Origin of the sequence: Mesorhizobium sp. C432A (assembly GCF_030323145.1) — a bacterium.
Classification (GTDB): Bacteria; Pseudomonadota; Alphaproteobacteria; order Rhizobiales; family Rhizobiaceae; genus Mesorhizobium.
Genome location: NZ_CP100470.1, coordinates 3262861 through 3377304 on the forward strand (window position 1 = coordinate 3262861; position 114444 = coordinate 3377304).

Here is a 114444-nt window from a genome sequence, read left to right on the forward strand (position 1 = left end):
GCGCGACGTCGCCGGGTTCGAGACCTATGCCGAGAGTATGGCGCAGATGTGCGGCTCGGGCCATTCGAACTGCGTCATGCTGGAAGACATACTCGACGGTCTGTTCCATATCGCCAAGGCGGACGGGCTGGTGCATGAGCGCGAAGGGATTTTCCTGCACCGTATTGCCGAGATTTTCCGCATCGACGAGGTGCACTACGAGGCCATCATGGCCAGGCACGTCAATCTCGGCGCCGGCGATCCCTATATCGTGCTCGGCATTGAGCGCGGCAAACCGTTCGAGGAGGTCAGGAAGCGATACCGCAAGCTGGTCTCCGACAATCATCCGGACCGGCTGATCGCGCGCGGCCTGCCGCAGGAATTCATCAAGATTGCAACGACCAGGGTCGCGGCGATCAACGCGGCCTATGAAATGATCGAGCGGGGCCTCAGGCACGCATGAGCGGCTTCCCGCCCGACGAGCCAAGCGCGGAGGTCAGGGTATCGCCGAATTTCGGCCCGCGGCGCGAAACGCTCAGGCCCGACATGATCGTGCTGCACTATACCGGCATGGCGACGGGTGCTGCCGCCGAAGCCTGGTTGTGCGACCCCGCAAGCGAAGTCTCGTCGCACTACCTCGTCCATGAGGATGGCCGCATCATCCAAATGGTGCGCGAAAGCGACCGCGCCTGGCACGCCGGTGCAAGTTCCTGGTTCGGTCGTCGCGACATCAACTCCTGTTCGGTCGGCATCGAAATCGTCAATCCCGGCCATTCGCTCGGCTATTCGGCCTTTCCCAAGCGGCAGGTGGAAGCGGTGATCGGGCTTTGCCTTGGTATCATCGAACGCCATTCCATTGCGGCGCAAAGGGTGCTTGCCCATTCCGACATCGCGCCGGGGCGCAAGATCGACCCGGGCGAGAAATTCCCCTGGAAGGCGCTGTTTGCGGCCGGGGTCGGCCATCTCGTGCCTGCGGCGCCGGTCCGGCGCGGCGCGGCGCTGAAAGCCGGCGATACCGGCGCCGAGGTCGAGACACTGCAGTCGATGCTGGCGCTCTATGGCTATGGCGTCGAGATATCAGGTGTCTTCGACCGCCAGACCGAAATCGTCGTCGAAGCTTTTCAGCGGCATTTCCGACCGCGCCTGGTGGATGGTGTCGCCGACGGCTCTACGTCTAGCACGCTGCAAAGCCTGCTGACTTCCCTTACGTCAGTTGCCTCTAAATAATCTTTTTCTGATATTCAAGTTACAGCCTGTCACTGAAAGTGAATTGCCTCGCCTTGTTCGACACAAATTCCGCCCTCAAAGGCGGTTCGTGCAAGTTATCGGACCTCCAGCCCCCCGGATGCTCCGATATTGATTAGGCGTTGCTGCGTGAAGATCTTCGCGCGGCCAAACAGAACGGGACCACATGCAGAAATTGACCGTTGTAACGGCAGCTATTGCTGCCGGCGTAATGACTTTTACCTTCAGCACGGCCGATGCCGCACCACTGAGCCAGAGGGCAGACCAGGGCTTCATCGCCGCACCCGCCAAGGCCACCATGACGAAAGCAAACCCGAAAGCAAAAAGAGCAACCACCGCGAATGTGCGCAAAGCAGCCGTGGTGAAGGCCAGAAAAGCCACGGCCAAGAGGCATTTTAAGCGCAACAGGAAGAGCGTCGACCTGACGACGACCGCATCGATCCGCCCAAGCACCGCTGCGGAGTCGACTGCGGCAGCCGCGCTTGGCGACCAGTATTCGGCAATCATTGCCCGCTATGCTGCGGCCGAAGGCGTGCCGGTGTCGCTGGCCCAGGCGGTCATCAAGATCGAGAGCAACTACCGGCCGAACATCGTCGGCAGCGCGGGTGAAATCGGCCTGATGCAGATCAAGCCGGCAACGGCGCGGATGATGGGGTATAGCGGCTCGGCCAAGGGTCTATTCGATCCCGACACCAACATCAAATACGGCATGAAGTACCTTGCCATGGCGCGCAATCTCGGCGGCGGCACCACCTGCGGCACGATCCTGAAATACAATGCCGGCCATGCCGCGACGCGGATGAACCCGGTGTCGGCGGCCTATTGTGGCAAGGTCAAGGTGCAGTTGGCGGCATTGGGATCGCCGGCATAAGTCTGCTTTTTCATTTGCGTTTTGGAACGTGAACCCCTTTATACGCTCTGCCAGCTGGCCGGGCGGCCGCACCCGCAAAGCCGAAAGGCTGCGGGTGAGGAAAGTCCGGGCTCCATGGAGACACGGTGCCGGTTAATGGCCGGCGGGGGCGACCCCAGGGAAAGTGCCACAGAAAGCAAACCGCCACGATTTATCGGGGCAAGGGTGAAAGGGTGGGGTAAGAGCCCACCGCGCGACTGGCAACAGGAGCGGCACGGTAAACCCCACCGGGAGCAAGACCGAATAGGGACGGTGCGAGGGGAAACCTTCGAGGGCTGTTTCCGGCTCACCGTCCGGGTAGGTTGCGTGAGGCGCATGGCAACATGCGCCCAAGATGAATGGCCGCCACGTTCTCGCCCCGAAAGGGGCGAGGGCCATACAAAACCCGGCTTACAGGCCAGCTGGCAATTTCTCCCCCATATCGCGATTAATCCTTTGGATCAGCAGTCTGCGCCTTCGGGCGCAGCTGGCGATTCAGGTGCTTGAGCGATTGAATCAAGTACGCATGCTGGGGTCGAGACAAACGCATCCTTGAAGCTGGTACGATTTAATCGTACCATGATTGTCATGGTTTGATCAGGAGCGCATCATGGGTCACGTCGACAAACGCAGTATCACGCTTTCGCCGGAACTGGCGGCGGCGGTCGACGATGTCGTGGCCGCCGGCGAATATGCCTCGGCCAGCGAAGTCATCCGTGATGCGCTGCGGCAATGGAAAGACCGCCGCGATCTTCTCGGCTACACGGTCGAGGAATTGCGCAGGCTGGTTCAGGAGGGGATCGACAGCGGACCGGCGGTGGACGGCCAGCCCTTCATGGACCGGCTGCGAGCCAAATATCAGAGGATGTCGGAAGCTGCAGGCTCGGAAGAGTGAAATATCGGCTGCTTCCTCAGGCGATATCAGATGTCGAAGGCATCGGTGACTACATTGCGGAACATAGCCCAAAGGGAGCCATGCGCCTTGTGGACGCTTTGGAGAGGCGCTGGACACTGCTCACCTTGCACCCGTTCTCAGGTGCGCCGCGCGATGATATCGCGCCCGGCATTCGTCATCTGATCGTCGGCGAATATGTCACTCTGTATCGCATGGGCGAAGACGCGATCGAGATCGTCCGCGTTTTGCACGGCAGGCGCGATATTGGCGCCGACGACTTGGTGACCTAACCGCCAGCTCAGATGCCGATGTTGTCCAGCGATGCCTCGATCGCCTGCCAGAGTTCTTCCACCGGCTCGCAGCCCACCGACAGGCGCACGAAGCCGGGCGGAACCGAATCTCCTCGCTTGGCCCGCCGCTCGGCGGAGGTGTGGACACCCCCGAACGACGTTGCCGCCTGCATCAGCGTGCAGTTGTTGATGAAATCCTCGGCCTTTTCCTGGGAGAGGAGTTCGAAGGACATGAGGAAGCCGAAGCGCTCCATCTGCGCCCGGGCGAGGTTGTGCGACGGGTCGCCCTCCAGCCCGGGGTAGCGCAAGCCGCTAACGGCGCGATGGTTTTTCAGGCGCTTCGCGATCACCTCGGCAGAAGAACACATGCGGTCGAAGCGTACCTCCAGCGTCTCCAGGCCGCGATGCACCAGCCAAGCCTCGAACGGGCCGGGAATGCCGCCCGCGGTCTCGCGCCAGCCGGTGACGTCCGCGATGATGTCTGGATTGCGGCTGGCGACATGGCCGAACAGCACGTCGGAATGCCCGTTGGCCGCCTTGGTGTCGGCAGCAACGACGATGTCGGCGCCGAGATCGAGCGGGCGCTGGCCGAACGGCGTCATCGTGGTGTTGTCGACGACGACGATCGCACCCGCTTGGTGCGCGACTTCGGCGACGGCTGTGATGTCGCAAATGTCCAAGCGCGGATTTGACGGGGTTTCAACGTAGACAAGGCGGTAGCCGTCGAAGCCGCCGTCGAGGAATGTAGATGTCGGCCGCAGATCATAGGCGACGCCGAAGGGCTTGAGGAAACGTTCGGCCAGCGCGCGTGTGGCATGGTAGCCGTCCGAAGGCAAAAGCACGCGGTCGCCGGATTTCAACAGGCCGAAAAACACCGCCGAGATTGCCGCCATTCCGGATGGGAAGCTGACGCATGGCGCGTCTTCGAGATGCGCCAGCATGTGCTCGACTGCATCCCAGGTGGCGTTGCTGTAACGGCCGTACTGACTGTAGCCGGCGCCGTCGCCCGGGTTGTGGAAAATAGCGGCCATGGTCAGCGGCAATGGGATGGGGTCGCCTTTGGCAAGTCCGTCGCGCCGCAGATGGGCAAGGGAGGCCGCGCGGGACCTGGCTGTTTCGGGCATGGATTTCTGACCTTGTTGCTCAGCGAAAAGACTGACGACGCTATTCGCGGCAGTGATGCGCGGCAAGCCGCTTCCGCTTGGGCCAGCCCGCTCTAAACGGTTCGTTAGGCTTAATGGGAGATAAAGACGGGAGTGTTGTCAGAGCTGCTCTCACCGGTTGTGGCGCGCGCGTTTGTGAAGCCTGTTCCCGTTGACGCCCATAGTGCCCCATGATATCCCATTTCGATACCAAAGCCTTCGTTCCGCGTCAGGGTAAAGCGTACGCCAATCGGGCAGCTGCGGCGGCTGTGCGTTTGCGGGGTTTTGCCGCTGGGATCGAAGCGGATTTTCGGCAGGGGACGCGCTTCGGCGCGGACGAAAACATGGAGAGGGGTGCGGCGGCGGAAGCGGCTGCAGCGTGTCATGGACCGGTTTCTGTCAAGCGCGGTGAACAGGATCGATGCGAAGGGGCGGGTCTCCGTTCCGGCGCATTTCCGCGCGGTCGTGCAGAAGCGCGGCTATTCGGAGCTCTACGCGCTGCGCGGACTGGACGTGCCTGCGATGGATGTCGGCGGGCTCGATCTGCTCGACCGCTACGAGCAGCGCATCGCGCTGGAAGACCCTTTTTTGCAGACGGCGGACGATATGTCGTTCTTCTGCCATGGCGACGGGACGTTCCTGAAGCTCGATCAGGATGGCCGCATCACGATGAGCGATTTCATCCGCGAGCATACGGGCATCACGAGCGAAGTGGCCTTTGTCGGCCGCGGCAATTTCTTTCAAGTTTGGGAGCCTGGACGGCTGGCCGCCTATGGGGCGCAGGCGCGAGCCAGACTTTTGCAGCTTCGGCAGGGGACGAAGGCTCACGAGGGCAAGGCTGGGGAGCGACCGGAGTGATGGCGGATCACGGCGATGATCTCAGCGCCGTTGGCGGACCGGTCCGCCACATTCCGGTCCTCCTTGCCGAAGTGTTGGAAGCGCTCTCGCCCAAAGCCGGCGATGTGATCGTCGACGGCACGTTCGGCGCTGGCGGCTACACCAAGGCGATCCTGGCGAGCGGCGCCTCGGTGGTGGCGATCGATCGCGATCCCGATGCGATTGCCGCCGGGCGCGGCCTGGAACAGCAATCCGGCGGCAGGCTAAGGCTGGTGCAGGCGCCGTTCTCGACGCTGGACGAGCAGGTCGAAAGCGCCGACGGCGTTGTGCTCGACATCGGCATTTCCTCCATGCAGGTCGACCAGCCCGAGCGCGGCTTCTCGTTCCGCACCGACGGGCCGCTCGACATGCGCATGGCGCAGGCGGGCTTGAGTGCTGCCGACGTCGTCAATTCGTTCAAGATAGGCGACCTTGCCCGCATCTTCGGCTTCCTCGGCGAAGAGCGGAATGCCGGCCGCATTGCCCGCATGATCGAGTCACGCCGCGAAAAACGTCCGTTCGAGCGCACGCTCGATCTCGCCGACGCCATCGAAACGCATATCGGCCGCGCGCCGAAGGACAAGATTCATCCGGCCACCCGCGTCTTCCAGGCGCTGCGCATTTTCGTCAATGACGAGCTGGGCGAATTGGCCAAGGCTCTGGTGGCATCCGAGCGGGTATTGAAGCCCGGCGGGCGGCTTGCGGTGGTGACGTTCCATTCGCTGGAAGACCGCATCGTCAAGCGCTTCATCGCCGACCGCGCCGACGTCGCCACCGGCTCACGTCATTTGCCCGAGGCGCACGCGCGCACTGCGACCTTCCGCAAGGCTGGTGGCGGCGTGACGGCAGGCGATGCCGAGGTCGCTGCCAATCCGCGGGCGCGCTCGGCCAGGCTGCGTACCGCCATCCGCACCGAGGCGCCGGCGCGCGCCGGTGATCTCACCATTTTCGGCCTTCCAAAGCTTCCCGGCATCCAGGCGCCGCGAGAGAGGTGAATACGTGTTTCGAACCAGCGACATAGTCCTGATCGCCGTCATGGTCTCGGCCGCGGCCCTGACCTACAAGGCCAAGCGCGAGGCCGAGGAACAGCTGGCTTCGGTGCAGAAGATCGAGGCGCAGATCCGCTATGAGGAGGACACGATCGACCTGCTCAAGGCCGACTGGAGCCTGCTGACCCAGCCGTCGCGCCTGCAGAAGCTGGCTGAAATCTACAAATCGCAGCTCGCACTCGAGCCGGTCAATGCGCGGCAGATCGTCGGGCTCGACGACCTGCCGGCAAAACCGCTCAACATCGAGGACCTGTCGTCGCAACGGCTTGGCGGCATGGCCGACAATTCCGGCAAAGGACCAGCCGACAAGGATCCCGTGGTCACCGGAGCCATCGTCCAATGATCGCTGGATTTCCAATGCGCGCCAAACTTCCGTCGGTCGGCAAATTGCTGAAGCGCCGCGCACGGACCGGCGAGGACGGCTCCATCGTGGTCGAAGGCGCGCGCAAGGCGACCGGCGGCAAGGCCAAGACCCGCATCGTGATGACGATGGCGGTGTTCTTCGGCATCTATTCGACCATCGCCGGGCGGCTGGTCTATCTCGGTTTCCAGTCCCCCGACATGTCGAATGGGCCGCAAAGCCGGGTGACGGCGTCGCGTCCCGACATCGTCGACCGCAACGGCGAGGTGCTGGCGACCGACATCAAGACGGCATCGCTGTTTGCCGAGCCGCGCCGCATCGTCGATGCCGACGAGGCGATCGAAAAGCTGTCGACCATTCTGCCAGATATCGACCCCGAGCAGACCTATCACAAGCTGAAGAGCGGCGCCGGCTTCGTCTGGCTGCAGCGGCAGCTGACGCCCAAGCAGCAGGCCGACATCATGCAGCTCGGCATTCCCGGCATCGGCTTTCGCACCGAAAAGCGCCGCTTCTATCCTGCCGGCGTGACCTCGTCCTACATTGTCGGCCTCACCAACATCGACAATCAGGGCATCTCCGGCATGGAGAAGTACATTGACGAGCAGGGCCTGAGCGACCTGCAGGCCTCAGGCTTGGCGATCGCCAAGGATCTGAAGCCGGTTCAGCTGTCGATCGACCTGCGCGTCCAGCATGTGGTGCGCGACGAGATTGCCGCCGGCCTCGAGCGCTATCGCGCCATGGGCGCCGGCGCCGTCGTGCTCAACATCAAGACCGGCGAAGTGGTGGCGATGGCCTCGGTGCCGGATTTCGATCCGAACAATCCCTTCAATGCGCAGGACAAGGATCGGCTGAACCGCATGTCGGCCGGCCTCTACGAGATGGGCTCGACCTTCAAGAGCTTTACCTCGGCCATGGCGCTCGATTCCGGCAAGGCGAACATGAACAGCCGTTTCGACGCCTCGCATCCGATCCGGGTCGGCCATCAGGCCATTCACGATTTCCACGGCAAGAACCGCGTGCTGTCATTGCCGGAGGTGTTCCTTTACTCCTCCAACATCGGATCGGCGCGTGAGGCCGAAATGGTCGGCATCGAGGGGCACCGCGAATTCCTGCATCGCCTTGGCCTTCTGGACAGGATGCAGACCGAACTGCCTGAGGTCGCGCGCCCGACCGAACCGAAGGTCTGGAAACAGGTCAACTCCTTCACCATCGCCTTCGGCCATGGCGTGTCGACGACGCCGCTGCAGGCCGCCGTCGGCTGCGCGGCGCTGATGCAGGGCTATTTGATCCCGCCGACTTTCCTGGTCCGCAGCGAGCAGGATGCCATGGCGGTGGCCAAGAGAGTGGTCAGCGAAAAGACTGTGGAGGGCATGCGCTACCTCTACACGCTCAATGCCGAGAAAGGCTCGGCCAGAAACGCCAGGGCCCCCGGCTACCGCGTTGGCGGCAAGACCGGAACCGCCGAGAAGGTGATCAATGGCCGCTACTCGAAGGAACTGAATTTCAACACCTTCGTCGCCGCCTTCCCGATGGACGATCCGCAGTATCTGGTGTTTACGATCGCTGACGCTCCGCACCCGGAAAAGCCCGGGATGACCGACGTCGCCGCCAACAATGCGGGTGTCATGGCCGGAAACATCATCAGGCGGGCAGCCGCCATGCTTGGCGTGAAGCCAGATTTCAGCCATGAAAATGGCGCAACGCTGGTTTCCTATCAGTGATTCTTAGGGCGCGCCGGCAACTGCGCGCCATTTTGTTGAGATAAACGGGGTTCGATGCACCTGAGAGATTTAGCCGGTATCCTGCCTGTCGAGGGAACATCTTCCCGCGATGTGGAGGTAACCGGGATTTCGTCGGATTCCCGCACGGTCAAGACCGGCGTGGTCTTTTTCGCGCTCGCCGGCAGCAAGGCGGATGGTTCGGCCTATGCCGCCGATGCGGCAAAGCGCGGCGCAGCGGCGGTTGTCGTTGGCAACGCCAGCGCCGTTTCCGGCCTGTCCGTCCCGGTGCTCAGCGTCGACGACCCACGCCTGGCGCTGGCGCTGAGCGCGGCACGTTTCTTCGGCAGCCAGCCGGAGACCATGGTCGCGGTTACCGGCACCGCAGGCAAGACCTCGGTCGCCGCCTTCATCCGGCAGATCTGGGAGCAGGCCGGCTTTGCCGCCGCGTCCATTGGCACCACCGGCGTGGTGGCGCCGGGCCGCAACGACTACGGTTCGTTGACCACACCCGATCCAGTGGCTTTGCACCAGTTGCTCAAGGAATTGGCGGAGGCCGGCGTCACCCACGCCTCGATGGAGGCTTCCAGCCATGGTCTCGACCAGCGCCGCCTTGATGGCGTCAAGCTCGCCGCGGGCGGTTTCACCAATCTCGGCCGCGACCATATGGACTATCATCCGACGGTCGAGGAATACCATCGCGCCAAATTGCGCCTGTTCGACACGCTGCTGCCGAAAGGCGCGCCGGCGGTCATCTTTGCCGACGATCCGTGGTCGGCGCCGACCATCCAGGCTGCGCAGGCCGCCGGGCTCAAGGTGCTGACGGTCGGCCGCCATGGCGATTTCCTGCGCCTGAAGCGGGTCGAGCACGAGCGCCACCGCCAGCGCGCCGAGGTCGAAGCCGACGGCGTGCTCTACGAGATCGACCTGCCGCTCGCAGGTGACTTCCAGATCGCCAATGCCCTGGTTTCGGCCGGGCTGGCCATTTCCACTGGAACGCCGGTCGCCAAAGCTTTGATGGCATTGGAGAAACTTCAGGGGGCACCGGGACGGCTCGACCTTGTCGGCGCCACCGCCAATGGCGCGCCCGTCTATGTCGACTATGCCCACAAGCCGGATGCGCTGGAAAATGTGCTGGCCGCCGTGCGCCCGTTCACCACCGGTCGCGTCATCGTCGTGTTCGGCTGCGGCGGCGACCGCGACCGGGGCAAGCGGCCGATCATGGGCGAAATCGCCACGCGGCTGGCCGATGTCGTCATCGTCACCGACGACAATCCGCGCTTGGAAGTGCCGGAAACGATCCGTGCCGCGATCCTGGCAGCCGCGCCCCGCGCGATTGAAATCGGCGACCGCCGCAAGGCGATCCACGAAGCGGTCGCCATGCTCAAAGCGGGCGATACGCTGATCGTTGCAGGCAAGGGCCATGAAGAGGGCCAGACCATCGGCGCCGAGACGTTTCCCTTCTCCGACCACGAGGAAGTCCGCTCGGCGCTGCGGGAGCGGGCCGCATGAGCGTGCTCTGGACTTCCGAGGCGCTGGTCGACGCCATGGGCGGTCGGCCGCTCGGGCCGATGCCGGAGGGAATTTCGGGGATCTCGATCGACAGCCGCAGCCTGCAGCCGGGCGACGCCTTCTTCGCCATCAAGGGCGAGGCGATGGACGGCCATGACTTCGCGACCGCGGCGATCAAGGCCGGCGCCGGCGTTCTGGTCGTCGCCGAAGTCAAATTGCCGTCGCTCGGGCGGCTGACGGCGCCGATGATCGTCGTGCAGGATGTGCTGGCAGCACTGGAGAAACTCGGTGTTGCCGCCCGCGCCCGTTCCAGCGCAAAAATCATCGCGGTGACCGGATCGGCCGGCAAGACCACCACCAAGGAGGCGCTGCGTCATGTGCTGTCGGCCGTTGGCAAGGTGCACGCGTCGGCGCAGTCCTTCAACAATCATTGGGGCGTGCCGCTGACGCTGGCGCGCATGCCCGGCGATTGCGACTATGCGGTGTTCGAGATCGGCATGAACCATCCGGGCGAGATCCGGCCGCTGGTCAAGATGGTCCGGCCACATGTGGCCATCGTCACGATGATCGCCGCGGCGCATCTCGGCTTCTTTAGAAATCTCGACGAGATCGCCAAGGCCAAGGCCGAGATTTTTGAAGGCATCGAGCCCGGCGGTGCGGCCTTGCTCAACCGCGACGATGCGCGATGGAAGCTGCTCGATAAGATGGCGCGAGCCGCCGGCGTCGAACATGTCTTTGGCTTCGGCGAGAATGCACGGTCGACCTACAAGCTGACCAAATGCGAGCTGCATGCCGATCATTCCGACATCACCGCCAGGATCGGCGGGCAGGATGTGACGGCGCTCATCGGCGCGCCCGGCCGCCACATGGTACAGAACGTCCTGGCGGTGCTCGGCGCCGCGCATTTGGTTGAAGCCGACATCGGCAAGGTGGCCTTGGCACTGGCCGATCTTTCGGCCGAGCGTGGCCGTGGGAAGCGCCATATGCTTCGCCACCCCAAGGGACCGATCACACTGATCGACGAGAGCTACAACGCCAATCCGGCCTCGATGGCTGCTGCCATGGCGCTGCTCAACGCGACGCCTGTCACGGGCGAGGGCCGGCGCATCGCCGTGCTCGGCGACATGCTCGAGCTCGGCGACCATTCGGCCAAGCTCCATGCAGCCCTTGCCGAACTGATCGTCGGCACCGGCACAAACACGGTCTTTCTCGGCGGTCCGGAAATGCGGGCGCTGGCAGACATCCTGCCCGACGAGATCAAAACGGAATACCGCGCCGGCGCCGAGGAATTGAAGCCGCTGCTGTTGTCGACGCTGAAGGCCGGCGACGTGGTGATGATCAAATCGTCGAAAGGCATCGGCTTTTCAAAGCTGGTCGAGGCCTTGCTCGGCAAATATCCGGCGGAAGCCGCAGGCACGAAACAGAACTAGTCCGGGGAACGGAATCGTATGTTTACATTGCTCGTCGATTTTGCGGACAAGGTCTCGGTCTTCAATGTCTTCCGCTACATAACTTTCCGCACCGGCGGTGCGCTGATCACCTCGGCGCTGATCGTCTTCATCTTCGGGCCGACCATCATCAATTCGCTTAGGCTGCGGCAAGGCAAGGGCCAGCCGATCCGCGCCGATGGCCCGCAGACGCATTTCAAGAAGGCCGGCACGCCGACGATGGGCGGGCTGATGATCCTGTGCGGCATCGTCGGCTCGTCGCTTCTATGGGCGAACCTCTCCTCGATCTATGTCTGGGTGGTGCTCTTGGTGACGCTGGGCTTCGGTTCGATCGGCTTTTACGACGACTATCTCAAGGTAACCAAGCAGTCGCATCTCGGCTTTTCCGGCAAGGCGCGGCTGGCGTTGGAATTCGTCATCGCCGGCATCGCCGCCTGGGCGATCATGCATAATGGCCAGGCGCCGTTCTCGTCGTCGCTGACCTTCCCCTTCGCCAAGGAATTCATCATCAATCTCGGCTGGTTCTTCGTGCCGTTCTCCTGCTTCGTCATTGTCGGCGCCGGCAATGCGGTGAATTTGACCGATGGCCTCGACGGGCTGGCGATCGTGCCGATCATGATCGCGGCGGCATCCTTCGGCGTTATTGCCTACCTCTCCGGCAATGCGGTGTTCGCCGAATATCTGCAGATTCATTTCGTGCCCGGCACCGGCGAGCTGGCTGTCGTGCTTGGCGCCGTCATCGGCGCCGGCCTCGGCTTCCTCTGGTTCAACGCGCCACCGGCAGCGATCTTCATGGGCGACACCGGTTCGCTGGCCATGGGTGGCCTGATCGGTACGGTCGCGGTCGCCACCAAGCACGAAATCGTGCTGGTCATCGTCGGCGGATTGTTCGTCGTGGAAATCCTGTCGGTCATCATCCAGGTCGGCTACTTCAAGATGACCGGCAAGCGCGTCTTCCTGATGGCGCCTATCCATCATCATTTCGAAAAGCTCGGCTGGACCGAAAGCCAGGTGGTGATCCGCTTCTGGATCATCGCCGTCATCCTGGCGCTGGTCGGCCTGTCGACCCTCAAGCTGAGATAGGAACCCGCTTGATCCCCGCCGCATCCTTTTCGGGCAAACGCGTTTCGCTCTTCGGGCTCGGTGGCTCGGGGATCGCCACGGCGCGCGCGCTGATCGAGGGCGGCGCCGACGTGCTCGCCTGGGACGACAATCCCGATAGCGTCGCCAAGGCTGCTGACCAAGGCATTGCGACCGCCGATCTGCGCGGCGCCGACTGGTCGAAATTCTCGGCCTTCGTGCTCTCACCCGGCGTACCGCTGACGCATCCCAAGCCGCACTGGACGGTGGAGTTGGCGCGTGGCTCCGGCGTCGAAGTGATCGGCGATATCGAATTGTTCTGCCGCGAGCGGATTGCGCGCGCGCCTGATGCGCCGTTCATCGCCATCACCGGCACCAACGGCAAGTCGACGACCACGGCGCTGACCGCGCATATCCTCAAATCGGCAGGGCGCGGCACACAGATGGGCGGCAATATCGGCCGCGCCATCATGACGCTTGATCCACCGCGGGCTGACCGGCACTATGTCGTCGAGTGTTCGTCCTACCAGATCGATCTCGCGCCCTCGATCAATCCGACGGCCGGCATCCTGCTCAACCTGACGCCCGACCATCTCGACCGCCACGGCACCATGCAGCACTACGCTTCGATCAAGGAGCGGCTGGTCGCCGGCAGCGAGACAGCCATTGTCGGCGTCGACGATAGCTGGTGCGCGCAGATCGCCGACCGGCTGGAGAGGGCGGGCCGACAGGTGATCCGCATCTCCAAGCGGCTGCCGCTGACCGACGGTTATTTCGCCGACGGCTCCGATCTGATGGAAGCCGTGCATGGCCGCTACAGCCGCGTCGCCTTCCTCGAAGGCATCGGTTCGTTGCGCGGCCAGCACAATGCGCAGAACGCGCTTGCCGCGGTCGCCGCCTGCCTCAAGGTCGGCTTGAGCCTCGGCGAGATCCAGGCAGGACTTGAGAGCTTCCCGGGCCTGGCGCATCGCATGGAGCAGGTCGGACGGAAGGACCACGTGCTGTTCGTCAACGATTCCAAGGCGACCAATGCCGATGCGGCGGCACCGGCGCTGTCGAGTTTTTCGCGCATTTACTGGATCGCCGGCGGACTGCCCAAGGAAGGCGGGATCGAGCCGCTGCGCGGTTTCTTCCCGCGCATCGCCAAGGCCTATCTGATCGGCGAGGCGGCGCCCGCGTTCTCGGCGACGCTCGGCGAAGCCGTGCCCTATGAAATCTCGGGCACCCTGGCCGCCGCGGTCGACCATGCCGCGAAAGACGCGGCCAAGGATGACAGCGGCGAGGCGGTGGTGCTGCTGTCGCCGGCCTGCGCCAGTTTCGACCAGTTCAAGAATTTCGAAGTTCGCGGCGAAGCCTTCAGGCAAGCTGCGAATGCTATCGAGGGCGTGAAACCCATCGGAGGGGCACGATAATGCAAAGCCGTCTCGACAAAAGCCCGGTCGCAACCTGGTGGTGGACGATCGATCGCTGGTTCCTGGCGGCGTTCCTGTCGCTGATGGGGCTTGGCATCGTCTTGTCCTTTGCGGCAAGCCCGGCGGTGGCCGAACGCATCGGCCTCGACAGTTTCCACTTTGCCACCAGGCAGATCATCTTCACCGTGCCGGCGCTCGGCGTGATGCTGGCAGTGTCCTTCCTGGAATCGCGGCAGATCCGGCGCATGGCGCTGATCATCCTGGGCATCATGCTGGTGCTGATGGTGGCCGTGCTCTATATCGGCGTCGAGGTGAAAGGCGCGCGGCGCTGGGTGTCGTTTGTCGGCATGTCGATCCAGCCGTCGGAATTTCTGAAACCCGCCTTCGTCATCGTCTGCGCCTGGCTGTTCGCCGAACACAAGCGCCAGCCCGACATCCCGGGCAATTTGTTTGCCATGCTGCTGCTGATCCTGGTCATCTCGCTTCTGGTGGCGCAGCCCGATCTCGGCCAGACCATGCTGGTGACCGGCACCTGGGGCGTCATGTTCTTCATGGCCGGCCTGCCCTGGCTATGGATCATCGCGCTTGGCGCCACCGGCGCCGGCGGCCTGTTTGCCGCCTATACGGTGTTCCCGCACGTCGCCGCCCGCATCGACAAATTCCTGACCGGCGAAGGCGACACGTTCCAGGTCGACATGGGCCGCGAGGCGCTGATCAACGGCCACTGGTTCGGCGTCGGCCCGGGCGAGGGCACGGTCAAGCGGGTCATTCCCGACGCGCATGCCGATTTCGTGTTTTCGGTCGCCGGCGAAGAGTTCGGGCTGATCATGTGCTTCTTCATCATGTCGATCTTCGCCTTCATCGTGCTGCGCGGCTTGAGCACGGCATTGAAGGAACATGATGATTTCACCCGCTACGCCGTCGGCGGTCTCGTCACCGTCTTCGGCCTGCAGTCGGTCATCAACATGTGCGTCAACCTGCAACTGATGCCGGCCAAGGGCATGACGCTGCCTTTCATCTCCTATGGCGGCTCCTCGCAGATCGCCATTGCCATCTCGATGGGCATGGTGCTGGCGCTGACGCGCAAGCGACCGGAAAAGCGCAAGCAGATGGGCTTTGCCCTGTCGCAGCGCGCCCTGCCGGCGGAGTGATATGGCGCGGGGTGTCATCCTTCTCGCGGCTGGCGGAACCGGCGGACATCTGTTTCCGGCCGAGGCGCTGGCGCATGAGCTGATCGAGCGCGGCTGGGGCGTGCATCTGGCGACGGACGACCGCGCCGAGCGCTTTGCCGGCCATTTCCCGGCCGCCGCCATCCATCCGATCCAGTCGGCGACGATGGGCTCGAAAAACCCCGCCGCTCTGCTCGGAGCGTTCTGGAAGATCTGGCGCGGCGTGCGCCAGGCCTCTGCCGTCATCGCCAGGATCAAGCCTGATGCGGTCGTCGGCTTTGGCGGTTATCCGACCTTGCCACCGCTCTATGCCGCGACGCGGCGCAAGCTGCCGACGCTGATCCATGAGCAGAACGCAGTGATGGGCCGCGCCAACCGGGCGCTGTCCGGGCGTGTCGATGCGATTGCCGGCGGCTTCCTGCCGCAAGATGAAAGTGCCACAGGCGCCAAGACGGTGACGACAGGCAATCCGGTCAGGCCGCCAATCCTGGAGGCGGCCAAGACGCCCTACACCGCATCCAAAGGGGCGGATCCGTTCAGGCTCCTGGTGTTCGGCGGCAGCCAGGGCGCGCAGTTCTTTTCCGACGCCATGCCGACGGCGATCGCACTTCTGCCGGAGGCGCAGCGCAAGCGGCTGGTGATCACCCAGCAGGCCCGCGCCGACGACGTGGCGCGGGTGAAGGCCGGCTATGCGGCACTCGGCGTCCATGTCGAGGTCTCGCCCTTCTTCACCGACATGGCACAGCGCATGGGCGCGGCGCATCTGGTGATCTCGCGCTCCGGCGCCTCGACGGTTTCGGAGATCGCCGTCATCGGCCGGCCGGCGCTGCTGGTGCCTTATCCCTATGCGCTGGATCACGATCAGGCGGCGAACGCAGCCGCCCTTGCCGCGGCGGGCGGCGGCGAGGTGCATCCGCAATCGTCACTGTCGCCGGAGCGCATCGCGGCTCTCATTGGCGGGCTGATGGACACTCCCGAGCGGCTGACGGCCATGGCTGCCGGAGCGAAGTCGGCTGGCCGGCCGAACGCGGCACGGTTGCTCGCTGATCTCACAGAGGCTATTGCGTCCAGAAAAACCGTTTCGGATTTCAGGAAAGGGACGCATTGATGAAGATGCCGCAGACCATCGGCCTTGTGCATTTCATCGGCATTGGCGGCATCGGCATGAGCGGCATCGCCGAGGTTCTGCACAATCTCGGCTACAAGGTGCAGGGTTCGGACCAGGCCGACAGCGCCAATGTCCAGCGGCTGCGCGACAAGGGCATCGAATGCTTTGTCGGCCACAAGGCCGAGAATATCGGCGCGGCCGAAGTGGTGGTCGTCTCCACCGCGATCAAGAAATCCAATCCCGAGCTGAAGGCCGCGCGCGAAAAACTGCTGCCGATCGTGCGCCGGGCCGAGATGCTGGCCGAACTGATGCGCTTCCGCCAGGCGGTCGCGATCGGTGGCACGCATGGCAAGACCACAACCACGTCGATGGTGGCGACGCTGCTCGATGCCGGCGGGCTCGACCCGACGGTGATCAATGGCGGCATCATCAATGCCTATGGCACCAATGCCCGTATGGGCGATGGCGAGTGGATGGTGGTCGAAGCCGACGAAAGCGACGGCACCTTCCTCAAGCTGCCGGCCGAGATCGCCGTCGTCACAAACATCGATCCCGAGCATCTGGACCATTATGGCAGTTTCGACAAGGTGCGCGAGGCGTTCCGGCAATTCGTCGAGAACGTGCCGTTCTACGGTTTTGGCGTGATGTGCACCGACCATCCGGAAGTACAGGCGCTGGTCAGCCGCATCGAGGACCGCCGCGTCATCACCTATGGCGAGAACGCGCAGGCCGATGTGCGTTTCACCAACCACCGGATGGCCGGTGCCGTCTCGGCATTCGACGTGGTGATCCGCGACCGCAAGACCGGCGGCCAGACGACGATATCGGATCTGCGGCTGCCGATGCCCGGCCGCCACAACGTCTCCAACGCCACCGCCGCAATTGCGGTCGCGCATGAACTCGGCCTATCGGCCGAAGCGATCAAGAAAGGGCTGTCGTCCTTTGCCGGCGTCAAGCGGCGCTTCACCCACACCGGCTCGTGGAACGGCGTCGACATCTTCGACGATTACGGCCACCACCCGGTCGAGATCACGGCGGTGTTGAAAGCGGCGCGCAGCGCCACCAAGGGCCGCGTCATCGCCATTGCGCAGCCGCACCGCTTCACCCGGCTGCACGATCTGTTCGACGAGTTTTCGGTCTGTTTCAACGATGCCGACACGGTGATGGTGGCGCCGGTCTATGCGGCGGGCGAGGAGCCGATCGACGGCGTGACCTCGGAGGCGCTGGTGTCGCGCATCCGCTCCGGGGGCCATCGCGATGCGCGCTACGTCGAAACCCCTGCCGCGATTTCGCCCGTCATCCGCGCGTTGGCGAAACCGGGCGACTTCGTCATCTTCCTGGGCGCCGGCAACATCACCCAATGGGCCTATGCGCTGCCTGGGGAACTCGGCGGTACCGTCTCATGATGCGCGGCCAGGACCTGCTCGACAAACTTGGCGACCGGCTTGCCGGCCTGCGCGGCCGCATCACGCCCAATGCCGAGATGGACAAGATCACCTGGTTCCGCGCCGGCGGTCTGGCGGACGCCCTGTTCCAGCCGGCCGACGAGGAGGATCTGGCTGCCTTCCTGCGCGCCGTGCCGGAGGACATCCCGCTCACCATCGTCGGTGTCGGCTCCAACCTCCTGGTGCGCGACGGCGGCATTCCGGGTTTCGTCATCCGGCTTTCGGCCAAGGGCTTTGGCGAAGCCGAGGTGGTTTCGCCGACCGTCATCAAGGCCGGTGCTGCGACGCCCGACAAGCGCGTCGCGGCCGTCGCTTATGAGGCCGGTATTGGCGGCTTTCATTTCTATCACGGCATTCCCGGCGCCATCGGCGGGGCGCTGAGGATGAATGCCGGCGCCAATGGCGTCGAGACGCGGGAACGTGTCGTCGAGGTTCGGGCGCTCGACCGCAAGGGCAATCTCCACACCCTCAGCAATGAAGACATGGGCTATGCCTATCGTCACTCGGCCGCACCTGCCGGGCTGATCTTCACCTCCGCCGTTTTCGAAGGTGTTCTGGAAGACCAGGAGGCGATCAAGGCGGCCATGGACGCCGTCCAGACGCATCGCGAGACGGTGCAGCCGATCCGCGAGAAGACCGGCGGCTCGACCTTCAAGAATCCGGAAGGCACCTCGGCCTGGAAGGAAATCGACAAGGCCGGCTGCCGCGGGCTGATGATCGGCGGCGCGCAGATGTCGCCGATGCACTGCAACTTCATGATCAACACCGGAACAGCGACCGGATACGACCTCGAATATCTCGGCGAGACGGTGCGCGCCCGCGTGCTTGAAAATTCAGGCATCCGCCTGCAGTGGGAAATCAAGCGGCTCGGCAATTTCCGCCCCGGCCATGCCGTGCAGGAATTCCTCGGACAGCTTCTTTAGCGCAAGCTGAAGTTCATGTGATGCTTGAACTTCAAACGGTCTGAAACAACAGCGCCACCGTTGCTCCAAAGACTCACAACACGCTTTTTCCGGCCGTTTTCGCGGAAAGTGAATCTGTCGGAATCATAAGCACTTGCCAGCGAATCAACTCTCTGATTCTCTGCCTTAAAGCGTTTCCTGATTTGAGTCGTTCGACGCGTCGACCGCGTTTTCCGTCTGGGGGGCAACCTGCCGGGAGACTCGGACTCAATCTGGTCGCTGAATGCGTGGTTGCGGGCCCGCCGTGAGAGGGATGACGGGATATGAAGAACAAGCATGTGGCTGTCCTCCTGGGCGGATTCTCGTCCGAGCGGCCCGTGTCTCTGTCTTCGGGAAAGGCGTGTGCGGATGCGCTTGAGAATGAAGGCTACCAGGTTACCCGCGTCGATGTTGCGCGCGATGTCGGCGCCGTGCTCGCCGAACTCAAGCCCGATGTCGTCTTCAACGCACTGCACGGCCCGTTCGGTGAAGACGGCACCATCCAGGGCATCCTCGAATATCTGGCCATTCCCTACACCCATTCGGGCGTGCTCGCCTCGGCGCTCGCCATGAACAAGGAGCAAGCCAAGAAGGTCGCCAAGGCTGCCGGCATCGCGGTGGCGGAATCGAAGGTTGCCAGCCGCTTTGCCATCCAGAACAAGCATCCGATGAAGCCGCCCTACGTGGTCAAGCCGGTCAATGAAGGCTCAAGCTTCGGCGTCGTCATCGTGCATGAAGGGCAGTCGCATCCGCCGCAGGTCATCGGCTCGTCCGAATGGAAATATGGCGAGACCGTCATGGTCGAGCGCTACATCCATGGGCGCGAGCTGACCTGCGCCGTCATGGGCGACGTGGCGCTCGGCGTCTGCGAGATCATTCCGACCGGCCATTCCTTCTACGACTATGATTCAAAATACGTCGCCGGCGGATCAAAACACGAAATCCCTGCTAAAATTTCATCAAATATTTACCAAAAAATACAGACACTGGCGCTCAAGGCACATCTGGCTATCGGCTGCCGGGGCGTTTCCCGATCGGACTTCCGCTATGACGACCGTCACTCCGAAAACGGCGAGATTGTCTGGCTCGAGATCAACACTCAGCCGGGCATGACGCCGACGTCTTTGGTGCCTGAAATCGCCGCCCAGGCCGGGCACTCGTTTGGCGAATTGTTGAGTTGGATGGTGGAGGACGCTTCGTGTCTGCGTTGAAATGGGGACAGGACAAGGGCAGGGGCGGCGCCGGGCCGGCGCTGTTCGGCATGTCGTTGTCGTTCGACCATTTCGTGCTGCCGCGCGTGCTGCGCCGGCCGGTGCGCGTGCTGGCGCGCCTGGGCGGCGGCGACTTCGTCGCGCCGCGCTTTTCCGCGGCCATCCTTTCGGCTTCGCTCATTGCATCAAGCAGCCTCTATGGCGCCATTCTCGGCGGTCATGCCGACGACATCGTCCAGAGCATCACCGCCCGGACCGGCTTTGCCGTCGACCAGATCAAGGTGGTCGGCAACCGCCAGACTTCGGAGATCGACATACTGGACCGGCTCGAGCTCGACGGCTGGACGTCACTGATCGGCTTCGATGCCGAGGCCGCGCGTGAACGTATTGATACCTTGCCCTGGGTCGAAGTGGCGGCGGTGCGCAAGGTCTATCCACATACGCTGGAAGTGCGTGTCGAGGAGCGCGAGCCCTTCGCGCTCTGGCAGCAGGGCGCGGAGCTTTCGGTCATCGAACGCTCCGGCGCGGTGATCGCGCCGTTCTCCGGCGGCAAGCAGGCGCTGCTGCCGCTGATCATCGGCACCGGCGCACCGGCCAAGGCGCCCGACTTCGTGGCCAAGATCAACAAATTTCCCGAGCTCGCGGCTCGGGTCAAAGGCTATATCCGCATCGGCGAACGGCGCTGGGATCTTAAGCTGGAAAACGGCATCACGATCAAGCTGCCCGAGGATGGCGAGGATCAGGCGATCGCCGATCTGGTTCGGATGGACCACGACAACGGGCTTCTGACGCGGGACATCGCCGCCGTCGACATGCGCATCTCCGATCGCCTGGTGGTACAGCTGACGCCGGAAGCGGCGACGCAGCGCCAGGCCGCGCTCAATGAAAAGCCGCAAAATCTGAAGCGCAAGTCGGGGACGAAGATATGAGCTGGCTTGGCGGCAACAGCGATGCCTCTTCGCGGCGTTCCGGCACGCTCACCGTGCTGGATGTCGGCTCGAGCAAGGTTTGCTGCGTGGTGGCGAAACTGAAGCCGCGCGAGGACGGCAAGCTGTTGCGCGGCCGCTCGCACCGCATCCAGGTGATCGGCATCGGCCACCAGAAATCGCAAGGCGTGAAGTCGGGCGTGGTCGTCGATCTCGACCGCGCGGAGCACGCCATTCGCCTGTCCGTCGACGCAGCCGAACGCATGGCGGGACTGACCGTGGATTCGCTGATCGTCAACATGACGGCCGGCCGGCTGAAGAGCGAAACCTATTCGGCCACCATCAATCTCGGTGGCCATCAGGCCGACGAAGCCGACATCAAGCGCGTGCTTGCCGCCGGCGCCAAGCAGGCGCTCAAGGCCGAACGCGACGTGATCCATTCGCTGCCCGTCGGCTTTTCGCTGGACGCCGAGCGCGGCGTGCGCGATCCGCGCGGCATGGTCGGCGACCAACTCGGCGTCGATATGCATGTGCTGACGGGCGATGCCGCGCCGCTGCGCAATCTGGAGCTATGCATCAACCGCTCGCATCTTTCGGTCGAGCGCATGGTGGCGACGCCCTATGCCAGCGGGCTTGCGGCCCTGGTCGACGACGAACTGGAAATGGGTGCGGCCTGCATCGACATGGGCGGCGGCACGACGACCATCTCGGTGTTTTCGGAAGGCAAATTCGTCCACGCCGATGCCATTGCCATCGGCGGCAATCATGTGACGCTCGATATGGCCAAGGGCCTGTCGACCTCGCTCGACGCCGCGGAGCGGCTGAAGGTGATGCATGGTTCGGCGCTGCCCGGCAGTGCCGACGATCGCGACCTGGTCTCGATCCAGCCGATCGGCGAAGACGGCGAGATGCCGCTGCAGATCCCGCGCTCGGTGATGACGCGCGTCATCCGCGCCCGCATCGACGAGACGCTGGAACTGTTGCGCGACCGGCTGAACAAGTCGGGCTACGGCAATGCCGTGGGAAAACGCGTCGTGCTGACCGGCGGCGCCAGCCAGCTTGCGGGTCTCCCCGAGGCGGCGCGCCGCATTCTGGGACGCAATGTGCGCATCGGACGCCCGCTCGGCGTGGCGGGCCTGCCGGAAGCTGCCAAGGGGCCGGCTTTCTCGACGGCGGTCGGGCTGCTGATCTATCCGCAGATGGCGAGCTTCGAGAGCCATCCGGCGAAAGGAATTTCCGGTCTCAGGATGACCGGAACGGGCGGAAAACTGCATCGCATGAGTCAGTGGTTGAGAGACAGTTTCTAATTGACGGGGACAGCCCCATAGGCGGCCGCGGCGGCGAAGCGGCGGGAAAGGCAAAGGACGGAGACAATGACGATCAATCTGCAAAAGCCGGACATCACCGAGCTCAAGCCGCGGATCACCGTATTCGGTGTCGGCGGCGGCGGCGGCAATGCCGTCAACAACATGATCACCGCGGGCTTGCGCGGTGTCGAGTTCGTCGTGGCCAACACCGATGCACAGGCGCTGACCATGTCGAAGGCCGAGCGGCTGATCCAGCTCGGCGCGCATGTCACCGAGGGGCTCGGCGCCGGCTCGCAGCCTGAAGTGGGCCGTGCGGCGGCGGAAGAGTGCATCGATGAGATCATCGATCATCTCTCCAACACCCATATGTGCTTCGTCACCGCCGGTATGGGTGGCGGCACCGGAACCGGTGCGGCTCCCGTGGTTGCCCGCGCGGCGCGCGAACGGGGTATCCTCACCGTCGGCGTCGTCACCAAGCCGTTCCATTTCGAAGGCCAGCGCCGCATGAAGACGGCGGATCTCGGCATCGAGGAGCTGCAGAAATGTGTCGATACCCTGATCGTCATCCCCAACCAGAACCTGTTCCGGCTGGCGAATGACAAAACCACCTTTGCCGACGCCTTCGCCATGGCCGACCAGGTGCTCTACTCCGGTGTTGCCTGCATCACCGACCTGATGGTCAAGGAAGGCCTGATCAATCTCGACTTCGCCGACGTGCGTTCGGTGATGCGCGAAATGGGCAAGGCGATGATGGGCACCGGCGAAGCTTCGGGCGAGGGCCGCGCGATGGCCGCCGCCGAGGCGGCGATCGCCAATCCGTTGCTCGACGAGACCTCGATGAGGGGCGCCAAGGGCCTGCTGATCTCGATCACCGGCGGCCGCGACCTGACCCTGTTCGAAGTCGACGAGGCCGCGACCCGCATCCGCGAGGAAGTCGACCAGGACGCCAACATCATCCTCGGCGCCACCTTCGACGAGGAACTCGAAGGCGTCATCCGCGTCTCGGTGGTCGCCACCGGCATCGACAAATCGGCAGCTGAAATTGCCGCGGCGCCGATCTCGATCCGGGCCGTGCCGCCGCAGCAGAAGCCGGTCAGCCGCCCAGCGGCTCCGGGGGCGGAAGGCCGTCCGGCACCGGTCCAGCAGCAGACCTATGAGCAGCGCGCGGCCGATCCGGTGGCCGAGGCGATCCAGCTTGCCGAGGCCAATGCGGCGGCAATGGCTCGTCCGGCGCCGATGGCCCAGGCGGAAGATTTCCGCCCGCAGAGCAAGATCTTCCAGGCCCCGCCTGCCCAGCCGCAGCCTGTCGTGCAGCAGGTGATGCAACCGGCGCCGATGCGGGAAATGCCGCAGCCGGTGGCTGCCGCACCGCAGCGCATGCCGCGGGTGGAGGATTTTCCGCCGGTGGTGCGGGCCGAGGTGGAAGCCAAGGGCCGTCCGGCCGACCATGAAAACAGCGGGCCGATGGGGCTGCTCAAGCGGCTGACCAACGGGCTGACGCGCCGCGAAGAAGAGCCGGCCCGGTTGCAGCCGGCACAGCCGCGCGAACCGAAACTGCGCCAGGCGGCGCCGGAAATGCGCCGCCTTGCCAGCCAGGATCCGCAGCTTTACGCGCCGCGCCGCGGCCAGCTCGACGATCAGGGCCGGTTGACGCCGCAGACCAGGTCGACCCAGGAAGACGACCAGCTGGAGATACCGGCTTTCCTGCGCCGCCAGGCCAACTGAGCCGTTAACGGTATGTAACACTTGTTAACAGGCAGACGAGAGATTGTCTGCCTGTTAACGTTTAAAGTGGTTTAATAACAAGGCGTTACGATGTGACGCTCAAGGTCTGTCGCGGTTACACAGAGTAAGAAACCGTGATTTGGAGTCTCCCTGACAGACCATTATCTTTGCCGCAGCACTTTCGGTGTGCTGGGATTCGGGGAAGTGGCCCTGCCTGCCGATAAAAAAGAGCCGCGCCTTTTGGGTTAAAGCGGACTTAGGCGTTTGGGCTATGGGGTTTGTCTTGCAAGACTATCAGACGACACTGAAATCGCGTGCAACGCTGACCGGTACCGGCGTTCACAGCGGCAAACCGGTCACCGTCAATTTCCTCCCTGCGGACGCCGACACCGGCGTGCTCTTCCACCTTTCGAACGGAAGCGAGAGCCGCGAGTTCCGCGCGCTGGTTGCTGAAGTCGGCGCGACCGATCTCTGCACCATGCTCGGCGATCCGGCAGGCGAGCATATCGCCACCGTCGAACATCTGATGGCGACGCTTTTCGGGCTCGGCATCGACAACATCGTCATCGAGATCGACGGTCATGAGGTTCCGATCCTCGATGGCAGTGCGGTGGCGTTCGTGGAAGCCATCGACCAGGCCGGCATCGAGACGCTGGCGGTCAAGCGCCGCTACATCAGGGTGGTCAAGCCCGTCCGCATCGAGAATGGCGCGTCCTGGGCCGAGTTCAGGGCCTATAGCGGCACGCGCTTCGAGGTCGAGATCGATTTCGAAAGCCCGGCGATCGGCCGTCAACTGTTCGCCTCCGACATCAACCCCGACATCTTTCGCCAGGATATCGCGCGCGCCCGCACCTTCGGCTTCATGAAGGATGTCGAGCGGCTGTGGGCGGCCGGCTATGCGCTGGGCTCCTCGCTGGAGAACTCGCTGGTGATCGGCGACGACAACCGGGTGATCAACATGGGTGGCCTGCGCTATCCCAATGAGTTCGCTCGCCACAAGACGATGGACGCCATGGGCGACCTGGCGCTGGCCGGCGCCCGTTTCATCGGTTGTTTCCGCTCCTATCGCGGCGGTCACCGGATGAATGCGGCTGCTTTGCGGCGACTTCTGTCCGACCGTTCGGCCTTCGAGGTCGTCGAGACCACGCGCCGCGAGCGCGGCCGCACCGCCGAGATGAGCGCCGTCACCGGCCCTGTCTTTGCACCTTGGGTGATCTGATTCTTAACGTATTTCTGGCTTTCTGAACGCTGGCCGGTGTTGCACGGATGCATCACCGGCGGTGAAAGTGCATAGCTTTCCGGGCAACACCAAGCCGCCACAAAAATGTGCGATTGGCTAGACATAGCGTTGCTGGGCAAGGCAGTTATGGTTTATGGCTGCTGCCGTCTGTTAGGCGCATGTCGCTCAAAAGTGGGGATCAGTTTTGAGGGAACGCCATGCGAAAGGCATTGAACTAACGCCGAAAGGGCGCAATCCAATCATGTTCTTCAAGCGAGTTGGTCAATCGAAAGCGCCGTATCGGGCTGTTTTCCTGGCGCTTTCGGTGGTTGTGCCATCGCTCTTCCTCTCGGCCTGCATGTCGTCCGAGAAAGACGTCGACCTGTCGACCTATGTCGACCAGACCGAACCGGCCGACGTCCTTTACAATCAAGGCCTTGCCAATCTCAATGCCGGCCGCCTGGATGAGGCGAGCAAGAAGTTCGACGCCGTCGACCGCCAGCACCCCTATTCGGAATTCGCCCGCAAATCGATGGTGATGGGCGCCTTCGCCGACTATCGCGCCGGCCGTTATGACGAAGCGATCGGCTCGGCCAAGCGCTATCTCACGCTCTATCCGTCGACCGACGACGCGGCTTACGCCCAGTATATTATCGGGCTGAGCTACTACAAGCAGATCAAGGACGTCACCCAGGATCAGAAGGAAGCACGCCAGACCGTGCAGACGATGCAGGATCTGGTGACGCGCTGGCCGACGTCGGAATATGTCGACGACGCCAAGGAAAAGATCCGTTTCGCCAACGACCAGCTGGCCGGCAAAGAGATGCAGATCGGCCGCTATTATCTCGAGCGGCGCGAATACATTGCTGCCGTCAAGCGCTTCCGCAACGTTGTCGAGAACTATTCCAACACCCGCCATGTCGAAGAGGCGCTGGCGCGTCTGGCCGAAAGCTATTACGCCATGGGCTTGACCTCGGAAGCGCAAACCGCCGCTGCGGTGCTCGGCACCAATTATCCCGACAGCCAATGGTACAAGGATACCTACAAGCTGTTGCAGAGCAACGGGCTTGAGCCGCGCGAGAATGCCGGATCGTGGATATCCAAGGCCGGCAAGCTGATCACCGGCGCCTGACGCCCGAGCATCGACTGAGGCGGAACGCGCTTTTCGGATTGATCCGACGCTCAAACAAAAAGATAGTGCGGCGCTGCGACTCCATCGGTCGCATGCCGCTTCACAGCGGTTCAGTGGTTTGATTGAGGCGCTGAACCGTCCTAACTTTTTGTTCTACGCAATTCCGGACGGAAAACCGCTACGCACTTTTCCCGGAATTGCTTGAGGTCCGGGTTCTGATGCTTTCCAGACTGTCGATCCGCGATATCGTCCTGATCGAGAAGCTGGATATCGACTTCCAGCCCGGCCTTTCCGTGCTGACCGGTGAAACCGGCGCCGGCAAATCCATCCTTCTCGACGCGCTGTCGCTGGCGCTTGGCGCGCGCGGCGACGCCTCGCTGGTGCGCCACGGCGCGGCACAGGGCCAGGTCATTGCCGTCTTCGATGTGCCGCGCAACCACCCGGTGCGCGCGCTGCTGGCCGAAAACGCCATCGAGGATGACGGCGACATCATCCTGCGCCGGCTGCAGACCGCGGATGGCCGCACCCGTGTCTTCGTCAACGACCAGCCGTCCAGCGTCACCCTGATGCGCGACATCGGCCACGCGCTGGTCGAGATCCACGGCCAGCATGACGAGCGGGCTCTGGTCGATCCCGGCGCCCATCGCGAATTGCTGGACAGTTTTGGCGGCCATCTGGGCGCTGCCCGCGCGACCGGCGAGGCGTGGCGCTGTTGGCGTGGCGCCGAGCAGGAGTTCGTCAGGCACCGCGCCAAGGTCGAGGCAGCGGCGCGCGAGGCCGATTATCTCAGGGCCTCGGTGGCGGAACTGGCAAAGCTCGATCCGCAGCCCGGCGAAGAGACGCAACTGGCCGAATTGCGCGCCACGATGATGCGGGCCGAAAAGATCGCCTCGGAAATACACGATGCGCAGGATGTGCTGTCAGGCCCGTCCTCGCCACTGCCGCAACTGGCCAGTTTGCTCCGGCGCCTGCAGCGCAAGGCCAGCGAAGCGCCGGGCCTGCTCGAGGATGTGGTGAAGTCGCTGGATGAGGCGATGCTGTCGCTGGATGCAGCGCAATCGGGCGTCGAGGCGGCACTGCGCGCTACCGAATACGACCCGCAGCGGCTGGAGAAGGCGGAGGAGCGGCTGTTTTCGCTGCGTGCGGCCTCACGTAAGCACAGTGTGGCCGTCGACGATCTGGCGCAACTGCGCGACACCATGTCCGCCGATCTCGCCGATCTTGATGCCGGCGAGGGGCGCCTGCATCTCTTGGAAAAGCAGGCCTCAGCGGCGCGCGAAGCCTACGATATTTCCGCAGCCCAGCTGTCCTCGCTTCGCCATGCGGCCGCGGTCGGCCTGACCAAGGCTGTGATGGCCGAATTGCCGGCGCTGAAACTGGAACGGGCTGAGTTCATCGTCGAACTGGCCAGCGATGGCGAGAACCGCATGGAAGAAGGCATCGACCAGGTCGAGTTCTGGGTGCGCACCAATCCCGGCACCAGGCCTGGGCCGATGATGAAGGTCGCTTCCGGCGGCGAGCTGTCGCGCTTCCTGCTGGCGCTCAAGGTGGCGCTGGCCGACCGTGGCTCGGCGCCGACATTGGTCTTCGACGAGATCGACACCGGCGTCGGCGGCGCCGTGGCCGATGCGATCGGCCAAAGGCTGGCCAGGCTGTCGAAGCGCGTGCAGGTGCTGTCGGTCACGCATGCTCCGCAAGTGGCGGCACGCGCGGCAACGCATTTCCTGATCTCCAAATCCGGCGGCTCGGACAAGGTCGCCACCGGCATTGCCGAGATGGACCGGGCGGCGCGCCAGGAAGAGATCGCGCGCATGCTGGCCGGCGCCACCATCACCGAAGAGGCGCGCGCAGCCGCCGAACGGCTGCTGCGCGAGAATATTGCTGCAGCGTAGTCGTCGCAAGGCTTTCGGACTGAGTCAGGATATGGCTCCATCCCGCTGTTCAGGAATGCTTTTTCCGAAATCCTGATTTATGGTGCCTCGCCACTGTCCAGGGACCGCTGCATGTCTGAAAAACCAGTCGAATCGTTGAGCGAAAGCGAAGCCGCGGATGAGCTCCAGCGGCTGGCCGAGGAGATCGCCGGTCATGACCGGCGCTATCATGCCGAGGACGCGCCGACGATTACGGACGCAGAATATGACGCGCTGCGGCGGCGCAATCTTGCCATCGAGGAGCGCTTTCCCGGTCTGGTGCGCGAGGATTCGCCCTCGCTGCGGGTCGGCGCCGCGCCGGCGGAAGGCTTTGCCAAGGTGCGCCATGCGGTGCCGATGCTCAGCCTCGCCAAGGCCTACACAGACGAGGACGTCACCGATTTCATCGAGCGTGGCCGGCGCTTCTTCGACCGCGACAAGGACCTCGACATCGCGTTTACGGCCGAGCCGAAGATCGACGGCCTGTCGGCGTCGCTGCGCTATGAACGCGGTGTGTTCGTGCAGGGTGCTACGCGCGGCGACGGCGCTGTCGGCGAAGACATCACCGCCAATCTCAGGACCATCGCCGACATCCCAGCCAAGCTCAAAGGATCGGGCTGGCCCGAGACCATCGAGATCCGCGGCGAAGTCTACATGACCTATGCGGAATTCGAGGCACTGAAGGCCCGCTCGGCGGCGGTGGGCGGCCAGGACTATGTCAATCCGCGCAATACGGCAGCGGGCTCCTTGCGACAGAAGGATGCGTCCGTCACCGCCAGCCGCAATCTTAAATTTTTTGCTTATGCCTGGGGCTACACGACAGCGGATCCTGCACCGACCCAATATGATTCGGTGCAGAAATTCGCCGAATGGGGGTTCAAGGTCAGCCCGCTGATGGTGCGGGCGAAGTCGGTCGAGGAGCTGATCGCGCACTACCACAAGATCGAGGAGCTGCGTTCGTCGCTCGGCTACGACATCGACGGTGTCGTCTACAAGGTCGACCAGCTGGAATTGCAGCGTCGCTGGGGCTTTGTCACCGGCGAGCCGCGCTGGGCGGTTGCGCATAAATTCCCGGCCGAACAGGCGATGACGACGGTGCAGAAGATCGACATCCAGGTCGGCCGTACCGGCACGCTGGCGCCGGTGGCGCGGCTGGCGCCGGTCACGGTTGGCGGCGTGGTGGTCGAAAACGTCACGCTGCACAATGAGGACTACATCAAGGGCTTCGACAGCAACGGCCTGCCGATTCGCGACGGCATCGATGTCCGCATCGGTGACACGGTTGTCATACAACGGGCGGGCGATGTCATTCCGCAGATCGTCAGCGTCGTCGTCGACAAGCGGCCGGCTGATGCGGTGCCTTACGAATTCCCGCACATTTGTCCGGTCTGCGGCTCGCCGGCGACGCGCGAAATCAACGAGAAGACCGGCAAGGAGGATTCGCGCCGGCGCTGCACCGGCGAGCTGATCTGCGCCGCCCAGGCTGTGGAGCGGCTGCGTCATTTCGTGTCGCGCGGCGCGCTCGACATCGAGGGGCTGGGCGCCGAGAATATCGACCTGTTCTTCAATTCGGGACTGGTCAAGACCGCCGCTGATATCTTCACCCTCAGGGATCGCCGCCCGGCCGTCACCAGGGCGCTGGCCGAGCGGCGCGAGGAGCAGGCCAGGCTGCGCGAGGCGGCATCGGGCAAGGCGCGCAAGAATGTGCGCGGTGTCGAGGACCGCAATTATGAAGGCCTCGACAAGCTGTTCGCGGCCATCGATTCGCGCCGCGAGCCGGAGCTCGACCGCTTCATCTTCGCACTCGGCATCCGCCATATCGGCGAAACGACGGCGGCCGTGCTTGCCCGGACGTTTTCGACCATCGAGGAGCTGATCCGCGTCGGCAAGGAAACGGCGGCGGCTGAGGATCCGCACAGCGTCTTCCCCTCCATCAACGGCATTGGCGATACAGTGATCGATGCGTTGCGCGATTTCTTCGGCAATGAACGCAATGACGACGTGCTCGACAGACTGCTCGAACAGGTCAAGCCGAAGCCGTATGTCGTCACCGTGTCGACCGACAGCGAGGTTGCCGGCAAGACCATCGTCTTCACCGGCACGCTGGAAAAGATGACACGCTCCGAAGCCAAGGCGATGGCCGAACGGCTCGGCGCCAAGGTGGCGGGTTCGGTGTCGGCGAAGACCGATCTGCTGGTGGCCGGGCCGGGTGCCGGCTCCAAACTGAAGCAGGCCAGTGAACTCGGCGTCGAAGTCATCGACGAGGACACCTGGCTGCAACGGGTCGGCAAGGCGTGATGGCCGGTTCGTTCAAAGGGTTCGGGCAAAAGGCCATCCCGTTCCTCAAGGCGCTCGACTTCCACCAGAGCCGCGAATGGTTCCAGGAAAACCGCGCGCTTTACGACAGCGAGTTGCATGAGCCGTTCTGCGATCTGGTCGAGACGCTGACGGAGCGCTTCGCGGCGGCGGGTCTGGGCTTGCGCGGAGACCGCAAGAAGTCACTGTTTCGCATCAACCGCGACGTGCGCTTCGCCAAGGACAAGCGGCCCTACAACCAGCATTTGTCGGCCATGCTGTCGCCGGATGGCACCAAGATGGAGCAGGGCGTGTTCTTCGTCTATGTCGGGATCGACCGTTGCTTTGCCGATGTCGCCTGGTGGAATCCGGAGCCGTCCCTGCTGCTGGCGATGCGCAAGGCGATCATCGCCCGGCCGGCCGAGTTCCGAAAACTGCTCTCAACGCTGAAGAAAAACGGCTTCGAACTTGAAACCGAGGGCCGCATGAAGCGCACGCCGCGTGGCTTCGAGCAGGTCAACGAACCCGATCTTGTCGACGCCATCCGCAACCGGCACTTCTATGTCCAGCACATGATCGATCCGGCTGGAATTCACGCGCCGACGCTGGTCGACGAGCTTGTCGATTTCGCCTTGCGCGCCAAGCCGCTGCTTGACTGGGGCAGGGCGATCCAGGGCACGGCACCGCGGAGCTAAATCAGCTCGGCGCACTGCACGGCTACATCCGCATCAAAAGACCACCGTCGACTGCCAGTTCGATGCCGGTGATGTAGCTTGCCGCATCGGAAAGCAGGAATAGCGCGGCATTGGCCATGTCCTGCGGCGTGCCGATGCGGCCGAGCGGCGCATAATTGGCAACGGCCGCGCGTTTCTCCTCGGTGTCCCAGCGCGCCTGCAGCGGCGTCAACGCCATGCCCGGGCAGATCGAATTGGAGCGGATGCCATCGCCCGCCAACTGCATGGCGAGCGACTTCGACAGCGCACAGACGCCGGCCTTCGATGCCTGGTAGGCATCCTGCGGGGTCGGATCGCCGCGATACCACTGGATGGTGGAGAAGTGCACCATGGCGCCGCCGCGCCCGCCAGCGCGCATGTGCGGAACGACGGCACGCGCCGTGTGCACGAAGGACTTCAGATTGATGTTGAAGACCTGGTCCCAGACATCAAGGTCCATCTCGAGGGCCGACTTGTCGCGGCCGAACCAGAGCACGCCTGCGACATTGGCGAGATAATCGATGCCGCCGCGCTTGCGGCCCGCGGCGTTGATGGTCTGCTCGACAAAGGCGGCGTCGGTGAGGTCGCCCTGGGCAAAGGTGAGCCGGTCGTCATAGGCGGCAAGCGACGCCGGACGCGGCTTGACGTCGATGGCGGTGACCGAGGCGCCGGCCTCGAGCAGCGCCAGCGAGATCGCCTCGCCCATACCGCCACCGGCGCCGGTGACGACCGCGTGCCTGCCGGTGAAATCATAAGCGATCATCCGAATCCCTCATTTTTTACAACATCAGTTTCGCTGATTTGTTGGCTCAAGCGAATTCGTCTGACTTTTCAAACGCCGGCTCCTACATAGCAGCGCGAGATGGGAATGTGACATGTCGGCAGAGACCTTAAGCGAAAATTCTGTGGCCAGCGACTTCTGGGACGGCGTGCGGCTGTCGATGCCGGTGGTTGTCGCCGCGGCGCCATTTGGGCTGCTGTTCGGCGCCATCGCCGTCGACAACGGCTTTTCCGTTCTCGAAGCTTTCTTGATGAGCGCGCTGATCTTCGGCGGCGCGAGCCAGATGGTCGGCATCGAATTGTTCGGCCAGCATGTCGCGCCATGGCTGATCGTGCTGTCGATCTTCGCGGTAAACTTCCGTCACGTGCTTTACTCCGCCAGCATCGGCCGGCGAATCGCGCACTGGCCGATTATCAGCCAAGCGCTGGGCTATTTCGTGCTCACCGATCCGCAATTCGCGGTGGCCGAGCGCAGGGCCGAAGCCGGCGAGACCGTCGGTTTTGCCTGGTATATGGGCCTTGGCCTGCCGGTCTATGTGTTCTGGGGGATTGAAAGCGCGTTGGGCGCGGTGTTCGGCAAGCTGATCCCCGACACGCATGCGCTGGGCATCGATTTCCTGCTGCCGATCTATTTCCTCGGGCTGGTCATGGGCTTTCGCAACCGGCCACTGTGGCTGCCGGTGGTGATCGCCAGCGCCGCGGCGTCGATCATCGCCTACAAAACTGTGGGATCGCCATGGCACGTCTCCATCGGCGCCGTTGCAGGCGTGCTTCTGGCCGTCATCCTGCCGCCGCACCATAGCGGTGTGGAGGCAAAACGATGAGCGCGACTTTGTGGATCATCATTGCCGGCGCGATCGCCACCTATCTCACCCGCGTCGGCGGCCATCTGGTGATCTCGCGCTTCGACCACATCCATCCACGCGTCGAGGCTGGCTTGAACGCCGTGCCGGCGGCGGTGTTGACGACGCTGGTGGCGCCCGCCGCACTCAGCGCCGGACCGGCGGAATGGGCGGCGCTGGTCGTCGCCGCTGTGGTCTCGCTACGTGGCGGACTGATGGCGATGTTTCTGGCAGGGGCGGTGGTGCTGATCCTAGCGCGGCAGTTTGTGGCATAGGGCGCCTGCCGGCAGAACAGTTTCGAACTGTCGGCGCCGCCCCTCATTGCCCTGCCGGGCGTTCGTCACTCGAAAAGCCAAGCAATTGGCTTTTCGTCCGCTTCGCGGACCGCTCCTCACCTCCCCGTATAGTGACGGGGAGAAAGAAGCTCATTTCAAATCTTGGCGTCGTGCGGTAGCGGCGCTGTTGCCTTCTCCAGCCAGGCCAGCGTCTCGTCGTCGAGCATCGGGCCGATCTCGGCCAGCACCCCGGCATGGTAAGTATCCAGCCAGTGCAACTCGTCGCGCGTCAGCAGGTCGGTGCGGATCAGCCTGACATCGATCGGCGCCAGTGTCAGCGTCTCGAAACCGTGCATGGCAATGTCGCCGCCTTCGACCTGTTCGGCAGGCGTAACCAGGATCAGGTTCTCGATGCGGATGCCGTAGGAGCCTTCCTTGTAATAGCCGGGCTCGTTGGACAGCATCATGCCGGCCAGCAGCTTTTCGGTGCCGGTGCGGGCGATGCGCTGCGGCCCTTCATGCACGGCCAGATACGAGCCGACACCATGGCCGGTGCCATGGGCAAAGTCGCAGCCATGCTTCCACAGCGCCATGCGCGCCACCGCGTCGATTTCCGAGCCGCGCGTGCCGGCGGGAAAGCGCAGCGTCGAAATGCCGATCATGCCCTTCAGCACCAGCGTAAAGCGCTCGCGCATCTCCTCGGTCGGCTGGCCGATCGGCACCGTGCGGGTGATATCGGTGGTGCCGTCCTGATACTGGGCGCCGGAATCGAGCAGGAACAGCTCGCCCTTTGCCAGCTCGCGGTTGGTGGCGCGCGACACGCGGTAGTGCATGATGGCGCCGTTCGGACCGCTGCCGGAAATGGTGTCGAAGGAGACATCGCGCAGCGGCATCTGCGTTTCCTCGCCGGTCTGCCGGCGCACCTCCTCCAGCTTGGTGACAACGGTTATTTCGTCGAGCGTGCCCGGCTTCTGCCGTTCCAGCCAGCACAGCAGTTTCGCCACCGCCGCCCCGTCTCGGCGGTGCGCGGCGCGGCTGCCGGCGATTTCCGCCTGGTTCTTGGTGGCGCGCGGAATGCGGGCGGGATCGGCCGCTGAAACAAATGCGCCGCCATTGTCCTCGACCAGCATTCTCAGCTTCTCCGCCGCCAGCACCGGGTCGAGCGCGATCTTGGCGCCGCCCTTGGCAAGGGTAACGACCGCCGCCTCGAATTCGCCGGGCTCGTGCAGATCGGCGAGTTGGGTGAGATAGGCGGCGACCGTGCGCGAAAACTTGCGCTGGTCCATGAACAGCTGGTGCTTGCCGTCGGCGGCAAGGATCGCGAAGCCGAGCGCCAGCGGCGTGTGCGGCACGTCGCCGCCACGGATGTTGAAGGCCCAGGCGATCGAGGAGGGGTCGGTGAGCACGGCGTGCGTCGCGCCCTCCTTGCCGATTGCCGCCGCCAGCCGCGCCAGCTTGTCCTTGGCGAGTTCCCCGGCAAAGCCGATCGGGTGGATTTCGACCGGCGCCACGGGCGGCGCCGGCTGATCCTTCCAGATGATGTCGATCGGGTTCCTGTCGAGCGGCACCAGCGTCGCGCCGGATTGCTCGGCCGAGGTTTTCAGCGCCTTGACCTCAGCGATCGTGTGCAGCCACGGGTCGAAGCCAAGCCTGGCGCCCTTGCCGAGATTGTCCTTGATCCAGGAGGCCGGCGGGTTGTCGACGAGACTCTCGATCGCAAAAATGTCGAGATCGACCTCGTGGCGCACTTGCAAGGTATAGCGGCCATCGACGAACATGAAGGCGCGGTCACGCTGCACAAGTGCTACGCCGGCCGAGCCGCTGAATCCGGTCAACCATTTCAGCCGCGCCGAGCGATCGGCGACATACTCGCCCTGGTGCTCGTCGGCGCGCGGCACCAGGAAACCGTCGAGGCCATTATCCGCCAGCCATCGCCGCAGCAACGTCACGCGCGGCTTGCCGACGCTGGGGTCGCCTGCGGAATCGAAGGTCTGGAACATGGTATGCCTCCTGTATCGGGCGCGACCGTAGCGCATGACCCGGAAAACCGGAATCGATTTTCGCCAACCGCAACAGGCTCGGATGGTCCAAAGCGCGTTGCGTCTCAGTGCTTCAGGTGGATCGTCACCCAGCCTTCGCGATGCAAGGTCCTGACATGCCGGAAATTCTGGCCGACATAGGCCGAGATCACCGCATTGCATTGGCGCTCGAGGATGCCGGACAACACGATCGAGCCGCCGAGGCTGATGTGCCTGGCCATCTCAGGCGCCAGCCGCATCAGCGGCCGCGCCAATATGTTGGCGACGATGAGGTCGAAAGGCGCGCGCTTGCCGAAGATCGGGTGGTGGAAACCGGGCGCCGTCACCGTTTCGACCAGCGCCTTGACGTGGTTGAGGCGGGCATTGGCGGCGGCGACCCTGACGGCGATCGGATCGATGTCGGTCGCCAGCACCGGAATATGCGCCAGTTTGGCGACGGCGATCGCCAGCACCGCGCTGCCGGTGCCGAGGTCGAGGGCATTCCTGGGACGTTCGCGGCGCACGACCCGCTCCAGCATTTCGAGGCAGCCGGCCGTGGTGCCGTGATGGCCGGTGCCGAAGGCAAGGCCGGCCTCGATCTCGATGGCCAGTTCGCCGCTGTGGCGCTTCCTGCGGTCATGCGCGCCATGGACGAAGAAACGTCCAGCGCGCACCGGCTTCAGTCCCTCCAGCGAGCGCGCCACCCAGTCGATGTCGGGCAAAACCTCGCGCTCGATCGGCTTCGACAGGGACAGTCCGGCAAGGCTGTCCCTTAGCCGCGCCTCAACCGCGTCGACATTGCCGTCGGTGTAGAGCGAAACCTCATAGATGTCGCGGTCTTCATCGACTTCGAGCACGGCGATCGGCAGGCCTTCATCCTCGAAAGCCGGCTCGAGCGCGGCAAAGATGCGGTCGGCCTCGATCTTCCCAGCGATGAAGTGGAGCCTGGTCTGACCCATCAGTTGGTCTCTTGCTTGAGCATGATCTCTGGACAACACTTTTCTGTCCGAGAAAACCGGAATCCACGTTTCGGGATCATGCCTAGCCTGCCGCCAGCCGCTTCAGCTTGGCGATAGCGGTATCGGCGCTTTCGCCATAGGCTATGGTGCCCGAAAACTCGCCCTTGGCGTTGAGCAGCAGCGCGGAGGCGGTGTGGTCCATCGTGTAATCGCCGTCGCCGGTGTCGACCTTCTTCCAGTAGATGTTGAAGGACTTCGCCATGGCGTGCACCTTGTCGGGATCGCCCGATATGCCGACGATGCGGTCGGAGAAATTGCTGACGTAAGTGTTCATCACCGGCGGCGTGTCGCGCTCTGGATCGACTGTAACGAAGTAGGCGTTGAGGTTCTTGCCGTCGTCGCCCAGCGTCTTCAGCCAGCCGGCCATTTCGAACAAAGTGGTCGGGCAGACTTCCGGGCAATGGGTGAAGCCGAAGAAGACGATGCTGGGTTTTCCCCGAAAGGCGGCTTCGGTGATTGGCGCGCCTTTCTGGTCGACCAGCGTGAATGGCGCGCCATACGGTTCGCCACCATAGTGGCCGCGATAGAAGTCAAAGGTGAGCCAGCCGATGCCCGCCGCCATCAGAACGAGAATGCCGACCAGAATTGAACGCATCATCAGGAATTGTCCGTAGCAGAAATCATCGAGCGCCGGATCGGCGCCTCTCTGCCGGCAGTCTTAGCCGGTCGCAGGGGGCAAGGCAAAGATGCCGCGTTGCCGCAACCGGGCTGGGCGCTACCTTGCAAACAGCTGGCCCTTATCCCACCTGAGACCGGCAAACTGAACCTGAGGAGGCTCCCTTGCAAAGACGGACTGGGCAGAGACGGATTGGGCAGAAACTGATCGGCGGCGCGCTGGCCGCATGCATTGCCCTTGGCGCCGGTGCCGCAGCGGCAGAGGAAGTCGGCAAGGTCGGCGTCGATTGGGTCGGCAACGACATCATCGTCGAGGCGATCAAGGATCCCAAGATCGACGGCGTGACCTGCCATGTCTCCTATTTCGACCGCAGCGTCATCGACCGGCTGCACAAGGGCAACTGGTTCGAGGATCCGTCTGATTCCTCGATCTCCTGCCGCCAGACCGGGCCGATCACCATCGGCGACATCGACACGAGCGAGGGCGGCGAAGAGGTGTTCAAGCAAGGCATCAGCCTGATCTGGAAGAAGCAGGTGGTGAACCGCATCTACGACAAGAAGAACGAGACGCTGATCTATCTCTCGCATTCGCGCCAGGTGCAGGACGGCTCGGCGAAAATGTCGGTGACGACCGTGCCGCTGTTCGGCCAGAACGTGGTGTGGACCGGCGGCAAGCCGAAATAGCGGATTCTCCGGGCGCAACGCGACAATTGCTTCCGCAATTGTGCGGGGGTAAATCCGCCAGATGGACCGTACCGAAAACCTCGTCCTGAAAGATCCCGAGCCGCGCATCCATCCGACCGCGGAGCTCAAAGCGTGCAAGCTTGGCCGCTATGCCTCGATCGGCGAACGGGTGGTGCTGCGCGAGGTCAGTGTCGGCGATTTCTCCTATTTCGAGCGCCACGCCGAGGCGATCTACACGACGATCGGAAAATTCTGCTCGATCGCCGCCAACAGCCGCATCAATGCGCTGGAGCATCCGATCGAGCGGATCACGCAGCACAAGCTCAGCTACCGGCCGAACGAGTATTTCCGCTGGCTGGGCGTCGACGCGGCGTTCCGCGCGCGGCGGCAGGCCAAGGCGGTCAGCATCGGCAACGATGTCTGGATCGGCCATGGCGCCGTCATCATGCCCGGCATCAGCATCGGCAATGGCGCCATCGTCGGCGCCAATTCGGTGGTGACGCGGAATGTGCCGGCCTACACAATCGTCGCCGGCGTACCGGCGAAGCCGTTGCGCATGCGCTTTCCCTCCGAGATCGCGGCGCGGATCGAAAGCCTCGCCTGGTGGGACTGGCCGCCGGAGAAACTCGCCAAAGCGGTTCCCGACATGCAGGCTTTGCCGATTGAGGATTTCCTCGATCGCTGGGAGCAAGAGCATTCCTGAGAGCTCGCCGCGCGTGCGCGGTTTCATCGACTGGCTGGCCGAAATCCTGGCGCCAAAATTCTGAACGGCACGTGTCGGGAAGAGTTCCGCCGGTCTGCGGCAACGCAACGAACCCCTTCCGCCATGCGGGGGTGGCGCAGCGGAAGGGGCTTGGAGACAAATCCGCCGTGAAGCGGAACGAACAGGTTTTGGCCTGCATGGCGACTTTGGCAACAAACCGATAAGGCGGCTTTTCACGGCGCTGCGCCTTTGGCGTGCATACAATTGCATCAGCGATGCCATTTGCGACTGGGAACCGGAAGCGGCTGCCGGTTGTTTATTGTTGGAGCGATGAATGGGCCTCGGTCAGTTTATCGCGCTTGAGCCGTCGAGGATGTGAATGATCGAAAAGCTGTTTACCAGAATCGCCAACACCGTTTCGCACTTGGCGGGCCTGCCGCCGACTTTCATCGCCTGTTGCGCCATCGTTATCGTCTGGGCGGTAAGCGGGCCATTCTTCGGCTTCTCCGATACGTGGCAGCTCGTCATCAACACGGGAACGACGATCATCACCTTTCTGATGGTGTTCCTGATTCAGAACACCCAGAACCGCGACGGCGCCGCGGTTCAGGCCAAGCTCGACGAACTGATCCGCGTCAGCGAGGGCCACAATCATTTCATCGGCATCGAGCACCTGACCGAATCCGAGGTCGAGGAGATCAGAGACAAATGCGAGCGGGCGGCAAAACGCCATGACCACGAGCTCGCCGAACTGGCGGGCAAGAAGGCCGTCGCGCAAAAGCGCACCGCGAAAAAACGCGCGCCCGCCTGAGTCTCGGCTTTGGCTGAGTTCGACGATCAGTTTCCCATAAAGGCCGCGAAAGCGTCCTTATGGTCGGGGTGCCAGCGCGAGAGAGCAGGCCGGTTCTCGATGATGTCGCCGATCGCCCAGGCCATGCGCTTTTCATCGGTCGGCCGCATCACCTCATTGTCGGGGCACAGGATGTAGAAATCCCCACGCGCCAGCGAAGCCAGCATGAAGTCGACCACCTGCTCGCCGGTCCAGGCGCCAGCCGGTTTTTCGACCGCTCCTTCGGTGAGGCCGGTGAAGGTGAAGCCGGGAATGAGAAGATGCGCCGCGACCTTCGCGCCCGGCTCGTTGCGCAATGCGTGCGCCAGGCCTTCGGTGAACGTCTTCAATGCCGATTTGGAGACGTTGTAGGCGAGATTGCCGGGTGGCGTGGTGATGCCTTGCTTGGAGCCGGTGTTGATGATCAGGCCCGGCTCTCCGGAGGCCAGCATGGCCGGCGCAAAGGCCTCGACGCCATGTACGACGCCCCAGAAATTGATGTCGATCAGCCGCTTCCAGGCGTCGCCGTTCTCCCACGGTTTTCCCGGATTGTTGCCGACGCCGGCATTGTTCATGAGCAGCGATACGGCGCCGAAAGCGGCATGCGTCTTTTCTGCCAGTCGGCCGAGTTCGTCGGCCTTCGACACGTCGGTGGCGACGGCAAGCACGGCATTCTCGCCGGCGATCGCGGCGACTGCCTGGCGGGCCGCATCGAGGCGCGCGCCGCCAATGTCGGCCAGCACCAGTCTCATGCCCATAGCCGCCAGCCTTTTGGCAGCGGCAAGCCCGATGCCGCTGGCGCCCCCGGTGATGACGGCGACGTTGCCTCGGCTGAGGGCGGGCAAAGCGGACTGGATTTCGGCGTCGGAGGTCATGATCTTTTTCCTAGGGTTCGGGTGGCGCCGAACTTAGCGCGGGACGCGCATCGTGCAAGGCCGTCCCGCGTGTTCGGGTTGACCGCATCAACGGCGGCTGTGCATGCTGCTGCCGAACAGGGAGACTGCCGATTGACCGACTGGGTTGCGATCCTGAAGGAGCAGACCGCCACCGGCGACCAGATGGGCCGCGAGGTGCCGCAGATGCTTGCCAATCCGGACATAAGCGAAGCGCAGGTGAAGACCTTGTTTTCGGCACTCGAAAAACAGGCCGAGTTCGTCGAGAAATTGCGCATGGCGCTGGAAAAATTCGGCCATGATTTTTCGATCGTCAAGGCGGCCGAGCGGCTGGAGGAGCGCTATGCCGACCTTGCGGCGTCGGTTGCCGAAAAGCTGAAGGCGATGCGCAAGTAGAGACGTCCTACGCTACTTTTCCAGCACCCGCGAAAAACGCGTGTCCGGCACGAACCAGACGGCGGCCACCAGCACAAACATCGCAACGCCGATCCATTGGTTGACGAAGGCAAGCGGGACGGCTGCGGCGTAGAGGGCCACCGAGATCTTGCCCTTGCGGTCATTGCCCAGCGCCTTGGTGGCGAGAAAGGTGTAGGCGACCGCGCACAGCACCAGGTCGATGCCATAGACGGCGACGGGGACCGGCGCGAAATGGTTCTCGCCCATGAAGGCCGTCGTTGCCGGCATCAGCGACAACCAGAACAGAAGGTTGAGGTTGGCCCACAGCACGCGGCCGTCGACCCTTTGGACGGTGTGGAACATGTTGTGCAGATTGTTCCAGTAGATGCCGACATTGATGAACGACAAGACATAGCTGAAAAAGATCGGCCACAGCGGCAGAAGCGCTGAAAAATCCTCGCCATGCGGCACTTTCAGCTCCAGCACCATGATGGTGATGATGATGGCGACCACCCCATCGGTGAATGCCTCGACTCTACCTTTTCCCATGGTTTCTCCCTCTCGATGGAAAGACGTTAAGCGAGGACTTCGGGCAAGACCATCCTGACAAGGTTGTCAGGATGAAGTTCGGCGCGTGGAACGGCCATCCTTACATGGACGTTGGGGCGCAATTGGGCGTTGGGCGATTGGCCGGAGGTTGCCATGACCAGCTATGCCGAGACCACGACGCGCGACAACGGACTCGATGGCCGGCCCGCGATGGCCGCGGTTGCCGCCATGATCGCCGCGCTGTTCGCCGGCAGCACGGTGCTGACGCCGCTTTACGTCATCTACAAGCAGGCCTTCGGTTTCTCGCAGATCACGCTGACGCTGGTCTACGCCGTCTATGTCGTCGGCAATCTCGGCGCATTGCTGATGTTCGGGCGCTTGTCCGACGGCATTGGCCGCCGTCCTGCGGCGCTGGCGTCGATGGCCATAGCGGTGGTCAGCGCGGTGGTGTTCCTGCTGGCCGAGAATGTAGCATGGCTCGATGTCGCCCGCATATTGAGCGGCCTTGGCATCGGCGTCGGCGCGGGAACCGGCACGGCCTGGCTTGCCGAATTGATCGAAGGTAAGGACAAATCGCGCGCGGCAATCATCGCCACCAGCACCAACTTCGTTGGCCTTGGCCTCGGCGCGCTGGCATCGGGCCTGCTCGCCGAATATGCGCCCTGGCCGTTGAGACTAACGTTTGCGGTCTATCTTGCCTTGCTGGTGGTGGTGACGCTGCTGATCTGGCGTACCCGCGAAACCGTGTCCCGGCCGGGCAGGCTGACCGACGTTTCGTTGCGGCCACGGCTATCGGTGCCGAGCGATATCCGCGCTGCCTTCGTGGCGCCGGCGGTCACCGGTTTCGGCGCCATGGCGCTGGTCGGCTTCTATGCAGCCCTGGCGCCGAGCATCCTGGCGCAGCAACTGCATGTGGCCAACCATGCCGAGGCCGGCGCGCTGTTCTTTGAACTGTCGATCGTTGCGGCCGCGACCATTCTGGCCACGACCCGACTGTCCAGCCGCGCCGGCATGCTGGCCGCGCTGGCGCTGATGATCCCGGCCGTAGGGCTGATGGTTGCTGCTCAGTTTTTCGCGTCGATGTCCCTGATGGTTGCCGCCACCGCTGTGTGCGGCGTGGCGGCGGCGCTCGGCTATCGCGGCGGCCTGCAGGTGGTGAACCAGATCGCACCTGCCGAGCGTCGCGCCGAATTGGTGTCGGCGTTCTTTATCTGCTGCTTCTGCGGCAATGCGCTGCCGGTGATCGGCATTGGGCTGCTGTCGAGTTGGACCACTCCGACGACGGCAAGCCTGGCCTTCGCCGGCATGATCACGCTGTTCTCTGTCGTAGCGCTGGGGTTCGGCGTCAAATACGCGCGCTGAGCCTCACCCGTTTGGCGTCTCGGGCGCCATGTTTGCCCGTCCGCGCGGGATGCCGAGGCCGGTGTCGGGCGGCTCGCCGGCGGCCGGCCGGTCCTCGATCATGTGCATGGTGCGCCAGCGGCCGAAGCGATAATAGGCGGCGGCCAGCACCAGCGAGGTGATCGATCCCGCCGGAAAACTCCACCACAGCGCTTCCTCGCCGATGTAGGTCCTGAAGAAGTAGGCAAAGCCGGTACGCACGACCAGCACGGAAATCACCAGAATGATCAGCGGCGGCATCACGGCACCGGTGGCGCGCACGGTGGCGAACAGCACGATGGTGACGCCGAACAGGATGAACGACCAGGACGCCACCTTGTTGATGTGGGCTGCAATGTCGATTGCGGTGCTGTCGCCGCTGAGGAACAGGCCGAGCACCGGCCTGTCGAAGAAGAACAGCAGCGCCACCAGGGCGCCGGTGAGCACCAGGTTGAAGCCGACGCCGGACGCCGCGATGCGACCGATGCGGTCCCAGCGCCCGGCGCCGACATTCTGGGCCGCCATCGACGAGACTGCGGCTCCGATCGCCAGTGCAGGCATCTGGATATAGGTCCACAGCTGCGCCGCGATGCCGTAGGCGGCGGCGACCTGCGAGCCGTAGGAGTTGACGATGCCCATGACGGTCAGCGCCGCCGCCGAAATGACGATCATCTGCAGGCCCATCGGCACGCCCTTGAAGACGACGATCCTGAGCAGCGCCGGATCCGGCCGCAGCAGAGCGAGGTTGGCGCCGGCGAGCCGCAGCGGATGCTTTCTGGCATAAAGCACGACGAGGATGGCGATCACGCTCACTGTCTGGCCGATCAGCGTCGAGGTGGCGGAGCCGGCGATGCCGAGCTCGGGGAAGGGGCCGATGCCGCGAATGAGCAGCGGATTGAGGATGATGTCGAGCACGACGGCGAGCGCCATGAAGAAGAATGGCGTGCGCGAATCACCCGCACCGCGCAGCACCGTCATCACGAAGGACAGAAGATTCATCATCGGCACGGCGACGAAGATGATACGCAGATAGGAGCGCGCCAGCGGCAGCGCATCGGGCGGGGTGCCCAGTGTGTTGAGGATGGCGTCGACCCAGATCCAGCCGCAGACGGCGAAGATAGCCGAGACGAGGAAGAAGAAGCTGGCGCTGGTGCCGACGATGCGCCGCGCCTCGGGCAGGTCGCGGGCGCCGACCGATTGCGCCACCAGGATGGTCGCGGCCATGCCGATCCCGAACACGGTGCCGAGAATCAGGAACAGCACCAGATTGGCGTTTGAGGTCGCCGTCAGCGCCGATTCACCGAGGAAGCGGCCGACCCAGACGGCGTTGATCGAACCGTTGAGCGACTGCAGCACATTGGAACCGAGCACCGGAAGCGCGAACAACAGCAGCGTGCGAGGGATTGGGCCGCTGGTGAGATCGCCGGTGCGCCGGCGCGGTGGTATTTTTTCGTCCATGGGCTGTTCGGCGAAGGTTCATCTCAAAGTCCGCCCGGCAATGATCGCCGATTTAACGGACAAGGTCGATGCGGCATCGGAACATCACGCTTAACGCGGCTGAGGCGATCAGGTTCTCAAAGCTTGCGTAATGGGCTATGGGTCATCGCCGCGAGGGGCCGCAAACCGGGGGGATCATGTCCGACAATCCATTATTTTCCGAGCGCCTGAATAGGCGCGCGTTTCTGGGAGCATCCGCTTTGGGTGCCGCTGCCATGGCACTTTCGGCCTGCACAACCACTGATGTGGCAGTACCGCCGACGCCGGCGCCGGCACCCGCACCCGAGCCCGCTTTCGGCGATGCCGCCACCATGTATTCGGCGCGCGTCGATGAGGGCTTTTCATTGCCGGCAATCCCCGTCGCCAAGCTCGATCCGAAATTCGTGCGCCAGATCGTGGACGATCCGACCGGCGAAAAACCCGGCACGATCGTCGTCGATACATCCGAGCATTTTCTCTATCTGGTGCGCGACGGCGGCAAGGCAATGCGCTATGGCGTCAGCCTCGGCAAGGCCGGGTTTGGCTGGACCGGCAGCGCCGTGATCCAGGCGCGCAAGAAATGGCCGGTGTGGACGCCGCCGCCCGAAATGATCCAGCGCCGGCCGGAACTGGCGAAATACAAGGACGGCATGCCGCCCGGACCGCAGAGCCCGCTCGGTGCGCGCGCGCTCTATCTGTTCCGCGACGGCAAGGACACGATGTACCGGCTGCACGGCACGCCGGAATGGGATTCCATCGGCAAGAACGCGTCGTCAGGCTGCGTGCGCTTCATGAACCAGGACATCATCGACCTCTACAGCCGGGTCAACGGCGTAGCCCAGGTCTATGTGCGCCCGAACCTGTCGGCCGCGGGCAAGATCATGGCTGTGTCGAGCCGGACCGCCGAGCCGATCGATGCCGGCGTGCCAAGGGATGCGGAGATTTTGAAATAGGTGCCTTCACGGCATCGCTGATCGCCGACAAACGGTTAGAGGCGGACGCGCCGGGCGCGTCCGCCTCTCCGTATACGGCTACTTCTTGGCGAGGCCCGGAAGCGTGACCTGATAGACCAGGAACATGGTATCGACATCGGCGCCGTCTTCGGCCTTGTAGGGCGCGCCGACCTGAAAACCGTCCTCGGTGAGAAAGTCGTTATCGTTGCCGACGAACAGGAAATAGTCGTCGGGCAGCGCCGGATCGAGCACGCTGACCACCGACATTGCTTCCCACTTCTCCGACAGATTGTTCTTGTCGTTGGGCTTGCCGTCATGCAGGCCGAAACGGCCGAGTTCCTTGTTGTCGTTGATGTCGATGAACGGCGTCAGCTTGGCCGGCGTCACCGAGGGGTCGAGCACGCCCTTGGGCGCCAGCGGCTTGTCGGCGGCATCGAAGGCGCCGCCGGCAATGTCGGTGGCGCCAGAGACGTCGACGACGAAAATCTGGCGCAGCAGCGAAGTATCGCCCTTCACCCCCTGGCCGTTTCCGCTGTCGCGCGCCAGCATCAGGAAGGTCTTGTCGGACAGCGCCACGATTTCGCTCTGCGCGGCGACCTTGGTCTTGTCCTTGGCGTCCTTGAACACCGGCAGCGGCACGGCATATTCATGCACCAGCTTGAGATGGGCCGGGTCGGAGGCGTCGTAGACCAGCGCGCGGGTGTTCTGGCGCGTCGCGGGCGAATCGCCGCCATCCTGGCGGGGCGCCGACTGCAGCACAGTGATCAGCGACTTGCCGTCCGGCGTCAGCGCCATGCCTTCGAGGCCTTGATTGTTCTGGCGGCCGGTTTCGGGATCCTTCGGATCGGGTTCGGCTGCACCGGGGCCCGGATTGTCGGAGGCGAAGTTCGGCGCGCCCTTGCGCATCGGCACCAAAGCGGCGGGCGGCTGCGTTGCCGACAAAAGATGGCCGTCGGCCGAGAAGCGGTAGATGTTGGGGCCGTATTCGTCAGAGATGAACATGGTGCCGTCGGGCAGCCGCGCGATCGCCTCATTGTCGAGCGCCAGCTTGCCATTGGCCTCGGGCAGGATCGGCAGGTCGCCATTGGCCGCGCGCACGCCGTTGAGCGGATCGAGGCCGGTGGCGTCAGCGCCCTTGTCGTCGGTGAGGAGCAGGGAATCGGCAAGCGTCGCCTTGACGCCTGTCTGTTCCTGGCCGGAGGTGGGCGTGGCGCCTAGTGCTACCGGCGTGAACTCGATGCGAATAGTGTTGAGGCGCGGCCGGTAATCGGTGGTGCCGACGACATTGTAGCCACGGTCCGGCAGCAACCAGAGCGAGCCCTTGTAGCCGTCCGCGCCACGGGTCCAGCTTGCGGCGTCGATGGACATGCCGGAGCCGGAGCCGAAGGTCTCGCCGAACTTGTCCTTCTGATCGGCCGGGATGCGGCCGACGCCGACCAGGCCCTTGTTGACGAAGCCACCAACGGTGGCTGTGCTGTCGGCAAGGGCAGGGGTCAGGGCGTTAAACAGCGCCAGCGCGGCGCCGAGCGACACGGTTCGGTGCGAGATTTTCATGGAGATCCTCTTTGTGACAAGCCTTGAGCGGCGCAAAGGGGCCACCGCATCGCATCGACGATGTCGCCCTCTCGCAAAGCGGTCTAGGACGCGAACATGATACTTGCGTGACAGAGAGGGCCTCTTCCTTCACCCTTGTAGGAGAGGGAAGAGCGCAATGATCAATCGCTGTCGCGCGCGATCAGCTCCAGCGGCCAGACTTCGCGGATGATGCGCGGACCTTCCGGGCCGGCAAAGGCCGGAAGCGAGGCCAGCAGCATTTCGGCCAGTCGCCGGCCCATCGGCTCCAGCGACGGACGGAAGGCGGTCAGCGCAGGTGAAAAATAGCGGCAGAGCGGCGTGTCGACGATGACGATCACCGCGATGTCGTGGCCGGGCCTGATGCCCATCTCGGCCAGTGCTTTGCAGCCGCCGAGCGCCATTGCGTCATTGTTGAAGATGATGGCTGTGGGCCGGTCCTTGGAGAGCATCACGCGCGGCGTCACCTGGTAGCCTCCGGCCTCGTTGATGAAGCCGTCGGCGATCAGGCCGGGGTCGACTTCGATACCATGCCGCTTCAGCGCCTTGCGGTAGCCGTCGAGGAACAGGTAGCCGAAGTTGAGATCAAGCGAAGGGCGGATGGCGGCAATGCGGCGGTGGCCGCGCGCGACCAGCCGGTCGACGGCTTCATCACCCGCCCTCTCGAAATCTATATCGAGCGAAGGATAGGTGTCGTCGCCGGATTGACTTCGGCCAAGCGTGGCGAAGGGAAAGCCGGCCTTGCTGAGATAGTCGATCCGATCGTCTTCCCGCCGTGTATTGGCCAACACGACCGCGTCGGCCCGGCGCGTCTCAACCACGCGGCGCAGCCTCTCCTGCTGATATTGGCCGGGCTCGCCCATGACGACCATCAGATCCAGGTCATCCTCGGCAAGCCGGCCTTGCAGACCGATCAGGAACGGGATGAAGAACGGTTCGCCATATTGCTGGTCGCCCGGATGCGGCTGCAGCATGAAGGCGATCGAATGGGTGGTGCCTTGCCGCAGGCTGCGGCCGGACTGGTTGGGCGAATAGTTCAATTGCTTGGCGGCGGCGAGCACGCGCTGGCGGGTGTCGGCATTGACGTCGGCGCGGCCGTTCAGCGCCCGCGACACGGTGCCGATCGAAATGTTCAGGTGACGCGCGAGGTCATGGATGCTGGACGCCAAGGACTTCTCTCCCCCGACCCTTGGCTAGCACCGGCTGCCGCTCAGGCCAAGGCTTCGGGATGATTTTCGCGGGCAGCCGATTGACATTCTAGGCCATCGGGTGTGTTCTCGTAAACGTTTACGGAGAAACGTTTACGGTGATGCCGGAAATGCCGTGACATTCGGTCTGGAGGGACCGGACGGGAGGAATGCCGGATGATGAATGCCGTCCTCGTCGGCTGTGGTGCGATGAGCAAGGCCTGGCTCGATGCCGCGAGGCAGATCGACGGGTTGGCCATTGTCGGACTTGTCGATCTCGACGCCGAACGGGCGCGGGCGAGGGCACGCGAATACGGGCTCGATAGCGCCGCCATCGGCACCAGCCTCGATCAGGTCCTCGACCAGACCAAACCGAAAGCGGTGTTCGACGTCGTGGTTCCCGCCGCCCGCCGAGACGTCGCCTTTTCCGCCTTTACCCACAATTGCCATCTGCTCACCGAAAAGCCGCTCGCCGACACTCCGGAAAATGCCCGCGCCATTGTCGACGCGGCGCGCCAGGCAGGGCGCGTTCATGCCGTGGTGCAGAACCGCCGCTACGTCGCCAATGTCCGGCGCATCAGGCGCTTTCTCGACTCCGGCGCCATCGGCAAGCCGACCAGCATCCATGCCGACTTCTTCGTCGCGCCGCATTTCGGCGGCTTTCGCGAGGAGATGGCGCATGTGCTTTTGCTCGACATGGCGATCCACACATTCGACGCCGCCCGCTACATGGTCGCAGGCGATCCCGCCGGCGTCTATTGCCAGGAATGGGAGCCGGCCAATTCCTGGTACCGGCAGGGCTCGTCGGCCAGCGCTATCTTCGATCTCGGCGGCGGCAAGCGCTTCACCTATGCAGGCTCCTGGTGCGCGGCGGGCTTCCGCACCAGTTGGGAGAGCACATGGCGCATCGTCGCCGAGCACGGCAGCCTGGTCTGGGACGGCGAGGACGGGCTGAAGGCCGAGGTTGTGTTGTCGGTCCGCGACGGCCTGTTCGACCTGACCCAGCCCATCACAGTACCGCCGCTCGATTCCGCCGACCGCGTCGGCGGTCATCTCGGCATCATCAAGGATTTCATCCACGCCATCGAGACCGGCAGCGAGCCGGAAACCCGTGGCAGCGACAACATCAAAAGCCTGGCCATGGTTTTCGGCGCCATCGAAAGCGCCGAGACCGGACGGCGCGTCGCAATCACACAGGAAGCATCATGATGCCAAACCCGCTTCTCGACATCCGCATCGGCACCATGGTGCGGGCCAATCTCGAAGACCCGGCCGCCTACATCAAAGAGATTCTGCCGCTCGGCTTCGAGAGCATCCAGCCCTTCTTCTGGCAGACGCTGGGCGGCAAGGATTTGGCGCGGCTCGCCGGTGAGATTGGCGAGGCGATCGGCGATGCCGATGTCGCCGTGTCGTCGATCGGCGTGTTCGGCAATCCGCTGGAGGATGGCGAGGTCGATCGCGGCGTGCTCGCGGCCTGGGAAACCGTCATCGACAACGCGCATCTGTTCGGCGCCTCGACGGTCAGCGGCTTCACCGGCCGCCTTCGCGGCAAGAAGCTGACCGACAGCCTGCCGCGCTTCCGTGAGGTCTGGGGACCACTGGCCAAGCGCGCCGCCGACAAGGGCGTGCGCATTGCCTTCGAAAATTGCGCCATGGATGGCAACTGGGCGGCCGGCGACTGGAACATCGCCCACAATCCCGATGCCTGGGAGTTGATGTTCAACGAATTGCCCGACGACAATCTCGGCCTCGAATGGGAGCCCTGCCACCAGCTTGTCTACCTCATCGACCCGATGCCGCAGATCCGCAAATGGGCGCCGCGCATTTTCCATGTCCACGGCAAGGACGCGACGGTGCGCTGGGATGTGATCCGCGAGCACGGCGTGTTCGGCAAGCTGCCCTTCGTGCAGATGCGCACGCCCGGGTTTGGCGACAGCGACTGGACGCGGGTGATCAGCGAATTGCGGCTGGCCGGTTACAAGGGCGCCATCGACATCGAGGGCTGGCACGACCCGGTCTATCGCGGCGACCTCGAAATCACAGGCCAGGTGCGCGGGCTGGAATACCTCAAGCAATGCCGGGGAGGAGCGACCTACCTGCCGAACCCGGCGTGACCGAGGGCCGGTGGGAGGAGCCGGCCTGACAGATTGCCAAGCACTGCCGACAAGCACTGCCGACAGGCGAACGACGAAACCCCTCGGCTCACCGAGGACAAAAGGGAGGAACGTGCATGAGCATCGCAATGAGAACGACACTTCTGCGCTCGACCGTCGTGGCCGCCGCCACGGCGCTGTGCGCTGCCATCTCCACTCTGCCGGCGCAGGCGCTCGACGCCCAGTGGTGCAAGGATGTCCACATCCGCTTTTTCGTCGGCGGCGCCGAGGGCGACGCTTTCGGCACCATCGTCTACAATGGCGCCAAGCAGGCGGCGTCCGATCTCGGGCCGAAGGTCGACTACATCTTCTCGCAGTGGGACGTCGAGAAGATGGTGCAGCAATTGCGTGAGGCCGTCGCCGTGAAGCCAAACGGCATTGCCATGATGGGCCATCCGGGCGACGCCGCGATCATGCCGCTGGCCGAACAGGCGCATAAGGACGGCATCAAGATGATGTACCAGAACGTGCCGGTGCCGAAGGTGGTGGACGCGTTCGGCGGCGGCTATGTCGGCGCCCAGCAGGAGCAGCAGGGCCGCGCGCTCGGCACTGAGGCGTTCAAGCTCGGGAAGCTCAAGTCCGGCGACAAGGCAATCATGATCGGTCCGTTCGAGAACGAGGCCCGCGGCGCGCGCGAGCGCGGCACGGTGGCAGCACTCAAGGAAGCCGGCGTCGAGGTCATCCAGCTGTCGTCGCCGCCGAGCGGCGAATGGGCGTCCGACCCCAATCTGGCGATACCGGTGATCACCGCGGCCCTGCTCAACAATCCCGACGTCAAGGCGGTCGGCTATCCCGGCGGCCAGATGCTGGGCAACGTCGCCACCTACATGCAGGCGGCAGGACGCAAGCCCGGCGACATCTTCAACTTCGGCTTCGATACCAGCCCGCAGATCGTCGAGGCGTTCAAGGGCGGCTGGGTGCAGCTGACGGCTGATCAGCAGCCGTTTCTGCAAGGCTATCTGCCGATCCTCAGCCTTTGCCAGCAGGTGGTGCTGGGCCTGGCGCCGATGAATGTCGACACCGGGGCGGGCTTCGTCACGCCGCAGAATTACGAGATCGTCGCCGAGCTCGCCAAGCAGGCGCTGCGCTGACCTCCCAAACTGCCGGCTGGGCGCAAGCCCGGCCGGCAGGACCGCCGGCACCAGGCCGGGATGATACCACAGGAGCGAGGATCGCCATGGCCGAACGCATCATCGAACTGCGCGACATCAGCAAATCCTATGGCCAGGTCTATGCGCTGGGCGGGGTCAATCTCTCGGTCGACCGCGGCGAGGTGGTTGGCCTGATCGGCGACAATGGCGCCGGCAAATCGACGCTGATCAAGATCCTGTCCGGCGTCGTCAAGCCGACCAGCGGCGAGATCCTGGTGCGCGGCAAGCCGGTGACCGGCTGGAGTGCGGCACGCTCGCGCGACGCCGGCATCGAGACGGTCTTCCAGGATCGGGCGCTGGCCGTGCAGCAGACCATTGTGCGCAACATCTTCATGGGCCGCGAACTCACCGGCTTCATGGGCTTTCTGAAGGTCAATAAAGAGATAGAGGAGGCGAGCCGGCTGATGCGCGAGATCGGCTTCACCTCGAAGGTGTTCACGCCGCACTCGATCGTCGGCCAGCTCTCGGGCGGCGAGCGCCAGGGCGTGGCGATCGCGCGCGCCATCTACAAGCAGGCCGAGCTGATCATCCTTGACGAGCCGACGACGGCGCTGTCGCTGACCGAGACCGCCAAGGTCTTCCATTTCGTGCGCCAGGTGCGGGCGAGCGGCCGTTCGATCCTGTTCATCGGCCACAACATCCACCATGTCTTCGACATCGCCGACCGCTTCGTGGTGATTGACCGCGGCAAGGTGGCGCTGACCGCCGATCGCACCGAGGTCAAGTCGGCCGAAGAGCTGATCAATTTCATGGAAGACGTTGCGCATCCCGGAGGATTGCCGGGGCTGCACGAGGCCGGCGACACGGAGAGGGCAGCACGATGAGCAAGACCATGGAACCCGATCTGCAGAGCCCTCTTGGCGGCAAGGCGGCCCGACCTGAGTGGAAGCACCCGTCCGACCATTGGCTGCGCGGTTTCGTCATCGACAACCGCGCAGCGCTCGGCACGCTCGCCGTGTTCATCATCATGATGGCGGCGTTCCTGATCGCCAACCCGACCGTGTTCACCACCTGGTATCTCTACAGATCCGTGCTGACCACGCTGCCCGTTGCGCTGTTCGTGGTGGTGCCGCTGGTCTTCGTCGTCACCTGTGGCGAGATCGACCTGTCGTTTCCCGCAACCATGGGCTTTGCCTCCTGGGTGTTCGCGCTGGTGGTGCAGGCCGGCTACGATCCGTTTCTCGGCATCGCAGCGGCGATTCTCACCGGCACGCTGCTCGGCTTTCTCGTCGGATCCCTGGTCGTTTATGGCGGGCTGTCGTCGCTGATCGCCACCCTCGGCATGAATTTCCTGCTGCGGGGACTGATCCAGATCATCAACGAGGGCAGATCGACGGCATTGACCGGTCTCAGCGACAGCTGGGCGTACACCATCTTCTCCGGTCAGGTGTGGGGTTTTCCGGTACAGGTCTTATGGGCACTCGCCTTCGTCATTTTTTCGGCAATGCTCTACAACCGGCACCGCTTCGGCGCGCAGGTGAGGGTCGTCGGCGACAACCCCGACAGCGCCCAGCAAATGGGCATCGACGTCAAGCGTGTGCGGGTGAAAGTGTTCATCTTCACCGGCATCGGGGCCGCGATCGCCGGCACGTTTTCGGTGATGATCAACTTCACCTGGTGGCCGACCGCGGGCGACGGCTATCTCTTGCCGGTGCTGGCTTCGGTGTTCGTCGGCGGCACGCCGACCTGGGGCGGCATCGGTACGGTTGCCGGTGGAGCGATCGGCGCGGTCACCGTGTCGTTCATCCAGACCGGCGTCGTGGCGGCGGGCCTGAGCGGCTTCTACGTCCAGTTCTTCAACGGGCTGATCATCATCCTGTCGCTGCTGGGGCACAAGTGGAACCAGGCGCGGTACAGGTGAGGGGCGGGCTAAATTGACGGGGACGCTCATGTTGCGGACCGCATGCCCCGACGACTGGGCAGACGCCCGTCGCTTCGTCATTCTAAGGCGGAGCAGGAGCGAAGCTCCGTCGCGTAGACCCTGGAATCCATTCCGCGACCTTGGCGTGCAGCTGCGCAGGATTCCGCACCGTGGCAACGCGTTGAAGACGCGGGATGGATCCTCGGGTCTACGCTGCGTCGCTACGCTCCTTGCTCCGCCGTGGATGACGAGGCGGGGAGGGCTCCGCCAGACTACAACAATGTGGTCGCTTGTAGGACAACAGGACAAGCGGGCGCTCACACCGCCGCCACAAACCCGTCCAGCACGCGTTTCTGGCCGGCCTTGTCGAAGTCGATGGTCAGCTTGTTGCCTTCGATGTTGGAGATGTTGCCGTTGCCGAATTTCTGGTGGAAGACGCGGTCGCCGACGCTGAAGGGCGACGGCGTGTCGGCGACGGATTTGGCGACCAGTTCGCCGTCAATGGTGCGGCCTTTGACGCTGGTTCGGCCGGCGCCGTAGCCGGAGTCGGTCTCGCCATAGCCGATGCGCTCGACCTGGTGGCCGGAGCGCGAGCCCCAGTTGCGGTCGGTCGCCTCGGTGCGGTTGGCCTGCGCGCGCTGCCAGCCGGGCGTCGCATAGGTGTTGGAGAAGGCGCCGGATTTTTCCGCGCCGACATTGTCGAAGCGCGAGGCGCCGTAGGGGTTCTGCCGCCCTGCGCCCTGGCCGCCACGGCCCGACGCGAACGAACCGCCGCCATAGGAATTGCCGTAGCCGCCATAGGAGTTGCCGCTTTCGGCGACCTCGACATGGGCTTCCGGCAGTTCGTCCAGAAAGCGCGACGGGATGGTCGACTGCCACAGGCCGTGGATGCGGCGGTTGGAGACGAACCACAGATGCAGGTTCTTCTTGGCCCGGGTCAGGCCGACATAGGCGAGACGGCGCTCTTCCTCCAGGCCGGAGCGGCCGCCTTCGTCCAGCGCGCGTTGGTGCGGGAACAGGGCTTCCTCCCAGCCGGGGAGGAACACGGTCTCGAATTCGAGGCCCTTGGCCGAATGCAGCGTCATGATGTTGACGGCGTCAAGCTCGGCGTTCTGCTCGGCGTCCATGACCAGGGCGACATGTTCGAGGAAGGAGCGCAGCGATTCATACTCCTCCATGGAGCGGATAAGCTCTTTCAGGTTTTCCAGCCGGCCCGGCGCCTCGACCGAGCGGTCGTTCTTCCACATGTCGGTGTAGCCGCTCTCCTCCAGAATGGTCTCGGCGAGTTCGGTGTGCGGCGTGGTTTCCAGCGCCTTCTGCCAGCGCTCGAAATTGGCCGCCACTTCGCGCAAGGCCGCGCGGGGCTTGGGCTTCAGCTCGTCGCTTTCTGCGAGCTTGGCGGCTGCCTCCAGCATCGGGATGCGCAAGCTCCGCGCCGTGTCGTGGATCTGGCGGATGGTGGCTTCACCCAGGCCGCGCTTGGGGACATTGACGATGCGCTCGAAGGCGAGGTCGTCGGCGCCCTGCGCGACGACGCGGAAGAAGGCCAGCGCATCGCGGATTTCCATGCGCTCATAAAAACGCGGGCCGCCGATGACGCGGTAATTGAGGCCGAGCGTGACGAAGCGGTCTTCGAATTCGCGCATCTGGAAGGAGGCGCGGACCAGGATGGCCATGTCGTTGAGCTTGTGCTTGGCACGCTGGTAGGTCTCGATGGTCTCGCCGACGGCGCGCGCTTCCTCCTCGGAATCCCAAGCGGCGTGGACATGCACCTTCTCGTCGTCCTCGGCGACCTTCTCGGTGAACAGCGTCTTGCCGAAGCGGCCCTCATTGTGGGCGATGAGGTGCGAGGCGGTGCCGAGGATGTGCGCGGTCGAGCGATAGTTGCGCTCCAGCCGGATGATGGTGGCGCCCGGGAAATCCTTGTCGAAGCGCAGGATGTTGTCGACCTCGGCGCCGCGCCAGCCATAGATCGACTGGTCGTCGTCGCCGACGCAGCAGATGTTGACTTTGTTTTCGCTCACGGGCCGTTCCGCGCCTGCCGGCGCGGGCCCTCCGCCCCCTCTTTTTTGCGCGCCTTCGGCGTCGCGGGAGTCGCCTCGCAACGGCTCGGACGCCCGGTCGGGCTTGCGGCCTTCGGCCGATCGCGCTTTACCCTCCCCTGGATGGGGAGGGTCGCCGCGAAGCGGCGGGGAGGGGTGACTGGCGCCGGCGCTGCCACCCCCACCCGCGCCGCTACGCGGCGCGACCTCCCCCATCGAGGGGGAGGTAGGCCGCTGCGCCAGCAGCCGCAGCCACATGTATTGCGCGGTGTTGGTGTCCTGGTATTCGTCGACGAGGATGTATTTGAAGCGCTTGTGGTATTCCTTCAGCACGTCCGGATTGGCGCGGAAGATGCGGATCGGGTGGCAGAGCAGATCGCCGAAGTCGCAGGCGTTCAGCGTCTTCAGCCGCTCCTGATAGGCCTTGTAGAGTTCCCGGCCCTTGCCGTTGGCGAAGCTGCGCGCGTCGCCCTCGGCAATGTCGGCGGGGCCTTGGCCCTTGTTCTTCCAGCCGTCGATCATCTGCGCGAACTGCTTGGCCGGCCAGCGCTTGTCGTCGAGGCCTTCGGCCTGGATCAGCTGCTTGATCAGCCGTACGACGTCGTCGGTGTCGAGGATGGTGAAATCGGATTTGAGCCCGGCCAGCTCGGCGTGGCGGCGCAAGAGCTTGACGCCGATGGAGTGGAAGGTGCCGAGCCACGGCATGCCCTCGACGGCTTCGCCGACGAGATGGCCGATGCGCTGCTTCATCTCGCGCGCGGCCTTGTTGGTGAAGGTCACCGCCAGGATCTGCGAGGGGAAAGCCCTGCCGGTGGCCAGGATATGGGCGATGCGGGTGGTCAGCACGCGGGTCTTGCCGGTGCCGGCGCCGGCCAGCAGCAGGACCGGGCCTTCGGTGGTTTCCACCGCCAGCCGCTGCTCGGGGTTGAGGCCGTTGAGATAATCGGGCGCGCTGTTGGGGCCGCTGCGGGCCGCCATGGCGCGCGCGGCTATGCCCGACGGGCCCGCGGGCCGCGCATTGGGTTCGTCGAAAAAGGGCATGTCTTCCGCAAAGCCGGACATCTCCCCGAATGTAGTGATTCGGGAGCGAAAGACCAGAAGTGTCTACGTTTTGTTCTGCTAAAGTCCCCGATACCGCGGCTCAGGCCTTTCGGTAACCGAGCGCGACGAACAATCGATGTCCGAACGAGCGCGCTTCCTCTGTCATCACCATGCCAAAGGCCGTCAGCATCTGGTCGTAATAGCGGCTGCCCGCGGGTGACGCCAGGAATGTCGAGTACAGTCTGAGATCGCCGAGCGAGATATCCCGGTATGTATAAGCGCTACCCTGCATGGCATTCTGTTCGATGTTCTGGCGAATTTTCACGGATTGCTGACGCACCAGCGCCATGATCTGTTCGTCCGACAGAGGCTTTCCGGCTGCGCCCAGCATCCCCGTGACCATCGCGTAGCTCATGTTCAGCGCTATCGCCTCGCCGGTGTCGACAGCGCTGATATCGTCGATGATCTTGCGGTACAATTCGAGCCGGGCTGGATCCTTGGTCGGAAGCTCGGCGAGGATTTGCTTGCCCTCTGTCTTCTTGCTTTGCCTGCCTTCCGGGCCAGACGACTGAATTTCCAAAGCGGTGACGTGCTTGCCCAACGGGGAAGCGTAAAACGCTGCGAGGTCGGACAGATCGGTGGCCGACAGCCTGTCCGCCATCCGCGATTCGATGGCAGTCTCCATTTTGACTGCGTCGAAGGCGCCTTCCAGCGCGACCGACAAGGCGTCCTGGAAATTTGCCGGTAACGGTTCGGGTATGGATTTCGTGGCTGCGGCGATGCCGGGACCGATGCCCATCAGCATCTCGTGAAAGCCGTTTGCCTTATTGATCTCGCTCAGCGTCTGTGCCGGCGCGGCCACTGTGCCGGCCGTGAGCGCGACGAAGCTACTGAGGACAAGGACTACGCGCGTCAGAGGCGAGGCGAATGACGTCACTCTGGTTGCTCCTGATGGTTGGTCCAAAGCAGACTGCTGGAAAACCCGGATGCCGGCAAGGCGGGATTGCCACCTTGGCGTGTGGCCTCGAAAAACGCCCTGTTACGCAAGAGAGCCTGCGGCATGGCCTTTTGGTTTCGCCGTGGATCGCTCCCCGGCGGCTTGACAGGCACGGCGGCCGGGAGAAGGTTGTACCGCCGGGGGCAGGATTGGCATACCTTTGCCCATGGCCGCGTCGCGGAATGCGCATCAGTCGAAGGAGTATCGTCTTGGCTGTCGTCATCACCTCCCTCATTCTGTTCCTCATCGGCCTCGCACTTGGCGGCGGCGGCGTCTGGCTCGTGATGCTGGGCGGCAGCTGGTACTATGTCATCACCGGTCTCGCCTTCCTGATCGCCGCATGGCTGCTCTTCCGGCGCAAATCGACGGCGCTCTGGCTCTACGCGGCGATCGTGCTCGGCACGCTGGCCTGGGCGGTGTGGGAAATCGGCTTCGACTGGTGGGAACTCGGACCGCGCGGCGGCATCGTCGTGCTTCTGGCGCTGTGGCTGCTGACACCTTGGGCAAGGCGGGGCCTGACCGGCCCCGACGCGCGAGCGCCGCTCATTCTGGCCGCGCTGGCTTCGCTCGCCGTCGCCGGTTATTCGATGACGGCCGATCCCAAGGACATCGCCGGCGACCTCAGCGCCGACAAGGTGACGCCGACTGCCGATCTCGGCGGCAATGTGCCTCCGGGCGAATGGCATTTCTACGGCCGTACGCAATTTGGCCAGCGCTATTCGCCGCTCGACCAGATCACGCCCGACAATGTCGCCAAATTGCAGCCGGCCTGGACCTACCAGACCGGCGACGTGAAAGGGCCGGACGATGTCGGCGAAACCACCTACCAGGTGACGCCGCTGAAGGTGGGCGACGCGCTCTATATCTGCACGCCGCACAATTTCGCTATCGCCATCGATGCCGCCACCGGCAAGGAGAAATGGCGTTTCGATCCCAAGATCAAGCTCGACAAGGACCGCCAGCACCAGACCTGCCGCGGCGTGTCCTATTATGCCGATGCCAAGATCGCCGCCGGCCAGCCTTGCGCGACGCGCGTCTATCTGCCGACCTCGGATGCGCGGCTGATCGCGCTCGACGCCGCCAACGGCCAGGTCTGCCCGTCCTTCGCCGAAGCCGGCACGCTCAATTTGTTGACCAACATGCCGTATCCGAAGTCGGGCTATTATTACTCGACCTCGGCGCCGCTGATTGCGGGCGGCAAGATCATCATCGGCGGCGCGGTCAACGACAATTTTTCGACGCAAGAGCCGTCCGGCGTCATCCGGGCCTTCGACGTCGACACCGGCGCCCTGGTGTGGAACTGGGATTCCGGCAATCCGGACCAGACAACGCCGCTGGCGGCAGGCCAGACCTACACCCACAACTCGCCCAACATGTGGTCGACGGCAAGCGCCGACGAGAAGCTCGGCTTGCTCTATGTGCCGCTCGGCAACCAGACGCCGGACCAGCTCGGGATGGGCCGCAGCGCCAATGTCGAGAAGTTTTCCTCCTCGATCACCGCGCTCGATCTGGCCACCGGACAAGTGCGCTGGGTGCGGCAGACCGTGCATCACGACCTCTGGGACATGGATGTGCCGGCACAGCCGACCCTGGTCGACATCACCACCGCTGCCGGCGTCGTTCCGGGCCTGGTTGGACCGACCAAGCAGGGCGACCTCTACGTGCTCGACCGGCGCAGCGGCGAGCCGATCATCCCGATCAAGGAAGTGCCGGCGCCGGGCGGCGCTGTCGAGGGCGATCACACGTCGCCGACGCAGCCGGTCTCGGATCTCTCCTTCAATCCGAGGCCGCTGACCGGCGCCGACATGTGGGGCATCACCATGTTCGACCAGCTGGCCTGCCGGATCGAATTCCAGGGCCTGCGCTACGAGGGCCGCTACACCCCGCCATCGGTGCAGGGGTCGCTGGTCTATCCCGGTAATTTCGGCACATTCAACTGGGGCGGCGTCGCCGTCGATCCGGTGCGGCAGGTGATGTTCGGCATGCCGACCTATCTGGCGTTCAAATCGCAGCTCATTCCGCGCGACCAGGTGCCGCCGCCGGATGAGGGGCGCGGCAGCGAGCAGGGGCTGAACCGCAATGAGGGCGCACCCTATGCGGTGGTGATGGGGCCGTTCCTGTCGCCGCTCGGCGTGCCCTGCCAGGCGCCGCCATGGGGCTATGTGGCGGGAGCGGACCTCAGAACCGGCAAGATCGCCTACAAGCACCGCAACGGCACCGTCTACGACATGACGCCGTTGCCCTTGCCGCTGAAGGTCGGTGTTCCCGGCATTGGCGGGCCGATGATCACCGCCGGCGGCGTCGTCTTCCTGGGCGCGGCGGTCGACGACTATCTGCGCGCCTATGACCTGACATCGGGCAAGCAGCTTTGGCAGGCCAGGCTGCCGGCCGGTGGGCAGTCGACGCCGATGACCTACACCGTCGCCGACGGCCGCCAGTTCGTGGTCATCGTCGCCGGCGGCCATGGCTCGGTCGGCACCAAGCCCGGCGACTATGTGATGGCCTATACGCTGCCGAAGTAGCAGCGATGTGACTTAGGTAAGTGATCGGCCCGGCAGATATTCTGTCGCGCCGCCCCTCATCTGCCTGCCGGCATCTATACGGGGAGAAGTGCCCGGCAGGGCGATGAGGGCAGCAGCAGCCTTGGTCAGCTTGCGTAAGAGATGGCCTTTGAGGCTGGGCACGGAGCCCAGTACTTCATTGGTTAGCTGCGGCCCTGTTTCGGCCTGCTGGATCAGCGTGGTGCCGGTCGACGCGGACCTTCACCATCCGAGCGGCGGCTGCGGCAGCAGCGGAGCGCATTGCCAGCAAGGCAGCAACAGCAAGCACGAGCGCGCTTGCAAGGATCGGAGTAGACAAGGTCATGGCGTTGTTCCTTCTCGTCGGGCTCGCCGCTACGAGCGAGACCATCATCAGCTTCCTTCCATATTGTGGCGGCACCATCGACATTCTCTGAAATGACCAAAATGTGATGGGCGCGTTCGGCGGGGCGGCCGCATCGTTCGATGGCGCAAGCGTCACCCATCCGAGACTGGACCGTGCGAGCTTGCACCCTATCTTGATCCGCGAGTCATCCCGGAGTGACCGCGAGGTCATCCCGGAGTGACGCGAGGTCATCCCGGAGTGACCGTGAGATCATCTCCTAACGAGGAGCACGCCATGACGAAACCCACCGCCGAAGCCGTCAAACCTGCCAAACCTGCCATCACCCAGGCGATGATCGATGCCTATGACGAATACACGCATCTGACGCTCGACCGCCGCCGCTTCATGGAACAGCTGACCAGGCTTGCCGGATCGGGCGCGGCGGCGGCCGCGATCGCGCCGCTGCTTGCGGCGAATTCGGCGCAGGCGGCAATCGTCGCCGACAACGATCAGCGCGTGAAGGCTGAAGATATCACCTATTCCGGCAGCAGCGGTGAGATGAAGGGCTATCTGGTCAGGCCGGCGGACCAGTCCGGCAAGCTCGGCACCGTCATCGTGGTGCATGAGAACAGGGGGCTCAACCCGCATATCAAGGATGTGGCGCGGCGCGTTGCGCTGGAAGGGTTCGTGGCGCTGGCGCCGGATTTCCTGTCGCCGCTCGGCGGCACGCCCGCTGACGAAGACAAGGCGCGCGACATGTTTACCAAGCTCGAAGCCAGCCAGGTCACCGCCGATGGTGTGGCGACCATCGCCTATCTCAAGGGCGAGAAGGACGGCAACGGCAAGGTCGGTGCTGTCGGCTTCTGCTGGGGCGGCGGCACGGTCAACAATCTGGCGGTCAACGCGCCCGATCTCGCCGCCGGCGTCGCCTATTACGGCATGCAGCCGAAGGCCGAGGATGTGGCGAAGATCAAGGCGGCGCTGTTGCTGCACTATGCCGGGCTCGACGAGCGCATCGACGCCGGCATCGATGCCTACAAGAAAGCGCTCGACGCCGCCCATGTCGAATACACGCTCTATGTCTATGACGGCGTCAACCATGCCTTCAACAACGACACCTCGGCCGCGCGCTATGACAAGAAGGCAGCCGATCTCGCCTGGGGCAGGACGATCGCTTTCCTCAAGGAGAAGCTGGCGTAGGCTTCAGGCCGCCGACGACGCCCATACGCTCTCATAGGCCGGCGACAGCGTAAAACCGGCCGGCAGCACCGAGACCGGGGGCGGGCGCCGCACGCCCTCCTGCAGATAGCGCAACGCCGACACCAGTCCGTTCATCGTGTAGGGCTTGGCGATGACGCCGATCGCGCCGGCGAAATGGTCGGGGATGCGTTTTGAATTGGCGGTCATGAACACCACCATGGAACGGTTACCCTCGCGGATATGCTCGGCAACCTCGACCCCGGTCGGCCCGTCGGCGAGGTGGATATCGACAAAGGCAATATCGGCATCGGCGGTATCAATCATGCCTCTTGCTTCGGCCAAGGAGGTCGCCCAACCCACAACGCTGTGGCCGGCTTCCTCGACAAGGCTTTCCAGTTCCATCGCCAGCAACGCCTCGTCCTCGACGATCAGGACCTTGAGCGGTTCGTTCATGACAGCTTCCCTTTCTGCTGCGGTTCGTTCGGCATCGAGATGACGACCTTTGTGCCCGGGCCGGCGTCGCGCCATTCGATGTCGGCATGCAACTGACGGGCAAGCGACTTGATCAGCCGCATGCCAAAAGAAGCATCGCCACTGGCCTCGGCCATGCCGACGCCGTCATCGGAAACCTCGATGTTGAAGTGGCCGTCGGGCTGGCTCATCTTGATGCCGATGCGCCCCGCGGTGGTGCCGTCCGGCTTTGCCTTGAAGGCGTGCTTCAGCGCGTTGGTGACAAGCTCATTGACCATCAAGGCAACAGGCGTGGCTTTTTCGGCCGGAATGACGATGGGTTCGAGGTCCAGCGTCGGCTTGATCTCGGCGCGTCCGGATGCGGTCAGCAGGTCGGTGACCAGATCCCTGGCGAAATCCGAGACATCGAAGCGGCTGACATCCTTTGACTGGTAGAGACGGCGATGCACCGTGCTCAGCGCCTCGATGCGCTCCAGCATGGTGGTCAGCGATCGCTTTGTCGCTTCATCCTTGATTGCCCGGCTTTGCATGATGATCAGCGAGGAGATCATCTGCAGGTTGTTTTTCACCCGATGGTCGACCTCGTGCAGCAGCGTGGTCTGCGCCTCAAGGGCGGCCTCAAGCTCGCGTGTGCGTTCCTTGACAGCCTTTTCAAAACGGTTCTTGTCGGCGGTGATGCGATCCTCGGAGCGCTTGCGATCGGAGACGTCGAGCTGTGAGGCAAAGAAGAACAGGAGTTCGCCTTTGTCGTTGGAAACCGGGCTGATGTAGAGCGCATTCCAGAATGTCGAGCCGTCCTTGCGGTAGTTCAACAGATCGATGGCGATATCGGTTCCCGCTGCTATCGCGTCGCGCACGCTAGCCACAGCTGCCTTGTCTGTCTCTGGCCCCTGCAGGAAGCGGCAGTTCTTGCCCATGACCTCGTCGCGCTCGTAGCCGGTCAGGCGCAGGAACGCGTCATTGGCAAAGACGATCGGATTGTCCGCTTGACGGGGATCGGTGATGACCATCGACATGCGGGTGGCGCGGATGGCGGCCGCGAACGGATCGCCCTTGCCGTGCTCGGCATGCAGATTGTCCGTCATGTGCCATGCGTCGGCCGGTTCCCTGGTCCTTTTCCAATCCATGCTTTCACTCCAAGCCGTTTTTCAGGGGTCACAACGGCTTAGACGTGGAATTGGTTCAATCTTGATCTTCTTGTCGCAGGCAGCCGTTTGCGAAACCGAATCGCCGGTTGCGCAAACTGTCGAAATGAACGGTTTTTGAAGGTTGTCGGATGTAGCCGATTCGCTGAAAGCAGGGCTGGCGCCGACCTATAGAAATGATCAGGTCGCAATGGTCCGTGGCGGCGCTCGCCGGTGGCGGCTTTCTCAGAACAGCGGAAACATCAGGCGTGGCCACGCTTCATGCGCGCCTGCTTCAGGATGGCGCGCCAGCGGATCATGTCGAAGGGGATAGGCTCGTTGTTGTTGGCGATGTGGAAGATCTCGTTGTTGACGTTCTTCAACGAGCGCCAGAAATCATAGTCGGTGATGCGCGGATCGGCAGCCAGCCTGTCCACCTCGACCTTGATGTCGGTTTTCATGCACGTTCCTCGAACCGCCTGTTGCCCGCCGCCCGCGTCGCAACTCGCATGGCACCGTTCTCAAACGGTCAGCTGAGTCGTTCAATGGCCCAAATGGCTTGTTCACGTTAAAACCTTGGTAAGGTTAACGCGGGCGCGGCAGCGCTTCAAGCGGTCCTGCGGCGAATACCGATCGAACGGCCGGCCCGCTCGGGCATCGGCAGTGCAGAATGGGCGGCGCGCATGGCTTCCACCTTGGCCTGCACATCGGCGGGGAAGGGCGCGACTTTCGGCCCGGACATGTCGACATGCAGCGACAGGGTTTCGGAAGTGGCGGCGAGCCAGCCATCGACATGGCGGATTTCCTGGTAGGCCCGCAGCCGCTTGTCGTCGTGATCGATCAGCTGGAAGGATACGACGACCTTGTGTTCGAGGTGCAGTTCCTGGACATAGCAAACATGGACTTCGGCCGTGTAGATGGTCAGGCGCCGCTCTTCGACATAGTCCAGCCCCATGCCCATCGCCTCGAACGCCTCATCCGAGCAGCGGTCGAACAACACGTTGTAATAGGCCATGTTGAGATGGCCGTTGTAGTCGATCCAGTCCTTCTCGATGTCCATCGGTTTGGAAACGAAGGGGGCAGGGATGCGCATGGAAACTTCCTTGTTCTGGTGCTGGACAGAGCGCGGCAGTCGAGACTACGCATCCATAATCGCATAACAAGCGTGGACGCTGGTCCATTCGCGGAGGAATTCATGGCTCTGAGCGACCTCAATCCGGTCGAACGCAACGAGGAAGGCATCGCCGCCGTGCTCGGCATTCTCAAGCAGCAGCTCGGCGAACGCTTCCAGACAGGCGCGGCGATCCGCTCGCAGCATGCGCATACCACCACCTATATTCCGACGCAGGCGCCTGACGGTGTCGCGTTCCCGGAGACGACAGAAGAGGTGCAGGAGATCGTACGTGCCTGCGCCGCGCACCGCGTGCCGGTCATCGCCTTCGGCGTCGGTTCCTCGCTGGAGGGCCACACCAACGCGCCGGGTGGCGGCATCTCGGTCGACACCTCGCGCATGAACCGCATCCTGTCGGTCAACCCCGAGGATCTCGACTGCACGGTCGAGCCTGGCGTAACGCGCGAGGATTTGAATCGGCACCTGCGCGATACCGGCCTGTTCTTCCCCATCGATCCCGGCGCCAATGCTTCGCTCGGCGGCATGGCGGCAACGCGGGCCTCCGGCACCAATGCGGTGCGCTACGGCACGATGCGTGAAAACGTGCTGTCGCTGACGGCCGTCATGGCCGATGGCGAGACGGTGACGACCGGCAAGCGGGCGAAAAAGAGTTCGGCCGGCTACGATCTGACGCGGCTTCTGGTCGGCTCGGAAGGCACGCTCGGCATCATCACCTCGCTGACCTTGAAGCTGCAAGGCATTCCGCAGGCGATCTCCGGCGGCGTCTGCCCGTTTCCAAACCTCGAGGCGGCCTGCAACGCGGTCATCGCGACCATCCAGATGGGCATTCCGGTGGCGCGGATCGAACTGGTCAATGGACTGCAGATGCGGGCGATGAAGAATTACTCGAAGCTCGATTATCCCGAGAGCCCGTGCCTGTTCGTCGAGTTCCACGGCAGCGATGCCGGCGTCGCCGAACAGGCCGAGACCTTCGGTGCCATTGCTGAAGACAATGGCGGCGGGCCATTCCTTTGGACCAGCGTCGCCGAGGAGCGCACGAAACTCTGGAAAGCCAGGCACGATGCTTATTGGGCGTCACTGACGCTACGGCCGGGCGCCAAGGGCCTTTCGACCGATGTCTGCGTGCCGATCTCGCGGCTGGCCGAATGCGTTGCCGAAACCGAGGCCGACATTGCCGAGATGGGCCTGGTTGCGCCGATCGTCGGCCATGCCGGCGACGGCAATTTCCATGTGCTGGTGCTGATGGACGTCAACGACCCCAAAGAGATCGCGCTGGCGGAGAAATTCGTCTCGCGGCTGAACATGCGGGCGATCGCCATGGACGGCACCTGCACCGGCGAACACGGCATCGGCCAGGGCAAGATCGGCTTCCTGCGCCATGAGCTCGGCCATGGTGTCGACATCATGCGCTCCATAAAAAAAGCGCTCGACCCGCAAGACATCATGAACCCGGGCAAGATATTACCTGCATAGCCGAAATGTGAGGAGCGGCAATGGATACCCTGATTATAAGGGCATCGCTTGGCAAGACACTGTTACTGCTGTCGGCCAGCCTCTTCTTTGTCCTGGCCTGCGCTTTCCTGATTTATGTCTCCGAGGACGGCGACACCGCCGGCCTTTGGTGGTGCGTGGCCTTTTTCGGGCTGGTCGCGTTGGTGTTTGCCTGGCAGCTTGTGCGGCCGCAGATTCTGGTGCTGAACGGACAAGGTTTCAGTCTCGGCGGAGGCCTTGTTCGATCGCCCAACCTGGTCCCCTGGAAGAATATCGAAAGCTTCTTCGTCGTCCATCGCCGGCGCAGGATAGGCGATATGATCGGGTACAATTTCGCACCGGGGGTCAAGAAAAGCTCCGTCATGGGCAGCGTGACCAAAAGCCTCGGCGCCGAAGCCGCATTACCGCAGGGCTGGACATTGTCGCCCGAGGAGATGGTGGTGCTGCTGAACGAATATCGCCGACGGGCCATGGCAGGATAGTCTCTTGCGCACAGGCCGGACCGCGGTCAAAGGCGTCCAAAAATCTCTGCTCTTCCAGATACATCAGAGATCAAGCAACTCTGGATGAATTGCCTCTTTATCGACACGCTGATGCGGGTAGAGTGCGGCTGACTTTCAATCAACCCGTTCGGAGCTGATGCTCGCACGCCTGTTCGTGATCTTCGGTGGCTTGTTTGTGCTGGTGCTGGTTGCGGCGCTGGTGGTGCCGTATTTTGTCGATTGGACCGGGTACCGCGCCCAATTCGAGCGCGAGGCGAGCGCCATTCTCGGCCGCAAGGTGACGGTGCAAGGCGACGCCACGGCGCGGCTGTTGCCGTTCCCCTCGGTGACCTTCTCAAACGTCACGGTCGCCGGCGGCCCCGGCGGCCAGCCGGCAATGACCGTCGAGACCTTTTCGATGGACGCGGAACTGGCGCCGTTCCTGCGCGGCGAAGTGCTGATTTTCGACATGCGGCTGGTGCATCCGAAGGCGACGATCGACATCGCCGATAACGGCACGGTCGACTGGGCGATACGGCCGTCCTCGCCCTTCGATCTCAACCAGATCTCGATCGAGAAGCTCACGGTGACGGAGGGAGAAATTGCGCTCCGCCATGCCGCAGGCGGGCGCAGCCATCTGATTTCCGAGATCAATTCGACCATCTCTGCCAAGTCGCTGGCCGGGCCGTGGCGCATGGACGGAACGTTGCTGCTCGACGGACTGCGTTCGACGGTTGCGGCTTCGACCGGCAAGGCCGAAGGCAGCGGCCAGATGCGGCTGAGGCTCAAGGTCGATCCCGATGCCTATCCACTGGTCATCGAAACCGACGGCAATGCAGGCATCGTCAATGGGGCTGCCGTCTATTCCGGCCAGTTCAAGATTTCCGGCAACGACAAGAATTCGGCTACGCTGCGCGGCAGCGATGGTGAGGTTGTCGAGATCAATACGGGCAAGGTCAGCGCCGGCAAGCCCGATCCGGGCTTCCGGCTGAACGGCAAGTTCTCGCTTGATCACCAGAAGCTCGGCGTCGACGAATTCCGCTTCGAGACCGGGCCGCTCGACAATCCCTACACAGCCGACGGCAAGGCTTCGGTCGATCTCGGCCTTAGGCCGAACTTCGCCATCGAGGCCAATGGCGCGCAGGTGCAACTGGACGAGGCGGTGGGCGCTGAGAAGGGCGCCGGCCTGACGCTGGACCAGCGCATTGCCGGAATCGAGCAGGCGCTGCTCGAACTGCCGAAGCCGAGCATCCCCGGCACTGTCGAGGTCAAGCTGCCGGCGGTGGTGGCCGGCGACACCACGGTGCGCGACGTGCATCTCTCGGCCGAGCCGGTCGAGGGCGGCTGGTCGGTGAAATCGCTGGCCGCGACCTTGCCCGGGCGCACGACGCTGGAAGCCAGCGGCATGCTCAGCGTCGAAGATCATTTCGGTTTCAGCGGCTCCATGCTGCTGGCGGTGGCGCAGCCTTCCGGCTTTGCTGCCTGGTTGTCCAAAGATGTCGACGAGGCGATCCGCCGGCTGCCGGCCGCCGGCTTCAAGGCCAAGGTGGACCTGTCGGAGAAGCGCCAGGCGTTCAGCGATCTCGAACTGATCCTCGGCAAGTCGAAGTTCACCGGCCGCATCGATTCCAGCCAGCCCGACGACGCCAAGTCCTCGGTGCTGATCCGGCTCGAGGGCGGCGAACTCGATGTCGACGGGCTGACGGCCTTCGCCTCGATCTTCGTCAGCGACAAGGGCGCCAACCGCTTTTCCGACCGTGACCTCGATTTTCAGATCAAGGCAGGGCCGGTCAATGCTGGCGGGCTCACCGCCGACACGGTCGATACCGCGCTCCGGCTCCGCGACGGGCTGCTCGAAATCGACCGGCTGTCGATTGGCGGCCTTGCCGGCGCCTCGATCAGCGCCACCGGCCGGATCAAGGATTTTCCGGCAAGCCCGACCGGCAAGCTCGATGCCTCGGTGGTCGCCGTCGATCTGAAGCCGCTGATCGACATTGCCGCGCAACACTATCCCGACAATCTGATGCTGAAGGGACTGGCTGGCCGCACGGCCGCCTATCCTGAACTGTTCCAGGACGCGCGCGTCGATCTGGTGGCGAGCGCCGCCGACAATGGCGACGGCACGACCGGGCTGGCGGTGAGCGGACAAGGCAAGGCCGGCGGTTCGGCCTTTTCGGCGTCGCTGTCGGGCGAGGGTGCCGTCGGCCAGTTGCTCGACGCGCCGGTGACGCTGACCTTCAACGCCAAAAATCCCGACGCCACCGTGCTGCTGGCGCTCTACGGCCTGCCGGCGCTGCCGCTCGGCATGCTCGGCCAGGCAAGCACCGATATTTCGGCCAAAGGCACGTTTGGCGGCGGCCTGGCGACGAGCTTCAATTTCGCCGCCGACGACTTCAGGGCGACGTTCGACGGCACCGTTGCTCAGACGCCGCAAGGCGCCACCGCCAAGGGCAAGATCGGCCTCGACGCCTCCGACATCGAGCCCTGGCTGATGACGACCGGCGCCGGCCTGCCGGGCATGGGAACGGGCACCTCGACCTCGCTCAGCGCGGATGCCGATTTCGGCAATGGCCTGCTGGTGTTGAGCGGTCTCAGCGGATCCATCAACGAGTCGGAGATTTCGGGCGACGTCAACATCGATGCGAAGCAGGGGCTGCCGCATTTTGCCGGTGCGCTGGCGCTCGACGAACTGGACCTCGACCCGATTGCGGTTGCGCTGTTCGGTGACCAGTCGTTCCTCAGCAGCAACGCGAACTGGCCGACGGCGCCATTCAGCCAGAAATCCAGCCTGCCGTTCAGCGCCGATCTCGATCTGACGACGGCGACGCTTGCCGCCGGACCGCTGGCGACAGCCTATGATGCGTCGCTGTCGTTGAAACTGGACCAGGAAGGCATCCGCGTTTCGGACCTGAAGGCAAAACTGCTCGGCGGCGCGCTCACCGGATTGTTCGAGTTGAAGAACACAGACGGCACGGGGCTGTTCTCCGGCCAGATGAGGCTTGCCGGCGCTGACCTGGCGACCGTGCTGCCGGCTGCCGGCCTGAGTGGCAGCGGCGACTTCTCGACAGGGCTGTCGACCAGCGGCAAATCGGTCGACGCGATGATTGCCGCACTCTCCGGCTCGGGCACGGCGGCGCTGAAAGGCCTCACCATTGCCGGCGTCAATCCCGATGCCTTCGGCGCGTTGATTGCCAAGGCTGATGCGATCGGGCGCGACATCGACACAGCAAAGACCGCGGGCTTTGCACCTGAGATCGCTGGCGACGGCAGCTTTGCTGCCGGCGATGCCGACATCGCCTTCACGGTCGCCGGCGGCACGTTGCGGGCACCACCGATCAAATTCGAAAACCAGGCGGCGACGCTGTCTGCCGACATCACGGCCGACCTCAACACCGGCACCGTCGCCACCAAGGGCGCTGTCACCTACAAGCCTGGCGACGAGGCGCTGATCGGCTCCGATCCGACGGTCAATTTCAGCGTCGATGGGCCGTTCGGGGCGCTGAAGAAGCAGTTCGACAGCGAGCCGCTGGCGCAATTTTTGACCCAGCGCGCGCTGGAAAAGGAGCAGCAGCGGGTCGAGGCGATGCAGGCCGCACTGCTCGAGAAGCAGCGGCTGCGGCGCGAGGTGCGCTACTACGCCGCCCTGCAGACCGAGCGCGACAACGCGGCCGAGGAATTGCGCAAGCAGGAGGAAGCGGCACGGCTCAAAGCCGAGGCCGACGCCAAGGCGAAGGCACAGGCCGATGCGAAGGCACAGGCCGAAGCGGATGCGAAGGCCAAGGCGGATGCCGAAGCAAAGGCCAATGCCGATGCGAAAGCGCAGGCAGAGGCTGACGCAAAGGCCAAGGCAGATGCGGACGCGAAAGCCCAGGCCGAAGAGCAGGCTGCCGAAGACGCCGCCAAGGCCGAGGACGAACGGAAGAAGGCCGAACAGGCTCGGATCGCTTCGCAGGAAAAAGCCAGGCTGGAGGCCGAGCGCAAGGCTCAGGAGCAGGCGCCGAAGGTCGACCGCTCACTTCCCGGCGTCAATGACGGTTCGGCCCCGGCGCCGCCGAAGCCCAGGACAAATCCGTTCTCGGTCGATAATTTGCTGAAGTCGCTGGGCAATTAGGCACCCGCATCGCCGACGGCACCGGTCCGCGACTTGCGGACTATTGCTTGTGACGGGTCAGCAGGCGTTCCAGCATCGGTTCGATGCGCTTGAGCTCATCGAGATGCGCGGCGGACAATTCGGCAAGACGGTCTTCGGCGTGTTCGGTCAAGCTTTGCGGTCGAACTCACCGGCAACACCCATGTGCTGGTGCCGTTGATCGCCGCTTGCGCGGCCGCTCACGCGGTCACCGTGCTGTTGATGAAGCGGTCGATCCTGACGGAAAAGATTGCCAGGCGAGGGCATCATCTGGTTCGCGAATATCGTGTCGATCCCTTCGCGCTGACCAGGGTGCGCGAGGTCATGACCGCGCAGGTGGAGAGCGTGCCGGCGACGATGACGCTACATGGCGCAGCCGCCTTCCTGACCGCGCCCCAGACGCGGCATCCGAGCTTTCCCGTCGTCAGCGAAGACGGCCAGGTGCTTGGCGTCATCGATCCGCCGGCGATCCTGCGCTGGAGGCGCGCGGGCAAGCACCGCACCACGACGCTTGGCGAATTGCTTGACGGCGGCAAGCTCACGCTTGCCTATCCGGACGAGTATCTCGAGGGTCTTTCCGACAAGCTGCTGATGGCCAATGTCTCGCATCTGCCGGTTGTCGCGCGCGAGGACGCGCGGCTGGTCGGCTATGTCGGCTGGAAAGATCTGATGCGCGTCCGGTCGAAGAAGCTTGCCGAGGAACGCGATCGCTCGACGCTGCTGGGATTTGGCACCCGCCGCAAGAAACAGGATGCGGTCATAAAGGCCTAAGAAGTTCTGGCGTCGCGCTTGGCCCAGTCCAGCACGTGGAGCCTGAGCGCCGAGGACAGATTGGCATCGCGCGGTCTTGTCTCGTCGATCTCCGCGACCAGGGCAGCAAGGGTCAGCTTGCGCGCGGCGGCAATAGTGACGAGATCGTCATAAAAGGGTTTTTCGAGGGAATAGCTGGTGCGATGGCCGCGGATGGTCACGGAGCGTTTTTCGACCGGGCTCACCGCAGGCGGTCCATCAATCGCCCTGGTCTTCCGGGCGTTCGCGGCGGTGGCCGGCGACGAATTTTTCGGCCTTGTCCGATGTCAGACGGTCACGAGTTCTTTCGGCTTTGGAACGGCCGTGCAGAGCGCGGTTCTCGCCGGCGAGCTTTTCCTTTTCGGTGCGCGCCTTCTGCTTGCGGACCTGGCGAAGGTTGACGATTTCGCCCATGTCGCGCCGACCGTCCCGCTACTTCTTGCGGAAGGCGTCGAGCGACACGACGTCGGCGCCCTTGCCGGCGGCGGCATCGGCCACGGCGGGCTTTTTCTCCGCCTCAGTGGCAGCTGCCTTCTTCTCGGCCTTCGGCTTTTTCTCGGAGACGATAGCCAAAGGCTCGGCAGCCGGCTGGGCGGCTGCATCGTCTTCCGCCGGGACGTCGGTCTTGACGTCGAATTCGAGTTCGAAATTGACCGATGGGTCGTAGAAGCCGCGTACGGCCGAGAACGGAATTTCCAGCTTCTCCGGCACGTCGGAGAAGGACAGCCCGACCTCGAAGCCGGTATCGGTCACCTTGAGGTCCCAATACTGGAACTGGATGACGATGGTCATCTGTTCGGGATAGCGCTCGCGCAGCCTGGAGGACACCCGCACGCCCGGCGCGCCGGTCAGGAATGTGATGAAGAAATGATGATTGCCGGGAAGGCCGGTGCGCGCGACTTCGGCCAGGACCTTGCGCATGACGCCGCGCAATGCCTCCTGGGCCAGAATGTCGTAGCGGATGTGGTCGTCGGCCATGTGCTGGTCGGGTTCCGTTGAATCGTCCGCATAGCTGTAATCAAGCTTGAGCGCGGCGTAAACCGGATATAGATCGCTGATGCGCCGAAGCGAAGCCCGTAACGGACGATTTGATCGCCTGCTTTGGCGTTCAGGCGCTGGCCAGCTGTTTTTCCACCGCTGCCGCTGATCTGCGCTTGCCGAAGGCGCGCAGGAATGTGCGCACGCCGTGGGTGGCGGATTGCAACACTTCGTCTTCCGACGGCATGCTGCCTAGCATGAAGGTGGTCTGCAGTTCGGCGTTGGCTAGCGCCAGGAACTGGCGTGCGGCGACATCGGGATCGTCGACCGCGAGATGGCCGGCATGGGCGAGGCGGGCAAAACGGGCGGCAAGTGCGGGCCAGGTCCGGCTCGGCCCCTGGTCGCGCCATTCGGCGAAGAGCTCGGGATAGCGCTCGCCTTCGGTCTGGATCAGCTTGCGCAGGAAGCGTCCGTCGCGGTTGCAGATGCAGTTCTGATTCATGCGCACGGCAAAGCCGATCAGGTCGGCTTCCAGATCCTTCGGCTGGTCTGGGAAAGAGGCGAAGGTGGCGAAGATGCCGGCATTGCAGCGCTCCGTCAGATCGCGCACCACAGCCATGAAGAGCTTTTCCTTGTCGCGGTGGTGATTGTAGATGGTCTGGCGCGACACGCCGGCCTCCACCGCGATCAGGTCGATATTGGCGCCGGCAAAGCCTTCCCGGCAGAAGACCGAAGCCGCCGCATCGATGATCGACATACGCTTGGCCTCGTGGCCGCGTGGCGGGAAAATGTCAGGAGAAACGGCAAGCTTCATAGAAATCTATATAGAGGTGATTGACGAATTAGACAAGGCTGTCTAAATTTGTGGACACAATAAATGGGAATTCGCTCCGTAGAGACGAATAATCTCGCTCTGAGCCGTCGGATTTCAACGGGATGGAACGTCCTAGGGTTAGTCGTCGCGTTGGCGGCGCCAACCAGACTTGAAAGAAGCCTTTATCATGAGTCCCAAATTCCTCCGCATCGCGGTCGTGCTCGGCCTGTTGTCCGCTATCGGCCCCTTCGCCATCGACATGTATCTGCCGGCGTTGCCTTCGATCGGCGAGGATCTGCATGCCGGCACCGCCGCCGTTCAGATGAGCCTTTTGATCTTCTTCCTGTCGATGGGCTTCGGCCAGATCGTCGTCGGACCGATCTCCGACATGGTCGGCCGCAAGCTGCCGCTTTACGGCGGCCTTGCGCTGTTCATGGTCGGCGGTATCGGTTCGGCCATGAGCCCGACCATCGAATGGCTGATCGCCTTCCGCTTTCTGCAGGGACTGGGCGCCAGCGCCGGCATGGCGGTGCCGCGCGCCATCGTGCGCGACCTGCACACCGGCACCGAAGCCGCCAAGCTGATGTCGCTGCTGATGCTGGTGTTTTCGGTGTCGCCGATCCTGGCGCCGCTGACCGGCAGCCAGATCATCGAGAATTTCGGCTGGCGCGCCGTATTCTGGACGGTGACGGGCGCGGCCCTGCTGGCCACCATTCTGCTGGCGACCTCGCTGAAGGAGACGCGGCCGGCGGAAGAACGCGTCGGTTCCTCCTTCGGAACCGCACTCGCCGGCTATCGCTTCCTCATGGGTGACCGCAATTTCCTCGGCCTGGTGGCGATCGCCGGCTTCGGCATCGCCAGCTTCTTCGTCTACCTCTCGAGTTCGTCCTTCATTCTGATCGACCATTACGGGCTGTCGCCTTCCGTCTACAGCGTGTTCTTCTCGATCAATGCGGTCGCCTTCATCGGCATGTCGCAGCTGACGGGACTGCTGTCGGAGCGCTTCGGGCTGAAGCGCGTCGTCTGGGTGGCGGTGACCGGCTATGCCACGACGATGGTGGTGCTGTTCGCAGTCATGGCGACCGGCGTCGACCGGCTCGATGTGATGGCGGCACTGCTGTTCGTCGGCTACGGCTTCCTCGGCCTGGTCATCCCGACGACGTCGGTGCTGGCCATGGAAGAGCATGGCGAGATCGCCGGCACGGCCTCGGCGCTGATGGGCACGCTGCACTTCGCCATCGGTGCGCTGGCGATGGGCGTCGCCGGCATCTTCTTCGACGGCACCCCGCTGCCCATGGTGGCCGGCATCACGCTCTGCGCCGTAATCTCGTTCACGCTGGCCAAACTGACGCTCGGCCGCTCGCGCGAAGCCGTTGAAGCGCCGGCCGAGTAAGCTGACCGCAATCGACCGGAAAGGCCGGGTCATCCCGGCCTTTTTCACGTCTGGGGTAATCCGGCCCCGGCCAGAACCACGGCCTTCGACCGACGCCAGCGGCAAATTGCACCAGCTCATGGCTCAATTTGGTGTAGGCTTCGCGTCCCATCGTCATGCGAAATCCGGCCAGCGGCAGCCGGCGTTGCGAGAACGATGTCGAGGGGGAGAAGTGGAGGTTTCTGTTGCCAGGTACCTCCGAACCCCGCCTAGAAGTGCGAACCTCTAGGGCTTGATTTGAAGCTATCGCACCGCTTACGCGGCGAGACGTGCTTCCGCATAGTTGTCATTTGCAACTACAGGTTTAGCCCGATGACGGTGGTACCATGCCGGGCAAAAGTACGATCTTTACACCTTCGTCGATCCTATTTCGCCCCCAGCAACAGCCGCTCTGATCACAGAGCGGTTCTTGGTGGAGGCGCCGGGTACCGCCCCCGGGTCCGAACGGCTTATTACATCGCCCATTTATCGCCATAGTCGGTCAAGCCGACAAAACGAATATAGGGGGCGGGCGCACAAAATGAAAGGCCGCAATGACACTTCTTGGCCGCACCAAACTGCGGCGCCGAGGGTTGACTCGCGCGCGGTCTCAACCGAAGCTTTGCGATGGTGAGGAGTATCGACCGAGCGCACAAGTTGCGGCAGCGCGCCACAGCCCTCATCGATCGGATCCCGTGGCGCCGACATGGGGAAATTTGATGGCCGATTATCTCGCAGACGTGAAGAAATACGACGCCGCCGCAAATGCCGATGTGGTTGCCAAGATTGTGAAACATCTGGGCATCGCGCTGCGCAACCGCGATTCCTCGCTGGTATCCTGCACCGACCCCAAGGAATTGGAGCGCGTCAAGACCAACTGGGTTGCCAAGAAACTCGGCGTGACCGACGGGGCGAAAGCCGACTCAGCGATCGAGAAGACCTGCAAGGCGTTGGCCGCCGACAGCTTCAAGAGCCGCGTGACTTTCTACTATCTGGTCGCCAAGAATCTGGGCAAGCTCGGCTCTTTGTAGAGATTATTGCCGATAGGCAGAGCGCGCGTTTGATTTTGCTCCTCACCGGAGGTCAGCACCGCCCCACATTGCCTGCCGGGCATTTCTCCCCGTATAGTGACGGGGAGAAAGGGCTGACCGCAGCCTTGGCTCTCTCTCTCTCTCTCTCTCTCTCGAACGCTTGTGATTGGCGAAACCGCTGATCACAGCGCCCCTCTCCACGTCCCTATACGGGGAGAGGATGCCGGCAGGCAGGTGAGGGGCAGCGCTAACCCTTGAAGAGTGATGGGGCAAGCCGCGTTCTGGTCCTTTTGCTGTGTTCGGCCGGCGGCCAGTCGGCTATGATGCCGACAATCCCGAATCGAGGCGAAGCCGATGCGCCAGTATCTCGACCTTTTGCAGCATGTGCTGGACAATGGCGCCGATCGTGGCGACCGCACGGGCACCGGCACGCGTGGGGTGTTCGGCTACCAGATGCGCTTCGACCTGTCGCACGGCTTTCCCATCACCACGACCAAGAAGCTGCATCTGAAGTCGATCATCCATGAACTCCTGTGGTTCCTGGCCGGCGACACCAACATCAAATACCTTAGAGATCATGGCGTTTCGATCTGGGACGAGTGGGCCGACGAGAATGGCGACCTCGGCCCTGTCTATGGCAAGCAGTGGCGCTCCTGGCCGGATGGCCATGGCGGGTCGATCGACCAGATTGCCAATGTTCTGAAGGAGATACGCAGGAATCCGAATTCACGCCGGCTGATCGTTTCGGCGTGGAACCCGGCCGAAGTGGAGGCGATGGCGCTGCCACCGTGCCACTGCCTGTTCCAGTTCTACGTCTCGGAGGGCAAGCTGTCCTGCCAGCTCTACCAGCGCTCGGCCGACATTTTTCTCGGCGTACCCTTCAACATCGCTTCCTACGCGCTGCTGACCTTGATGGTGGCGCAGGTGACCGGGCTGAAGCCCGGCGAGTTCGTCCATACGCTGGGCGATGCGCATCTCTATTCCAACCATTTCGAGCAGGCGCGCGAGCAATTGCGGCGCACACCCAAGGCGCTGCCGACGCTGTGGATCAATCCGGAGGTGAAGGACCTGTTCGCCTTCCGCTTCGAGGATTTCCGGCTGGAAAACTATTTTGCCGACGCGTCGATCAAGGCGCCGATCGCGGTCTGATCCGTCCACCGTCAATCAATTCCGACCCTCAATCGATGTCGACCATGACGTCGGTTGCCTTGATCATGGCATAGGCTGCTTGCCTTTTTCGAGCTTGAGATCGGCAACGGCCTCGTTGGTGATCGAAGCGTGACGACGGAGCCGGCGACATCACCGCGGACAGGCGAGGTGCTTTGACGATCTCGACGATCGTTCCCTTGAGGATGTTGCGGGCGCTGATCTTCATCGAAGTTCCTTTCCGGGTTTCGGTGCACGTCCAAACCAGAACAATCGATGCCGAACATACGCTTTCGCAGGAGGCGGCCTTCCCTTGTTATATTCATCCAGATATATCGGTCGGCAGGAGTCGAGCCAGCAGATTTCAAGCCCAGGGAGAGTTTTCATGTTGGGGCACAAAGGTTTTGGTTTGAGGGCGATCGCGATTGGCGGCTTTGCCGTAGCTCTGATGGCCGTGATGCCGGCGGCTCACGCGGGAGACAAGGTGATCGTGTTTGCCGCAGCCAGCCTCAAGGACGGGCTCGACGCCGTCACCAAGGCCTGCGAAGCCGATGTCGGTGAAGCGGCGACCGTCTCCTACGCCGCGAGCTCGGCGCTGGCCAAGCAGATCGAAAGCGGGGCGCCCGCCGATGTGTTCATCTCGGCCGACCTCGACTGGATGAAATATCTCTCCGACAAGAAACTGACCAAGCCGGACACCGAGGTGAAACTGCTCCGCAACCAGATCGTGCTGGTGGCGCCGAAGGATTCCAAGGTCGAAACCAGGATCGAGAAAGGCTTCGACCTCGCCAAGCTGATCAGCGACGGCAAGCTCGCCATGGGCGACGTCAAGGCGGTGCCGGCCGGCAAGTATGGCAAGGCGGCACTTGAATCGCTCGGCGTCTGGTCGTCGGTCGAAGGCAAGGTGGCGCAGGCCGAGAATGTGCGCGCCGCGCTGAAGCTGGTTTCAACGGGCGAGGCCGCGCTGGGCATCGTCTATGCCACCGACGCGCATGCCGACAAGGGAGTCAAGGTGGTCGGCACCTTCCCGGAGGATTCGCACCCGCCGATCATCTATCCGGTTGCCCAGACCACCGATTCGAAGGACAAGGATACCCCGGCTTTCCTGAAGTGCCTGCAGTCCGCCAAGGCGGTGGAGCTGTTTAGGGATCAGGGTTTCACCGTGCTCACGCCGAGCAATTAAGGTAGCGGCTGACGCATGAACTGGCTGCTGGACCTTACTCCCGACGAATGGAATGCGGTCCGGCTGTCGATCAAGGTGGCGACGGTGGCGATGCTGTTCAGCCTGCCGCCCGGCATCTTGATGGCGCTTTTGCTGGCCCGCGGAAAATTCTGGGGCAAGACGCTGCTCAACGGTGTGGTTCACCTGCCGTTGATCCTGCCGCCGGTGGTGACAGGTTATCTCTTGCTGCTTACCTTCGGCCGGCGCGGGCCGGCGGGAGCGTTCCTGGCCGAGCATTTCGGCATCGTCTTCTCGTTTCGCTGGACCGGCGCCGCACTGGCCTGCGGTATCATGGGCTTTCCCCTGATGGTGCGGGCGATCCGGCTGTCGATCGAGGCGGTCGACCGCAAAATGGAGGCAGCGGCGGGAACGCTCGGCGCCAACCCGATTTGGGTCTTCGCCACCATCACGCTGCCGCTGATCCTGCCCGGGCTGATCGCCGGCTCGATCCTGTCCTTCGCCAAGGCGATGGGCGAGTTCGGCGCCACCATCACCTTCGTCTCCAACATTCCCAACGAGACGCAGACGCTGCCTTCGGCGATCTACACCTTCACGCAGGTGCCTGGCGGCGATGACGGGGCGCTCAGGCTGACGCTGATCTCCATCGTCATCTCGATGGCCGCATTGGTCGCCTCGGAAGTGCTGGCGCGGCGCGTCGGCCGGCGGATGGACATCGAATGAGCGTGCTGGTGGACATCAGCCATCGGCTCGGCGGTTTCGCCGTCGACGCGCGTTTCGAAAGCGCCGGGCGGCTGACGGCGCTGTTCGGGCCATCGGGCTCCGGCAAGACGACGCTGATCAACGTGATCGCCGGCCTGATCCGGCCGACCAAGGGCCGTATCGCGGTCGACGGCTGTGTGCTGGTCGACACCGATGCCGGCATTTTCGTGCCGAAGCACAAGCGCCGGATCGGCATGGTGTTCCAGGACGCGCGGCTGTTTCCGCATATGAGCGTGGCCGGCAATCTGCGCTATGGCCGCTGGTTCACGCCACCGGCGGAGCGCTATGCGGATGTCGACGCGGTCGTCGAACTGCTCGGCATCGGTCCTCTGCTCGACCGGCGACCGGCAAAGCTCTCGGGCGGCGAGAAGCAGCGCGTGGCGATCGGCCGGGCGCTGCTTGCCAGCCCGAAACTGCTGTTGATGGACGAGCCGCTGGCCTCGCTCGACGATGCGCGCAAAGCCGAGATCCTGCCCTATATCGAGCGGCTGCGCGACGAGACCAAGCTGCCCATCGTCTATGTCAGCCACTCCGTCGCCGAGGTGGCGCGGCTGGCCAGCGACGTGGTGGTGATGGCGCAAGGCAAGGTCGCTGCCTCAGGCCCGACCGGCGCGATCATGCAACGGCTCGAATTGCTGCCGACGGAGGAACGCGGCGAGGGCGGCGCGGTTCTCGACACCAAGGTGCTGCGCCATGACGAGATCTTCGGGATGACCGTGCTCGGCTCGGCGGCGGGGGAAATCCGGGTGCCGCAATTGGCGGTCTCGGTCGGCGCGCCTGTGCGCATCCGAATCCGCGCCCGCGACGTGATGATCGCCACCGAACAGCCGAAAGGTCTCAGTGCGCTCAACATCCTGCCGGGCGCCATCGTCGCAATCGGCTCGGGCGAGGGGCCGACGGTCGAAATCGGCATCGACTGCAATGGCGCAACCGTGCTTGCGCGCATCACCGAACAATCCAGGCAGGTACTGAACCTTCAACTCGGCGGCAAGGTGTTCGCGGTGATCAAGACGGTCAGTTTCGACCGTGCCAACACCGGCGCCGGGCTGCCGGCCGAAGCGGATGGCTGATAGCCGCTATATCGTTTTGGAATAGCGCTATGGGTCGAGAGGGGCTAGTGTGACCGTGGAGGACAAGAGATGCCGTCGCTGAGCCTGCGGATAAATCTCGATCCGGACGGGCGCATAGGTCCGGGCAAGATCGAATTGCTGGAGCAGATCGCCACTTTCGGCTCGATCTCGGCTGCGGCACGCGGCATGGAGATGTCCTACAAGCACGCCTGGGATCTGGTGGAAGATATGAACCGTGTGTTCGGCAAGCCACTGGTCGCGGCGCAGACCGGCGGCAAAAAGGGTGGCGGCGCACAGCTGACCTCAGTTGGCCTTGCAGTTGTCAGCCGTTTTCGCGCTATCGAGCGCGCTGCGGCGGCAGCGGCGGCCACGCATATGGACGCCTTGCAGGCGGAGATCGATGCTGGGTGAGGGTTGAAGCTTGCGATCCGTCACACCCCCCTCTGTCCTGCCGGACATCTCCCCCGCAAGGGGGGAGATCAGCTAGCCCGTAGACGGGCGCTAATCTGTTAGGCGATTGGCGAAATCCTCCGTGACGGCCAATCTCCCCACTAGAGGGGGAGATGTCCGGCAGGACAGAGGGGGCGCGAAGGAACTCGACCTTTGAGCGCGCTATTCCTCGGGCTCTCCTGCTTTACGCAGCAGATAGGTGTCCATGATCCAGCCCTTTCTTTTCCGGGCTTCTTCTCTCGTCCTCTCAATCTCCTCGCCGACATCACCCAGGCGACCGGAAACGATGATCTCGTCCGGTGTGCCGAGATAGGCGCCCCAATGGATGATCAGATCCTTGTCTGCCAGCGTGTTGAAGGCGCATTTGCCGTCGAGCATGACCACGGCGCTGCCGGCATTGTGCGGCATGCCTTGTTCGGCGAGGCGGCGGCCGGTGGTGATCAGCACGGGGTCGCCGATGCGGTTCAGCGCCATCTTGTGGCCGGCGGCTAGCGCCTGGACGGCGGTGATGCCGGGAATGACCTCCAGTTCGAATGCGACATTGCCCCTCAGTCGTACGCGCGCGAGGATGCGTAGCGCGCTGTCATAGAGCGAGGGGTCGCCCCAGATCAGGAAGGCGCCGCAGCCGTCCTCGGCAAGTTCGTCGCGGACTAGGCTCTCATAGATCTGGGCGATGGCCTCGTGCCAGTCATCGACGGTCGAGCGATAGGAAGGCGCCGGCTCGGCGCGCACCGGCACGTCGAACTCGACGCGGCGCGATTTCGGATTGCTGACGAAACGGTCGCAGATATGGCGGCGCAATTCGGCAAGGTCGTTCTTCTTCGCCCCCTTGTCGGGGATAAACAGGACGTCCGCCCGGTTTAGGCCTGATATGGCCTGCACGGTCATATGGTCGGGATTGCCGGCGCCGATGCCGATGACGAGAAGCTTGCGCATGACGCGAACTCCTGCCCGATCGAAACCTGTTAGTCCAGACCGCCGATTGGCGTGTCCAGACACTGTGGCGTCCTGCTGGGAGACGGAAGGCTTTGAAACGCCACATTGAAACGGCTAGGGTCGCGGCATTCTTGGCGAGGGGCTTCGATGTTGCAATATGTTCTGTCCGTAGCGCTGGCGCTTTTTGCCGTGCCCGCGCTGGCCAATGATACGACCGCCGAACTCGGCACAGGTGGCCTGATCCTGTCGCGTAGCGACGCGGTGTCGATGCAAAGCGAGGATCTCTATATCTCGCCGGAAAAGATCACGGTCGACTACGTCTTCCACAACAACACCGACAAGGATGTAAATGCCATCGTCGCTTTTCCGCTGCCGGACATCGAAGGCAATCCGGAGGAAATGCCGGCCATCCCGGAAAACCAGAGCGACAATTTCCTTGGCTTCGAGGTGACGATCGACGGAGCGCCGGCAAAGCCGCAGCTCGAGCAGAAAGTGTTCGCTGTCGGCATCGATATCGGCGCCGATCTGAAGGCGCAGAACGTGCCGTTCAATCCGTTCGGCGATGCGGCCAAGGCGGCCCTGGCGAAGCTGCCGAAAACGGTCGCCGAGGATTGGGAAAACCGCGGCATCATCATCGAGGATACGGGCAGCGACGGTACCGAGGCGAACAAGGTCTATACGCCGTGGTGGCAGTTGCGCTCGACCTATTGGTGGCGCGCGATATTTCCGGCCAACAAGGATGTCCACGTCTCGCACCGCTACAAACCGAGCGTCGGCGGCACGTCATCGGTGAGTTTCTTCTATGGCGGCAAGTTCACCGAGGGCAGCCAGTACACGACCTACAAGACCCGCTACTGCATGGACGACAGCTTCGAGAATGCGGTGCGGCAGGCCGCCAAGGCCGACGGTTATCCGCATTTTTACGAGAACCGCATAGCCTATATCCTGACCACCGGCGGCAACTGGGCCAATGGCAGCATCGGCAAGTTCAAGCTAACCGTCGACAAGGGCAATCCGAAAGCGCTGATCTCGTTTTGCGGCGACAATGTCAAGAAGGTCGGGCCGACGACCTTCGAGACGGCGGCGCAGGATCTCTATCCCGAGCACAACATCGACATATTGCTTTTGGAGCCGTCGGATGACGGCGCCGGGGGAGCCAACTGATGGACGTCGCGATCTATGTCGCCATTGCGCAGAACGGCGTCATCGGGCGCGACGGCGGCTTACCGTGGCGGCTGTCCACCGATCTCAAGCGCTTCAAGGCCGATACGATGGGCAAGCCCGTCATCATGGGCCGCAAGACTTATGAAGGCATCGGCCGGCCGCTGCCGGGCCGATTGAACATCGTGGTGACCCGCGACAAGGCCTGGCGCGCCGAGGGCATAGAGGTGGCGCACTCGCTGGAGGCAGCGATCCAGCTGGCCACGGTGCGCGGGCGTTGCATGGCCGGCGTCGACGAAATCTGCATCATCGGCGGCGGCGAGATCTATGCGCAGGCGCTGCCGCTGGCAGACCGGCTGCACGTCACCCATGTGCTGGCGGCGGTGGATGGCGACGCGCATTTTCCCGACATCGATCCGGATTTGTGGCGCCTTGTCAGCGCTCAGGACGTTCCGGCCGGTGAAAAGGACAGCCATGCGACGCGCTATTCGGTTTACGAGCGACGCCGCGGCGTGCATTGAGACGATAAAAGGGTCGCGAACGTCCAAAACGGACATGCTCGGCAGCGGATCGCGTTGAAAGCGCATCGCTGCGTCCCTATAGAAGAACAACTGGATTTTGCGCCGCAACGTCGGCGCTGAGGGAATCCCAAGCGAAAGGACATTCATGCCCTGGAACGACAAGAGCGGCGGCGGCGGCCCATGGGGCGGCGGCGGCAACAATCAGGGACCCTGGGGGCAGGGACCGAAGGGGCCTAGCGGCCCGCCGGGGTCACCTCCCGATCTCGAAGACATCATCCGCCGCGGCCAGGACCGGCTGCGGCGCGCGCTGCCCGGTGGCGGCGGCGCCAGCCCGGCCGTCTTTGCGCTGATCGCAGCGGCCCTGATCGTGCTGTGGGCGTTCAAGGCGGTCTACACCGTGCAGCCGGACGAGGTTGCGGTCGAGCTGCGCTTCGGCAAGCCGAAGGCGGAGCTGTCGCAGCCGGGTCTGCATTTCCATTGGTGGCCGGTCGAAACCGTCGAGACGGCCAACATCGCCGAACAACTCGTCGATATCGGTGGTGGCGGCGCGACGAGCGGCAACTCGTCGGGGCTGATGCTTACCGGCGACCAGAACATCGTCAACGTCCAGTTTTCGGTGGCCTATCAGGTCTCCGATCCCCGGGCCTATCTGTTCGACGTCTCCGATCCCGAAGGCATGCTGCAGCAGGTCGCAGAGAGCGCCATGCGCGAAGCGGTTGGCCGGCGACCGGCGCAGGACATCTTCCGCGACGACCGTCAGGGCATCGCCGCGTCGGTGCGTGAAATCATCCAGACGACGCTGGACGGCTACAAGGCCGGCCTGAATGTCAACGCGGTTTCGATCGAGGACGCGGCCCCGCCGCGTGAAGTTGCCGATGCCTTCGACGAAGTGCAGCGCGCCGAGCAGGACGAAGACAAGTTCGTCGAGCAGGCCAACCAGTATTCCAACCAGAAGCTCGGCCAGGCGCGTGGCGCCGCGGCGCAGATCCGCGAGGACGCGGCAGCCTACAAGAACCGTGTCGTCCAGGAAGCCGAAGGTGAGGCGCAGCGCTTCATCTCGGTCTATGACGAATACGCCAAGGCGCCCGACGTGACGCGCCGGCGGCTTTATCTGGAAACGATGGAGAAGGTGCTGAAGGATTCCAACAAGGTCATCGTCGAACAGGGCAATGGGCAAGGGGTCGTTCCCTATCTGCCGCTGCCGGCACTGCAGCCGAAGGCGCTGCCGCCTGCGACCACGGGAGGAGCCCAGTGATGGCCAATCGTCTTCCCATCATCGCGGTCATCGCGGCCGTGCTTCTGTTCCTGCTCTACTCCTCGGTCTTCGTGGTCAACGCGCGCCAGCAGGCGCTCGTGCTGCGGTTCGGCGAGATCGTCGACGTGAAGAATGAACCCGGCATCTATTTCAAGGCGCCTTTCGCCTTCTTCGACGCCGACAGCGTGCAATTGATCGAAAACAGGGTGCTGCGCTTCGATCTCGACAACATCCGCGTCCAGGTTTCGGGCGGCAAGTTCTACGAGGTCGACGCTTTCATCGCGTACCGCATCTCGGATCCGCGCGTGTTCCGCTCAGCCGTGTCCGGTCAGATCACACTGGCCGAAGCACGACTGAGGACGCGTCTCGATGCGGCGCTGCGCCGTGTCTACGGTCTGCGCGACTTCGAGGCGGCGCTTTCGGAAGAGCGGGCCGTGATGATGCGCGAAGTGCGCGATCAGCTTCGGCCCGACGCCACCTCGCTCGGCCTGCAGATCGAGGATGTGCGCATCCGCCGAACCGATCTGACGGCTGAGGTTTCGCAGCAGACCTTCGACCGCATGAAGGCCGAACGTTTGGCCGAGGCCGAACGGCTGAGGGCACGCGGCAAAGAGGCCGCGCAGCGCATCACCGCCCGCGCCGACCGCGAAGTGGTGGAAATCGTCGCCGAAGCGCGCAAGGAATCGGAAATCCTGCGTGGTGAAGGTGAAGCCCAGCGCAGCGCGACCTTTGCCGACGCCTACAAACGCGATCCGGCGTTCTTCGACTTCTACCGGTCGATGAATGCCTATGGCACGGCGCTGGACAACTCCGGGACGACGATGGTGCTTTCGCCGAACTCGGAGTTCTTCCGCTTCTTCCGCAATCCGGACGGTACGGACGCGAAGCCGGCGACACCTGCGGCTCCGGCGACGGCACCTGCCGCGCCGGCGACGGCACCTGCCGCGCCGGCGACGGCACCTGCCGCGCCGGCGACGGCACCTGCCGCGCCGGCTGCACAACCTGCACCCGCCCAGTAGGGCGGTGCAGGATTTCCTTGCGGCCATAGGCCTGGTCCTCGTTGTCGAGGGCCTGGTCTATGGCGGCTTTCCCGGCCTTGCCAAACGTCTTGCCGGCGAAGTGCTGTCGACGCCGGAAATTGCGCTGCGCATCGTCGGGCTGGTGGCGATCGCCATCGGCGTCGGCATCGTCTGGTTGGTGCGTGGCTGAGGACCGCTGATCTGCAATTCCAGGAAAGTGTGAGCGGTTTCCGTCCGGAATTGCGTAAAAGCAAAGAGATTGAACGGTTCGCCGTTTCCGCGAGACGGCCAACCGTTCTAGAAGGTGTAACGGAGGATTTCTCCTCCTGATGTGGCCATAGCCGCAAACGTGCCGTATTTCTTGCCAACATGACGCGACGCGGCGTTTTGCCGAAGCGCTTTTTCTTTTCAGCAATCCGGGAGGCTTTCGATGACATCCAACACCCTTCTGCGCGCGGCGCGGCGGACGTTCATCGCAGGTGCTGCGGCACTTATGGTCGGCGCGCTTGCCGTTCCGGCTTTCGTGACGCCGACGGTGGCCGCGGACGGACCGGCTTCGGTTGCCGACCTCGCCGAAGGCCTGCTCGGTGCGGTGGTCAACATCTCGACCTCGCAGACCGTGAAGGGCACGGAAGGTCCGGGCGCGGTGCCGATGCCGCAGCTGCCGGAGGGTTCGCCGTTCCAGGATTTCTTCGACGACTTCTTCAAGAACCGTGGCGGCGACAAGGATGGCGGCGCGCAAAAGGTGCAGTCGCTGGGCTCCGGCTTCGTAGTCGACGCCGAGCAAGGCATTGTCGTCACCAACAACCACGTCATCGCCGATGCAGACGATATCGAGGTGAATTTCTCCGACGGCGTGACGCTGAAGGCGACGCTGGTCGGCACCGACACCAAGACCGACGTGGCGGTGCTCAAGGTCGACCCGAAGGGCCACAAGCTGACGGCGGTGAAATTCGGCGATTCCAACAAGATGCGCGTCGGCGACTGGGTGATGGCGATCGGCAATCCGTTCGGCCTTGGCGGCACGGTGACGGTCGGCATCGTCTCGGCCCGCAACCGCGACATCAATTCCGGCCCCTATGACGACTTCATCCAGACCGACGCCGCCATCAACCGCGGCAATTCCGGCGGGCCGCTGTTCAACAGCCTGGGCGAGGTCATCGGTATCAACACGGCGATCATCTCGCCGTCGGGCGGCTCGATCGGCATCGGTTTCTCAATCCCCTCGCAGCTTGCCTCGGGCGTCGTCGACCAGCTGCGCCAGTTCGGCGAGACCCGTCGCGGCTGGCTCGGCGTGCGCATCCAGCCGGTGACCGACGACATCGCCGAGAGCCTCGGCATGGCGACCGCCAAGGGCGCGCTGGTGGCCGGCGTCATCAAGGGCGGACCGGTCGACAACGGCACAATTCTCGCCGGCGACGTCATCATCAAGTTCGATGGCAAGGACATCCATGAAATGCGCGACCTGCCGCGCGTCGTGGCGGAAAGCCCGGTCGGCAAGGCGGTCGACGTGATCATCGTGCGCAAGGGCGTCGAGCAGACGGTGAAGGTGACGCTCGGCCGGCTTGAGGACGGCGAGAAGGTCGCTGCCGGTGAGGACGGCACTACCGATGAGGACAAGGGCGGCGACAAGGCGCCCGCGGTCTCCACGGCCTCGGTGCTCGGCATGACCGTCGGCGAGCTCAATGACGACACACGGAAAAAATTCGGCATCGCGGCCGACGTCTCCGGCGTCGTCATCACCGACGTCACCAAGGATTCGGCCGCCGCCGAGCGCGGCATCCAGGCCGGCGAGGTGATCACCGAAATCGCCCAGGAATCGGTCGCGACCCCGAAGGACGTGATGGACCGGATCGGCGCGCTGAAGGAGCAGGGCCGCAAGAATGCGCTCTTGATGCTGGCGTCCAAGACAGGCGAGTTGCGCTTCGTGACGATCCGGATGGATTGAGTCCGGTCAGGCCTGCAACGATCTGATTTCGAAATGAAAAGGGCGGCTAGTTAGCCGCCCTTTTTTCTTGCCTGCCAGTCCTTGCGCGACAGGGTGTAGAGGACATGCCGCTTGAGGTGCGGGTGGCTGTCAGGGATGGATGGGTGGTCGAAATCGCGAGCCGGGTCAGGGCTCATGCCAAGACGCTCCATGACGGCCGTCGAGCGGCGGTTGGCCGCGACGGCGAAGGAGACGATCTCGTCCCGGTCAAGCGTCTCGAAGCCATAAGAAAGCCATGCCTCGGCTGCCTCGGTGACGTAGCCCTTGCCCCAGAACTCGGGCGCCAACCGCCAGCCGATCTCGATCGTATCGGAGGGCAGGGACGGCACGTGATCGGTCTTTAAGAGGCCGACGAAACCGATGCATTCCCCAGTCGCGGCGATCTCGGCGGCGGCAAAACCAAAGCCGTCCTCGGCGATCCAGCCCTGAAACTCGTCCATCTTGGCATCCGTCTCGGCGCGGTCGCGGCGAAATGGAAAGAACTCCATCACCCGCTCGTCCGAATTGATGCGGTGGAAGAGTTCGCGATCACGGTCTTCCCAGTTGCGCAGGATCAGTCGCTCGGTGCGCATCGGTTTCATTGGGCGAACTCTTCCTGGCGGTAGCCCTGGAGATAAAGCAGCGCGGTGAGATCGCCATGGTCGATGCGGACCTTGGCTTCGGCAGCAACGGCCGGCTTGGCGTGGAGCGCGACACCGGTGCCGGCCAGGCGGATCATGTCGAGGTCGTTGGCGCCGTCGCCGACCGCAATCGCATCGAATGGGGTCAGGCCGAGGCGGGCCGAGATATCGTTCAGCGCATCGGCCTTGGCGGCACGGCCGAGGATCGGCTCGGCGACAAGGCCGGCAAAGCGCCCGTTCTCCTCGATCAGGCGGTTGGCACGGTTTTCCTGGAAGCCGAGCATGGCGGCGACACGGCTGGTGAAGACGTCGAAGCCGCCCGAGACAAGCGCCGTCCAGGCGCCATTGGCGCGCATCGTCCGCACCAGGGCGCGGCCGCCCGACGCCAGCGTCAGGCGGTTCGCGATGATGCGGCCGACGACGGCGGCATCGAGGCCTTTCAGCAGCGCCACGCGTTCACGCAGCGCCGGCTCGAAAGCGATCTCGCCGTTCATCGAGCGTGCCGTGATGGCGGCAACGCGGTCCTTGACGCCGATCTCGTCGGCGAGTTCGTCGATGCATTCCTGGTCGATCATGGTTGAATCCATATCGGCAAGCAGGATTGTCTTGCGGCGGCTTTCGGCCTGCTGAACGATCACGTCGACCGGCTCGGAGCCAAGTGCTGTGCGCAAGGCGGCACTTGCCTCGGCGGCTTCTGCCCCCTCGGGCAGCACCAGGTCGCAGGCGACGCCATCGCCCAGCCAGCGAACAGCGCTTGCACCGACCGACCGTGAGGCGATATTCGCAAGCGAGGCCGACATCGCGCGGCGGAGGGGGTGGGACACAAGCGTGGCAATGAGCGGCATCGAGACTTCCAAGCAGCTAGGCGAGGGCGGGCAGGCGGGCGAGGGCCGCGTGAAGAACGCGATCCTGATAGCCGGGCCGACAGCCAGCGGCAAGTCGGCGCTGGCGCTCGATCTCGCCGAGCGCAAGGGCGGCGTCATCGTCAACACCGATTCCATGCAGGGCTATTCGGTGCTCGATGTGCTGACGGCGCGGCCGAGCGCCGCCGAACTCGGCCGCGCGCCGCACTTTCTCTATGGCCACGTGCATCCCTCCACCGCCTATTCCACCGGCGCCTGGCTGCGCGACGTGATGAAGCTGATCGATGACGGCACGCTCGCCCGACAGCCCGACGACGCCGCCTTTGAACGTCCGGTGATTTTCGTCGGCGGCACCGGGCTCTATTTTCGCGCACTTGCCGAGGGCATTTCGGAAATGCCCGACATTCCGCAGCAGGTACGCGACCGCTGGCGCTACGAGTTAAAGGAGCAAGGCGCAGCCAAGCTGCACCGCATCCTGATGCATGAGGATTCGGCGGTCGCCATGCAGCTGAAGCCGACCGACGGCCAGCGCATCGTGCGGGCGCTGGAGGTGCTCGATGCATCCGGCCGCTCCATCCTCGAATGGCAGGCAGCACGCGGCCGGCCGCTGATCGACCGCGACAGCGCTCGGTTCTTCGTTATCGAGCCGGACCGCGCCGCCCTTGTCGAGCGGATCGAAACAAGGTTCGACCGCATGCTCGATCTCGGCGCGCTCGATGAGGTCAAACGGCTTGCGGCGCTTGGCCTCGATCCCGAGCTGCCGGCGATGAAGGCGATCGGCGTTCGCGAACTTTCGGCCGCCATGGCCGGTGACATCAGCTTTCCTCAGGCCATCGAGCGCTGCAAGGCAGCGACGCGGCAATATGCCAAACGGCAAACGACGTGGTTTCGCCATCAGCTGGGACCGGAATGGCTGAGATTGCGGCCCGGCGACGGCCTGCAAGCCGTGATTTGATTTTCGTGCTGCTAATACAATTAAAGAAACAGAAGTAGGAATGAACATTCCCGCTCCGGTTGTCTGGATTAACCGTCCGTAAGGCGCCGGCATGCCATAGATCCGGGGGGTACTTTTCCAACGGGGAGCAGATGCGTTTCCACAAGGCGGAATCCGCATTTTTCGTCTTTATTTTCGTGATCCTGGCCGCAGGCCTGGTGACGCTTTATGCCTATGGTCAATTGCAGTCCATCGCGGTCGGTCACGATACGACTTCCCGGGTCGAGAGGATCGCTTATCTCAACACGCTGCTGTTTGTCACCGGGGTGCTGCTGGCGACAGCGCTGTTCTTCGGCGTGTTCTTCATCTACCCGTTGATCCGTAGGCAGGCGACGGAAGAGGGCAAGCTGCGCGCCATGACGGTTTCGCTCAGCGCCCGCTCGGAAACGCTGCAGCATGCGGCATTGACCGACGGCCTTACCGGCATGCAGAACCGGCGCTATTTCGACGATGCGCTGAAGGAATATCTCGAGGAATTCCGCCGCATCGAAAAGCCCGTCGGGCTGATGATCCTCGACCTCGATCATTTCAAGCAGGTCAACGACACGCATGGCCACGATGTCGGCGACGAGGTGCTGAGGGCAGTCGCCAATTGCCTCAAAGGCATGACGCGCTATCACGACGTGGTGGCGCGGCTCGGCGGCGAAGAGTTCGCCGTTGTCACCCCCAACATGGACGCGGAGTTGTTGGGGAAGTTCGCCGAACGCATCCGCAAGGCGATTGCCAACATGTCGGTGCTGTCGGGCAATGTCCGCCTCAAGATCACCACCAGCGTCGGTCTTGCCGTCTGGGATCGGAAGGAAACGGCCGAGGAATTCTACCGCCGCGCCGACCGCCAGCTCTACGAGGCGAAGAGGCAAGGCCGCAACCGCGTCTGCGCCTAAATCCCGGCATTAAATCCGTGAGGCTGGCCGTTTGATGCCGTCTTCTGCGCTTCCGGCCTTCGCCGGCCGAAGCACTCATGAGGTGGTGGCGGCAGCTATGGCTACGGCCGGCGTAGGCCGGTGCTCACGGACTCAATGTCCGCTCCGCTCCGGTTCTCGAAGTCGACACCAACCGACTCAGCCTGACGAATTTTCTGGCGTGATTTACCCAAGCGGCCAACGAAGCCGAGCCCTGGCGCTCCGGCGGCTTCTCAATTGGCCGGCAAAAAAGTCGCTACGCTGAAGGTCAATCGTTCTGCGGGCGCATGCCAAAGGTTGTGGGCTTGAGGCCGTAGCGCAGGTCGAAATCGTCGTCGGGCTGGATGCGCTGGGCGGTGGCCGGCTTGCGGTAATCGGGATCGCCGGCCTGGCGGCCGGAATCCACTGCTTCGGCGAAGGCCATCTGCTGCTGCGGTTTCGGGACGTTGCGCAGCCGCTCGACGATGGCGGCGAGATCGACGTCGTTGCCGTCCTGCGAGAACTCGTCCTGCTCTCGCTTGGCGGTGCCGGGGATCAGGTTCTCCGCCAGTTTTTCGAACTTCAGCCGCATGGTCGTCGCCACGCCTTCACCGAAGGCGATGGCTTCGCGCTGGCCCATGGAGGACAGAAAGGCCAGCGTCGAGGCGGAGGAATCGGCGATCGCCGAGCGGATGATTGCCTGGTCCTGCTCGTTGGCCAGCCGCATGGCGAAGAAGGTCGAGCATTGCGACAGGATGGTCGGATCGAGTTCACCCGGGCGCTGGGTGACGACGCCGAGATAGCAGCCATATTTGCGGCCTTCCTTGGCGATGCGCGACAATGCATGCCTTGTCGGCGCGAAGCCGAGGCGCGGATCGGCCGGCATATAGCGGTGCGCTTCCTCGCACAGCAGCAAAAGCTTCAGCCGGCCCTCGCTCCACAGCGCAAGGTCGAAGGCCAGGCGCGCCAGCACCGAACAGACGGAGTTGACCACTTCGGACGGCATGCCGGCCATCTCGAAACAGGTCACCGGGCGGCCATGATGCGGCACACGGAAAATATTGCCGATCGTCTCGTGGATCGTGTCCTCGATCAGCCGCGAATTGAACATGAAGCGATAGCGCGGGTCGGACGCGGCGGACTCGATGCGCGTCTTCAGCGATTTCAGCGTCGGGCGGTCGTTCTTGCTTTCCAGGAGGCCCATGCGCTCGTCGATCTGCTTGATGAGATCGACCATGCGGTAGGGCACCGGCGTGTCGGCGGTCAGCGCATCGCTGCCGCGGCGCACGTAAGAGCCTGAATTGGGATTGCGATAGAGGTTCTTGGCGGCGGGGATCAGGTCGCGCAGGACATCGACTTCTTCCGGCACGACCTCTCGGCCGCGAAACAGCACTTCGGCGAATTCTTCGAGCCTGAACATCCAGAACGGCAGATCAAGCGTCTTGGAATCGACCCGGACGCAGAACTCAGGCAGGGATGCCGCGAATTCATTGTGCGGATCGAGAATGAGGATTCGCAGATCGGGCCGGGCGGCGATCGATTTGCGCAGCAGCAGCGAGATGGCGGTGGATTTGCCGACGCCGGTTGTGCCGACAACGGCAAAATGGCGCGCCAGCGTGTCGTCGATGGCGATGTTGGCGTCGATCGACTCATCCTGCGACAGCGTGCCGATGGTGATCGAATGACGCCCGGCGAGATCGTAGACCGCCTGCAGGTCACGGGTACGGATGCGGTGCGCTATGGCGCCGATATGAGGATAGGTGGTGATGCCGCGGTCGAACACCGGTTTGGCCCCCGGTTCGGCGCCGTCGCGCACTTCGCCGATCAGCTCGACGCTGACCTCGATGGGGTTTTGTCCCTCATTGCTCCAGGCGCGATCCGACTTGCCGATTTCGTAGACCAGACCAACGGTGCGCGATGTCCCGAGATTGATGGAGATCATCTTGCCGACGGTCCACAGGCCGGTGACCGCGCCTTCGATGTCGTCGGCATAGGCGCTGATGGTGGCGCGCGCACCGTCGCACTGCACGACGTTGCCGAGAATGCGCTTGTCGCTCTGCTCTGCGCGGCGGCGCTCCTGCGAGGTCGGTTCGCCGACGGAGGCTTCGCGCTCGACAAACATACGATCCGATCCCCATTCCCGTGGAGCCTCGATCCTACACAGACGGGGTTAAGGTGGCGTGATGCGGGATGGTGTAGCAGGGGTTAACCCGTCAGCGAAAATTCAACCGGCCGTCCTCTTCCCCCAATCCGAAGATTCGATATATTGGACGAATGACTGATATAGCGAATGACGTGTCGGCCACGATAGGCAGACGAATCCACGCCGAAAGAGCCTTGCGGGACTGGTCGTTGGCCGACCTGGCGAACCGCTCCGGCGTCTCCAAAGCCATGCTCAGCACTATCGAGCGCGGCATGACCAGCCCGACGGCCGCGCTGCTGGTGCGCATCGCCGCTGCTTTCGGCATGACGCTGTCGACGCTGATTGCACGCGCCGAGCAGCAAGGTGGCGGCCTGCTGCGCGAGAGTGAGCAGCCGGTTTGGCGCGACCCCGGTACGGGCTATGTCCGCCGGCATCTGTCGCCGGTTTCCGACACGCCGCTCGAATTGATCCGGGTGCAACTGCCGGCTGGCGCCAGTGTGAGTTTCCCGGCGGCGTCCTATGCCTTCATCAAGCAGCAGATGTGGCTGATCTCCGGGCGACTTGAGTTCACCGAGGGTGATATGGTGCATAGTCTCGAGCCCGGCGACTGCCTGGCGCTCGGCGCGCCGTCGGACTGCACGTTCCATGCCGTCGGACCGCAGCCGGCCGACTATCTGGTTGCGCTGGTCAGGGGCTGAAATCGTGGCAAGACGTCCCAAGCGCTCCGACAATGGCGGACCGCCGCTCGATGATTACAAGGGTCCGCCATGGGGCAGGGGCGATCCCTACATCTTCCTGGCCTGGCAGGCAGCGCATGCCAAGGCGTGGAAGGCGCCAAGCCGTGACGTGATGCTGATGCGCATGGAAAAGGCCGAGCGGCTTGGCCTGACCTATGAGGAATACACGCTCGAAATCCTCGAACGCGGGCTGCATCTGCAGCCGAAAGACACCGATCGCATCGCCGCGATCAAGGCGAGACGAAAGCGGCGCCGCGTCGCGCGTCTGGATTAGCAAGGGAAAGTGCAGGTGAGTCCCATCGAAATCAGGTCGCTGACTGCGGAAACACGCGACATGCTGGCCGACCTCCTGATCGAGACGGTCGCGGCCGGCGGCTCCGTCAGCTTCATGCATCCCTTATCCAGGCAAGCGGCGGAAACCTTCTGGAGCAACTCGTTGATGGCAGCAGAGAGAGGTGAAAGAGCGGTGCTGGGTGCTTGGTATGGCGACGCGTTGATCGGCACCGTCACTTTGCTGCTCGACTTTCCGGTCAATCAGCCGCACCGGGCCGAGATCGCCAAGCTCATGACCCGCGTCGAACACCGCGGCAAGGGCATAGCGAGCCGGCTGATGCGGGCGGCCGAAACGCTCGCCGTCGAGAAAGGCCGCACGCTTCTGGTGCTGGACACCGCAACCGAGGAGGGCGCTTCCAGCCTTTACGAAAAACTCGGCTTCACGCTCACTGGCGAAATACTGGACTTTGCCCTGAAACCGCATGGCGGGCTGACCGGCACGCTCATCTACTGGAAGCGCATCGGCGGCGCTGCCTAAGCCTTGTGGTGAACCTCTTGCAGCGCGTAGACCGGCGTCGCGATGCCTTCCATGCGCGCCTTCAGCTGCAGCGCCAGGAACTGGGAGTAATGGCGCGACTGGTGCAAATTGCCGCCATGGAACCACAGCGCCTCCTGCTGCGTCGGCTTCCACATGTTGCGCAGCTCGCCTTCCCAGGGGCCTGGGTCCTTCGTGGTGTTGGAGCCGAGGCCCCAGCATTTGCCGACCTTGTCGGCGACCTCCCGTGAGATCAAATCGGCCGCCCAGCCATTCATCGAACCGTAGCCGGTGGCGTAGACGATGAGATCGGCCGGCAGTTCCGATCCATCGCTGAGCAGGACCGAATGCTCCTTGATCTCCTTCACGTCGACACCGCTTTTCAGCTTGATCGACCCGTCGATGATCAGGTCGGAGGCGCCGACATCGATGTAATAGCCCGAGCCGCGTCGCAGATATTTCATGAAAAGGCCGGAGCCGTCGTCGCCCCAGTCGAGCATGAAGCCGGCCTTCTCCAGGCCTTTGTAGAAGTTGGCGTCGCGCTTCTTCATCTCGGCATAGGCCGGAATCTGGAATTCGTGCAGGATCTTGTAGGGCAGGGAGGCGAAGACGAGGTCGGCCTTGGCTGTGGTCATGCCGCTCGCAACCGCCTTTTCCGAATAGAGTGAGCCCAGGCCGATCTCCATCAGCGTGTCCGACTTGACGATGTGCGTGGTCGAGCGCTGCACCATGGTGACGTCGGCGCCGGCCTCCCAAAGGGCTGCTGCAATGTCGTGGGCGGAGTTGTTCGAGCCGATGACGACAGCTTGTCTGCCGACATAGGCATCGGGTCCCGGATGCTTCGAGGAGTGATGCTGGTCGCCCTTGAATGTGTCCATGCCCTTGAAGTTCGGCATGTTGGCCTTGCCGGATTGCCCCGTGGCCAGCACCAATTGTTTCGGCTTCAGCGTGATGTCCTTGCCGTCGCGGCGCACCACCACCGTCCATTCCTTCTTGCTGTCGTCATAGACAGCGCTCATGGCCTCGGTCGACGACCAGTAGTTCAGCTCCATTACCTTGGCGTACATTTCCAGCCAGTCGCCGATCTTGTCCTTGGGCGCGAAGACCGGCCAGTTCCTGGGAAAGTCGATATAGGGCAGATGGTCGTACCAGACCGGATCGTGCAGGCAGAGCGATTTGTAGCGCTTGCGCCAGCTGTCGCCGGCCCGTTCGTTCTTCTCGACGATGATGGTCGGCACGCCGAGCTGCCGCAGCCGCGCGCCGAGCGCGATGCCGCCCTGGCCGCCGCCAATGATGAGCGTATAGGGCTGCGTCTTGAAGCCGAGCTCGGCGGCCTCCTTCTCGCGCTCCTCCTTCCAGGTCGGGCGGTTCTTGCCATGGCCGTGCTTGGCGCCGAGCGGGCGGTCGAAACCGGCCGGCTCCTCATGGCCCTTCAGCTCGACCATGGTGGTGAGCAACGTCCAGATCTTGCCGTCCTTCAGCCGGATGTGGCCGAAGCCGCGCGCCACAGACGTTTCGAAACTGATCCAGCCGTCGAGCAGGCCATCGTTTTCAGTGGCGTCCTCGCCCCTGGCGATCGCCCAGTTCGATGGGTTGGTTTTGGCCAGCTGGCTCACCAGCATGTCGCGCACCTGGTCACGGCCTTCCATGGTCTTGATGTTCCAGGTGAAGCTGACGAGATCGCGCCAAAAACAATCCTCCTGAAAGCAGGCGACCGCCTTGTCGATGTCACCGGCGGCGAGTGCCGCGCCGAAGCGATCGAGCAGGTCGGAAAGCTTCTTGTTGGGGGCCTTGTCGAGCATTGAATTTCCTCCGCGATTTTTCTTGGCCGCCTGTAGCGAGCGGAACCCTGCCGAAGCTTGACGTCCGGCCTGGCGCAGTATCGCGACAAATTATGCGCCGCGTCACGTCGTCCAATAGTTTGCCGCGTATTCAGGGGCTTATCGGGAAATCGGGACGCCGAAGACCGTTGCGAACCAGCGGCGGACCGCTTCTTCGGCCGGGCTCAGATGCGCGCCCGAAGGTGCGGTCAGATAGTGGCCGGCACCGCTCGACAGCGTAAAGCCGGACAGGGTAACGAGAGATCCTTCGCGCAGTGCCGCGTCGGCCAACGGTCGCGATCCCAGCACCATGCCGGCGCCGTGCTTCGCCGCCTCCAACGCGGTAACGAAACTGTCGAATTTGTGCGTGGGCCCGAGCGCCGGCTTCATCCGGGCGACGGCGAACCACTCGCCCCACATTTCCCGCGCGCCGACCACTGTAAGTCTCGGCAATCCTGTCCAATCCTTGGCCTTGGCGACATTTGGCGACGCCATCGGCGTTAAGGTTTCGCGGGTGAGGCGGTCGGCCTGCCGTCCGGCAAAGGAGCCGGAGCCAATGCCGAATCGGATGTCGAGACCCACAAAGCGCTCGCCGTAATCGGCCGGTGTGTGGATGGTCTCGATCTGCAGCTGGACGAAGGGCAGGTCCTTGGCCATTTGCGGCAGCTTCGGCGCGATCATCAGCACGGCAAACGAGATCGGCGAGCGTATCGTCACGCTCTGGACGGTCTTGGGTTCGAACAACTCGCGCGTGCTGTTGGCGATCACGGCAAAGGCCGATTGCAGATGCGGCAGGTAGGCGGCACCCTCCGGCGTCAATTCGACGCCGCGCGCCAGGCGGATGAACAGCGGCTGCTTCAACCGCTCTTCGAGAGAACGGATGTGCTGGCTGACCGCAGCCTGGGTCAGGCCAAGCTCGGCCGCGGCGGCGGTGAAATTCGACAGCCGCGCGGCGGCCTCGAAACTCCGCAGCCAGTCGAGCGGCGGCAAGGGCAGGGTTGTTTGAGGCATAAACCGTTTATGGCCTTTGGCCGCAAAATGATAATTTGAGTTATGCCTTCGACATCATCACGATGCAACCGGAAACCCTGCGGAGTTGGCTGCGGGGCGCAGCGGACAGGAACGGATCTCCATGCTTACCCAGGCGCTGATCGGCGACGAAGGAAGAACGATCGACCTCGGTTGGAAGGACGGCGCGCGCACTCGCTTTCACGCCATGTGGTTGCGCGACAATGCGCTCGACGACAAGACGCGCAGCGCCGGCAACGGCCAGCGGCTGATCACCATTCTCGACATTCCGGCGCAAACGCGGATCGGCGCAGCCGCGATCAAGGGCGATGCGCTTGAAGTCAGTTTCGAACCGGAGGGAAAGACGGTGCGCTTTCCTGCGGCATGGCTGAGCGCCAATGCCTATGACCGCGATGCCGCCCGACAGCCCGGCTGGACAGGCGAGGGCACCGTGCGATGGACCAGGGCCTCTATGCAGAATTCGGTGCCGCGCGCCGGCTATGTCGCGGCCAGCCGCGACCGCGCCGTCTTGCGGCAATGGCTGTCGGCGGTGAAGACCTACGGCTTCGCGGTGATGGACGATCTGCCGGCCGAATCCGGGGCGCTGTGCAAAGTGTCCGATCTGTTCGGCTATATCAGGGAGACCAATTACGGCCGCTGGTTCGAGGTGCGCGCCGAGGTCAATCCAACCAATCTGGCCTACACCAATCTTGGCCTGCAGGCGCATACCGACAACCCCTATCGTGATCCGGTGCCGACCTTGCAGATCCTGTCGTGTATCGAAAACACGGTCGAGGGCGGCGAATCCAGCGTCGTCGATGGTTTTGCCGTGGCGGCCGCGCTGCAGGCCGAAAACCCCGAAGGCTTCCGGCTGTTGAGTTCATACCCGGCGCGCTTCGAATATGCCGGCTCGTCGGGCGTGCGATTGCAGGCCAAGCGGCCGATGATCGAGCTCGGGCCGGATGGCGAACTCATCGCCATCCGCTTCAACAACCGCTCGCTGGCGCCGACCGTCGATGTGCCGTTCGCGGAGATGGAGGCCTACTACGCCGCCTATCGCCGGTTTGCCGAACTGATCGAGGATCCGTCCTTCGAAGTGACCTTCAAGCTCGAGGCGGGCCAGGCCTTCATCGTCGACAACACCCGCGTCATGCATGCCCGCAAGCAGTTCTCCGGCGCCGGCAAGCGCTGGCTGCAGGGCTGCTACGCCGACAAGGATGGCCTTTTGTCGACGCTGTCGGCGATCGAACACGAATTCAAGGAAGCAGCGGAATGAGCAGCCAGGATTTGAACGCGAGCAACATCGTCGAATTCATCGCCGATATTTTCGAACGCCGAGGGGCTGAATCCTATCTCGGCGAACCCGTCACCATGTCGGAGCACATGTTGCAGGGCGCCTGGTTCGCCGAAAAGGACGGCGCGCCCGATGTGCTGGTGGCGGCAGCACTGCTGCACGATATCGGCCACTACACCAGCGAGTTCGGCACCTATTCGCCCGACGATGTCGAGGACAAGCATCATGACGAAGCCGGCGGCGAGGTGCTGGCGCCGTTCTTTCCACCGGTGATCGTCGAATGCGTCAGGCTGCATGTCGCGGCCAAGCGCTACCTCTGCGCTACCGACCCCACCTATTTCGGCAGGCTGTCGCAGGCCTCGGTCCACACGCTGTCGCTGCAAGGCGGGCCGATGAATGCCGAAGAGGTGGCCGAGTTCCGCAAGAACCCGTTCCACGAGGAAGCGGTGCGGGTTCGCATCTGGGACGAGGCCGGCAAGATCGCCAACATGAAGACCCGGGCATTTCGCGACTACATGCCGCTGCTGCAGCGGGTTGTCCGCGACTTCGCCAATCGCGCCTGATCGCAATCCGGGGAAGGAACGGCATATGCACCGTTTCGACGGCAAACATGCGCTAACCGTATGCCGCCGCAGACTTGCCGCGAGCGTCTGCGTGCGCAGGCGCTCGCGCCTCGCTGCCGATCCCTACCGGTGACGAGCCTTGTCACCGCGGATTTTATTGCGACATCCGTCGGCGCGGCCCAAGATCAGTAGGTCAGACTTCGGTGTATATTTGACTCAGACGAAGGTCTGAGAATCGAGCTGCAAGCACGAAAGGAGAGTTTCCTCAGCGTTTGTGAGCCGCAATTTTGGGCTGTTCATTCTTGAATACCGTGACACATCATGATGTGATGGTGGCATGAATGGAGAAAGGCAGCCCCTGTTTTCATCCGTGCGTCGCCGGGCGTACTTTAGCTTGCGCGTATTCGCGGCGGTTGCGGTGACGATGCCGGTGCTTGGTCTGCGGTTGAGCCATGTCGACGGTTACAAGATCGAATTCGCCGCTGCCAGCGCCAAGAGCGGAAACAATGGCAATGGTAACGGTGGTGGCAACGGTAGTGGTAACGGTAATGGCTCAGGCGGCAACGCCGGCAATGGCAACGCCAACGGAAAGGGAAAAAATGGTGCCGGCGACAACGCCGCCGGTAGCCAAGCTCCCAGTAGCCAAGTCAATGCCGCTGGCGACACGGTGACGGTACAGGGCGCCAAAATCCAGGTCGTGCATCGCGATGGATTCAGCGAAAGCATCGAGGCCGGCCGCTTCACTATGAAGGATCCGCTTGGAAGGACAATTGTCGAACGCGCCGTAAGGGCCTCCGACATTGCTCGTCTGAAAGGGCTGTAACTGTTGGTTCGCCAACCAGCATCCGACCTTCAGACAAGCCCCGATCTCCCTATACAAGACCCGTTTTGGGCGCGTGCATAAGAATGGCTGCTTCGGTGCGGTTTCGCACCTTTAGCTTTTGAAATATCCGAGTCATGTGGTGTTTTACCGTTTTCTCCTGCAGGTTGAGACGTTTGGCGACTTCTTTATTGCTCAGTCCTTCGCCTACCAAGGAGATTATCCCAAGCTCGCGTCCCGAGAGATTGGCAACGAGATCGGTTGTGCGCTTTTCCGGCCGGATCAGTTCATTCAAAAGCTGCGCTGACAGGGTCGGCGAAACATATTTTTTTCCTGCGGCTATATAAGTCAGCACCTCGGCCAGCGATGCCGCCCCAATCCCTTTCAGCACATATCCGCGTACGCCCAGCCTGAGCGCCGTTGCCAAATCGGCGTTCGCCTCCGAGACGGTGAGCATGACGATCTTGCAGTCAGGCTGAGTTGCAAGAATATTTTCCGCTGCCGCCAGACCCCCTCCCGGCAAACTGATGTCTAGCAGCAATATGTCGGGATTTGCCAAGGCCGCAAGCTGTTCGGCATCCGTCGCGGTTTCGCCCGCACCAACGACTTCGAAGCCGCCGATTTCGGCGAGGCTGCGAGCCACACCCTCGCGAAACAGCGGATGATCATCAACAATGGCAATCCTTATGGGAGCGGTCATTTCTGGTCCTCGATGTTGAGCGTTATGGTCAGCCGGGTCCCCCTGGGGCTCGAAAAGGTCTCGAAGTGACCTCCGATACTTTCGATACGTTCCCTCATACCGGCGAGTCCAAGTCCTTCACACGATCCCGACTGGAATCCAGGGCCGTGATCAAGCACTTGAATGAGGAGCTTGCCCTGCGTCACTCTCGCCTTGACAGCCTGCCCCTTGCCCAGACCGTGTCGCCAGGCATTGTTCAGCCCCTCCTGCGCGAAGCGAAAGATGCTTATTTTCTCGGACGTCCCCAGGTCGGGCAGGCGAGATGGCAGTGAAAGCGATACGGAGGAGGCCGTCCGGCGTTCATGTTCGGCAACCGCAAGCCGCAATATCTCCGCGACTGTCGAAGCTTCGATCTGTGGCAGCACGAGGCCGGTGCAGATGGCGCGGATCTCCCGCATCGCCTCGTCCAACGTATGATGGATATCGGCGATCTCGGTCTTCCGGTGGCTTGGGGATGCGGCGGGATCGAGCAGCAGAGGGCTGTCCATGCGCAGCGCAGCCAGTGCGACCAGCTGAGCTGGACCGTCATGCAAATCAGACCCGATGCGACGCAAGTAACGCTCGTTGATTGCCGTTGCGCGGCGCGACGCCTGCTGGACGCGCTCCCGCAAAGCGGAATTCTGCTCCAAAAGCAACTGAAGTTCGGCCACTTGTGTCTCAAGCGCTGAACGCTGCGTTTCGATAGTGCTGCTGCCGCGAAGCACGATTCCCGAGAGCATCGCCAAGGCGACCGCGGTCGCGCCAGCCACGAGCAGCCAGCTCGACCATAGTGCCGAGTTTAAAGTGCCCTGAAGATCGTCGGCTATCTCGTAGAACTCGGAAACGGCCACAACATCGCCCGACCACGGCTCTCGAACCGGATTGTAGATCTCGAGCAGCGAGGCGGTGGGGCTCTTCCGTTCCTTCCTTTCATTTTCGTCCAGATCATTGAATTGCGCCACCACGTTTCCACCGAACGCATGCAGCAAGTTCGCATTTGGCTCGAAGGTCTGGCCGATAAGAGCCGCGTCTTTGGCGTACAGCACCTTGCCATCACGCCGCCAAAGCACGAACGACGCCAGTTTTTTGCCGAGAGCACCCTGGTCCAGGGTTTCATCGAGCGCCCGTTTAACGGTGTCGCTGAGCTGCTGGCTTTTGCGCATATCCGGCAGGATTGGCGCGATGACACTGTCGACGTAAAGCGCGGTCGTGCTTGCAGAGTTGCGGATCACTCCATCTCGTATTTGCGAGGTGACCCATAGGCCGACGACCAGCATCAGCGACAGCAGCCCAATGCTTCCGACTATGATGAACTGCCAAGCCAACGATAGCCTGTTCCAGTTTTGATAGAGACTATCAATGTAGCGCACGTCTCAACCGACCCCGCGACTTTGGCCGCGCCAAAATGCCTAAGCCATCCTACATCTAGAACGGTCGATGGTGCGAGCAAGCGCTAGGTTGAATTGCCGGGGAAACCGCAATTTCAGGGCATGATCCCACCGCCACCCGCGGGGAACGGCGGTGGGATCAGCGTTACTGTATGATCTTGACGATCTTCCGCGTGCCGGGGTCGACCAGCACGGTTCGCCCGTCGACCACAACGTAGCGATACTTGACGCTCGGCACTTCATGCAGTTCCACCGTGTCGGGAATGGCGGTCCCCACGTTCAATTCGACACCTGGAATCTTCACCGACGCAAGGGGCTGCTTTTTCACGTATTCGCGCACAACCGTTTCCTGCTCCGGCGCGATGATGACGTCTTGAGCGGCAACTACGCCCGCGCTCGCGAGCAGCAAGAATCCGGCAATTGCGGTCGACTGGTACATGGTCGTCATGATTCTCTCCTTCATCAACGCTCATGCATCTTGCGCGAGCTCGATTCCGATACGGTGGTTGTTGGTGAGGTTGATGCACACCGCAAGCCGAACGGGCTTTTCGCGGCTGCGTTCCCGCGTGGGGCTTCGGTCCGGGTGTCATCGGGCCAATGGACTATAGGGAGAGGGACCAAAGTCTGGTGCCAGGCTGTAGAGGTCCTAGAGCCTCCTCAGGGCGGAACACAGGGTTCTCGGCATCGTTGAGATCAGCACTTGTGGGAGGCGTTAATGGACAACAGCGTCCATCAGGCACGATGGTTGCTCTTGCCTGTTTTCGGGGTAGCCATCCTGGTCATGACGACGGGAGTACTTCTAAGCTTGTGAGGCTGGTGTCATCGCTATGGGATCACAAGCTCAGAAAAAAGCAAAAATCTTGCGTTGCATTAATTTTTTTATGCAATTTGTAGCTGATTGTTGGCAAAACTACTGCCTACATTTATTGGTCTTCTTAGAAGCCCGATTTTATTCGCAAAATGCGGAACAAAGTATTTTTGACAGAGTTGGCTAGGCTGAGGGACCGACTCTTTAAGGAGAAAGCAGATGAAACATGTGTTGATCACGAGCATGATTGCGCTTGGCGTCGGGTGCGGCGCCGCGATCGCCCAGACCCAGGCTGTGCAGCCGAGCGGCGGCGACAACTGCGCCGCTGGCGCGGCCGATTGCCAGAAGGGCGGCAAGGCCGGCGAACAGGCGCAAGGCAAGATGAAGTCACAGACCGATCAGAATGCACAGGGCCAGGCTGGCGCCACGACCGATCAGCAGGCTCAGGGCAAAGCCAAGCTCAAGACGGATGAACAGGCACAGGGCAAGGCCGGGACCAGTACCGAGCAGAATGCTCAGGGTCAGGCCGGCGCCACGACCGATCAGCAGGCTCAGGGCAAGGCCAAGCTCAAGACGGATGAACAGGCCCAGGGCAAGGCCGGGACCAGCACCGAGCAGAATGCTCAGGGCCAGACCGGCACCAGCACCGAGAAGCAGGCTCAGGGCAAGGCCAAGCTCAAGACGGATGAACAGGCCCAAGGCAAGGCCGGGACCAGCACCGAGCAGAACGCTCAGGGCCAGACCGGCACCAGCACCGAGAAGCAGGCTCAGGGCAAAGCCGGGACCAGCACCGAGCAGAACGCTCAGGGCCAGACCGGCACCAGCACGGACCAGCAGGCCCAGGGCAAGGCCGGGACCACCACCGAGCAGAACGCTCAGGGCAACACAAACGTCCAGACCGACCAGGGCAATACGGCCTCGATCAACAACGTGACAGTCGAGCAGAAGACGCAGGTCACGCAGATCATCCACGAGACCAGGGTTGAGCCGGTGAAGAACGTCGACTTCGACATTTCGGTCGGCATCGAGGTGCCGCGGCACAAAGTGCGCCTGCACCGTCTGCCGGCGCGCATTGTCAAGATCGTCCCGGCTTACGAATCCTATGAGTACTTCGTGCTGGCCGACGGGCGCATCGTCATCGTCGACCCGGATACGTACAAGATCGTGCTGATCCTGACGTGACACGGCAGTGGCTCTTGTTCCCGGCGCGGTGCGATTGAGGGGTATCGTATGCGCCGCGGTGGCCCGCCGACCAGAGGCGGCGGGCCACTTGCTTTGTCTTTCGCATCGCGCGTTTTTCCCGTTGACACCTTGCCTTTCACCCTCGTAGTGTCCGCCACGATGAAAAAGGCACTCATTCTCGTAGGAAAGCGCGTGGGCAAGGCGGTGTAACCGCCGGGCGAAAACCTCCCATGCGCAACACACAGGCTCCCATCGGGGGCCTTTTTTATTGCCCGAAACACGACTAAACGACCAGCAATCGCCTCATGGCTAGAAGTACGGGACCAGACCGATGAGCAACGGACAGAACGAACGGCGCGAAATGCCAAACAGGGAAATGACTGGCGCCGAAATGGTGGTGCAGGCGCTGAAGGACAATGGCGTCAAGCATGTCTTCGGCTATCCCGGCGGCGCGGTGCTTCCGATCTATGACGAAATCTTCCAGCAGGACGAGGTCGAGCACATCCTCGTCCGCCACGAGCAAGGCGCAGGGCATGCGGCCGAAGGCTATGCCCGCTCGACCGGCAAGGCCGGCGTCATGCTGGTGACCTCCGGCCCGGGCGCCACCAATGCGGTGACGCCGCTGCAGGATGCGCTGATGGATTCGATCCCGCTGGTCTGCCTGACCGGGCAGGTGCCGACTTCGCTGATCGGCTCCGACGCGTTCCAGGAGTGCGACACGGTCGGCATCACGCGCCCCTGCACCAAGCACAACTGGCTGGTGAAGGACGTCAACGAATTGGCCGCCACCATCCATGAGGCCTTCCATGTCGCGACGACCGGCCGCCCCGGCCCGGTGGTGGTCGACATTCCGAAGGATGTGCAGTTCGCCAAAGGCATCTATGTGCCGCCGCAGGCGGCGCCGCGCACCAGCTACCAGCCGAAGGTCCAGGGCGACCTGGAAAAGATCAAGGCCGCCGTCGAACTGATGGCCAGCGCCAAGAAGCCGATCATCTATTCGGGCGGCGGCGTCATCAACTCCGGTCCGGAGGCCAGCCATCTTCTGCGCGAACTGGTCGACCTCACCGGCTTCCCGATCACCTCGACGCTGATGGGCCTCGGCGCGTATCCGGCATCGGGCAAGAACTGGATGGGCATGCTGGGCATGCACGGCACTTATGAAGCCAATATGGCGATGCATGATTGCGACGTGATGATCTGCATCGGCGCGCGCTTCGACGACCGCATCACCGGACGGCTGACCGCCTTCTCGCCCAACTCGAAGAAGATCCACATCGACATCGATCCATCGTCGATCAACAAGAACGTGCACACGGAAGTGCCCATCATCGGCGATGTCGGCCGGGTGCTGGAGGACATGGTGCGGCTGTGGCGGGCGAGCGCCAAGGCCGACAAGAAGGCGCTCCATCCCTGGTGGGAGCAGATCGCCAAATGGCGCGCGCGTGACTCGCTCGCGTTCAAGATGAACCACGATGTGATCATGCCGCAATATGCCATCCAGCGGCTCTACGAACTGACCAAGGACATGGACACCTACATCACCACCGAGGTCGGCCAGCACCAGATGTGGGCGGCGCAGCACTATCATTTCGAGAAGCCGAACCGCTGGATGACGTCGGGCGGGTTGGGCACGATGGGCTACGGTCTGCCGGCTGCGCTCGGCGTGCAGATCGCGCACCCGGATGCGCTGGTCATCGACATCGCAGGCGATGCCTCGGTGCAGATGACGATGCAGGAGATGAGCGCGGCGGTGCAGCACAATGCGCCGATCAAGATCTTCATCCTCAACAACCAGTATATGGGCATGGTGCGCCAGTGGCAGCAGCTGCTGCACGGCAACCGTCTGTCGCATTCCTACACCGAAGCGATGCCCGACTTCGTCAAGCTGGCCGACGCATATGGCGGCCATGGCATTCGCTGCGAGAAGCCGGACGAGCTGGACGATGCGATCAAGGAGATGATCGCGGTGAAGAAGCCGGTGCTGTTCGATTGCCGGGTGGCGACGCTCGCCAACTGCTTCCCGATGATCCCGTCGGGCAAGGCGCATAATGAAATGCTCCTGCCCGACGAGGCGACCGACGAAGCCGTGGCCAACGCCATCGACGCCAAGGGCAGGGAACTGGTCTAGGTCCAAGCCGGGGCAGGGCTGTCGCGAGAAGCCGTGCGCAAACAGAGAATTAGCTCAAAGTCTGAAATCGAGATTCATGTCATGAACGCACAGCTTCAACCGACCGGCTCCGCCTATTTCATCGCCAAGGAAACGGAAAAGCCGGAGAACCACACGCTCTCCGTGCTGGTCGACAATGAGCCCGGTGTGCTTGCCCGGGTCATCGGCCTCTTTTCCGGCCGCGGTTATAACATCGAGAGCCTCACCGTCTCCGAGACCGAACACGAGAAGCACCTGTCGCGCATCACCATCGTGACGCGCGGCACGCCGCATGTGCTGGAGCAGATCAAGCACCAGCTCGAACGCATCGTACCGGTGCATCGCGTCGTCGATCTCACCGTGCGCTCGCACGAGTTCGGCCAGGAGCGGCCGCTGGAACGCGAGTTGGCGCTGGTCAAGGTCGCCGGCACCGGCGAAGCCCGCGTCGAGGCGCTGCGTCTGGCGGACGCTTTTCGCGCTTCGGTCATCGACGCCAACACCGAGCACTTCATCTTCGAGATTACCGGCAAGGGTTCGAAGCTCGACCAGTTCATCGCCATCATGAAGCCGCTCGGCCTGGTCGAGATCTGCCGCACCGGCGTGGCGGCGATGAACCGCGGCCCGCAAGGGATGTAGTCTCAGTCCAACTATTTTACCGGCTTGGGATCGACCTTGCCGCTCGCCAGATTATTACTCTCCCTTTTGATCGGGCGCGATACCGGACAGACGTCCTGGACGAAGCCGTTCAGCGTGTTAACCAGATTGTTCTGGACCAGCGAGTAGCGGATGAATTGTCCCTGCCGCTCCCTGGCGATGAGGCCGGCCGTCTCCAGGATGCTCAGATGCTGCGAGATCGACGGCTTCGACATGTCGAAGCGCGCCGCGATCTCGCCCGCGGTCAGCGAGGAGTGGGCGAGATAGGCGAGGATCTTGCGCCTCGGCTGCGATGACAGCGCCTCGAACACGCGCTGTATGGCGCTGCTTGCCCCGATAGCCGTGTCGCCATCCGCTGCATTGTCTTCGATCACCGCCTGCCTCTGTCGTTTCGCTTCCGGTATTTAGTCTATTGCCTAAATACCTAAATCGGAATAGTAGATAGTTAGCTTATTGCCTAAATAAGCGCCGGCGCGCCGGAAGGCAAGGCTCTTTGGTCCGGAAATGTTTCCTGCAGAGGAGGGGTACCGATGAAGACCATATCCACAGGCAGAATGATCTCGCAGCCCTTGAGCGATGCCGAAGATGGCGAGGTCGTCTGGATGCCGGCCAAGTCGATCTGGGTCGGTGCGATGACGCTGATTGCGTTGGTGTTCGGGCCGCTGACCTTCAGCTGGAGCGCTTTCGCCCTGTTCGTAGCGACGACGGCGGTGACGATCTGCGCCGGACACTCGGCCGGCATGCATCGCCTGCTCATCCATCGCTCGTTCAAGGTTCACATCTGGCTCAAACACGCGCTGGTCTATCTCGGCACGCTCGTCGGCATGGCCGGTCCGTTCGGCATGATCTATGCGCATGACATACGAGACTGGGCGCAGCGCCAGACGGCTTGTCACGACCTGCACGCCCACCGCCGGCCTTTCTTCACCGACGCTTTCTGGCAAATGCATTGCGCCGTAGCGTTGCGCAATCCGCCTGACTTCGTCATCGAGCCGTCGATCAGAAACGACCGCTTCTACAAATTCGTCGAGCGGACCTGGATGCTGCAGCAACTGCCGTGGGCGATCCTTTTCTTGCTCCTCGGCGGGTGGAGCTGGGTGGTCTGGGGCATTGCGGTGCGTATCTCCGTGTCGCTGACCGGGCATTGGCTGGTCGGGCATTTCGCACATCGCAGCGGGCAGCAGGGCTGGCGCGTCGATGGCGTTGCCGTGCAGGGCTACAACCTGCCGCGTTTCGGCCTGGTGACCTTTGGCGAGAGTTTCCACGGCAATCACCATGCGTTTCCCGAATCCGCAAAGCTCGGCCTGGAACGCGCAGATCGATCTCGGCTGGCTCTTCATCCGCATCCTGGCTGCCCTCGGCCTCGCGCATGGCGTGAAGCTTCCCGGGAACACGCCGAGGCGCAAAGGCCTGCGGCGTGTGGCTGGCCGTCAGGAGGCCGCCGCCGCTCCCAGCCTGTTGTCGGCGCGGGCCCACGGCAGGTAGACTGTGCCGGCCTGGCTGGCTCGGGATAGGCGGATCACGGCGGAGCGCTTTGGACCAATGGAATGAGGTTGCGTCCAGCGCTCTGTCGATTTAAGTCAGCATTGCTGACCTTTGTGAGCCGTCATGACCCTCGACGCTTTCCTTGCCCTTTTGGTCTACGCCTTCGTGACCTCGATCACGCCGGGGCCGAACAACCTCATGCTCTTGGCGTCGGGCGTGAATTTCGGCCTGGTCAGAACCATCCCGCATATGCTGGGCATCAGCATGGGTTTCCTGGTGCTGTTGCTTGCTGTCGGCTTTGGCCTGGGCGCGGTGCTTACGGCGTTTCCGGCCTTGCACACCGGATTGAAGATCGCCGGCGCTGCCTATCTGCTCTATCTCGCCTGGAAGATCGCCATGTCGCGCTCGCTGTCCAGCAAGGGTGAGACGGAGGCACGGCCGATGCGGTTCATCGAGGCAGCCGCATTCCAGTGGGTCAATGCGAAAGCCTGGGTGATGGCGATCACCGCCATGGCCGTCTACTCCAATCCGGACCACCCGTTCCTGTCGGTGGCGCTGATCGCGATCGCCTTCACCGTCGTCAACCTGCCGAGCGTCTCGATGTGGGCCGGTTTCGGCACAGCGCTGCGCGGGTTCCTGTCGGATCCGGTGCGGCTGAAATGGTTCAACATCGCCATGGGCGTGCTCTTGGCGGCGACGCTCTGGCCGATGCTGAAATAGACGCATCCCGCCTGAGATCTCAACCGCATCCTGGCTGGTTTTCCGACTGCTGAGCCGGCTGCATAGTCATTGTGCAGTGCACATTAAATCTTCGTAATGCCGTGTTTTGGCCCTTTTCCGACAAATGTGCGTCCTATCTACTTCGGCGAGATCGCGGCAAGGCGCCGTGATTGCGTAGAATGAGACCACCGGGTTCGGCGTGTCGGATCATAGGGCTTTTAGTCGATGCGCGGTAAAGTCGTTCTGGCGGTGGTGGTGGCAGCGGCCTGTGTCGCCGCGGCATGGGTCTATTTTTCGCCGGCGGCGATGAGCAGTCTGCAGCAGATGCTGCCGGGCGCCAGGCAGACGGCAGCGGCGGACAAGCCGGCTGGATCGGACAAGGCTTCGGCCGACAAGGCAGGGGGCAAATCCGGCGCCGGCGGCAATGCCGCCCGTTCGGCCTCGATCGTCTCGGCCACCGCGACAACGGCCGATTTTCCGATCCGCCGTTACGCCATCGGCTTCGTGTCGTCGCCGGCCGTGGTCAACATCAACGCCCGCGTGTCCAGCCAGATCGTATCGATCGACGTCAAGGACGGCCAGATGGTGAAGGCCGGCGACCTGCTGTTCTCGCTCGACGACAGGGCGCTCAAGGCGCAGCTTGCCAAGGATCAGGCGACGCTCGCCAAGGACCAGGCGCTGCTAACCAGTTCGGGCTCCGACCTTCAGCGCGCCAAGGATCTCGTCGCCAAGCAGGCCGGCACGCAGCAGACTTACGATCAGGCGGTGGCGGCGCAAAAGGCTGCCGCGGCGACGGTCGATGCCGACAAGGCGACGATCGACGCCGACAATGTCCAGCTCGGCTTTGCCAGCATCAAGGCGCCGATTGCCGGCCGGCTGGGCGCGGTCAACGTTTCGGTCGGTGACCTCGTCACCTTGAGCAACGGCAACTCGAGCACGGCCACGCCGCTGGTGACGATCACCGAGATGGATCCGCTGCAAGTCAACTTCAACCTGCCGGAGAGCAACCTGGCGCTGCTGCACAAGGCGCTGGCCAACCCGCAGCAAGGCGCGGTGACGCTGACCAAGGATGGCGATCCGACGCCGATCGGCAAGGGCACGCTCGACTTCGTCGATTCCAGCGTCGACACCGCGTCCGGCACCATCGCGACACGGGCGAGCATTCCCAACGCCGATCTTTCACTGTGGCCCGGCCAATATGTGAATGTCGTGCTCGACGCTGGCATCATGCCGCAGATGACATCCATCCCGACCGTTGCCGTGCAGCCCAGCCAAAAGGGACCGTTCGTCTATGTCGTCAAGCCCGACAACACGGTCGAGATGCGACCGGTGCAGGTGGCGCTGACCGAAGGCGAAAACAGCGCCATCAGCGAGGGCGTCAAATCAGGCGAGAAGGTGGTGGTCGAGGGCCAGACCAGGCTGAAGGACGGCGCCGCCATTCACGAAGGCAAGGCGGCCGGCGGTGATCAAGCTGCTCCCAAGGTCGCCGAGGCCGGCAAGGCGGCTGCCCAATGATTTCCGAATTCTGCATACGCAGGCCTGTCGCCACGCTGCTGATGTCGTTCGCCCTCGTGCTGGGCGGGCTGTTCGCCTACAAGTTCCTGCCGGTGGCGGCGCTGCCGAGCGCCGAATTCCCGGTCGTCAACGTCTCGGCCACCCTGGCCGGCGCTTCGCCCGAAACCATGGCCACTTCGGTGGCGACGCCGCTGATCAAGCAGTTCGCCACCATTGCCGGCATCGATTCGATCTCGACCAGCAATTCGCTGGGACGCACCTCGATCGCCATCCAGTTCGTGCTCAACAGGGATATCGACGCTGCCGCCGCCGATGTGCAGGCAGCGATCGCGCGCACGCAGCGCCAGCTGCCGCCCGAGATGACGGCGCCGCCGAGCTATCGCAAGGTCAATCCGGCCGACGCGCCGATCCTTTTGATGTCGCTGGTCAGCGACACGGTTCCGCTCACCGACCTCGACGCCTTCGCCGAAAACGTCATCTCGCCCTCGCTGTCGACCATCGACGGCGTGGCGCAGGTGTCGATCTTCGGCCAGCAGAAATATGCGGTGCGCGTGCAGATCGATCCGACCGCACTTGCCGCGCGCGGCATTTCGATCGATCAGCTGCAGACGGCGATCGCCTCGGCCAACTCAAACACGCCGCTTGGCGTGTTGCAGAACGACAAGCAGCAGCTGACCATCACGGCCAATACGCAGCTCACCGATGCCGCCGGGTTCTCCAACCTCATCATCGCCACCAAGAACGGCCATCCGGTGCGGCTGGGCGAGGTGACCCGCGTCATCGACTCGGTCGAGACCACGACGACTGCAAGCTGGTATGACGGCACGCGCGCCATCATCCTGGCGGTGCAGCGCCAGCCCGACGCCAACACCGTCGACGTCGTCGACAAGGTCAAGGCGATGCTGCCGTCGTTCAGGGATCAGATGCCGGCCGCAGCCGACATAAAGCTGCTCAACGACCGCTCGACCTCGATCCGCCAGGCCGTCGACGACGTCCAGTTCACGCTGCTTCTGACCATCGCTTTGGTGGTGATGGTGATCTTCGTCTTCCTGCGCCGGGTGACTGCAACCATCATTCCGGCCGTGGCGGTGCCGATCTCGTTGATCGCGACGCTCGGCGCCATGTTCCTGTTCGGCTTCTCCATCGACAACATCTCGCTGATGGGCCTGACGCTCGCAGTCGGCCTCGTCGTCGACGACGCCATCGTCATGCTGGAAAACATCTTTCGCCACATGGAGGAGGACGGTCTCTCGGCCTTCGATGCCTCGCTGAAGGGCGCGCGCGAAATCGGCTTCACCATCATCTCGATCTCGATCTCGCTGGTGGCGGTGTTCATCCCCGTGCTTCTAATGGGCGGCGTCATCGGCCGCATCTTCAACGAATTCGCCGTCGTGGTGACGGTCGCCATCCTGGCTTCGATGTTCGTGTCGCTGACACTGACGCCAATGCTGTGTTCGCGCTTGCTGTCGGTGACCAAGGCCGATCGCGACAAGCATGCCCCCGGCCACAAGCAGGATATCGTCACCCGCGGCTATGACCGGCTTTTGACCTTCTGCCTGCGCCACACTTTTCTGGTGTTCCTCGTCTTCGCCGGCACGGCGGCAGGGTCGGTCTGGCTGATCGAGGTCTCGCCGAAAGGCTTTTTCCCGCAAGAGGATATCGGCCAGATCTCGGTTACGACGATCGCCAGGCAGGACATCTCCTACGACGCCATGGTCAAGCTGCAGAACCAGGCGGCAAGTGTCTTCTCGCATTCGCCCTATGTCTCGCATGTCGCCTGGTCAGCCGGCGGCGGCAACAATGCGCTGAACCAGGGCCAGCTCTATGTGCAGCTGAAGGACAAGAGCCAGCGCCCCGACATCGACAAGGTGCTGTCGGATCTGCGGCGGCAACTGGCCACTGTGCCGGGGATCGATGCCTATATGCAGCCGGTGCAGAACCTGCGGCTTGGCGCGCGTTCTTCCGCCAGCGCCTACCAGCTCGTCGTTCAGGGCCTCGATACCGGCTTGACCGACACATGGGCGCAAAAGCTCGACGATGCGATGGCGGCCGATCATGCGAATTTCACCGACGTCACCAGCGATTTGCAGAACAATTCATTGCAGGCGACGCTGGTGGTCGATCGCGACAAGGCGGCCTCGCTCGGCATCGACACCGACACGCTGCGCTCCAGTCTCTATGGCGGCTTCGGCACGGAGCAGGTCTCGACGATCTTCGGCTCGGCCGACAGCTACGAAGTCATCATGGAGCTCGATCCCAACATCGAATGGTCGCCCGAGCGCATGCTGGCCATCCAGGTCAGGACGGCAAGCGGCAGCCTGGTGCCGCTCGGCGCCTTTGCCCGCGTCGACCGCACCGCCGGCGCGCTGACGGTCAACCAGCTCGGCCAGCTGCCGGCGGTGACCATCTCCTACAACCTGCCGCAAGGCGTGGCGCTGGGCGACAGCACGGCCCGCATCGCCGCGCTGAAGGAGCAGATCGGCATGCCGCCGGCGATTTCGACCAGCTTTGCCGGCACCGCCAAGACCTTCCAGGATTCGCTGGCCAATCAGGGCCTGCTGATCGGCGGCGCCGTTCTGACCATCTATATCGTACTCGGCATCCTCTATGAGAGCTTTATCCATCCGCTGACCATTCTGACCGGCCTGCCTTCGGCGGTGCTGGGCGCGGTGGTCGCGCTGCGCTTTGCCGGCATGGACCTGTCGGTGATCGCGGTGATCGGCATCCTGATGCTGATCGGCATCGTCAAGAAGAACGGCATCATGATGGTCGACGTCGCGCTGGAGCTGCGACGAGAAGGCATGTCGGCCAAGGAATCCATACACAAGGCGTGCCTGATGCGTTTCAGGCCGATCATGATGACGACGTTGGCGGCGCTGATGGGCACGTTCCCGATCGCGCTCGGCACCGGCGCCAGTGCTGAGCTGCGCCAGCCGCTCGGTGTCGCGGTGGTTGGCGGTCTCCTGGCGTCGCAGGCGCTGACGCTGTTCGTCACCCCTGTCATCTATGTCTATTTCGAGAATTTCTCCGGCTGGCTGGTGAGCTTCTTCTCTTGGAAAAAGAACAGGCCGGAGCTGCATGCGGTCGAGAGCGGCGAGCAGGCCTCGCTGTTCGCTCCCGAGGATCGGCTCGAGCCGCAAAGGGCCGCCGCCGAATAGGCGATAGCCCGTGGCCCAAGCTGTCATGCTTGCGGCCGCGTGCCGCCGATCCTAATCTGAGGGTCATGTCCCATGATCATGACCACGACAATGAGCTCGACCCATTTGCGGCGCGCGTGCGCGCGCTGGAGACCATCCTCACCGAAAAAGGCCTGATCGATCCGGCGGCGATCGACGTCATCGTCGACACCTACGAGACCAAGATCGGGCCGCGCAACGGCGCCAGGGCGGTGGCGAAAGCCTGGAGCGATCCGGCCTTTGCCGAGTGGCTGAAGCGCGACGCGACTGCGGCGATCACCTCGCTGGGCTACACCGGCCGCCAGGGCGAGCACATGCAGGCGGTGTTCAACACGGACGAGACGCACAACCTCGTCGTCTGCACGCTGTGCTCCTGCTATCCGTGGTCGGTGCTCGGCCTGCCGCCGGTCTGGTACAAGGCGCCGCCCTATCGCTCGCGCGCCGTGATCGATCCGCGCGGCGTGCTGGAGGAGTTCGGGCTGACCTTGCCGGCGGAGAAAAACATCCGCGTCTGGGATTCGACTGCCGAACTGCGCTATCTCGTGGTGCCGATGCGGCCTGACGGTACCGAAGGCTGGAGTGAGGACCAACTCGCCGAACTGGTCAGCCGCGATGCGATGATCGGCACGGCGGTGGCCAAAGAACCCGGGACAAAGAAGGTACCGGCATGAACGGGCCGCAGGATCTCGGTGGGCAGATGGGTTTCGGGCCGGTCGCGCCCGAAAAGGACGAACCGTATTTTCATGCGGATTGGGAGAGGCGGGCGCTCGGCGTGACGCTGACTGCCGGCGCCATGGGCGCGTGGAACATCGACGAGAGCCGGCACGCCAGGGAATCGCTGCATCCGGCCGTCTATTATTCCTCAAGCTACTACCAGATATGGATCAAAGCGCTCGAGGTGCTGCTGAAGCGCCATGGCTTCGTCAGCGAGCGCGATCTGACGGAAGGTCGGGCGGTCGATCCGGCGGCGACGCCCAAAAGGGTGTTGAAGGCCGAAAACGTTCCGGCGGTGCTGGCCAAGGGCAGTCCCTGCGACCGGCCGGTCGAGACGGCGCCGCGCTTCAAGGCCGGCGACCCGGTGCGGACAAGGAATTTCAATCCCACCGCCCACACGAGGCTGCCGCGTTATGCGCGCGGCAAGCACGGAGTTGTCGAGGCCGTGCGTGACGGTTTTGTGTTCCCCGACAGCAACGCGCATGGCAACGGTGAAAACCCGCAATGGGTCTATACCGTGGTCTTCGATGGCTCGGAAATCTGGGGCGAGGGCGCCGACCCGACGCTGACCGTCTCGATCGATGCCTGGGAGAGCTATCTTGAGCCGGCCTGAAGGTGCACTGCCGGCGGGTCTGGACGAACCGGTATTCGCCGAACCCTGGCAGGCCGAAGCCTTCGCCATGACGGTGGCGCTGCACGACAAGGGCCTGTTTTCCTGGGCCGAATGGGCCGATGCGCTGTCGGCGCAAGTGAACAAGCCGGGCGCCGCAAGCGATGGCCACGATTATTACGAGCATTGGCTGGCTGCGCTGGAGACGCTGCTGGCGGCCAAGGGCGTCGCGGGAAAAAGTGACGTCGACACGCTCGCCGCCGCCTGGGAACGCGCCGCGCATGCAACCCCGCACGGCAAGCCGATTTTGTTGGAGAACGATCCCGGGCCGACCAGAGGTAGCGGCGGCGGCGCGAACATATAGTCCGCCTGTGGTTGTGTTTGAAATCTGGCGGCCGATGCAACTAATTTTCGACGACCATGCGTTCGTCGTCCCCATAGACAAACGCCTCAACGACGGCGAAGCGGCCACGGTTTTTGGAAATGGCGACGAAGTCGTTGTCACCCAAGTGGAGGATCACTTGCTCGTCGCTGATGGTAACACGTCTATGGTTCTGGCATTTTCGTCACTCAGACAGGCCGTGACCTCGGTATATATCGCGAACCCTGCGTCATCCGACAAGGAGACAACGATGCCATAACCAGGTTCGCCGATTTCGATCTTCTTTATCGACTTTCCGATCAGCCTGTCTGCGAACGACCTCATCAATATCCTCGCTTATAGGTGTCTGCGCCGATCTGCATCTCGATCATGTCCGTGATAGTGGCATTGCCCGATCTAGGTTCAAATGCCTGAATTCAAATCGTTCGTTATCCGCTTGCATGTTCACTTTACGTTCGCATTTGCGCCTGCTAGTTTGTCCCGTTGAAGGTGAGGCAATCCCATCGTTTTAAGCGGTGTTAGCACCAAGCTTGTCTTTCTCTCGCGAATCCGGTCTGTCGAACCGATGGAATTCTCCC

At 63.3% G+C, this 114444-nt stretch carries 106 protein-coding genes, 2 other RNA genes and 3 pseudogenes (2 of these 111 cut by a window edge); 79 read left to right on the plus strand and 32 right to left on the minus strand.

What is annotated here, in order from left to right; translation table 11 throughout:
• The 6 genes from NLY33_RS15745 to NLY33_RS15770 all read left to right on the plus strand — a co-directional run.
• Positions 1–442: the 3' portion of a J domain-containing protein gene (locus NLY33_RS15745; RefSeq protein WP_023705557.1), read on the plus strand. It extends 278 nt beyond the left edge of the window; the window shows 442 of its 720 coding nt (coding positions 279–720); its start codon lies off the left edge, out of view; the stop codon is at positions 440–442.
• The gene (locus tag NLY33_RS15750; RefSeq protein ID WP_023705556.1) at positions 439–1206 is read left to right on the plus strand and encodes an N-acetylmuramoyl-L-alanine amidase; all 768 of its coding nucleotides are present in this window, start codon (positions 439–441) and stop codon (positions 1204–1206) included. The genes NLY33_RS15745 and NLY33_RS15750 overlap by 4 nt, the downstream gene beginning before the upstream one ends.
• Positions 1207–1390: 184 nt before the next feature.
• Entirely contained in the window at positions 1391–2095 is a 705-nt protein-coding gene (locus tag NLY33_RS15755; protein WP_023705555.1) for a lytic transglycosylase domain-containing protein, read from the plus strand.
• A gap of 50 nt (positions 2096–2145) precedes the next feature.
• Positions 2146–2543: RNase P RNA component class A (gene rnpB / locus NLY33_RS15760), an RNA gene on the plus strand.
• Positions 2544–2723: 180 nt separating this feature from the next.
• Positions 2724–3008 (plus strand): type II toxin-antitoxin system ParD family antitoxin, encoded by a 285-nt coding sequence (locus NLY33_RS15765; RefSeq protein ID WP_023688026.1) that lies wholly within the window; start codon positions 2724–2726, stop codon positions 3006–3008.
• Positions 3005–3298 carry a type II toxin-antitoxin system RelE/ParE family toxin gene (locus tag NLY33_RS15770; RefSeq protein WP_023668265.1) on the plus strand — a complete coding sequence of 98 codons (294 nt, stop codon included), beginning with the start codon at positions 3005–3007 and terminating at the stop codon, positions 3296–3298. The genes NLY33_RS15765 and NLY33_RS15770 overlap by 4 nt, the downstream gene beginning before the upstream one ends.
• Before the next feature lie 8 nt (positions 3299–3306).
• On the opposite strand, the gene NLY33_RS15775 is transcribed toward NLY33_RS15770, so the two are convergent.
• Complete coding sequence (locus NLY33_RS15775; protein ID WP_023705554.1) at positions 3307–4422, minus strand: cystathionine gamma-lyase; 1116 nt, start codon at positions 4420–4422, stop codon at positions 3307–3309.
• Between the two features lie 402 nt (positions 4423–4824).
• On the opposite strand from NLY33_RS15775, the gene mraZ reads away from it, so the two are divergent.
• The 21 genes from mraZ to NLY33_RS15880 all read left to right on the plus strand — a co-directional run bounded on the left by mraZ (position 4825) and on the right by NLY33_RS15880 (position 30979).
• Positions 4825–5298 carry a division/cell wall cluster transcriptional repressor MraZ gene (mraZ, locus tag NLY33_RS15780; RefSeq protein ID WP_023690870.1) on the plus strand — a complete coding sequence of 158 codons (474 nt, stop codon included), beginning with the start codon at positions 4825–4827 and terminating at the stop codon, positions 5296–5298.
• The gene (rsmH, locus tag NLY33_RS15785) at positions 5298–6311 is read left to right on the plus strand and encodes a 16S rRNA (cytosine(1402)-N(4))-methyltransferase RsmH (protein WP_032995794.1); all 1014 of its coding nucleotides are present in this window, start codon (positions 5298–5300) and stop codon (positions 6309–6311) included. The genes mraZ and rsmH overlap by 1 nt, the downstream gene beginning before the upstream one ends.
• Before the next feature lie 4 nt (positions 6312–6315).
• Positions 6316–6708: a cell division protein FtsL gene (gene ftsL, locus NLY33_RS15790; protein WP_023682142.1), complete on the plus strand. Its 393-nt coding sequence runs from the start codon at positions 6316–6318 to the stop codon at positions 6706–6708.
• 14 nt (positions 6709–6722) lie between these two features.
• A complete protein-coding gene (locus tag NLY33_RS15795) occupies positions 6723–8447 on the plus strand; it encodes a peptidoglycan D,D-transpeptidase FtsI family protein (protein WP_023682141.1) in 1725 nt (574 codons plus the stop codon).
• 54 nt (positions 8448–8501) lie between these two features.
• Entirely contained in the window at positions 8502–9956 is a 1455-nt protein-coding gene (locus NLY33_RS15800) for a UDP-N-acetylmuramoyl-L-alanyl-D-glutamate--2,6-diaminopimelate ligase (RefSeq protein ID WP_023705552.1), read from the plus strand.
• Positions 9953–11386 (plus strand): UDP-N-acetylmuramoylalanyl-D-glutamyl-2,6-diaminopimelate--D-alanyl-D-alanine ligase, encoded by a 1434-nt coding sequence (locus tag NLY33_RS15805; RefSeq protein WP_023705551.1) that lies wholly within the window; start codon positions 9953–9955, stop codon positions 11384–11386. The genes NLY33_RS15800 and NLY33_RS15805 overlap by 4 nt, the downstream gene beginning before the upstream one ends.
• Before the next feature lie 18 nt (positions 11387–11404).
• The gene (gene mraY, locus NLY33_RS15810) at positions 11405–12487 is read left to right on the plus strand and encodes a phospho-N-acetylmuramoyl-pentapeptide-transferase (protein ID WP_023668273.1); all 1083 of its coding nucleotides are present in this window, start codon (positions 11405–11407) and stop codon (positions 12485–12487) included.
• 8 nt (positions 12488–12495) lie between these two features.
• Positions 12496–13896 (plus strand): UDP-N-acetylmuramoyl-L-alanine--D-glutamate ligase, encoded by a 1401-nt coding sequence (gene murD / locus NLY33_RS15815; protein WP_023697020.1) that lies wholly within the window; start codon positions 12496–12498, stop codon positions 13894–13896.
• On the plus strand, positions 13896–15047 hold the full coding sequence (gene ftsW / locus NLY33_RS15820; protein ID WP_023668275.1) for a putative lipid II flippase FtsW: 1152 nt from the start codon (positions 13896–13898) through the stop codon (positions 15045–15047). The genes murD and ftsW overlap by 1 nt, the downstream gene beginning before the upstream one ends.
• A 1-nt stretch (position 15048) precedes the next feature.
• Positions 15049–16173: an undecaprenyldiphospho-muramoylpentapeptide beta-N-acetylglucosaminyltransferase gene (murG, locus tag NLY33_RS15825; RefSeq protein ID WP_023705550.1), complete on the plus strand. Its 1125-nt coding sequence runs from the start codon at positions 15049–15051 to the stop codon at positions 16171–16173.
• Positions 16173–17579 (plus strand): UDP-N-acetylmuramate--L-alanine ligase, encoded by a 1407-nt coding sequence (gene murC, locus NLY33_RS15830; RefSeq protein WP_023668277.1) that lies wholly within the window; start codon positions 16173–16175, stop codon positions 17577–17579. Before murG ends, murC begins: the two co-directional genes overlap by 1 nt.
• Complete coding sequence (gene murB, locus NLY33_RS15835) at positions 17576–18541, plus strand: UDP-N-acetylmuramate dehydrogenase (RefSeq protein ID WP_027050618.1); 966 nt, start codon at positions 17576–17578, stop codon at positions 18539–18541. The genes murC and murB overlap by 4 nt, the downstream gene beginning before the upstream one ends.
• Before the next feature lie 302 nt (positions 18542–18843).
• Complete coding sequence (locus tag NLY33_RS15840; protein WP_023705549.1) at positions 18844–19770, plus strand: D-alanine--D-alanine ligase; 927 nt, start codon at positions 18844–18846, stop codon at positions 19768–19770.
• Positions 19758–20699, plus strand: a complete 942-nt coding sequence (locus NLY33_RS15845) for a cell division protein FtsQ/DivIB (RefSeq protein ID WP_023682134.1) — start codon at positions 19758–19760, stop codon at positions 20697–20699. The genes NLY33_RS15840 and NLY33_RS15845 overlap by 13 nt, the downstream gene beginning before the upstream one ends.
• Positions 20696–22003 carry a cell division protein FtsA gene (ftsA, locus tag NLY33_RS15850; RefSeq protein WP_023688034.1) on the plus strand — a complete coding sequence of 436 codons (1308 nt, stop codon included), beginning with the start codon at positions 20696–20698 and terminating at the stop codon, positions 22001–22003. Before NLY33_RS15845 ends, ftsA begins: the two co-directional genes overlap by 4 nt.
• A 66-nt stretch (positions 22004–22069) precedes the next feature.
• Positions 22070–23728, plus strand: coding sequence for a cell division protein FtsZ (gene ftsZ / locus NLY33_RS15855; RefSeq protein WP_023705548.1), 1659 nt, complete (start codon positions 22070–22072; stop codon positions 23726–23728).
• 271 nt (positions 23729–23999) lie between these two features.
• On the plus strand, positions 24000–24947 hold the full coding sequence (gene lpxC, locus NLY33_RS15860; RefSeq protein WP_023707723.1) for a UDP-3-O-acyl-N-acetylglucosamine deacetylase: 948 nt from the start codon (positions 24000–24002) through the stop codon (positions 24945–24947).
• 262 nt (positions 24948–25209) lie between these two features.
• Complete coding sequence (locus tag NLY33_RS15865; RefSeq protein WP_023668284.1) at positions 25210–26079, plus strand: outer membrane protein assembly factor BamD; 870 nt, start codon at positions 25210–25212, stop codon at positions 26077–26079.
• Positions 26080–26297: 218 nt separating this feature from the next.
• The gene (gene recN, locus NLY33_RS15870) at positions 26298–27971 is read left to right on the plus strand and encodes a DNA repair protein RecN (RefSeq protein ID WP_023707724.1); all 1674 of its coding nucleotides are present in this window, start codon (positions 26298–26300) and stop codon (positions 27969–27971) included.
• A gap of 111 nt (positions 27972–28082) precedes the next feature.
• Complete coding sequence (ligA, locus tag NLY33_RS15875; protein WP_023707725.1) at positions 28083–30287, plus strand: NAD-dependent DNA ligase LigA; 2205 nt, start codon at positions 28083–28085, stop codon at positions 30285–30287.
• Positions 30287–30979 carry a DUF2461 domain-containing protein gene (locus tag NLY33_RS15880; protein WP_023705545.1) on the plus strand — a complete coding sequence of 231 codons (693 nt, stop codon included), beginning with the start codon at positions 30287–30289 and terminating at the stop codon, positions 30977–30979. Before ligA ends, NLY33_RS15880 begins: the two co-directional genes overlap by 1 nt.
• A 22-nt stretch (positions 30980–31001) precedes the next feature.
• Here NLY33_RS15880 and NLY33_RS15885 read toward each other — a convergent pair whose 3' ends face one another.
• A complete protein-coding gene (locus NLY33_RS15885; protein WP_023688040.1) occupies positions 31002–31760 on the minus strand; it encodes an SDR family NAD(P)-dependent oxidoreductase in 759 nt (252 codons plus the stop codon).
• A 112-nt stretch (positions 31761–31872) separates the two neighbouring features.
• Between NLY33_RS15885 and NLY33_RS15890 the strand changes: the two genes are divergently transcribed.
• Together NLY33_RS15890 and NLY33_RS15895 are read left to right on the plus strand one after the other, a co-directional pair.
• Positions 31873–32601, plus strand: a complete 729-nt coding sequence (locus NLY33_RS15890) for an AzlC family ABC transporter permease (RefSeq protein ID WP_023705544.1) — start codon at positions 31873–31875, stop codon at positions 32599–32601.
• The gene (locus tag NLY33_RS15895; RefSeq protein ID WP_023690882.1) at positions 32598–32894 is read left to right on the plus strand and encodes an AzlD family protein; all 297 of its coding nucleotides are present in this window, start codon (positions 32598–32600) and stop codon (positions 32892–32894) included. Before NLY33_RS15890 ends, NLY33_RS15895 begins: the two co-directional genes overlap by 4 nt.
• A 155-nt stretch (positions 32895–33049) precedes the next feature.
• On the opposite strand, the gene NLY33_RS15900 is transcribed toward NLY33_RS15895, so the two are convergent.
• From NLY33_RS15900 to NLY33_RS15910, 3 genes are all read right to left on the minus strand, one after another.
• The gene (locus NLY33_RS15900) at positions 33050–34894 is read right to left on the minus strand and encodes an aminopeptidase P family protein (protein WP_023707726.1); all 1845 of its coding nucleotides are present in this window, start codon (positions 34892–34894) and stop codon (positions 33050–33052) included.
• Between the two features lie 104 nt (positions 34895–34998).
• On the minus strand, positions 34999–35871 hold the full coding sequence (locus NLY33_RS15905; RefSeq protein WP_023682125.1) for a 50S ribosomal protein L11 methyltransferase: 873 nt from the start codon (positions 35869–35871) through the stop codon (positions 34999–35001).
• A gap of 82 nt (positions 35872–35953) precedes the next feature.
• Positions 35954–36529 carry an SCO family protein gene (locus NLY33_RS15910; protein WP_023697009.1) on the minus strand — a complete coding sequence of 192 codons (576 nt, stop codon included), beginning with the start codon at positions 36527–36529 and terminating at the stop codon, positions 35954–35956.
• Between the two features lie 182 nt (positions 36530–36711).
• On the opposite strand from NLY33_RS15910, the gene NLY33_RS15915 reads away from it, so the two are divergent.
• The 3 genes from NLY33_RS15915 (at position 36712) to NLY33_RS15925 (ending at position 38744) form a co-directional block, all read left to right on the plus strand.
• A complete protein-coding gene (locus NLY33_RS15915; protein ID WP_023750939.1) occupies positions 36712–37230 on the plus strand; it encodes a CreA family protein in 519 nt (172 codons plus the stop codon).
• Between the two features lie 61 nt (positions 37231–37291).
• The gene (locus NLY33_RS15920) at positions 37292–37933 is read left to right on the plus strand and encodes a DapH/DapD/GlmU-related protein (protein ID WP_023705541.1); all 642 of its coding nucleotides are present in this window, start codon (positions 37292–37294) and stop codon (positions 37931–37933) included.
• 379 nt (positions 37934–38312) lie between these two features.
• Entirely contained in the window at positions 38313–38744 is a 432-nt protein-coding gene (locus tag NLY33_RS15925; RefSeq protein ID WP_023750938.1) for a low affinity iron permease family protein, read from the plus strand.
• Positions 38745–38770: 26 nt separating this feature from the next.
• Here NLY33_RS15925 and NLY33_RS15930 read toward each other — a convergent pair whose 3' ends face one another.
• Positions 38771–39637 carry an SDR family NAD(P)-dependent oxidoreductase gene (locus NLY33_RS15930; protein WP_023682121.1) on the minus strand — a complete coding sequence of 289 codons (867 nt, stop codon included), beginning with the start codon at positions 39635–39637 and terminating at the stop codon, positions 38771–38773.
• Positions 39638–39769: 132 nt separating this feature from the next.
• On the opposite strand from NLY33_RS15930, the gene NLY33_RS15935 reads away from it, so the two are divergent.
• Complete coding sequence (locus NLY33_RS15935) at positions 39770–40051, plus strand: hypothetical protein (protein WP_023705540.1); 282 nt, start codon at positions 39770–39772, stop codon at positions 40049–40051.
• A 12-nt stretch (positions 40052–40063) separates the two neighbouring features.
• Here the strand turns inward: NLY33_RS15935 and NLY33_RS15940 are convergent, their stop codons facing one another.
• Positions 40064–40600 carry a TMEM175 family protein gene (locus tag NLY33_RS15940; protein ID WP_023705539.1) on the minus strand — a complete coding sequence of 179 codons (537 nt, stop codon included), beginning with the start codon at positions 40598–40600 and terminating at the stop codon, positions 40064–40066.
• Positions 40601–40753: 153 nt separating this feature from the next.
• Here NLY33_RS15940 and NLY33_RS15945 point away from each other — a divergent pair, with 153 nt between their 5' ends.
• Complete coding sequence (locus tag NLY33_RS15945; RefSeq protein ID WP_023705538.1) at positions 40754–41962, plus strand: MFS transporter; 1209 nt, start codon at positions 40754–40756, stop codon at positions 41960–41962.
• A 3-nt stretch (positions 41963–41965) separates the two neighbouring features.
• On the opposite strand, the gene NLY33_RS15950 is transcribed toward NLY33_RS15945, so the two are convergent.
• Positions 41966–43438, minus strand: coding sequence for an MATE family efflux transporter (locus tag NLY33_RS15950; protein WP_023705537.1), 1473 nt, complete (start codon positions 43436–43438; stop codon positions 41966–41968).
• Between the two features lie 176 nt (positions 43439–43614).
• Here NLY33_RS15950 and NLY33_RS15955 point away from each other — a divergent pair, with 176 nt between their 5' ends.
• Positions 43615–44409 (plus strand): L,D-transpeptidase, encoded by a 795-nt coding sequence (locus tag NLY33_RS15955; protein WP_023705536.1) that lies wholly within the window; start codon positions 43615–43617, stop codon positions 44407–44409.
• A 78-nt stretch (positions 44410–44487) separates the two neighbouring features.
• On the opposite strand, the gene NLY33_RS15960 is transcribed toward NLY33_RS15955, so the two are convergent.
• Positions 44488–45963, minus strand: coding sequence for an esterase-like activity of phytase family protein (locus tag NLY33_RS15960; RefSeq protein WP_023705535.1), 1476 nt, complete (start codon positions 45961–45963; stop codon positions 44488–44490).
• A gap of 161 nt (positions 45964–46124) precedes the next feature.
• Positions 46125–47150: a LacI family DNA-binding transcriptional regulator gene (locus NLY33_RS15965; protein ID WP_023705534.1), complete on the minus strand. Its 1026-nt coding sequence runs from the start codon at positions 47148–47150 to the stop codon at positions 46125–46127.
• Positions 47151–47345: 195 nt separating this feature from the next.
• Between NLY33_RS15965 and NLY33_RS15970 the strand changes: the two genes are divergently transcribed.
• From NLY33_RS15970 to NLY33_RS15990, 5 genes are all read left to right on the plus strand, one after another.
• Positions 47346–48377: a Gfo/Idh/MocA family protein gene (locus NLY33_RS15970; protein ID WP_023705533.1), complete on the plus strand. Its 1032-nt coding sequence runs from the start codon at positions 47346–47348 to the stop codon at positions 48375–48377.
• Positions 48374–49282, plus strand: a complete 909-nt coding sequence (locus NLY33_RS15975) for a sugar phosphate isomerase/epimerase family protein (protein ID WP_023750934.1) — start codon at positions 48374–48376, stop codon at positions 49280–49282. The genes NLY33_RS15970 and NLY33_RS15975 overlap by 4 nt, the downstream gene beginning before the upstream one ends.
• Before the next feature lie 116 nt (positions 49283–49398).
• A complete protein-coding gene (locus NLY33_RS15980) occupies positions 49399–50412 on the plus strand; it encodes a substrate-binding domain-containing protein (RefSeq protein ID WP_023699592.1) in 1014 nt (337 codons plus the stop codon).
• An 86-nt stretch (positions 50413–50498) separates the two neighbouring features.
• Positions 50499–51296: an ATP-binding cassette domain-containing protein gene (locus NLY33_RS15985; RefSeq protein WP_023705531.1), complete on the plus strand. Its 798-nt coding sequence runs from the start codon at positions 50499–50501 to the stop codon at positions 51294–51296.
• Positions 51293–52333, plus strand: a complete 1041-nt coding sequence (locus NLY33_RS15990) for an ABC transporter permease (RefSeq protein ID WP_023682111.1) — start codon at positions 51293–51295, stop codon at positions 52331–52333. The genes NLY33_RS15985 and NLY33_RS15990 overlap by 4 nt, the downstream gene beginning before the upstream one ends.
• A 317-nt stretch (positions 52334–52650) precedes the next feature.
• Here NLY33_RS15990 and NLY33_RS15995 read toward each other — a convergent pair whose 3' ends face one another.
• Together NLY33_RS15995 and NLY33_RS16000 are read right to left on the minus strand one after the other, a co-directional pair.
• Positions 52651–55437 (minus strand): ATP-dependent helicase, encoded by a 2787-nt coding sequence (locus tag NLY33_RS15995; RefSeq protein ID WP_023707728.1) that lies wholly within the window; start codon positions 55435–55437, stop codon positions 52651–52653.
• A gap of 79 nt (positions 55438–55516) precedes the next feature.
• A complete protein-coding gene (locus tag NLY33_RS16000) occupies positions 55517–56353 on the minus strand; it encodes a DUF2059 domain-containing protein (RefSeq protein WP_023705530.1) in 837 nt (278 codons plus the stop codon).
• Between the two features lie 242 nt (positions 56354–56595).
• On the opposite strand from NLY33_RS16000, the gene NLY33_RS16005 reads away from it, so the two are divergent.
• On the plus strand, positions 56596–58935 hold the full coding sequence (locus NLY33_RS16005; protein WP_196813694.1) for a glucose/quinate/shikimate family membrane-bound PQQ-dependent dehydrogenase: 2340 nt from the start codon (positions 56596–56598) through the stop codon (positions 58933–58935).
• A gap of 637 nt (positions 58936–59572) precedes the next feature.
• Complete coding sequence (locus NLY33_RS16010; RefSeq protein WP_023705527.1) at positions 59573–60478, plus strand: dienelactone hydrolase family protein; 906 nt, start codon at positions 59573–59575, stop codon at positions 60476–60478.
• 3 nt (positions 60479–60481) lie between these two features.
• On the opposite strand, the gene NLY33_RS16015 is transcribed toward NLY33_RS16010, so the two are convergent.
• The 4 genes from NLY33_RS16015 to NLY33_RS16030 form a co-directional block, all read right to left on the minus strand.
• Positions 60482–60931 carry a response regulator gene (locus NLY33_RS16015; protein WP_023667429.1) on the minus strand — a complete coding sequence of 150 codons (450 nt, stop codon included), beginning with the start codon at positions 60929–60931 and terminating at the stop codon, positions 60482–60484.
• Positions 60928–62076 (minus strand): histidine kinase dimerization/phosphoacceptor domain -containing protein, encoded by a 1149-nt coding sequence (locus tag NLY33_RS16020; RefSeq protein WP_023667428.1) that lies wholly within the window; start codon positions 62074–62076, stop codon positions 60928–60930. The genes NLY33_RS16015 and NLY33_RS16020 overlap by 4 nt, the downstream gene beginning before the upstream one ends.
• A gap of 260 nt (positions 62077–62336) precedes the next feature.
• Positions 62337–62534 carry a hypothetical protein gene (locus NLY33_RS16025; RefSeq protein WP_013531006.1) on the minus strand — a complete coding sequence of 66 codons (198 nt, stop codon included), beginning with the start codon at positions 62532–62534 and terminating at the stop codon, positions 62337–62339.
• A 146-nt stretch (positions 62535–62680) separates the two neighbouring features.
• A complete protein-coding gene (locus NLY33_RS16030) occupies positions 62681–63166 on the minus strand; it encodes a thioesterase family protein (RefSeq protein WP_023667427.1) in 486 nt (161 codons plus the stop codon).
• A 102-nt stretch (positions 63167–63268) separates the two neighbouring features.
• Between NLY33_RS16030 and NLY33_RS16035 the strand changes: the two genes are divergently transcribed.
• From NLY33_RS16035 to NLY33_RS16055, 4 genes and pseudogenes are all read left to right on the plus strand, one after another.
• Positions 63269–64678, plus strand: coding sequence for an FAD-binding oxidoreductase (locus tag NLY33_RS16035; RefSeq protein ID WP_023667426.1), 1410 nt, complete (start codon positions 63269–63271; stop codon positions 64676–64678).
• A gap of 20 nt (positions 64679–64698) precedes the next feature.
• A complete protein-coding gene (locus NLY33_RS16040; RefSeq protein WP_023667425.1) occupies positions 64699–65178 on the plus strand; it encodes a hypothetical protein in 480 nt (159 codons plus the stop codon).
• Between the two features lie 157 nt (positions 65179–65335).
• A complete protein-coding gene (locus NLY33_RS16045) occupies positions 65336–69289 on the plus strand; it encodes an AsmA family protein (RefSeq protein WP_023667424.1) in 3954 nt (1317 codons plus the stop codon).
• A gap of 153 nt (positions 69290–69442) precedes the next feature.
• Positions 69443–70078: pseudogene (locus tag NLY33_RS16055) on the plus strand (CBS domain-containing protein); the annotation flags it as partial.
• On the opposite strand, the gene NLY33_RS16060 reads toward NLY33_RS16055, so the two are convergent.
• From NLY33_RS16060 to NLY33_RS16075, 4 genes are all read right to left on the minus strand, one after another.
• Positions 70075–70302, minus strand: coding sequence for a ribbon-helix-helix domain-containing protein (locus NLY33_RS16060; RefSeq protein WP_023667421.1), 228 nt, complete (start codon positions 70300–70302; stop codon positions 70075–70077). The pseudogene NLY33_RS16055 and the gene NLY33_RS16060 overlap by 4 nt on opposite strands.
• A gap of 13 nt (positions 70303–70315) precedes the next feature.
• A complete protein-coding gene (locus tag NLY33_RS16065) occupies positions 70316–70510 on the minus strand; it encodes a DUF4169 family protein (RefSeq protein WP_023667420.1) in 195 nt (64 codons plus the stop codon).
• A gap of 18 nt (positions 70511–70528) precedes the next feature.
• Complete coding sequence (locus tag NLY33_RS16070; RefSeq protein WP_023667419.1) at positions 70529–71074, minus strand: SspB family protein; 546 nt, start codon at positions 71072–71074, stop codon at positions 70529–70531.
• A gap of 130 nt (positions 71075–71204) precedes the next feature.
• On the minus strand, positions 71205–71888 hold the full coding sequence (locus tag NLY33_RS16075; protein WP_023667418.1) for a TetR/AcrR family transcriptional regulator: 684 nt from the start codon (positions 71886–71888) through the stop codon (positions 71205–71207).
• 187 nt (positions 71889–72075) lie between these two features.
• On the opposite strand from NLY33_RS16075, the gene NLY33_RS16080 reads away from it, so the two are divergent.
• Entirely contained in the window at positions 72076–73281 is a 1206-nt protein-coding gene (locus NLY33_RS16080; protein WP_023667417.1) for a multidrug effflux MFS transporter, read from the plus strand.
• 210 nt (positions 73282–73491) lie between these two features.
• Here NLY33_RS16080 and ssrA read toward each other — a convergent pair.
• Positions 73492–73850: a transfer-messenger RNA gene (ssrA, locus tag NLY33_RS16085) on the minus strand.
• A 168-nt stretch (positions 73851–74018) separates the two neighbouring features.
• Here ssrA and NLY33_RS16090 point away from each other — a divergent pair.
• Positions 74019–74330 (plus strand): DUF2853 family protein, encoded by a 312-nt coding sequence (locus tag NLY33_RS16090; protein ID WP_023667416.1) that lies wholly within the window; start codon positions 74019–74021, stop codon positions 74328–74330.
• Positions 74331–74684: 354 nt separating this feature from the next.
• A complete protein-coding gene (locus NLY33_RS16095; RefSeq protein WP_023667415.1) occupies positions 74685–75479 on the plus strand; it encodes a thymidylate synthase in 795 nt (264 codons plus the stop codon).
• A 28-nt stretch (positions 75480–75507) separates the two neighbouring features.
• Here NLY33_RS16095 and NLY33_RS16100 read toward each other — a convergent pair.
• A pseudogene (locus tag NLY33_RS16100) lies at positions 75508–75705 on the minus strand (TOBE domain-containing protein).
• A 159-nt stretch (positions 75706–75864) separates the two neighbouring features.
• Between NLY33_RS16100 and modA the strand changes: the two are divergent.
• From modA to NLY33_RS16120, 4 genes are all read left to right on the plus strand, one after another.
• On the plus strand, positions 75865–76659 hold the full coding sequence (gene modA / locus NLY33_RS16105) for a molybdate ABC transporter substrate-binding protein (RefSeq protein WP_156932598.1): 795 nt from the start codon (positions 75865–75867) through the stop codon (positions 76657–76659).
• A gap of 15 nt (positions 76660–76674) precedes the next feature.
• Positions 76675–77379, plus strand: coding sequence for a molybdate ABC transporter permease subunit (gene modB, locus NLY33_RS16110; protein WP_023667413.1), 705 nt, complete (start codon positions 76675–76677; stop codon positions 77377–77379).
• Complete coding sequence (gene modC / locus NLY33_RS16115) at positions 77376–78488, plus strand: molybdenum ABC transporter ATP-binding protein (RefSeq protein ID WP_023667412.1); 1113 nt, start codon at positions 77376–77378, stop codon at positions 78486–78488. The genes modB and modC overlap by 4 nt, the downstream gene beginning before the upstream one ends.
• A gap of 69 nt (positions 78489–78557) precedes the next feature.
• Positions 78558–78899, plus strand: coding sequence for a winged helix-turn-helix domain-containing protein (locus NLY33_RS16120; protein WP_023667411.1), 342 nt, complete (start codon positions 78558–78560; stop codon positions 78897–78899).
• Between the two features lie 201 nt (positions 78900–79100).
• On the opposite strand, the gene cobF is transcribed toward NLY33_RS16120, so the two are convergent.
• Positions 79101–79874, minus strand: a complete 774-nt coding sequence (gene cobF, locus NLY33_RS16125) for a precorrin-6A synthase (deacetylating) (RefSeq protein WP_023667410.1) — start codon at positions 79872–79874, stop codon at positions 79101–79103.
• A 147-nt stretch (positions 79875–80021) separates the two neighbouring features.
• On the opposite strand from cobF, the gene NLY33_RS16130 reads away from it, so the two are divergent.
• The 6 genes from NLY33_RS16130 to NLY33_RS16155 all read left to right on the plus strand — a co-directional run bounded on the left by NLY33_RS16130 (position 80022) and on the right by NLY33_RS16155 (position 85778).
• Positions 80022–81038 carry a DUF4424 domain-containing protein gene (locus tag NLY33_RS16130; protein ID WP_023667409.1) on the plus strand — a complete coding sequence of 339 codons (1017 nt, stop codon included), beginning with the start codon at positions 80022–80024 and terminating at the stop codon, positions 81036–81038.
• Positions 81038–81556: a dihydrofolate reductase gene (locus tag NLY33_RS16135; RefSeq protein WP_023667408.1), complete on the plus strand. Its 519-nt coding sequence runs from the start codon at positions 81038–81040 to the stop codon at positions 81554–81556. Before NLY33_RS16130 ends, NLY33_RS16135 begins: the two co-directional genes overlap by 1 nt.
• Before the next feature lie 145 nt (positions 81557–81701).
• A complete protein-coding gene (gene hflK / locus NLY33_RS16140; RefSeq protein WP_023667407.1) occupies positions 81702–82811 on the plus strand; it encodes an FtsH protease activity modulator HflK in 1110 nt (369 codons plus the stop codon).
• On the plus strand, positions 82811–83830 hold the full coding sequence (hflC, locus tag NLY33_RS16145) for a protease modulator HflC (RefSeq protein ID WP_286438801.1): 1020 nt from the start codon (positions 82811–82813) through the stop codon (positions 83828–83830). Before hflK ends, hflC begins: the two co-directional genes overlap by 1 nt.
• Before the next feature lie 4 nt (positions 83831–83834).
• A complete protein-coding gene (locus NLY33_RS16150) occupies positions 83835–84020 on the plus strand; it encodes a DUF2065 domain-containing protein (RefSeq protein ID WP_023668333.1) in 186 nt (61 codons plus the stop codon).
• A 240-nt stretch (positions 84021–84260) separates the two neighbouring features.
• Entirely contained in the window at positions 84261–85778 is a 1518-nt protein-coding gene (locus tag NLY33_RS16155; protein ID WP_023682088.1) for a DegQ family serine endoprotease, read from the plus strand.
• 50 nt (positions 85779–85828) lie between these two features.
• Here NLY33_RS16155 and NLY33_RS16160 read toward each other — a convergent pair whose 3' ends face one another.
• Entirely contained in the window at positions 85829–86398 is a 570-nt protein-coding gene (locus NLY33_RS16160) for a GNAT family N-acetyltransferase (RefSeq protein WP_023707730.1), read from the minus strand.
• Entirely contained in the window at positions 86395–87282 is an 888-nt protein-coding gene (serB, locus tag NLY33_RS16165; RefSeq protein WP_023705524.1) for a phosphoserine phosphatase SerB, read from the minus strand. The genes NLY33_RS16160 and serB overlap by 4 nt, the downstream gene beginning before the upstream one ends.
• Between serB and miaA the strand changes: the two genes are divergently transcribed.
• Together miaA and NLY33_RS16175 are read left to right on the plus strand one after the other, a co-directional pair.
• Positions 87272–88255 carry a tRNA (adenosine(37)-N6)-dimethylallyltransferase MiaA gene (gene miaA, locus NLY33_RS16170; protein WP_023705523.1) on the plus strand — a complete coding sequence of 328 codons (984 nt, stop codon included), beginning with the start codon at positions 87272–87274 and terminating at the stop codon, positions 88253–88255. The genes serB and miaA overlap by 11 nt on opposite strands.
• A 131-nt stretch (positions 88256–88386) precedes the next feature.
• Positions 88387–89178: a GGDEF domain-containing protein gene (locus NLY33_RS16175; protein WP_023690907.1), complete on the plus strand. Its 792-nt coding sequence runs from the start codon at positions 88387–88389 to the stop codon at positions 89176–89178.
• 286 nt (positions 89179–89464) lie between these two features.
• On the opposite strand, the gene NLY33_RS16180 is transcribed toward NLY33_RS16175, so the two are convergent.
• Positions 89465–91297, minus strand: coding sequence for an ATP-binding protein (locus NLY33_RS16180; RefSeq protein ID WP_023707731.1), 1833 nt, complete (start codon positions 91295–91297; stop codon positions 89465–89467).
• Positions 91298–91449: 152 nt separating this feature from the next.
• Here NLY33_RS16180 and NLY33_RS16185 point away from each other — a divergent pair, with 152 nt between their 5' ends.
• The 3 genes from NLY33_RS16185 to NLY33_RS16195 are packed head-to-tail and all read left to right on the plus strand — an operon-like array spanning position 91450 to position 92866.
• Positions 91450–92016 (plus strand): helix-turn-helix domain-containing protein, encoded by a 567-nt coding sequence (locus tag NLY33_RS16185; RefSeq protein WP_023707732.1) that lies wholly within the window; start codon positions 91450–91452, stop codon positions 92014–92016.
• A gap of 4 nt (positions 92017–92020) precedes the next feature.
• Positions 92021–92329 carry a hypothetical protein gene (locus NLY33_RS16190; RefSeq protein WP_023668340.1) on the plus strand — a complete coding sequence of 103 codons (309 nt, stop codon included), beginning with the start codon at positions 92021–92023 and terminating at the stop codon, positions 92327–92329.
• A 15-nt stretch (positions 92330–92344) separates the two neighbouring features.
• Complete coding sequence (locus NLY33_RS16195) at positions 92345–92866, plus strand: GNAT family N-acetyltransferase (RefSeq protein WP_023707733.1); 522 nt, start codon at positions 92345–92347, stop codon at positions 92864–92866.
• Here the strand turns inward: NLY33_RS16195 and NLY33_RS16200 are convergent.
• Positions 92863–94665 carry an NAD(P)/FAD-dependent oxidoreductase gene (locus NLY33_RS16200; RefSeq protein WP_023668342.1) on the minus strand — a complete coding sequence of 601 codons (1803 nt, stop codon included), beginning with the start codon at positions 94663–94665 and terminating at the stop codon, positions 92863–92865. The two genes, NLY33_RS16195 and NLY33_RS16200, sit on opposite strands and share 4 nt — an antisense overlap.
• A 138-nt stretch (positions 94666–94803) precedes the next feature.
• Positions 94804–95694 (minus strand): LysR family transcriptional regulator, encoded by an 891-nt coding sequence (locus NLY33_RS16205; protein WP_023682083.1) that lies wholly within the window; start codon positions 95692–95694, stop codon positions 94804–94806.
• A gap of 121 nt (positions 95695–95815) precedes the next feature.
• Here NLY33_RS16205 and tmpA point away from each other — a divergent pair, with 121 nt between their 5' ends.
• From tmpA to NLY33_RS16220, 3 genes are all read left to right on the plus strand, one after another.
• Positions 95816–96967, plus strand: a complete 1152-nt coding sequence (gene tmpA, locus NLY33_RS16210) for a 2-trimethylaminoethylphosphonate dioxygenase (RefSeq protein ID WP_023682082.1) — start codon at positions 95816–95818, stop codon at positions 96965–96967.
• Positions 96964–97548, plus strand: coding sequence for a (R)-1-hydroxy-2-trimethylaminoethylphosphonate oxygenase (gene tmpB / locus NLY33_RS16215; protein ID WP_023707734.1), 585 nt, complete (start codon positions 96964–96966; stop codon positions 97546–97548). Before tmpA ends, tmpB begins: the two co-directional genes overlap by 4 nt.
• 394 nt (positions 97549–97942) lie before the next feature.
• Positions 97943–98371: a hypothetical protein gene (locus tag NLY33_RS16220; RefSeq protein WP_023731683.1), complete on the plus strand. Its 429-nt coding sequence runs from the start codon at positions 97943–97945 to the stop codon at positions 98369–98371.
• Between the two features lie 49 nt (positions 98372–98420).
• Here the strand turns inward: NLY33_RS16220 and NLY33_RS16225 are convergent, their stop codons facing one another.
• The 3 genes from NLY33_RS16225 to NLY33_RS16235 form a co-directional block, all read right to left on the minus strand.
• On the minus strand, positions 98421–99068 hold the full coding sequence (locus tag NLY33_RS16225) for a LuxR C-terminal-related transcriptional regulator (RefSeq protein WP_023668347.1): 648 nt from the start codon (positions 99066–99068) through the stop codon (positions 98421–98423).
• Positions 99065–100456, minus strand: coding sequence for a sensor histidine kinase (locus NLY33_RS16230; protein WP_023690914.1), 1392 nt, complete (start codon positions 100454–100456; stop codon positions 99065–99067). Before NLY33_RS16230 ends, NLY33_RS16225 begins: the two co-directional genes overlap by 4 nt.
• Before the next feature lie 163 nt (positions 100457–100619).
• A complete protein-coding gene (locus NLY33_RS16235; RefSeq protein ID WP_023731684.1) occupies positions 100620–100922 on the minus strand; it encodes a DUF1236 domain-containing protein in 303 nt (100 codons plus the stop codon).
• Between the two features lie 579 nt (positions 100923–101501).
• On the opposite strand from NLY33_RS16235, the gene NLY33_RS16240 reads away from it, so the two are divergent.
• The 3 genes from NLY33_RS16240 (at position 101502) to ilvN (ending at position 105246) form a co-directional block, all read left to right on the plus strand.
• A complete protein-coding gene (locus NLY33_RS16240) occupies positions 101502–102464 on the plus strand; it encodes a DUF1236 domain-containing protein (RefSeq protein WP_023668350.1) in 963 nt (320 codons plus the stop codon).
• A gap of 331 nt (positions 102465–102795) precedes the next feature.
• A complete protein-coding gene (locus NLY33_RS16245) occupies positions 102796–104592 on the plus strand; it encodes an acetolactate synthase 3 large subunit (protein ID WP_023668351.1) in 1797 nt (598 codons plus the stop codon).
• An 81-nt stretch (positions 104593–104673) separates the two neighbouring features.
• Positions 104674–105246, plus strand: a complete 573-nt coding sequence (ilvN, locus tag NLY33_RS16250) for an acetolactate synthase small subunit (RefSeq protein WP_023668352.1) — start codon at positions 104674–104676, stop codon at positions 105244–105246.
• Positions 105247–105257: 11 nt separating this feature from the next.
• Here ilvN and NLY33_RS16255 read toward each other — a convergent pair whose 3' ends face one another.
• A complete protein-coding gene (locus NLY33_RS16255) occupies positions 105258–105638 on the minus strand; it encodes a metalloregulator ArsR/SmtB family transcription factor (protein ID WP_050590892.1) in 381 nt (126 codons plus the stop codon).
• 156 nt (positions 105639–105794) lie between these two features.
• On the opposite strand from NLY33_RS16255, the pseudogene NLY33_RS16260 reads away from it, so the two are divergent.
• From NLY33_RS16260 to NLY33_RS16300, 9 genes and pseudogenes are all read left to right on the plus strand, one after another.
• Positions 105795–106749, plus strand: a pseudogene (locus NLY33_RS16260) (acyl-CoA desaturase).
• A gap of 123 nt (positions 106750–106872) precedes the next feature.
• On the plus strand, positions 106873–107469 hold the full coding sequence (locus NLY33_RS16265; protein ID WP_023688075.1) for a LysE family translocator: 597 nt from the start codon (positions 106873–106875) through the stop codon (positions 107467–107469).
• Between the two features lie 225 nt (positions 107470–107694).
• On the plus strand, positions 107695–108984 hold the full coding sequence (locus tag NLY33_RS16270) for an efflux RND transporter periplasmic adaptor subunit (RefSeq protein WP_023707192.1): 1290 nt from the start codon (positions 107695–107697) through the stop codon (positions 108982–108984).
• Entirely contained in the window at positions 108981–112142 is a 3162-nt protein-coding gene (locus NLY33_RS16275; RefSeq protein ID WP_023707737.1) for an efflux RND transporter permease subunit, read from the plus strand. The genes NLY33_RS16270 and NLY33_RS16275 overlap by 4 nt, the downstream gene beginning before the upstream one ends.
• A 65-nt stretch (positions 112143–112207) precedes the next feature.
• Entirely contained in the window at positions 112208–112831 is a 624-nt protein-coding gene (gene nthA / locus NLY33_RS16280; RefSeq protein ID WP_023690920.1) for a nitrile hydratase subunit alpha, read from the plus strand.
• The gene (gene nthB / locus NLY33_RS16285; protein WP_023690921.1) at positions 112828–113487 is read left to right on the plus strand and encodes a nitrile hydratase subunit beta; all 660 of its coding nucleotides are present in this window, start codon (positions 112828–112830) and stop codon (positions 113485–113487) included. Before nthA ends, nthB begins: the two co-directional genes overlap by 4 nt.
• Positions 113474–113848: a nitrile hydratase accessory protein gene (locus tag NLY33_RS16290; protein WP_023690922.1), complete on the plus strand. Its 375-nt coding sequence runs from the start codon at positions 113474–113476 to the stop codon at positions 113846–113848. Before nthB ends, NLY33_RS16290 begins: the two co-directional genes overlap by 14 nt.
• Positions 113849–113882: 34 nt before the next feature.
• Positions 113883–114125 carry a hypothetical protein gene (locus NLY33_RS16295; protein ID WP_155921648.1) on the plus strand — a complete coding sequence of 81 codons (243 nt, stop codon included), beginning with the start codon at positions 113883–113885 and terminating at the stop codon, positions 114123–114125.
• A 306-nt stretch (positions 114126–114431) separates the two neighbouring features.
• Positions 114432–114444, plus strand: partial view of an ATP-dependent DNA helicase gene (locus NLY33_RS16300; protein ID WP_023668361.1) — the beginning only. It continues 1115 nt past the right edge of the window; 13 of the gene's 1128 nt are visible here — the first part of the coding sequence; it begins with the start codon at positions 114432–114434; its stop codon lies beyond the right edge, outside the window.

Coding starts and splice junctions, on each gene's coding strand:
- ftsZ (WP_023705548.1), top strand. CDS start 22,070: ATGACGATCAATCTGCAAAAGCCGGACATCACCGAGCTCAAGCCGCGG.
- NLY33_RS15905 (WP_023682125.1), bottom strand. CDS start 35,871: ATGGGTCAGACCAGGCTCCACTTCATCGCTGGGAAGATCGAGGCCGAC.
- NLY33_RS16270 (WP_023707192.1), top strand. CDS start 107,695: ATGCGCGGTAAAGTCGTTCTGGCGGTGGTGGTGGCAGCGGCCTGTGTC.
- NLY33_RS16295 (WP_155921648.1), top strand. CDS start 113,883: ATGCAACTAATTTTCGACGACCATGCGTTCGTCGTCCCCATAGACAAA.
- NLY33_RS15750 (WP_023705556.1), top strand. CDS start 439: ATGAGCGGCTTCCCGCCCGACGAGCCAAGCGCGGAGGTCAGGGTATCG.
- NLY33_RS16075 (WP_023667418.1), bottom strand. CDS start 71,888: ATGAAGCTTGCCGTTTCTCCTGACATTTTCCCGCCACGCGGCCACGAG.
- NLY33_RS15910 (WP_023697009.1), bottom strand. CDS start 36,529: ATGATGCGTTCAATTCTGGTCGGCATTCTCGTTCTGATGGCGGCGGGC.
- NLY33_RS16030 (WP_023667427.1), bottom strand. CDS start 63,166: ATGCGCATCCCTGCCCCCTTCGTTTCCAAACCGATGGACATCGAGAAG.
- NLY33_RS16155 (WP_023682088.1), top strand. CDS start 84,261: ATGACATCCAACACCCTTCTGCGCGCGGCGCGGCGGACGTTCATCGCA.
- NLY33_RS16240 (WP_023668350.1), top strand. CDS start 101,502: ATGAAACATGTGTTGATCACGAGCATGATTGCGCTTGGCGTCGGGTGC.
- NLY33_RS16070 (WP_023667419.1), bottom strand. CDS start 71,074: ATGGCCGACGACCACATCCGCTACGACATTCTGGCCCAGGAGGCATTG.
- murB (WP_027050618.1), top strand. CDS start 17,576: ATGATGCGCGGCCAGGACCTGCTCGACAAACTTGGCGACCGGCTTGCC.
- murC (WP_023668277.1), top strand. CDS start 16,173: ATGAAGATGCCGCAGACCATCGGCCTTGTGCATTTCATCGGCATTGGC.
- NLY33_RS15995 (WP_023707728.1), bottom strand. CDS start 55,437: ATGTCCGGCTTTGCGGAAGACATGCCCTTTTTCGACGAACCCAATGCG.
- NLY33_RS15940 (WP_023705539.1), bottom strand. CDS start 40,600: ATGGGAAAAGGTAGAGTCGAGGCATTCACCGATGGGGTGGTCGCCATC.
- NLY33_RS16275 (WP_023707737.1), top strand. CDS start 108,981: ATGATTTCCGAATTCTGCATACGCAGGCCTGTCGCCACGCTGCTGATG.
- NLY33_RS16160 (WP_023707730.1), bottom strand. CDS start 86,398: ATGAAACCGATGCGCACCGAGCGACTGATCCTGCGCAACTGGGAAGAC.
- NLY33_RS16035 (WP_023667426.1), top strand. CDS start 63,269: ATGGCTCTGAGCGACCTCAATCCGGTCGAACGCAACGAGGAAGGCATC.
- NLY33_RS15885 (WP_023688040.1), bottom strand. CDS start 31,760: ATGATCGCTTATGATTTCACCGGCAGGCACGCGGTCGTCACCGGCGCC.
- recN (WP_023707724.1), top strand. CDS start 26,298: ATGCTTTCCAGACTGTCGATCCGCGATATCGTCCTGATCGAGAAGCTG.
- NLY33_RS15795 (WP_023682141.1), top strand. CDS start 6,723: ATGCGCGCCAAACTTCCGTCGGTCGGCAAATTGCTGAAGCGCCGCGCA.
- modB (WP_023667413.1), top strand. CDS start 76,675: ATGAACTGGCTGCTGGACCTTACTCCCGACGAATGGAATGCGGTCCGG.
- NLY33_RS15950 (WP_023705537.1), bottom strand. CDS start 43,438: ATGGACGAAAAAATACCACCGCGCCGGCGCACCGGCGATCTCACCAGC.
- NLY33_RS16020 (WP_023667428.1), bottom strand. CDS start 62,076: ATGGATTGGAAAAGGACCAGGGAACCGGCCGACGCATGGCACATGACG.
- NLY33_RS16065 (WP_023667420.1), bottom strand. CDS start 70,510: ATGGGCGAAATCGTCAACCTTCGCCAGGTCCGCAAGCAGAAGGCGCGC.
- tmpA (WP_023682082.1), top strand. CDS start 95,816: ATGCTTACCCAGGCGCTGATCGGCGACGAAGGAAGAACGATCGACCTC.
- ftsA (WP_023688034.1), top strand. CDS start 20,696: ATGAGCTGGCTTGGCGGCAACAGCGATGCCTCTTCGCGGCGTTCCGGC.
- NLY33_RS15975 (WP_023750934.1), top strand. CDS start 48,374: ATGATGCCAAACCCGCTTCTCGACATCCGCATCGGCACCATGGTGCGG.
- NLY33_RS15840 (WP_023705549.1), top strand. CDS start 18,844: ATGAAGAACAAGCATGTGGCTGTCCTCCTGGGCGGATTCTCGTCCGAG.
- mraZ (WP_023690870.1), top strand. CDS start 4,825: ATGGACCGGTTTCTGTCAAGCGCGGTGAACAGGATCGATGCGAAGGGG.
- NLY33_RS15755 (WP_023705555.1), top strand. CDS start 1,391: ATGCAGAAATTGACCGTTGTAACGGCAGCTATTGCTGCCGGCGTAATG.
- NLY33_RS15805 (WP_023705551.1), top strand. CDS start 9,953: ATGAGCGTGCTCTGGACTTCCGAGGCGCTGGTCGACGCCATGGGCGGT.
- NLY33_RS15955 (WP_023705536.1), top strand. CDS start 43,615: ATGTCCGACAATCCATTATTTTCCGAGCGCCTGAATAGGCGCGCGTTT.
- rsmH (WP_032995794.1), top strand. CDS start 5,298: ATGGCGGATCACGGCGATGATCTCAGCGCCGTTGGCGGACCGGTCCGC.
- ligA (WP_023707725.1), top strand. CDS start 28,083: ATGTCTGAAAAACCAGTCGAATCGTTGAGCGAAAGCGAAGCCGCGGAT.
- NLY33_RS15765 (WP_023688026.1), top strand. CDS start 2,724: ATGGGTCACGTCGACAAACGCAGTATCACGCTTTCGCCGGAACTGGCG.
- NLY33_RS16180 (WP_023707731.1), bottom strand. CDS start 91,297: ATGTTTGTCGAGCGCGAAGCCTCCGTCGGCGAACCGACCTCGCAGGAG.
- NLY33_RS15775 (WP_023705554.1), bottom strand. CDS start 4,422: ATGCCCGAAACAGCCAGGTCCCGCGCGGCCTCCCTTGCCCATCTGCGG.
- lpxC (WP_023707723.1), top strand. CDS start 24,000: ATGGGGTTTGTCTTGCAAGACTATCAGACGACACTGAAATCGCGTGCA.
- NLY33_RS15880 (WP_023705545.1), top strand. CDS start 30,287: ATGGCCGGTTCGTTCAAAGGGTTCGGGCAAAAGGCCATCCCGTTCCTC.
- NLY33_RS16005 (WP_196813694.1), top strand. CDS start 56,596: ATGCGCATCAGTCGAAGGAGTATCGTCTTGGCTGTCGTCATCACCTCC.
- NLY33_RS16010 (WP_023705527.1), top strand. CDS start 59,573: ATGACGAAACCCACCGCCGAAGCCGTCAAACCTGCCAAACCTGCCATC.
- tmpB (WP_023707734.1), top strand. CDS start 96,964: ATGAGCAGCCAGGATTTGAACGCGAGCAACATCGTCGAATTCATCGCC.
- NLY33_RS16175 (WP_023690907.1), top strand. CDS start 88,387: ATGCGTTTCCACAAGGCGGAATCCGCATTTTTCGTCTTTATTTTCGTG.
- NLY33_RS15980 (WP_023699592.1), top strand. CDS start 49,399: ATGAGCATCGCAATGAGAACGACACTTCTGCGCTCGACCGTCGTGGCC.
- hflC (WP_286438801.1), top strand. CDS start 82,811: ATGGCCAATCGTCTTCCCATCATCGCGGTCATCGCGGCCGTGCTTCTG.
- NLY33_RS15920 (WP_023705541.1), top strand. CDS start 37,292: ATGGACCGTACCGAAAACCTCGTCCTGAAAGATCCCGAGCCGCGCATC.
- NLY33_RS15925 (WP_023750938.1), top strand. CDS start 38,313: ATGATCGAAAAGCTGTTTACCAGAATCGCCAACACCGTTTCGCACTTG.
- NLY33_RS16025 (WP_013531006.1), bottom strand. CDS start 62,534: ATGAAAACCGACATCAAGGTCGAGGTGGACAGGCTGGCTGCCGATCCG.
- mraY (WP_023668273.1), top strand. CDS start 11,405: ATGTTTACATTGCTCGTCGATTTTGCGGACAAGGTCTCGGTCTTCAAT.
- NLY33_RS16130 (WP_023667409.1), top strand. CDS start 80,022: ATGTTGCAATATGTTCTGTCCGTAGCGCTGGCGCTTTTTGCCGTGCCC.
- hflK (WP_023667407.1), top strand. CDS start 81,702: ATGCCCTGGAACGACAAGAGCGGCGGCGGCGGCCCATGGGGCGGCGGC.
- NLY33_RS16040 (WP_023667425.1), top strand. CDS start 64,699: ATGGATACCCTGATTATAAGGGCATCGCTTGGCAAGACACTGTTACTG.
- nthB (WP_023690921.1), top strand. CDS start 112,828: ATGAACGGGCCGCAGGATCTCGGTGGGCAGATGGGTTTCGGGCCGGTC.
- NLY33_RS16090 (WP_023667416.1), top strand. CDS start 74,019: ATGGCCGATTATCTCGCAGACGTGAAGAAATACGACGCCGCCGCAAAT.
- serB (WP_023705524.1), bottom strand. CDS start 87,282: ATGCCGCTCATTGCCACGCTTGTGTCCCACCCCCTCCGCCGCGCGATG.
- cobF (WP_023667410.1), bottom strand. CDS start 79,874: ATGCGCAAGCTTCTCGTCATCGGCATCGGCGCCGGCAATCCCGACCAT.
- NLY33_RS15900 (WP_023707726.1), bottom strand. CDS start 34,894: ATGTTCCAGACCTTCGATTCCGCAGGCGACCCCAGCGTCGGCAAGCCG.
- modC (WP_023667412.1), top strand. CDS start 77,376: ATGAGCGTGCTGGTGGACATCAGCCATCGGCTCGGCGGTTTCGCCGTC.
- NLY33_RS15930 (WP_023682121.1), bottom strand. CDS start 39,637: ATGACCTCCGACGCCGAAATCCAGTCCGCTTTGCCCGCCCTCAGCCGA.
- NLY33_RS16015 (WP_023667429.1), bottom strand. CDS start 60,931: ATGAACGAACCGCTCAAGGTCCTGATCGTCGAGGACGAGGCGTTGCTG.
- NLY33_RS15990 (WP_023682111.1), top strand. CDS start 51,293: ATGAGCAAGACCATGGAACCCGATCTGCAGAGCCCTCTTGGCGGCAAG.
- nthA (WP_023690920.1), top strand. CDS start 112,208: ATGTCCCATGATCATGACCACGACAATGAGCTCGACCCATTTGCGGCG.
- NLY33_RS15890 (WP_023705544.1), top strand. CDS start 31,873: ATGTCGGCAGAGACCTTAAGCGAAAATTCTGTGGCCAGCGACTTCTGG.
- NLY33_RS16265 (WP_023688075.1), top strand. CDS start 106,873: ATGACCCTCGACGCTTTCCTTGCCCTTTTGGTCTACGCCTTCGTGACC.
- ilvN (WP_023668352.1), top strand. CDS start 104,674: ATGAACGCACAGCTTCAACCGACCGGCTCCGCCTATTTCATCGCCAAG.
- NLY33_RS16095 (WP_023667415.1), top strand. CDS start 74,685: ATGCGCCAGTATCTCGACCTTTTGCAGCATGTGCTGGACAATGGCGCC.
- NLY33_RS16200 (WP_023668342.1), bottom strand. CDS start 94,665: ATGCTCGACAAGGCCCCCAACAAGAAGCTTTCCGACCTGCTCGATCGC.
- NLY33_RS15895 (WP_023690882.1), top strand. CDS start 32,598: ATGAGCGCGACTTTGTGGATCATCATTGCCGGCGCGATCGCCACCTAT.
- NLY33_RS16185 (WP_023707732.1), top strand. CDS start 91,450: ATGACTGATATAGCGAATGACGTGTCGGCCACGATAGGCAGACGAATC.
- NLY33_RS16135 (WP_023667408.1), top strand. CDS start 81,038: ATGGACGTCGCGATCTATGTCGCCATTGCGCAGAACGGCGTCATCGGG.
- NLY33_RS16045 (WP_023667424.1), top strand. CDS start 65,336: ATGCTCGCACGCCTGTTCGTGATCTTCGGTGGCTTGTTTGTGCTGGTG.
- NLY33_RS16120 (WP_023667411.1), top strand. CDS start 78,558: ATGCCGTCGCTGAGCCTGCGGATAAATCTCGATCCGGACGGGCGCATA.
- NLY33_RS15865 (WP_023668284.1), top strand. CDS start 25,210: ATGTTCTTCAAGCGAGTTGGTCAATCGAAAGCGCCGTATCGGGCTGTT.
- NLY33_RS16225 (WP_023668347.1), bottom strand. CDS start 99,068: ATGACCGCTCCCATAAGGATTGCCATTGTTGATGATCATCCGCTGTTT.
- NLY33_RS15945 (WP_023705538.1), top strand. CDS start 40,754: ATGACCAGCTATGCCGAGACCACGACGCGCGACAACGGACTCGATGGC.
- NLY33_RS15960 (WP_023705535.1), bottom strand. CDS start 45,963: ATGAAAATCTCGCACCGAACCGTGTCGCTCGGCGCCGCGCTGGCGCTG.
- miaA (WP_023705523.1), top strand. CDS start 87,272: ATGAGCGGCATCGAGACTTCCAAGCAGCTAGGCGAGGGCGGGCAGGCG.
- NLY33_RS16205 (WP_023682083.1), bottom strand. CDS start 95,694: ATGCCTCAAACAACCCTGCCCTTGCCGCCGCTCGACTGGCTGCGGAGT.
- NLY33_RS16080 (WP_023667417.1), top strand. CDS start 72,076: ATGAGTCCCAAATTCCTCCGCATCGCGGTCGTGCTCGGCCTGTTGTCC.
- NLY33_RS15800 (WP_023705552.1), top strand. CDS start 8,502: ATGCACCTGAGAGATTTAGCCGGTATCCTGCCTGTCGAGGGAACATCT.
- NLY33_RS16235 (WP_023731684.1), bottom strand. CDS start 100,922: ATGACGACCATGTACCAGTCGACCGCAATTGCCGGATTCTTGCTGCTC.
- NLY33_RS16245 (WP_023668351.1), top strand. CDS start 102,796: ATGAGCAACGGACAGAACGAACGGCGCGAAATGCCAAACAGGGAAATG.
- ftsW (WP_023668275.1), top strand. CDS start 13,896: ATGCAAAGCCGTCTCGACAAAAGCCCGGTCGCAACCTGGTGGTGGACG.
- NLY33_RS15985 (WP_023705531.1), top strand. CDS start 50,499: ATGGCCGAACGCATCATCGAACTGCGCGACATCAGCAAATCCTATGGC.
- murG (WP_023705550.1), top strand. CDS start 15,049: ATGGCGCGGGGTGTCATCCTTCTCGCGGCTGGCGGAACCGGCGGACAT.
- NLY33_RS15970 (WP_023705533.1), top strand. CDS start 47,346: ATGATGAATGCCGTCCTCGTCGGCTGTGGTGCGATGAGCAAGGCCTGG.